Source organism: Terrimonas pollutisoli, from assembly GCF_029360765.1.
GTDB classification, from domain to species: domain Bacteria; phylum Bacteroidota; class Bacteroidia; order Chitinophagales; family Chitinophagaceae; genus Terrimonas_B; species Terrimonas_B pollutisoli.
In genome coordinates this window covers 345,160-460,502 of sequence record NZ_JARKNA010000002.1, presented here as the reverse complement: position 1 = coordinate 460,502, position 115,343 = coordinate 345,160, and the positions used below count along the sequence as shown (strand labels likewise).

69 protein-coding genes and 1 tRNA gene (1 of these 70 running past the window's edge) are annotated in these 115,343 nt (G+C 42.1%); 12 read left to right on the top strand and 58 right to left on the bottom strand.

The window, feature by feature from the left end:
• Positions 1-1,178, bottom strand: partial view of an adenylosuccinate synthase gene (locus P2W73_RS05840; RefSeq protein WP_276501063.1) — the 5' portion only. The gene continues 88 nt to the left of window position 1, outside the view; the window shows 1,178 of its 1,266 coding nt (coding positions 1-1,178); its start codon is at positions 1,176-1,178; its stop codon lies beyond the left edge, outside the window.
• A 162-nt stretch (positions 1,179-1,340) separates the two neighbouring features.
• Complete coding sequence (locus tag P2W73_RS05835) at positions 1,341-3,593, bottom strand: RelA/SpoT family protein (RefSeq protein WP_276501062.1); 2,253 nt, start codon at positions 3,591-3,593, stop codon at positions 1,341-1,343.
• A 142-nt stretch (positions 3,594-3,735) separates the two neighbouring features.
• Here P2W73_RS05835 and P2W73_RS05830 point away from each other — a divergent pair.
• Both P2W73_RS05830 and tig read left to right on the top strand, forming a co-directional pair.
• Positions 3,736-3,817, top strand: a tRNA-Leu gene (locus P2W73_RS05830).
• Between the two features lie 129 nt (positions 3,818-3,946).
• Positions 3,947-5,344 (top strand): trigger factor, encoded by a 1,398-nt coding sequence (gene tig / locus P2W73_RS05825; RefSeq protein ID WP_276501061.1) that lies wholly within the window; start codon positions 3,947-3,949, stop codon positions 5,342-5,344.
• Between the two features lie 79 nt (positions 5,345-5,423).
• On the opposite strand, the gene P2W73_RS05820 is transcribed toward tig, so the two are convergent.
• The 5 genes from P2W73_RS05820 to P2W73_RS05800 all read right to left on the bottom strand — a co-directional run bounded on the left by P2W73_RS05820 (position 5,424) and on the right by P2W73_RS05800 (position 11,291).
• Entirely contained in the window at positions 5,424-7,154 is a 1,731-nt protein-coding gene (locus P2W73_RS05820) for a vWA domain-containing protein (RefSeq protein WP_276501060.1), read from the bottom strand.
• Positions 7,155-7,320: 166 nt separating this feature from the next.
• Positions 7,321-7,854 carry a hypoxanthine phosphoribosyltransferase gene (hpt, locus tag P2W73_RS05815; RefSeq protein WP_276501059.1) on the bottom strand — a complete coding sequence of 178 codons (534 nt, stop codon included), beginning with the start codon at positions 7,852-7,854 and terminating at the stop codon, positions 7,321-7,323.
• Between the two features lie 119 nt (positions 7,855-7,973).
• Positions 7,974-8,990, bottom strand: a complete 1,017-nt coding sequence (locus P2W73_RS05810) for a glucosaminidase domain-containing protein (protein WP_276501058.1) — start codon at positions 8,988-8,990, stop codon at positions 7,974-7,976.
• A 58-nt stretch (positions 8,991-9,048) separates the two neighbouring features.
• Positions 9,049-9,687, bottom strand: a complete 639-nt coding sequence (locus tag P2W73_RS05805) for an O-methyltransferase (protein ID WP_276501057.1) — start codon at positions 9,685-9,687, stop codon at positions 9,049-9,051.
• Between the two features lie 137 nt (positions 9,688-9,824).
• Positions 9,825-11,291 carry a sodium:solute symporter gene (locus P2W73_RS05800; RefSeq protein WP_276501056.1) on the bottom strand — a complete coding sequence of 489 codons (1,467 nt, stop codon included), beginning with the start codon at positions 11,289-11,291 and terminating at the stop codon, positions 9,825-9,827.
• Between the two features lie 89 nt (positions 11,292-11,380).
• Here P2W73_RS05800 and P2W73_RS05795 point away from each other — a divergent pair, with 89 nt between their 5' ends.
• The gene (locus P2W73_RS05795; RefSeq protein WP_276501054.1) at positions 11,381-11,917 is read left to right on the top strand and encodes an LOG family protein; all 537 of its coding nucleotides are present in this window, start codon (positions 11,381-11,383) and stop codon (positions 11,915-11,917) included.
• Here the strand turns inward: P2W73_RS05795 and P2W73_RS05790 are convergent, their stop codons facing one another.
• The 5 genes from P2W73_RS05790 to recG all read right to left on the bottom strand — a co-directional run bounded on the left by P2W73_RS05790 (position 11,918) and on the right by recG (position 21,561).
• Positions 11,918-12,562 carry a hypothetical protein gene (locus P2W73_RS05790; RefSeq protein WP_276501053.1) on the bottom strand — a complete coding sequence of 215 codons (645 nt, stop codon included), beginning with the start codon at positions 12,560-12,562 and terminating at the stop codon, positions 11,918-11,920.
• A gap of 199 nt (positions 12,563-12,761) precedes the next feature.
• The gene (locus P2W73_RS05785; RefSeq protein WP_276501052.1) at positions 12,762-14,180 is read right to left on the bottom strand and encodes an FAD-binding oxidoreductase; all 1,419 of its coding nucleotides are present in this window, start codon (positions 14,178-14,180) and stop codon (positions 12,762-12,764) included.
• A gap of 155 nt (positions 14,181-14,335) precedes the next feature.
• Complete coding sequence (locus P2W73_RS05780) at positions 14,336-15,397, bottom strand: PorP/SprF family type IX secretion system membrane protein (protein WP_276501051.1); 1,062 nt, start codon at positions 15,395-15,397, stop codon at positions 14,336-14,338.
• Between the two features lie 94 nt (positions 15,398-15,491).
• Positions 15,492-19,160: a DUF7948 domain-containing protein gene (locus tag P2W73_RS05775; protein ID WP_276501050.1), complete on the bottom strand. Its 3,669-nt coding sequence runs from the start codon at positions 19,158-19,160 to the stop codon at positions 15,492-15,494.
• A 298-nt stretch (positions 19,161-19,458) separates the two neighbouring features.
• Positions 19,459-21,561, bottom strand: a complete 2,103-nt coding sequence (gene recG / locus P2W73_RS05770) for an ATP-dependent DNA helicase RecG (protein ID WP_276501049.1) — start codon at positions 21,559-21,561, stop codon at positions 19,459-19,461.
• Positions 21,562-21,840: 279 nt separating this feature from the next.
• Here recG and P2W73_RS05765 point away from each other — a divergent pair, with 279 nt between their 5' ends.
• Complete coding sequence (locus P2W73_RS05765) at positions 21,841-22,971, top strand: glycosyltransferase family 4 protein (protein ID WP_276501048.1); 1,131 nt, start codon at positions 21,841-21,843, stop codon at positions 22,969-22,971.
• Positions 22,972-23,132: 161 nt separating this feature from the next.
• Here P2W73_RS05765 and P2W73_RS05760 read toward each other — a convergent pair whose 3' ends face one another.
• The 7 genes from P2W73_RS05760 to P2W73_RS05730 form a co-directional block, all read right to left on the bottom strand.
• Positions 23,133-24,680 (bottom strand): DUF4832 domain-containing protein, encoded by a 1,548-nt coding sequence (locus P2W73_RS05760; RefSeq protein WP_276501047.1) that lies wholly within the window; start codon positions 24,678-24,680, stop codon positions 23,133-23,135.
• Positions 24,681-24,780: 100 nt separating this feature from the next.
• Positions 24,781-25,644 carry a PKD domain-containing protein gene (locus P2W73_RS05755; RefSeq protein ID WP_276501046.1) on the bottom strand — a complete coding sequence of 288 codons (864 nt, stop codon included), beginning with the start codon at positions 25,642-25,644 and terminating at the stop codon, positions 24,781-24,783.
• A gap of 44 nt (positions 25,645-25,688) precedes the next feature.
• On the bottom strand, positions 25,689-27,203 hold the full coding sequence (locus P2W73_RS05750; RefSeq protein ID WP_276501045.1) for a RagB/SusD family nutrient uptake outer membrane protein: 1,515 nt from the start codon (positions 27,201-27,203) through the stop codon (positions 25,689-25,691).
• A gap of 11 nt (positions 27,204-27,214) precedes the next feature.
• A complete protein-coding gene (locus P2W73_RS05745) occupies positions 27,215-30,553 on the bottom strand; it encodes a SusC/RagA family TonB-linked outer membrane protein (protein ID WP_276501044.1) in 3,339 nt (1,112 codons plus the stop codon).
• 112 nt (positions 30,554-30,665) lie between these two features.
• Positions 30,666-31,871, bottom strand: a complete 1,206-nt coding sequence (locus P2W73_RS05740; protein ID WP_276501043.1) for a FecR family protein — start codon at positions 31,869-31,871, stop codon at positions 30,666-30,668.
• A 114-nt stretch (positions 31,872-31,985) separates the two neighbouring features.
• Positions 31,986-32,567, bottom strand: a complete 582-nt coding sequence (locus tag P2W73_RS05735; protein ID WP_276501042.1) for an RNA polymerase sigma factor — start codon at positions 32,565-32,567, stop codon at positions 31,986-31,988.
• Between the two features lie 100 nt (positions 32,568-32,667).
• Entirely contained in the window at positions 32,668-33,579 is a 912-nt protein-coding gene (locus P2W73_RS05730; protein ID WP_276501041.1) for an AraC family transcriptional regulator, read from the bottom strand.
• A gap of 114 nt (positions 33,580-33,693) precedes the next feature.
• Between P2W73_RS05730 and P2W73_RS05725 the strand changes: the two genes are divergently transcribed.
• On the top strand, positions 33,694-35,136 hold the full coding sequence (locus tag P2W73_RS05725; protein ID WP_276501040.1) for a sialate O-acetylesterase: 1,443 nt from the start codon (positions 33,694-33,696) through the stop codon (positions 35,134-35,136).
• Positions 35,137-35,244: 108 nt separating this feature from the next.
• Here the strand turns inward: P2W73_RS05725 and P2W73_RS05720 are convergent, their stop codons facing one another.
• From P2W73_RS05720 to P2W73_RS05705, 4 genes are all read right to left on the bottom strand, one after another.
• Positions 35,245-37,599, bottom strand: coding sequence for a DUF5703 domain-containing protein (locus tag P2W73_RS05720; RefSeq protein WP_276501039.1), 2,355 nt, complete (start codon positions 37,597-37,599; stop codon positions 35,245-35,247).
• Entirely contained in the window at positions 37,596-40,940 is a 3,345-nt protein-coding gene (locus tag P2W73_RS05715; protein WP_276501038.1) for a glycosyl hydrolase, read from the bottom strand. The genes P2W73_RS05720 and P2W73_RS05715 overlap by 4 nt, the downstream gene beginning before the upstream one ends.
• The gene (locus P2W73_RS05710) at positions 40,930-41,955 is read right to left on the bottom strand and encodes a glycoside hydrolase family protein (RefSeq protein WP_276501037.1); all 1,026 of its coding nucleotides are present in this window, start codon (positions 41,953-41,955) and stop codon (positions 40,930-40,932) included. Before P2W73_RS05710 ends, P2W73_RS05715 begins: the two co-directional genes overlap by 11 nt.
• A gap of 257 nt (positions 41,956-42,212) precedes the next feature.
• Positions 42,213-44,123: a right-handed parallel beta-helix repeat-containing protein gene (locus tag P2W73_RS05705; RefSeq protein ID WP_276501036.1), complete on the bottom strand. Its 1,911-nt coding sequence runs from the start codon at positions 44,121-44,123 to the stop codon at positions 42,213-42,215.
• Positions 44,124-44,306: 183 nt separating this feature from the next.
• Here P2W73_RS05705 and P2W73_RS05700 point away from each other — a divergent pair, with 183 nt between their 5' ends.
• The gene (locus P2W73_RS05700; protein WP_276501035.1) at positions 44,307-44,540 is read left to right on the top strand and encodes a hypothetical protein; all 234 of its coding nucleotides are present in this window, start codon (positions 44,307-44,309) and stop codon (positions 44,538-44,540) included.
• Positions 44,525-44,818, top strand: coding sequence for a type II toxin-antitoxin system RelE/ParE family toxin (locus tag P2W73_RS05695; protein ID WP_276501034.1), 294 nt, complete (start codon positions 44,525-44,527; stop codon positions 44,816-44,818). Before P2W73_RS05700 ends, P2W73_RS05695 begins: the two co-directional genes overlap by 16 nt.
• On the opposite strand, the gene P2W73_RS05690 is transcribed toward P2W73_RS05695, so the two are convergent.
• The 28 genes from P2W73_RS05690 to P2W73_RS05555 form a co-directional block, all read right to left on the bottom strand.
• Positions 44,815-47,202: a sugar phosphate isomerase/epimerase family protein gene (locus P2W73_RS05690; protein WP_276501033.1), complete on the bottom strand. Its 2,388-nt coding sequence runs from the start codon at positions 47,200-47,202 to the stop codon at positions 44,815-44,817. The genes P2W73_RS05695 and P2W73_RS05690 overlap by 4 nt on opposite strands.
• A gap of 53 nt (positions 47,203-47,255) precedes the next feature.
• On the bottom strand, positions 47,256-48,233 hold the full coding sequence (locus P2W73_RS05685; protein ID WP_276501032.1) for a dihydrodipicolinate synthase family protein: 978 nt from the start codon (positions 48,231-48,233) through the stop codon (positions 47,256-47,258).
• Positions 48,234-48,322: 89 nt separating this feature from the next.
• Complete coding sequence (locus P2W73_RS05680; RefSeq protein WP_276501031.1) at positions 48,323-49,885, bottom strand: sodium:solute symporter family protein; 1,563 nt, start codon at positions 49,883-49,885, stop codon at positions 48,323-48,325.
• 259 nt (positions 49,886-50,144) lie between these two features.
• The gene (locus P2W73_RS05675; RefSeq protein ID WP_276501030.1) at positions 50,145-51,272 is read right to left on the bottom strand and encodes a sialidase family protein; all 1,128 of its coding nucleotides are present in this window, start codon (positions 51,270-51,272) and stop codon (positions 50,145-50,147) included.
• A gap of 4 nt (positions 51,273-51,276) precedes the next feature.
• Positions 51,277-54,087, bottom strand: a complete 2,811-nt coding sequence (locus P2W73_RS05670) for an alpha-L-rhamnosidase (RefSeq protein WP_276501029.1) — start codon at positions 54,085-54,087, stop codon at positions 51,277-51,279.
• A complete protein-coding gene (locus tag P2W73_RS05665; protein WP_276501028.1) occupies positions 54,084-56,969 on the bottom strand; it encodes a glycoside hydrolase family 2 protein in 2,886 nt (961 codons plus the stop codon). The genes P2W73_RS05670 and P2W73_RS05665 overlap by 4 nt, the downstream gene beginning before the upstream one ends.
• Positions 56,966-58,378 carry an MGH1-like glycoside hydrolase domain-containing protein gene (locus P2W73_RS05660; RefSeq protein ID WP_276501027.1) on the bottom strand — a complete coding sequence of 471 codons (1,413 nt, stop codon included), beginning with the start codon at positions 58,376-58,378 and terminating at the stop codon, positions 56,966-56,968. Before P2W73_RS05660 ends, P2W73_RS05665 begins: the two co-directional genes overlap by 4 nt.
• A gap of 228 nt (positions 58,379-58,606) precedes the next feature.
• Positions 58,607-60,418: an exo-alpha-sialidase gene (locus tag P2W73_RS05655; protein ID WP_276501026.1), complete on the bottom strand. Its 1,812-nt coding sequence runs from the start codon at positions 60,416-60,418 to the stop codon at positions 58,607-58,609.
• 43 nt (positions 60,419-60,461) lie between these two features.
• Entirely contained in the window at positions 60,462-61,388 is a 927-nt protein-coding gene (locus P2W73_RS05650; RefSeq protein WP_276501025.1) for a glycoside hydrolase family 43 protein, read from the bottom strand.
• 5 nt (positions 61,389-61,393) lie between these two features.
• Positions 61,394-62,767, bottom strand: a complete 1,374-nt coding sequence (locus P2W73_RS05645) for a glycoside hydrolase family 140 protein (protein WP_276501024.1) — start codon at positions 62,765-62,767, stop codon at positions 61,394-61,396.
• On the bottom strand, positions 62,764-65,781 hold the full coding sequence (locus P2W73_RS05640) for a DUF6298 domain-containing protein (RefSeq protein WP_276501023.1): 3,018 nt from the start codon (positions 65,779-65,781) through the stop codon (positions 62,764-62,766). Before P2W73_RS05640 ends, P2W73_RS05645 begins: the two co-directional genes overlap by 4 nt.
• A gap of 47 nt (positions 65,782-65,828) precedes the next feature.
• Positions 65,829-67,475, bottom strand: a complete 1,647-nt coding sequence (locus P2W73_RS05635) for a pectate lyase family protein (RefSeq protein ID WP_276501022.1) — start codon at positions 67,473-67,475, stop codon at positions 65,829-65,831.
• A 44-nt stretch (positions 67,476-67,519) separates the two neighbouring features.
• Positions 67,520-69,544, bottom strand: a complete 2,025-nt coding sequence (locus tag P2W73_RS05630) for a RagB/SusD family nutrient uptake outer membrane protein (RefSeq protein ID WP_276501021.1) — start codon at positions 69,542-69,544, stop codon at positions 67,520-67,522.
• Positions 69,545-69,577: 33 nt separating this feature from the next.
• Positions 69,578-72,784 (bottom strand): SusC/RagA family TonB-linked outer membrane protein, encoded by a 3,207-nt coding sequence (locus P2W73_RS05625; RefSeq protein ID WP_276501020.1) that lies wholly within the window; start codon positions 72,782-72,784, stop codon positions 69,578-69,580.
• 40 nt (positions 72,785-72,824) lie between these two features.
• Positions 72,825-73,628: a DUF3826 domain-containing protein gene (locus P2W73_RS05620; protein WP_276501019.1), complete on the bottom strand. Its 804-nt coding sequence runs from the start codon at positions 73,626-73,628 to the stop codon at positions 72,825-72,827.
• Positions 73,629-74,075: 447 nt separating this feature from the next.
• On the bottom strand, positions 74,076-75,062 hold the full coding sequence (locus P2W73_RS05615; protein ID WP_276501018.1) for an aldo/keto reductase: 987 nt from the start codon (positions 75,060-75,062) through the stop codon (positions 74,076-74,078).
• A gap of 33 nt (positions 75,063-75,095) precedes the next feature.
• Complete coding sequence (locus P2W73_RS05610; RefSeq protein WP_276501017.1) at positions 75,096-76,109, bottom strand: zinc-binding alcohol dehydrogenase family protein; 1,014 nt, start codon at positions 76,107-76,109, stop codon at positions 75,096-75,098.
• 3 nt (positions 76,110-76,112) lie between these two features.
• The gene (locus P2W73_RS05605; protein ID WP_276501016.1) at positions 76,113-78,848 is read right to left on the bottom strand and encodes a family 78 glycoside hydrolase catalytic domain; all 2,736 of its coding nucleotides are present in this window, start codon (positions 78,846-78,848) and stop codon (positions 76,113-76,115) included.
• A gap of 21 nt (positions 78,849-78,869) precedes the next feature.
• Positions 78,870-82,283 carry a malectin domain-containing carbohydrate-binding protein gene (locus P2W73_RS05600; protein ID WP_276501015.1) on the bottom strand — a complete coding sequence of 1,138 codons (3,414 nt, stop codon included), beginning with the start codon at positions 82,281-82,283 and terminating at the stop codon, positions 78,870-78,872.
• 190 nt (positions 82,284-82,473) lie between these two features.
• A complete protein-coding gene (locus P2W73_RS05595) occupies positions 82,474-85,308 on the bottom strand; it encodes a glycoside hydrolase family 95 protein (RefSeq protein ID WP_276501014.1) in 2,835 nt (944 codons plus the stop codon).
• Positions 85,309-85,315: 7 nt separating this feature from the next.
• Positions 85,316-88,042, bottom strand: a complete 2,727-nt coding sequence (locus P2W73_RS05590; RefSeq protein ID WP_276501013.1) for an alpha-d-galacturonidase — start codon at positions 88,040-88,042, stop codon at positions 85,316-85,318.
• 4 nt (positions 88,043-88,046) lie between these two features.
• Entirely contained in the window at positions 88,047-89,108 is a 1,062-nt protein-coding gene (locus P2W73_RS05585; RefSeq protein ID WP_276501012.1) for a Gfo/Idh/MocA family protein, read from the bottom strand.
• Positions 89,109-89,131: 23 nt separating this feature from the next.
• Complete coding sequence (locus P2W73_RS05580) at positions 89,132-90,169, bottom strand: L-rhamnose/proton symporter RhaT (protein WP_276501011.1); 1,038 nt, start codon at positions 90,167-90,169, stop codon at positions 89,132-89,134.
• A 9-nt stretch (positions 90,170-90,178) separates the two neighbouring features.
• Entirely contained in the window at positions 90,179-91,036 is an 858-nt protein-coding gene (locus P2W73_RS05575) for an amidohydrolase family protein (RefSeq protein ID WP_276501010.1), read from the bottom strand.
• Between the two features lie 13 nt (positions 91,037-91,049).
• On the bottom strand, positions 91,050-92,222 hold the full coding sequence (locus tag P2W73_RS05570) for a CaiB/BaiF CoA transferase family protein (protein ID WP_276501009.1): 1,173 nt from the start codon (positions 92,220-92,222) through the stop codon (positions 91,050-91,052).
• A 22-nt stretch (positions 92,223-92,244) separates the two neighbouring features.
• A complete protein-coding gene (locus P2W73_RS05565) occupies positions 92,245-93,390 on the bottom strand; it encodes a CaiB/BaiF CoA transferase family protein (protein ID WP_276501008.1) in 1,146 nt (381 codons plus the stop codon).
• Positions 93,387-94,550 carry an ABC transporter substrate-binding protein gene (locus P2W73_RS05560; RefSeq protein ID WP_276501007.1) on the bottom strand — a complete coding sequence of 388 codons (1,164 nt, stop codon included), beginning with the start codon at positions 94,548-94,550 and terminating at the stop codon, positions 93,387-93,389. Before P2W73_RS05560 ends, P2W73_RS05565 begins: the two co-directional genes overlap by 4 nt.
• Before the next feature lie 5 nt (positions 94,551-94,555).
• Entirely contained in the window at positions 94,556-94,999 is a 444-nt protein-coding gene (locus P2W73_RS05555) for a MaoC family dehydratase (RefSeq protein ID WP_276501006.1), read from the bottom strand.
• Positions 95,000-95,471: 472 nt separating this feature from the next.
• Here P2W73_RS05555 and P2W73_RS05550 point away from each other — a divergent pair, with 472 nt between their 5' ends.
• Positions 95,472-95,849, top strand: coding sequence for a MarR family winged helix-turn-helix transcriptional regulator (locus P2W73_RS05550; protein ID WP_276501005.1), 378 nt, complete (start codon positions 95,472-95,474; stop codon positions 95,847-95,849).
• A 214-nt stretch (positions 95,850-96,063) separates the two neighbouring features.
• Positions 96,064-97,272 carry an alpha-hydroxy acid oxidase gene (locus tag P2W73_RS05545; protein WP_276501004.1) on the top strand — a complete coding sequence of 403 codons (1,209 nt, stop codon included), beginning with the start codon at positions 96,064-96,066 and terminating at the stop codon, positions 97,270-97,272.
• Here the strand turns inward: P2W73_RS05545 and P2W73_RS05540 are convergent.
• From P2W73_RS05540 to P2W73_RS05510, 7 genes are all read right to left on the bottom strand, one after another.
• Positions 97,253-99,535: an FAD-dependent oxidoreductase gene (locus P2W73_RS05540; protein ID WP_276501003.1), complete on the bottom strand. Its 2,283-nt coding sequence runs from the start codon at positions 99,533-99,535 to the stop codon at positions 97,253-97,255. The two genes, P2W73_RS05545 and P2W73_RS05540, sit on opposite strands and share 20 nt — an antisense overlap.
• Before the next feature lie 29 nt (positions 99,536-99,564).
• On the bottom strand, positions 99,565-101,295 hold the full coding sequence (locus P2W73_RS05535; RefSeq protein ID WP_276501002.1) for a sodium:solute symporter family protein: 1,731 nt from the start codon (positions 101,293-101,295) through the stop codon (positions 99,565-99,567).
• An 18-nt stretch (positions 101,296-101,313) separates the two neighbouring features.
• A complete protein-coding gene (locus P2W73_RS05530; protein ID WP_276501001.1) occupies positions 101,314-103,917 on the bottom strand; it encodes a glycoside hydrolase family protein in 2,604 nt (867 codons plus the stop codon).
• 9 nt (positions 103,918-103,926) lie between these two features.
• On the bottom strand, positions 103,927-106,764 hold the full coding sequence (locus P2W73_RS05525; RefSeq protein WP_276501000.1) for a glycoside hydrolase family 2 TIM barrel-domain containing protein: 2,838 nt from the start codon (positions 106,762-106,764) through the stop codon (positions 103,927-103,929).
• On the bottom strand, positions 106,761-107,558 hold the full coding sequence (locus tag P2W73_RS05520; RefSeq protein WP_276500999.1) for a sialate O-acetylesterase: 798 nt from the start codon (positions 107,556-107,558) through the stop codon (positions 106,761-106,763). The genes P2W73_RS05525 and P2W73_RS05520 overlap by 4 nt, the downstream gene beginning before the upstream one ends.
• Before the next feature lie 84 nt (positions 107,559-107,642).
• A complete protein-coding gene (locus P2W73_RS05515) occupies positions 107,643-109,139 on the bottom strand; it encodes a RagB/SusD family nutrient uptake outer membrane protein (protein ID WP_276500998.1) in 1,497 nt (498 codons plus the stop codon).
• Positions 109,140-109,175: 36 nt separating this feature from the next.
• Positions 109,176-112,217, bottom strand: a complete 3,042-nt coding sequence (locus P2W73_RS05510; RefSeq protein WP_276500997.1) for a SusC/RagA family TonB-linked outer membrane protein — start codon at positions 112,215-112,217, stop codon at positions 109,176-109,178.
• A gap of 163 nt (positions 112,218-112,380) precedes the next feature.
• On the opposite strand from P2W73_RS05510, the gene P2W73_RS05505 reads away from it, so the two are divergent.
• The 3 genes from P2W73_RS05505 (at position 112,381) to P2W73_RS05495 (ending at position 114,911) form a co-directional block, all read left to right on the top strand.
• Positions 112,381-113,406, top strand: a complete 1,026-nt coding sequence (locus tag P2W73_RS05505) for a LacI family DNA-binding transcriptional regulator (protein ID WP_276500996.1) — start codon at positions 112,381-112,383, stop codon at positions 113,404-113,406.
• Between the two features lie 62 nt (positions 113,407-113,468).
• Complete coding sequence (locus tag P2W73_RS05500; RefSeq protein ID WP_276500995.1) at positions 113,469-114,440, top strand: hypothetical protein; 972 nt, start codon at positions 113,469-113,471, stop codon at positions 114,438-114,440.
• Between the two features lie 249 nt (positions 114,441-114,689).
• Positions 114,690-114,911, top strand: coding sequence for a hypothetical protein (locus P2W73_RS05495; RefSeq protein WP_276500994.1), 222 nt, complete (start codon positions 114,690-114,692; stop codon positions 114,909-114,911).
• Positions 114,912-115,343 lie beyond the last annotated feature (432 nt).

Here is a 115,343-nt window from a genome sequence, read left to right as displayed (position 1 = left end):
TATGACTTCATGGTTGCCGGCAGCTCTTCCAGTTTTTTTGCTGTGCTGCTGGGAATATCCCAACCTGGAAATTTCTTATACACCGGCTCTAAAGCTACTCTATCAAGGCGAAAAGGAATTTCCGTCGTTTCCTTCCCATTGATATTATAGCTCGTACAAACATTCAGCTCCTTAAACTCATCCAGCACATCTGCTTTTGTCATTACAATTTTTGTAACGCCATTGATCATGCAGGCAAAACGAAGAGCTACCAAATCGATCCAGCCGCAACGGCGGGGACGACCTGTTGTTGCTCCAAATTCATTTCCAGCTTTTCTCAGTTCTTCACCCAATTCATTCTCCAACTCTGTAGGGAAAGGACCACCGCCTACCCGGGTACAATAAGCTTTAGTTATACCAATCACTTCACCAATTTTTTGCGGCGCAATGCCTAGCCCATTACAGACACCGGCAGAAATGGTATTAGAAGAAGTAACAAAAGGGAATGTTCCAAAATCAATATCCAGCATGCTGCCCTGGGCTCCTTCAGCCAGTACTTTTTTACCAGCTTTCAGTTGCTCATTGATAAAGTATTCACCATTTACAATATTGAGCTCTTTCAGAAATTCTAATGCTTCAAAAAACTCTTCTTCCCACGCCGCAATATCTTCATCAAATGCATAGTTATCCAACAACCGTTGATGCTTTAACCTCAGCTTTATGTAAGCTGTTGTAAAATTTTTATCCAGTATGTCGCCGACACGCAGGCCATTTCTTCCGGTTTTATCCATATAGGTCGGCCCTATTCCTTTCAATGTCGAGCCAATTTTTTGATTACCCTTGGATGATTCAGAAGCTTTGTCCAATGCTCTATGTGTTGGCAAAATCAGGTGCGCTCTTTCAGAAATAAAAAGTGTCTTGCGTAGATCAACGCCAAAACCAGCCACAGTTTCGCATTCTCTTTTCAGCGTTATCGGATCCAGCACTACACCATTACCAATCAGGTTCAGTTTGTCACTATGAAACACACCAGAGGGTATTTGGTGCAAGACAACTTTTTTATCCGCGATATACAAAGTATGACCGGCATTGGGACCTCCCTGAAACCTTGCTATAACATCATAATCTTTAGCAAAATAATCAACGATCTTTCCTTTTCCTTCATCGCCCCATTGGAGGCCTAGTATTACATCTACCATAATTGGGTTTGGTTATATTTTTTTATCTGGGCCTTTTGGCCGGCGCAAAAATACGCTGTCAACAAAAAGCCACCGAAAAAAATCCCGTCGCTTTGATAATATTTATACCCAATTGGAAATTACTTACTAACGTTAAAAATGACAGACGCCTCTAAACAAAAATCACCCATGTGGTATATCCTCGGTATCATATCGCTCTACGGACTCAATACCGGGTAAATTTTTCAGGCTTTGCACTAAAGTCTCCAATTCCTCCCGGTCGTGAACATATAATTTGATGTTGCCTTTGAACAAGCCTTCCTTTGCTTCAATCGTCAAGGCAGCAATATTAATACGCAAATCACCGGAAATAAGGCTGGTAATCTTGTTTACAACCCCAACATCATCCAATCCGACAATTTTTAAGCCCGTAAGAAATGAGATCTCCTTGTTTTTAGCCCATTTTGTCTTGACTACCCGGTGACCGTAATTAGCAAGCAATTTGGCAGCATTGGGGCAGTTGGTCCGATGAATAGTTAAGCCTTTACCTGTTGTAATAAATCCAAACACATCATCCCCTGGTATTGGCTTACAACAGTTAGCCAGGTTATAAACGATCCTATCACTGCTTTCACCAAAAATGATGAGTTCAGCATCTTTCTTTGAGCCTGTTTGTTGAAACGGGCTTATCTCCTGTTTGAATTCCTGTATCGTCTTAACAGGTCGCGGAGCTTCTATTTTGTCGCCTACGACTTTAAAATCCTTGATCTCTTTTAAGTCGATATTCTTGACAGCTACCTGGTAAAACAGATCCAAATTCGATTGCAGCTTATAAAAATGAACCAGTTCATCAATATTGTGCTGATTTACCGCTGCGCCTACGCCTTCCAGTTTTCTCTGAACAGTATATTTTCCCTCGTCCGCAATTTTCTTTTTCTCTTCTTTTAATGCATCCTTAATCCGCCCTCTTGCCTTAGCGGTTACAACAAAACTCAACCAGTCTTCCGATGGTTTTTGTTTATTACTGGTAATAATTTCTATCTGGTCCCCGCTTCGTAGCTTATGGCTGATCGGCACCAATTTGTGGTTCACCTTGGCGCCAATCGTTTTTACACCGATGGCGCTATGTATGGAAAATGCAAAATCCAGGGCTGTTGAGTTGACCGGCAACATTTTTACATCGCCTTTTGGCGTATATACATAGATCTCCTCGGCAAGAAAGCTGGTCTTGAAGTCCTGGAGAAAGTCGATGCTATCTGTTTCCTGGTTTGTGATCACTTCCCGAATCTGCTGGAACCATTTATCGAAGCGGCTTTCATCAGCTGCTCCTTCTTTATATTTCCAATGGGCGGCAAGCCCCTTTTCGGCTATTTCATTCATTCTTTTAGTACGGATCTGTACTTCCACCCATTTACCTTGCGGGCCCATCACGGTTGTATGGAGAGCCTCATACCCGTTTGATTTAGGATTGCTCAACCAGTCTCTCAGGCGTTCAGGAGAAGGTGTATATTCATCCGTGATCATTGAATATACCTTCCAGCAATCCTCTTTTTCACGTTCGGTTGGCGAGTCTAAAATAACCCGGATGGCAAACAGGTCATACACCTCCTCAAAGTCCACTCCCTTTTTTTTCATTTTGTTGGAAATGGAATGTATGCTTTTAGGGCGGCCGTATATCTCAAATTTGAAATTGCCTTTTTCCAATTTTTCCCTTAGTGGCCGAATAAACTCGTTAATATATTTGGATCGTTCTCTTTTGGTCTCGGCCAGCTTTTGAGCTATATCCTTATATATCTCCGGCTCCATGTATTTCATAGCCAGATCTTCCATTTCGGTTTTAATAGTATAAAGACCCATCCGGTGAGCCAGGGGAGCATACACATAAACTGTTTCAGAGGAAATTTTTAACTGCTTTTCCCGCTTCATGCTTTCCAGCGTTCGCATGTTGTGAAGCCGATCGGCGAGTTTTATAAGGATCACCCGCGGATCATCCGTCAGGGTCATCAATATTTTTTTGAAATTCTCGGCTTGCTGCGAGCCGTTGATATCAATGACATTGGAGATTTTGGTCAAACCATCGACTATCCTGGCTATTTCCTGGCCAAACTCCCGTTCTACATCCTCCAGCGAAATATCTGTATCCTCCACCGTATCATGTAAAAGCGAGCAGATGGTAGAACGGACACCAAGACCAATCTCTTCTACGCAAATCTTGGCCACGGCCAACGGGTGGAGAATATAGGGCTCACCGCTTTTCCTGCGCATCGTTTTATGTGCGTCTACCGACATTTCAAAGGCGGTACGGAGTAACTCCTTGTCCCCTGGCTTGATTTTAGCCTTTAGAGATCGCATCAGGGAACGGTATTCACGAAGAATCAGTTTTCGCTCCTGCTCATCATTCAAATTATATTTGGGCGTTTTTTCAACAGTTTCCATTACACTATAACTTTCGAAACGAATTTACTGAATTACAGGCAGTAAGATAAAAGGCGGTTGCAGAAAATTATAAATCAACTCATAATAGTCTGACAATTCTTTATTTGGTGAAAATAAATGCCCTACATTTGCACCCCAAAATGCGGGTGTGGTGAAATTGGTAGACATACCAGACTTAGGATCTGGCGCCGCAAGGCATGGGGGTTCGAGTCCCTCCACCCGCACCGAAAAGTTTAAGAGTTTAAAGTTCAAAGTTTAAAAGTTCTGGCCACAGCACTTTTCCTTTCCTATCAGAATCGCTGAACGGGATGAACCTTAAACCCTTAAACTTTTAAACTTTTTAAACTCTTTATATGGCAACAGTTACAAAAGAAAATATCGGCTTACTGCATGAAAAGCTGACCGTGAAGCTCGAAAAAACAGATTACCTGCCTTCTTTTGAAAAAGCACTAAAAGAATACAGCAAAAAAGCAAATATTCCAGGCTTTCGTAAAGGAATGGTTCCTGCTGGCCTCATCAAAAAAATGTACGGACCTTCCCTTTTTACCGATGAAGTACTCCGCTCTGTTGACCGTGAACTAATCGGCTATTTGCAAAATGACAAACTGGACATTTTTGCTCAGCCGTTGCCTTTGGAAACTGATGTTCGTCAATTGGATGTAAACAATCCTGCTGATTATACTTTCCATTTTGAAATCGGGATGAAACCCGAATTTCACCTGGCCGATTTGGGCACTGCCAAAACAACAAGATATGTTGTTAAGGTAACCGATGAAATGATCAACAATGAAATTGCACGCCTTCAAAACCGCTATGGTAACATGAAGGACCAGGATACAGTAGAAGTTGAAGACAACGTTCTGAATATTATTTTTACTGAAGCAGATGAAAATGGTAATGCTATTGAAAACGGTATTACAAAAGACAATTCCCTGTTGGTAAAATATTTTAAACCGGACTTTAGGAACAACCTGATCGGGAAAGTAACCAATGACTACATCATTGTGCAATTAGACAAAGCATTTGACGAAAAAGAACTCGAGTTTATTCTGAGCGATTTGGGTCTTGATAAAAATGATCCGACTGCAGCGCAAAGACATTTCAAAATTCAGATCACCAAAATTGGTCTGTTAGAGAAAAAAGAATTGAATGAAGAGTTTTTCAACCAGCTTTACCCCAGCCAGGATGTAAAAACTGAAGCGGACTTTCATAACAAAATAAAGGAAGAAATACAGGCTTATTGGGATAACCAGGCTAAGAATCAAATTCACGACCAGGTATTTCATGAATTGACCGATCATACAACGATCCAGTTTCCCGAAGGATTTCTAAAAAAATGGGTAAAAACACAAGGTGATCCTTCAGCCGAAGAACAAGGTGGCAAATCAGATGAGCAAGTAGAAAAGGAGTTCCCAACTTTTCTGAACCAGTTGAAATGGACATTGATCACTGACAAAATTGTGCAGGAGAACGGCATCCAGGTAAATCCCGAAGATATCCGTGCATTTGCCAAACAACAATTATTTGGCTATATGGGCGGCATGGGAACAGACGCACAGGATCAACCCTGGGTAAATGACTATGTCGAAAAAATGATGAAGGACCGCAAATATGTTGAAGATGCTTACAACCGCATACAGACACAAAAGATATTTGAATGGGCTGAAACAAAAGTGAATCCAGCGGATAAAGAAATCAGTGCTGAAGATTTTACAAAGATGGTGGAAGAACATCAGCATCATCACCATTAATAGAACTTTGTCGAAATAAAATGGAAAGGTTGACATGATATCTGTCAACCTTTTTTATTTTTCTGCTATGACCCAATAACTAGTCCGAATCGTTTTTGTTTTTTTTCCTTTTGGTCTTTGAATACAGAGCCTTTGCCTGCGCCACCAGGGAAACAAATTCTTTTTGCAGCAATTCATTGGGATTGGCAGACGCTGTGGCTAATAGCAGAACATCATTCCACGTAACATTTTTAGTAAATGATGATGAGCGAAGTAAAGACCCAAACATTGCCACGGCTGCCGAAAAACGGTAGCTCTTATCTAATTCGGAAAAGTCCATGAAATCATATGGACAGTTATAGGTGAAAACTTTATTGGCTGTGTCGTTTGGCAATTTGTAGTGTAGTTTGACCTGGGCGAATTTTTCAATGGCCACTGTATCCGCATCATTGGGCTCAATTTCAAAGATCCCCATCATCGAGAAGCCAGAGCCAATTTCACCGCCTTCCACTACAGCAGATGTATCATTCAACGCCCCTACCTTATTGTCAAAACCCAATAGCCTGTATTGTTTAACATAGTTGGGATTGAACTCAATATTCATGTAAGCGTCATCTGCTACAGAATATAGTGTTTGGGTAAACTCTTTCATCAACACTTTCTCGGCTTCAGCGAAGTTATCCAGGTAAGAAAAATTGCCATTCCCCTTTCGGGACAGTGTTTGAATTTTGGAATCTTTATAATTGCCCATGCCAACACCGAGACAGGTAAGATAAATGCCCGATTCCCTGTTGCGGGATATTAGTTCATCCAACTCCTCTTCCGTCTTTAGGCCAACATTAAAATCTCCATCAGTAGCCAATATTACCCTATTGTTTCCTCCGACAATAAAATGTCTTTTGGCAAGATTGTAAGCAAGGCTGATACCTGATTCACCGGGCGTAGCGCCACCGGGGGTTAACTCATCGATCACTTGTAAAATTTTTTCCTTTTCGGCACCACTGGTAGTGTTTAACATGATGCCCGTGATGCCACCATACACTACAATTGCGACCGAATCTTTAGCCCTGAGATTATTCACTACTAACCTGAAAGCAGATTTTAATAATGGCAGCCTGTTGGTCATATCCATCGAACCGGAAACATCTACCAGGAAAACAAGTTGAGCAGGCGGCAGATTATCCAGGCTTAGTTTCCTGGCGGAAAGGTCGATATAAAATAAACGGTTGGCAGAATTCCATGGACAGGAAGTCAATTGAGTTTTGATATGAAATAAATCATTTCTCTTGGGTGCAGTATAATTCAGGTTAAAATAATTCAACATTTCTTCAATGCGCACCGCATCCGGGGGAACAAACGAATTACCAGAAATAAACCTGCGGATGTTACTATAAGAGGCCCTGTCAATATTCAGCGATATACCTGTGCTGGGAAACCGGTTGGTGTTCACAAATTTGTTTTCTACAATGCTGGCATAAGTCTCATCTCCTGCAAACCATTTTCTTTGATCTTCTTTGGCCATGCCTTTTGTAAAAGATAAAAGCTTGTTTGTTCTTGCCGTGGTGCGATTGGCAGGCGCCAGCTTCAGTTGTACGGTGAGATAATTATCCGCATTCGCCACTACCTTCTCGGGTCTGTATCCATCCAGTGAGAAATTAAACGTATCAATTTTTTGATTGATAGTTATTCCGAATGATCCAACAGATCCGCTTTTATAGATATAACCCGAACGTAAATGTAAAATGGTAACATTTTGAAGATTGTTGCCTGACTCATCCTTTACTTCACCACGCAAATAGTATTGCTGGCTTTTACAGGGCAAGCTAATCACAAGGCTTAGTAGTATATAGAAAGCGGCCTTCAATGTAGATAGCAGTTACAGCTGCCAACCCAAACCGTTTGGATATTGGCGACCGGTTACAAGATACATGATTCGATGGATTCAGGCAAGATTGGTAATGCTTGGTTGATGACTGTTATAAAACTTTAAAGACAGGTTAAATCACCTGGTAAATCTCTTTGAGGTTACGTCCCAGCCCATCATAATCGAGTCCATACCCTACCACAAACTTATTGGGAATATCAAACCCGATATAGTCCAATGTAAGCGGATATTCCGTTGCTTCTGACTTGTGCAACAAGGTAGCTATCTTTAAAGAACGGGGTTGCTGGTGTAACAAACGGGGAAGAAAATTATGCAGTGTCTTACCGGTATCAACTATATCCTCCACAATGATGACATCCTTATCATACAGATCCTCATCCAGGCCAATTGAGGTAACAATATTGCCGCTTGACTTCATGCCCCTGTACGAAGCCAGCTTGATGAAACAAATCTCTGCATCAATCGTTAGGTGCTTGAACAGATCAGAAGCAAACATGAATGATCCGTTTAATATCGCAACGCAAAAGGGTCGTTTACCTGCATAATCTTTATTTATCGCAGCAGCCATTTCTTTCACCCTTTGCTGGATTGTTTCTTCGGAGAGATAAGTAACAAACGACTTATCATGTACTTTGACGTCTGACATATTTATTGCGGGTTTCTGGTTCGATGATTTACAAAACTGGAACAATATTATTACAGTTCATGCAGAACCTGCAGATAAATTTTAAACAGCACTATAAACCAGATTGAAACCGGCGGGAGTTAGATCTCATTTTTGGCCAGCCTGGGCATTGCCGGCGCCTTTTTACGCAAATACAATTGCTCGCCTACAGCCGGCTGCATATGGCTTTTCAGATGGTTATATTCTAACAAGGACTCCATGCGGATGGCTTCTTCACGGGCAATATCCTGGATGGTTTCGCCTTCAGCTACAATATGAAATTCATTATTTCCTGTCTTTCTTTTTCGCTGAAGATAAAGGAGCTGATCATTCTGTATCGTCTCAGACTCTTCCAAATCATTAAACTCAAATATTTTGGATAATGAAATATTGTAGCGGTCAGCAATGGCTAAAACGGGCGTTCCGGCGAGGGCATAAATAACTTTTGTATCGTTGATTTTAAATTCTCCACTGGGATAATCGATAGCCTGCTTCATTTTTCTCACCGGCCGGGTAACAGTAGAAACAGTTGTAATTCCATCATCCTGCTTTTCTCCGCTGTCTGATTGTGCGATCATATCTTCTTTGGGTGACATTTTACCCATTGCGATCAGGGTGTAATCCTGCAATTGATATGTCTCGATCAACTTTATAATAATTTGCGGATACCTGGGATTGGTAGCATAGCCTGCTTTTTTCAGTCCATATGCCCAACCTTCATAATCCTGCGGGTCCAATGCAAACAGAGAGGCATAGCGGCTGCTTCCTCTCAAAAAATCCGAATGGTCCCGGTAAGATTGAGCGGGATCATCATATTTGCGAAAACATTCATGGGGTGCATCGTCTGTATGTTTTACGGATTCACCGGTCCAGTTTGACTTACATTTTATTCCGAAATGATTATTGGATCGGCGCACCAGGTCACTGGTGCCGGCTGTTGTCTCGTGTATTCCCTGTGCCAGTTTAATAGCCGCAGGCACACCCGTTCTTTGCATTTCTGCTATGGCCGTTTCTCGATAAGTATTTATGTAGTTGCGGATAACGTCAGGGCTCTGGGCATTGCTGACCAGGCAAGCCATAAGAAAAACAAAAGAGAAGAGAAATCGAATGTTTTGCATGGGATAAGAAAAAGTTTATTAGTTTATGGGTCTAATAGTTTGTGGTTTACAATCCTGTCTATAATTTCCGGATCAGGTACAATCCATCCCGCAGCGTTATGATCATCTTGTCTATATCCGTTCTTTCCGCGATAAATTCATTAAAATCTTTTATGGCTTTGGCACTTTTGCCTTTTACTTCCTTTTCAATCACTTCGCCATGAAAGAAAATATTATCTGCTAAGATAAAACCGTTTTGCCGCACCTGTGGCAAAACAATCTTAAAATATTCCTTATATGAAACTTTATCAGCGTCAATAAATACTAAATCCCAGATTTCATTCATAAAAGGAACAATATCTAACGCATTTCCGGTATGTAAAATTATCTTTTCAGCAAAAAGGGAGCGATTGAAAAAAGCCTTAGCTGTAGCAGCATCCGGCTCTCTTAGCTCAATGGTATGTAATTGCCCGTCTTCAACGAGCCCCTTGGCGAGACAGAGAGCACTATAACCTGTAAAAGTGCCTATCTCTAAAATTCGCCTGGGCCTGATCATGCGGCTGATCATTTCCAGCAGTTTTCCCTGCAAGTGGCCGCTAAGCATATGATGCTCCCGGTGATTGGCAGCAGTGTATTCATTTATCTCTCTTAGTAAATCATCTTCGGCGGTTGAATACTTTTCTGCATATGCCTGGATGTCCGGATGTATAATATCCAAGGTAATTTTTTTGGCAAAGGTAAAATTCCTCGTTTAAAACAAACTTGCCAGCTTTCATACTACATAAAAATAGGGCTGATACTATTTATCAGCCCTATCCAGTCAATTTATTGGCAAATAAATTGAACTGCCATAATCTAAAGCGCTTCTAACGACAGTTCTTTCGCCTCCCTGGAAACCATCAGCAAGCCTATAAATGTCAATAATCCATTAATGATTAACAATTCGAGCCCCAGCTCGAAAGATCCAAAAATTTGCTTTTGAAACTTATCCAATATAAAACAGATAAGAGGTGATGCAACACAAATCAGGGGCACCCATTTATCAGCCACCTGTCTTTTAGTAATGATTCCAAAAGTAAACAGACCCAGCAACGGACCATAGGTATAAGCAGCGACTTTTAATATAACTCCAATCATGCTTGGATTATTTACTTTGTAAAACACCAACACAAAAAGCAGGAAAATAAAAGCCACTGTCAGGTGCACCCGCTGCCTGATCGATTTCTTTTGCTTATCGGTCCAGTCCTGTCTTCGCTGCATTCCCAATATATCGATACAAAAAGAAGAGGTCAAAGCTGTGATAGCTCCATCGGCACTAGGAAATAGTGCAGAGATAAGAGCGATAATAAAAATAACTGAAACAACAGGCGGCATGTGACGCAATGCCAACTCAGGAAACAATGCATCACCAGTGGCTGTCATATTTTGCTGACTTCCGTATAGATAAAGTAAACCGCCGAGAAACAGGAATAATAAAATGACCCCCACCATTATTCCTGATAAGGTGAGAATATTTTTTTGTGAGTCTTTTAGTGTTTTAACAGAAATAGTTTTCTGCATCATTTCCTGGTCCATACCCGTCATGGTAATCGTAATAAAAGCCCCAGCGAGTATTTGCTTTAAGAAAAACAGCTTACTATGCGGATCAGTAAAAAATATTTTTGAATATCCTTGTTCACCCAGGGCAGAAACAGCGGAGCCAAAACTCATATCCATTGCCTGTAAAATATAAATCACACAAACAATCAGCCCGATAAGCATAAAGCTGGTCTGTAATGTATCGGTAAACACAATGGTTTTTACGCCGCCCTCATACGTATAGATCAGGATCATGATCAAAATGATGAGCGTAGTGAGCCAAAACGGCACGCCAAAGCTTGAAAGAATGGCGTCCTGCAAAATTTTTACCACTAAATACAAACGTGCTGTGGCACCCAATGTACGGGACAATATAAAAAACGAAGCTCCTGTTTTGTAGGAGTAAAAACCTAATCGCTTACTCAGATAGTTATAAATTGATGTGAGATTAAGTTTGTAATACAAGGGTAACAACACATAAGCAATAGCCACATAACCGATCACATAACCAATTACAATTTGGAAATAGGCAAATGATTCCCTGCCTACACCTCCGGGCACACTTACAAATGTGACGCCTGAAAGCGAAGTGCCAATCATGCCAAAGGCTACCAGCATCCAGTTACTATTCCTGTTGCCAATAAAAAAAGACTCATTATTTGAATTACGGGAAGTGTACCAGGCTACGACGAGCAATAAAATAAAATATCCGATAACAAATGAAAACAACAAGCCTGCCGACATAATAATGTTTTAGTTAAATATTGTTTTTGCGATTACAGGGTTTTGAAGATAGCCAAATTTATATTCCCTTTGTGCAAATTAACATGATTATGGGCATTCGTTCACTTGCGGTTTTCTGCGGTTCAAAAATTGGAAAGAATCCTCTTTTTTCACAACACACTATTGAGCTCGGAAAATTAATGGCGGCTAATAGCATCACGTTGGTGTACGGTGGTGGCAATGTAGGCATCATGGGATTGATAGCCGACGTAGTGATGAATAACGGGGGAAAGGTAATCGGCGTCATTCCACAGGTATTGGTGGAATGGGAAAGGCAACACACTTCCATCACCGAATTATTCGTAGTAGACAATATGCATGCAAGAAAAAAGAAAATGTATGATCTCTGCGATGCCGCTGTTATTCTGCCCGGGGGCTTTGGCACACTGGATGAGCTTTTTGAAATGGTAACCTGGAATCAATTATCCATCCACGACAAGCTTATTTTCATTGTAAATTCCGATGGATTCTACAATCATTTAATAGCCCACATCAAACAAATGCAGGAAGAAAGTTTTTTATACGAAGAAGCGCAAAAGAGAATAATTGTAATTGATGCTCCTTCCGATCTTCTCAAACATATATAATTACCGCCCGTATCTCCCCTGGAATAAACCAATATTTACTCCTGCCCTGATAATCGGCGGCATCGTCACCCGTTGTGTTGATGGATCATTGGGATCATACTTCACGTTGACATAAGGGGAGTTTGTGTTTTTCAACACATCAAATAGCAGGGAAATATAATAAAATGTATTGGAGCCTGGCTCCCGTCCCTGGGCGAAGCCTGCACCCAATAATAAGGAACTTACATCTGTCTTTAGTTTATCGCTGATATAATTTACGCTTCCCGGCCGCGGAATATATTTTAATGTAATAAAGTTGTGCTCAAACTGGCCCTGTACAAAAAGAAATTTCACCGGGTATAAACGGGTAAATACACCGGGGCCAACAACAGTCTGTCTTATTTTATCATCAAACTCATAATAATCCCGCTGCCCGTTATAAAGAAAGTTTAAAGCAAGACCTGCATCTGCCCAATCACTCAGCTTATAACCAAACACCGGGTTAGCGCCAAGTACAGTTTGCCCATTGAAAAAAGATAAGGTGATACTACCTCCCGTAAATAAATTTTCTTTCTTAAATCCTTTTTCATCTGCTTCATCATCCTGCGCCCAGGCCGACAGCACACTGAAGCAAAGACAGAAAAGAAAAAAGCCAATCTTTTTCATATACTTATTTGTTATTGTTTTTTCTGTCAAACATTCTCCCAACTTCCCAACTCTCAATAGAACTTACGAAGTTGTTTATTGATCAACGAAAGACCGATTCGTTTAGTTTGCCTGAGTTACTATTTGTAAAATCTTTAGCATATTCAAACGACATGTTAACAGCAGGCCAGGCGGGAATATGATGCTCAGAAAAAAAACTTTACGCATCAAATATTTTACCAGCGTTTAAGATATTATTCGGGTCAAATATTTTCTTTATTCCCTGCATCAACTTCAACTGGGTATCATTAAATACAATATCCATGTATTGTTTTTGAATAAGGCCAATACCGTGTTCTCCGCTGATGGTTCCACCTAAACTTTTTACCAGTTCAAATAATGCCCGCAGGCTTTTTGTCATCTCAGCATCGCCATAGCTATTCGGTGTTCCTTCTTTACGAATCCGGATATGCAGGTTACCGTCACCGGCGTGACCATAACAAACAGCATGAAATCCATGTTCAACACCTAAGGCTTTTACACCTTTAACCAATGCAGGCAATTCAGCTCTTGGAACCACAGCATCTTCTTCAATAGTATAGCCGGCGATCTTTACAGCTTCAGCCGTGCGTCTTCTGAGTTTCCACAGCTCTGCTTTTTGCTGTGCATCATCTGCAAAAAACACCTCGCCACCTTCATATTGCACCATTAGTTCGGCTATCTGCTCCATCTCACTCATCAGCACGTCCATATTATTGCCATCTACTTCAATGATCAGATGAGCGGCAATATCATCGGTAACGGGAACAGCATAACTATCTACCATTTTACTGGTAATTTTCAATGCATCGATTTCCACCAACTCCAAAGCACTGGGTGTAAACCCGGCACGGAAAATAGCACTGACTGCTTCACTTGCTTTTTCCAAAGAAGCAAAAGGCACCAGCATCAGCAGGTCATATTTCGGTAGCGGAATTAATTTCAAAACGATCTTCGTTACAATACCCAATGTTCCTTCACTGCCGACTATCAACTGCGTAAGATTATAACCGGTAGAATCTTTCAACACATTAGCACCGGTCCACATTATTTCACCCGAGGGCAATACGATTTCCAGGTTCAATACATAATCTTTCACCACACCATATTTCACCGCCTTAGGTCCACCACTGTTTTCAGCGATATTTCCGCCGATAAAACAGGAGCCGCGACTGCTCGGATCAGGAGGATAAAACAAACCCTTTTCCTTTACTGCATCCTGCAGCGTTTCAGTGATAACGCCCGGCTCTGTTGTCACCTGTAAATTCCTTTCATCAATATGCAGGATGGAATTCATTCTCTCCGTTGACAATAACACACCACCCAAATGAGGTAACGCTCCGCCGCTTAAGCCCGTGCCAGCGCCACGGGGTGTAACAGGAATTCTATCCCGGTTACAGATCTTCATAATTGCACTTATTTCCTCCGTAGTGAGTGGCTTGATCACCACTTCGGGCAGGTAACTAAGTTCTTCGGTTTCGTCGTGAGAATAATGCCGTAGAGATTCTTCGTCTACAAAAACAGCTGATTCACCAGAGATTTTCTTAAAAAGTTCGATATGTTCTGAAGTAAGAGTCGCCTTCACTGCAGGTTCGCTCATTGTTAGATCCATGATGCTGTAAAAATCGGAAAAAAAATAGAACCACGATTAACAAGATTAATAGGGATTATTCGGAAATATAATTATTTGAAATGCCTTTGGGGAAGGATAACTGTCCACCAAATCCGTCAAATCCTAAAAATCGTGGTTCTTTCTCAATACGTCTTAAACGACGGGCACATCGACTCTCTTCGATTACCCTTGTAACGATCAAATACACCCTGTTTGATCAGGGAAAATTCGAAAGCCCCTCTCGTATTATTGTAATTTTTAAGTGTTGATACCGTAGCGTCGTAAGTGAACGTAAAATTAAAGTCTTTATATCCAAGCCCAACCATCGGGATGACTGCATCCGTACTTCTATAATAGAGACCGGCAATCAAAACATTCTGGCCATCACCCGACAAATTATAATGAGCATTGGCGCCTAGCAACCATTCATACGATTTTGCTTGCAACGAGAAATAAGAATTCGGGTTTACGATCCATTGATCGTTCAACTTAAAACTTCCATTGATAAATGCTGTGTGCCGAACAGGTATCCTGTTATCTACTCCGGGCTCCTGGTTAAAAAAAGACTCCCTCGGCCGATTGATATGTGCAGTAGAAAACCCTACATTGAAATAGGTATTATCATCCGGAAAGTAGGCGTAGTTCATCCCCGCCTGTATATCCAGGTAGTTGATATTATTAGTGGCCAGTGCTACACTGGTAGGAAGATGACCATCAAAAAAATGTCCGTCGAACTGATCGGGGAACTTTAAATTGGTCACGTTGATCTGCTTATTTGCCAGGCCTACATTGAAACCCAGGCTTAACAAGCTTCCGAGGTTTAGCATTTGGTGATAAGCAACGGAGCCATATAATTTGGTTGATGTCAGATTACCACTTCCTGCAACATCCCGCAATATCAGGCCTCCTACGCCTAACCAACCATCATTGTTTTCATTCTGCAAAATTTGTACATCACCAAAAGCACTCATGGTTTTATAGGGTATAGACATGATCGACGACCACTGGTTACGATAATTTACACCCAGGCGATAATCTCCTTCAGGCATAAACCCTGTATTGGCAGGATTGGTCGCCAGTGGTGAATTCATAAACTGAGAAAAATGAAGATCCTGTGAAAAAGTACAAGGAGTAAGACACAAGGCACAAGATACAAGACACAAGGCTCTTGTTATAAGCGGCACTATTTTTTTAAAAGACTCCATAATTCTTTTCCTCCTTTTTCTCTTCTGAGTTTATCGAAGAATAACTCTTAACTATCTTATCGCTTTTACCCTTTCTCTTTTTTACCTCTTAGCTCTATCTTATTAACGTTATATCGCCTTTTCGGGTTGTTTTTGTGCCGTCGAAAAACTCAACATCAAGCGTATAGGCATAAACATCCATAGGCTGTATTGCACCTTTTACCCTGCCATCCCATCCTTCCAGGCGATTATTTGTTTCAAATACTTTCTGTCCCCAGCGGTTCCAGATGATGAACCGCATTTTTGCAATACCAAACCCTCTCACATGTACTTTACTATTGATGTCATTGCTATTCGGCGTAAACGCATTGGGTACATCTAATGCGGGAACTACAATTGTGGTAACCGGCATACATAAAGTATCGGGACAACCAACCGAATTATAAGCAATCAAACAGGCATTAAAGGTCCCCGTGGAATTATATTGATGTTCTATAGTCGCCCTGGAAGTAGTGAATAATGTATCGCCGTCGCCAAACAGCCATTTAAAGCTAACGGCATTGGGCGAAGACAGGTTGGTAAATACGTTGGGTGTATTTTCTACCGGTACCGTCGGCGTGTAACTGAAATTAGCGGTGGGCTTATCGGAGACTACAATGGTTTGTGAAAAATCGTCTGTTTTGTTACAGGTATTCGGATCATTAGCTATCAGGCGAACGGTATATGTTCCCGGTGTTGCGTAGAAGTGTGAAGGATTTGCAAGCGTCGAAGTATTGTCTGCGCCGGATGCCGGATCGCCAAAATCCCATTGAAAACTTTGTCCGCCAATAGATGTGTTGGTGAATACCGCTGTAAAAGGAGCACAAAGCGCAGGTGGCGTTTGAAAGCTTGCTTCCACATTGGCAGCAACACTTACTACTGTATCCAATACATCCGGGTTATTACAATAGGCCGAATCATTCAGCATAAGTTTAACGGTGTAGGAACCTACTGCAGGGAAAGTGTGGACAATGCTGTTTAAACCAGCCACTACCTGTGGACTGCCATCACCAAAATCCCAAATAAAAGATGAATCGGTAAAAGGTCTTATTGGTAAGGTGGTTGAAAGATTATTAAACTGGTAATCGAAAGCAGTACAGGCACCTGTTTTTCCAAAACTCAATTCGAGATTTGCCTTCAGGTCACCCACTTTAATATTCATGTAAGTGGTGTCACGAACATTGCAACTGGAAGGATCGATAGCGATTAGTCTTACACGATAAGTGCCTACGTTGGCAAACGTATGATTTTGGGTATAGCCGGTGACAGCCGGCAACGGTCCTACATCAGGTGTTCCGTCGCCAAAATTCCAGATATATTCTTTAGCATTTCGGACAAGATCGGTAAAAGTGACATCCAATGGAAAACATCCCGCGGTATCATTTGGCACACCACCAATAGCTGATTGCAGTTTTGCACCAACACCGGCAAGATTAAAGGCAATCTTTATCATTCCAAGATTACAATTGCTTTGAGCACCGGGCTTACCTGTAGACCATGCGCCGGGAGTAGTAGGAAATATGGCGCCGCCACTGCAATTCGCACAAACTCCCTGGTAGATCACACCATTCACGTCAAAACGACTGGTACCACCATCGACATGATCCGCAAAACCTCCGTTCTGCCCAAAAAAACTTCCGTAAAGTTGTTCGGTCGCATCCCGCTTTAATACAAAAAAATAAAAGTCTTTACCGTCAGTTGATTTCTGCAATGCATCTGCAGTGATCGGAAGGCCAACTGTTCCCGCACTCGGGTAAGATCTGGCCCAGTCGTTGTCGGCAAGGGTGCCCCAACCCGAAACATACACGTTTTCACAGCGGTCAACGAGAAAAGCTGTTGGGGAAATATTGGGCCTGGCCGATTGAGTGCCGAATGTGGTGGAATAAACAAAAGCTGAAAGATCGGGTTGCAGCTTACAGATAAATTGTTTGGAGCTACCATTATTATAAACAGCATTGATGATAGGCCAGGTTCCATTGGTTTGTCCCATCACATAGGGGAATCCATTCCTGTCGAATTGGATACCATACACCTGGTCTATTTTATCTGTGCCGATATAGGTCGATCTGATAAGGTTACCACCGCCGTTTGCCACCTGTGCTACAAAGCCATCAATATCTCCTTTCGGACCTGTGCCAACTGTGCCAGCATTCGGTCCTGGAAAATTAGCGCTATGTGTTCCCCCGGCAACATAAATATCTCCTGTCGGTCCAAGAGCAAGCACATAAGCCGCATCATTACCATCACCTCCCAGGTAGCTCGAAAATAAATTAGTCGTAAGGGTAGAGTTGAATTTTAAAACAACTCCATCCTGGTTACCACCACCAAAGGTTTGTTGGAAGGCACCAGCAGTAGTTGGAAATCTTGTAGCTGCGTTATCACTTTTAGATTGAGTACTGGAAGCAAGATAGATATTTCCGCCTGCGTCCAATATCACCTCGCTGCGTCCATCATCACCATAGTTCTGTTGCAGGTCGGATGAGCCCCGGCGACCGGGTGTAATATTTACTCCGTCGTCAGCTCCGCCACCAATCATCCGGGAACCAATTAAACCTGTTCCAGTAGCATTGAGTTTGGTGAGAATAATGTCATATCCCCCACCCGATCCGACTGTAGGGCCCGTCACCGGATAATTATCATCTGCAGAACCGCCTGACGAATTGGATCGACCGGCTATTATCAAATTACCTTGCGGATCTACTACAAGACTATGTGGCTGTTCATTTTTATAGCCACCGATATAAGTAGCATATAACCTGTTTCCTCCGTTGGATGATAATTTGATAATGCTAATATCACATGGCTCCAAATCATCTCTCATTCCACCCTGGAACACGGTTTGGAAAGCTCCGGTCGATACAGGCCAGGTATTGCCGCCAAAAACAATACCGCCGCCATAAAAACTTCCATCAGGACCATAAGTAGCAGTGAAGCCCCAATTGTTGGCAGTACTTCCGGCAAATGAACAAAATAATAATGTTGGGTCTATTACCAGGGTGGCCGAAGGGTCACGTCCTTTTACATCAAACTTTACCATTCCATCCTTTACAACATATTTGCAGTTTACATCAGACCGGTCTTTACCTTTTGATTGATAAGTGTAAGGATAGGACTCTTTCAAATCGCCGACTGACGTGCTTACAATTAACTCTTTATTTTTTACACTCAGTTTATCAGCGCCCTGATATCGCAATGCGATTTTACTGATATCAGCACCCGGCTTTGCGATGATGTCGTATTTCAGATTGCCATTGTAAGTATAATAGCGCACATCAACGTTTGGATAAACTTCCTGCAAGGTAATGGCCTGGAAGATGCGGCATCCTGTCGCCCATTTAGAAGCATCATTTCCGATAAAGTAATTATTATAAGTAGGCATAAACTTATCAGGTACCACCTTCATATTAGGAGAGGCTCCGACAAAGTCAACATTGTAAGCATGAGAACGTAGAACTATTTTATCAGCTTGTCTTGCCAAAGTCCCGGGAGGCCGGGTATCCGAATTATTATGTCGCTCAGTTAATGCCTGGAAATTAGCGTAGTCTTCTTTATTATGTTGCAGAATGGTAAAGCCTTTTTCTGTAACAAAAACAGCACCTGCGTAAACGTCCCCTTTAAATTTTATACGTTTATCCCACTGACCTTTGTTTTCAACAAATTCAATGTTACTATAATCCTGGGAAAAAACAGGAAGGGTGGAAGCAAATAGTGCCGTAAAAAATAGTAAAGACTTTAGGGACGTCATTCTGTTATTAAATTAGTTCAAATTTCTGGTAAAAGACCTGAAAACTTATGTTAAGAATAGGACAGACCTCAAGTCTTTTAATTAATTCAATTGCAGGTTTTGGTAAAGGAAGTTCGAACCGGAGTTTTAGGTATGGATCAGTGGTAATTCACTCGTAACATTACGATATTTTACTCCAGGCCATCTTTCCGGCCTCACCTAACCTCTCCAAATGAGAGGAACTACACACAGCCCTATCCTTTCGAAGATTCCTATTTATCAATAAAATTTTTTATAGCAGTAATTTTTTGGTAGTTATTCAGGAAATCTTACTCCAGGCGATCTTTCCTTTCTGGTGTTGCAGGAAATTTTTTAAGCGCAAATTCTCTGCCGAATTAAGGTCAGGATCATTGTCGATGATGGTTGAAACCATTGACTTTGCCAGTTCCAATAACGACCGATCCTGTACAATATTGGCCAGTTTGAAATTTAGCATTCCACTTTGCCGGGTTCCCTCGATATCACCCGGGCCTCTTAGCTCCATATCTTTTTCGGCAATCTCAAAACCATTGCTGGTAGCCGTTAGTATTTTGATTCGTTCACGGGCATCATTACCTAATTTGGACCCGGATAAAAGAATACAATAACTTTTTTCGGCGCCCCTTCCTACCCGGCCCCGCAATTGGTGGAGTTGTGATAAACCGAACTTCTCTGTGCTTTCAATTACCATTACACTGGCATTGGGTACATTCACGCCAACCTCTATCACCGTTGTCGAAACCATGATCTGTGTATCACCTTCGACAAATCGTTTCATATTTACTTCCTTTTGTTCAGCCGGTTGACGACCATGCACCATGCTGATCCAATATTTTGGTTCGGGGAAATAGCCTTTCACTATCTCATACCCTTTCATCAAATCTTCGTAATCCAGTTTCTCACTTTCCTCTATCAACGGGAAGATGATATAAATCTGCCGGCCTTTATCAATCTCGGCTCTCAAAAAATCCATTACCCGGCTACGCTGCGACTCGTAACGATGAACAGTCACGACGGGTTGCCTGCCCGGCGGCAATTCATCGATCACACTATAATCTAAGTCGCCGTAGGCCGTCATAGCCAGGGTCCGCGGGATAGGCGTCGCCGTCATCACCAATACATGAGGGGGCACTTCGGCTTTTTCCCAAAGCCTGGCCCTTTGAGCCACACCAAATTTGTGTTGCTCATCCACGATGACGATACCCAGTTTTTGAAACTGAACCACATCTTCAATTACGGCGTGGGTACCAATTAAGATTTGTAATGAACCATCGAGCAATTGATTTAGGATTTCCTTACGACTCTTTGTCCTGGTAGAACCGGTGAGCAAATCAACTGATACAGGTAATTCTTTTAATAACTCCTTTATCGAGGTAAAATGCTGCTTAGCTAATATTTCTGTCGGCGCCATCAGGCAGGCCTGGAAGCCATTGTCGATAGCCAGCAACATCGTTAATAATGCCACCATTGTTTTTCCGCTTCCGACATCTCCTTGCAATAATCGGTTCATCTGCTTGCCGGTGGCCGTATCCGCCCTTATTTCTTTTATCACTCGCTTTTGCGCCCCGGTCAACTCGAACGGTAAATATTTTTTGTAGAACTCATTAAAATGCTCACCCACCTTATCAAAAACAACGCCCCGGGAAAACCGATGGCGGGCGGATCGTAACAAATTCAGCCGCATCTGTGCCACGAACAACTCTTCAAACTTCAATCGCTTAACGGCTTCATTGTACAAAGCCGGTGTAGCAGGAAAATGTATTTGCCGGTAAGCCTCAATTCGCTTCAGAAGTTTGAGACTAGTTAATATGGAGTCGGGCAAATTTTCCGGCAAATCTCTTTCGTGAAGCTGGGCCAGCAGCATTTGTGTCAGCTTTCCTATTTGCCTTCCACCCAGCCCCCTGGCTCTCAATTTTTCAGTGGTTGGATAAACAGGTTCAGCAAAACTTTTACCTTCTTTTTTTTCAGGCGACCATAATTCAATTTCCGGATGAACGATCTGTACTGAGTTTTGAAAAAAGCTAACCCGCCCATACACCAGGTAGGATTGACCGGGAACCAGGGTCTTCTGCACCCAATTGATTCCCTGGAACCAGACAAGCTCCAGGGTGCCTGTTTTATCCCTGAGATAAGCTACCAATCTTTTGGCCCTTTTATCGCCAACTACCTCTACATCCTGCAGGTTACCGGCTACCTGTATATATTCCGTTTGAGGTGTGATGTCACTGATGAGATTGACCTTTGTTTTATCAACATGCCGAAAAGGGAAATGCTCCAGTAAATCCTGGAAGGTAAAAATCAAAAGCTCCTTTTTTAATAATTCAGCCCGCTGAGGGCCAACACCTTTCAGGTATTCAATGGGGCTCGATAATATTGAAGACACCGACGAAATACGAAATATTTTCAGGCAAAAATAGCCGAAAGAACGAATGCTTGAGCAAGCAATGCAGTCATAGTTCCATTCAAAAACATGATGCACTCTCCTGACTTTCAACTATTTTCTGATTAGGTGCCTCATTTCTTTTTGAAAGATAGAACAACCGATTTAGCTTGTTATATAAAAAATCAGCATTGATACACAATAAAAAACAAGTTGCGTTTTTTTAAAATGCAATTTATTTTTGCCGCCAGAGAACCAATAAACCAGGAAACCAAGTCATTAATGAGAAGCCATACCTATCTGTTGCAGACCTCCCTGCAACTGAACGATTTCAAATTCGCTTTTTTATGCCTCATCTCGGCCTTCGTCATAACACTTTTGACCATTCCGCCTATTATTCACCTGATCAATCGTTACAAACTTTACGATCATCCCAACGATAGGAAAGAACATTTGGAGCCTGTTCCTACTATGGGCGGCATTGCTATTGTTGCGGGTATGGTGACAGCGCTTTTGTTATGGTTCCCGTTTAAGCATGATATCCGGCAAATCTGTTTTTTCTTCTCTATTGTTACCCTTTTTGGATTGGGTATTATGGATGACCTGAAAGATCTTTCCGCAAAATACAAGTTCATCATCCAAATAGCACTGGCAACGCTGATTGCGGTATCCGGAATCCGTATTAATTCCTTCGGTGGCCTTTTTGGAATATATGAATTGCCTCTTTCGGCTCAATATACATTTACTATCCTTGCCATCGTGGGCATTACCAATGCATTTAATTTAATTGATGGTATTGATGGCCTTGCCGGTGGACTTTCGTTTATGAGCCTGGTTACGTTGGGCCTGTTTCTAACAATAAGCGGGGACACCAGCACGGCCTTGATTGCTTTTGCATTGGCAGGTGGAATCCTCGGCTTTCTATATTTCAATTTTAATCCCGCCCGGATTTTTATGGGCGATACCGGCTCGTTGGTAATTGGATTTGTGATAGCGGTTCTTTGTATTCAATTGATGCGAATAAATATTTTGTTACCACAACCTGTGCTATCACATGCCCCCATGTTTGTGTTGGGACTCGTGTTGATACCGGTGTTTGACACCATACGGGTATTTGCCTCCCGCATCTGGAAAGGAAAATCTCCATTTGTAGCCGATAAAACGCATATCCATCACCTGCTTACCAACCAGGGTTTTAGCCATGTGTTTGCGATCAGAGTTATCTATTTTGTTCATGCAGTGGTATTGATCGAAGCGTATTTATTACAGTCACTGCGCCCGGAATGGACGCTACTACTGGCTTTCACATTTATGATAGCGGTGACCCTTGGTTTAAAGAAAATAAGGGCAATCCTTCCAATTACGATTGGAGCAGACAACTCACTTTTTGAAAAGAAAGCTGACCAATTATAATTTGAAAAAAATTTTCTTTTTAGACAACCAATAGTATAAAGGTTGGTATAATTTAATTTATCTTAAATACTTAGAACAAAAAAGGGCCGATAAGAATAAAGGCCCGTTGCTAATAACTAGCTGCTATTAAAGAAACTCTTACTGTATTACCATTTTATTTTTCATTGTATATCTATTACCATATTGAGTTTATTATATCCCGTGGTTTCTTCCCATACGTTTTCGTTTGCGAGCCGTATAGCATACCCGGCTCTGTTAGCGATGGAAGCATACTTGTCCGGCATATAAAGAAACAATTCATACCTGCCTTTTGGCATTGCTGCATCGGTATCAATAACGACATCCAATTTCACCCGGCCCGGGTACCACTTCCTCGGATCATCAGGAAGAGAATAGACAAACTCCTTTCTATCAGTACTACGGAAAATAATTTTGACAGGTCGCTCATTGTAAAGTGATGCGTAACCTTTGTTCTCCAACTGCAGTGAAAACTTAAATTGCTTTCCCGCCCCGACGGAACTGGCCGGAAACAACCCTTTTTGCAAAACAAACCTGTAGCCAAGATTTTTTTTAATGTTATCCATGCACCCACCGGTCTCCCAATCGTTGTTGACATTATTATTATATGCACTGTTGAGATAGCTGTAATTCATTTTCCGCATTTCTGTTTGCGCCTGCCCCGCATTTTCACAATCATTATAAGGACTGTAAGTATCATCGCAGGTTTCGCCACCGACAACCACATATTTGTTATCCTCCTCTGCATACTTCCTTAACACAGTATTAGCTGATTGACGGGGTGAAGAATTGTTGCCGTAATCATCGTAAGTGCCATAATCATCCGTACTGGATAAAAAGCAATCATTGTGTAAACCAATACGAGCTTTATAAGTACCGCTGAAAGCTTCTGCACCAGTAAGCGGAGCAACGTTTGTCGATGCGTTTATACCGTAGATCATACGCTGTTTCAATTGCGGAAAGCGAACCTGTACCATCCGATCAGCCGGAAGAGCATCCAGCAAAGCTTTTAATATTTCCAGCCTGTCATTCCAATTGTTGTCCAGCAATTTTCCCTGAGCATTTTGTGAGGCATCTCCAAAATGATCGGTATAATAATTTTCACCCCAGGTTCCAATGAAGCCCATTTGCAGGCAAGCTATCACATCAGCATTTTCCTGCAAGATTGGTTTAAGCTGTGCAATATGCTGGAGCATGATTGATTTAGATGCATCGCCATACGGTGGGCAATTAAATCCTTCGGGACAGTTGCCGGCGTGTGCAGTAACACTATAAGTAAATCTTGGGATCAACTTTACACCTGCCTGTCTGGCTATTGAAAAATCTGCTTTGATCTTATCCAGTAATTCAGCAGGCAATGGTCTATCAGTTAATCCATCCAAGACGATATAGCGGAACACCAATGTGCTATAAATTTTATAATTACCGCCGTCCGCTTGCTGCAATGTTCGCCAGTTTTTCAACAGGTTGAGATCAAGCGATGAATAAGCAGATGCTTTGGTTTCAGAATAACGGTAAAAACCGCGTTCGGGATTGGCAAAATCGGCACTGCTTTCTATATAGGTTATTGTATCAACTTTTGCCGGCGTATAGATCGCTGGCGGCTCTACCTTGTTACAGCAAATAGTAATAAAAGATGCGCTGATAAGCAAAGAGCAACCTGCGATACAGGTTAGTAGATCATTTTTCATTAATAACACTTATGAATTGAAGCTTAAGGATACGCCTGGTGGTTTCACTAAACGAATCACTCAAAAATGACAGAAGATTTTATCGCAAATAAATGTCCATCTACTCGTTCATATCCAGGTAAAACGCTGGTGCGCCGACTCCGGGGAATACCCCGAGTAAGGCGCTCCAGTCATTTTTTGTAATAGTTACACCGAGCCTAATTCCTTTGCCAATCAGTCCTTTGATCTTTGCTCTTTTTATCCGTCCTTCTACTTTCATAATGTTACCCTCCTGCTTTATTGTCCCGATCTCGTAAAACTCACTGATAGTTTGATAATCGAAGGTGAAACTGTTTTGTGCTCCTTTATGATAAAAAACATCAAACCAGTCATTGAGCATGGCTCCTTCCAGCAATACATCGTTTCCAGCCCCGGAAAAAAGCCAGGTAACCAGTCCCGTGGAAGCAGCATTGTCCGTATCGAGATAAAAATCGAAGATGTCACCGTTTGTTTTTGAAGACTCAATTTCAAAATAGAAATAAATGTTCTCGCTGTTGTAATCAAACTTTCCCTTTTTGAAAATGCCATTGGATGCAGGAGGCGTTGCAACGTTGTAAGCAACGGTATCCCAGTCAGCAAGGGAATTATCATCCAGCTCTACGGCTGACGCTTTGGAAATATTTATGACTGTAGATCCTTCACTTACTACGCCATCGCCGGTGGTCGCATAGAGCGTTGGCACATATTTCCCTTTACCTGGATAAGCATGCACAGGACTTGCTTCAGTTGACGAGCTGCCATCGCCAAAATCCCATTTATAAGAAACAGCTCCTTTAGTTTGGTTTTGAAATGTTACCGTATATCCATCAAGACTCACAGTATAAAAAATATCAGCTTCCGGCTTTGCCACATCTTTCTTACAGGAAGCGAAAAATAAGACCACCAGCAGAAAAGATATGGAGGCAATATATTTTGAGGTGTTCATTTTTGTGTGTTTAATGTTTAGAAATGTTCAGTACCCGGTTTCAGCTATTGATTTTGCGTACATAGTTTGTTGGTCTGTATCTCGTCGACGGGTATATAATAAATGATCCTTGGATCAGTTGGTGGAATCAACATGTTTTGATAGCCCGAAGGAGATTTTGACAAATCAATATCTGTTTCCTTCAACCCGTTTAAATGATAACCCCAATAGGTTTTATTCATACTCCGTTTGTTCCGGTAAACATCGTATGCCCGGTGGCCCTCGAAAGCCAGTTCAAGACGCCTTTCTTTCAGCACCACATCTAACAAACTAAAACCAGCCGGCACCTGCTGATTATATAATGAAGAAGATAAACCGCGGTTTTTCCGGATCATGTCCACATCATCCAAAGCCGCCGTTATATTATTTAGCCTCGCATTAGCCTCGGCCCGGTTCAAATACATTTCTGCCAGTCGAAACAAAATAGGTGAGCTCAATGTGGGACTTCCACCCTGGAAAGAAAACTTGGTGATATAATACGTTTCAATGCCATTCTTTTTTACAATATTGCCATTGGCATCTTTCAGTGGAACAATTTGCGACCAGCGCACATCTTCCGGATGACTTTGCATTGTGTCACGTAATGAAGAAGAAGCAAACTCTTCGCCCCAGCCGGAATTACCGTCGGAATAAATCATTGAGGCGATAGATCCGAACTTACCATAATCTTCAGCAGCAGTAAAGGCAATGCAAAAAATGGTTTCAGTACTGCCCGTTGCATTGGCGTACATCGAAGGGAATGTTGCCTCAGTGGCCAATGTGAACCTGCCTGAATTGATCACTTTAGTTGCATACTCTACTGTTTTCTGATTATCCTCTTTATACAAATACACTCTTGACAGTAATGCCCAGGCGGCTTCCCTGGAAGCATACTGTACACCACGAGGCTGGTTCATAAGTGTTGCCGCCTTTTCTGCATCAGCAATGACTGCATCGTACACCTGCTGTACAGTAGATCTTGGCTTGAGTGATGGATCGCTGGTCGAGGTTCTTAGGATCACACCTTCGGCATTGGGATCCTGTGTAATCGGTTTTGCATAAATGCGAACAAGATTGAAGTGACATAATGCCCGCAGAAAATAACACTCCCCCAGCAACTGCTGCATGGCCGGATCAGGATTGGCATTTTTTTCTACCGCTTCAATAACGGTATTGACATCATTAATGATTTTGTAAGAGATATACCAGAAATAGCGGGTATTGGTTTGTGTCGGTGTATGATCCGTAGTAAAACTATAAAACAACGGATCGGTTGTTACCTGTGCGCAAACAATATCATCACTGGCAAAATCCGATAACTGGAAATATTGGCGCAGGTACATCAGGTTATCATCGCTGGTACCATTGAAAGGAACATGATCTTTGAACAGGGCGTAGGCGCCATGCACAGCATTAGCTAATCCTTGCGGTGTACTGGTCAATATTTCCGTGCTGATAGCATCGCTGGGCGTTACATCCTTGATGCAACCGGTTCCAAACAGGCTGATAAAACAGATTATACTAAATATCTTGCGTGTCATTGTAGTAATTTTTAAAACCTGAAATTGATGTTGAACAAAAACTGGCGATTGTTGGGATATTTGAAATCCGAAACACCAGGCGTAACATATATTCCGGGAGTAATGGTTGTTTGTGGATCCTGGCCAAGGAATTTAGTGAAGGTGTACACATTGTCAGCAGAGAGTGAAATTATCACCCCATCTACCTTCAATTTTCGAAGAACAGCCTGGCCAAATTGATAGGCCAGTGTTACGTTCCGGATCGAAAGATAACTTCCATCTTTCAGGTAACGGGTTGAGGTTTCTGTCGAGTTCGCCGAGTTTTGCGGACTTGGGTTTGAGGCTATATCGCCCGGTTGTGACCAAATGCTATATTCCTTTGGCAACACTATTTGATTCAGGTAAGGTTCGCTGCCATCATTCATCACAAAACGAAGATTGTTGCTAAACACTTTATTGCCCGACAAGAAATAAGCATTGACACTTAACGATAAATTTTTGTATTGGAAACGATTGGTGATACCACCCTGGAACTTGGGAAGCGCAGAACCTGATTCCTGGAAAGTTGCCTCGGCATAATTGGATGTAGCTTCAGTCGCCGTTGTATTTCCCTGGGCATCCTTCGTTACTTTTTCCCAAAGCGGTGCACCCGTTTGTGGGTCCACACCTACCCATTGTGGCATATAAAATTCATACAGGTTACCGCCATTCCGGTATATCTGTGAAATGGCCCATGAACCGGTACGGATTATTTCGCCGGGAAGTTTCTGCAGTTTATTCTTGTTAAAATTGATATTAAAATCAGTTGTCCATTCAAAATTTCCTGTGCGAATATTTGTAGTGTTCAATCCAATTTCAATTCCTTTATTTACTATCTCTCCGATATTCTCCCAACGTTGTTCAAAACCTACTGACAATGGTTGTGACACCTGCAGCAACAGGTCTTTCGTGACGTTATTGTACACGTCCACCGTAAGATTGATGCGTTTAAACAAACCGATATCAACGCCTGCATTCACCTGGTACTTGCTTTCCCAGGTAAGATTTGGATTAGGCAACTGCAAAGGAGTGGCTGCTGCCTGTGAATTATATTGGCTCGACAAAGAATATAATCCCAGGTATCTTGAAGCACCAATATCTTGCGTACCAGTCACTCCGTAGCTGGCTCTTAGTTTCAAATTATCCACCACACGTTTGCTGGCAAAAAAAGACTCATTGCTTACCTGCCATGCGGCAGAAATTGACGGGAAAGATGCATACCGTTTATCCGAAGGGAAATTAGAAGACCCATCCACCCTGTAAGATCCCGTTAGAAAATATTTATTGCGAAACCCGTAGTTAACCTGTGAAATAAAAGAATGGATGGATGACTGATCATTATAACCATTGACCAGGATATTATTGGATACTACATTCAATGCACCAAGACCAAGGGGCAATCCTCTTCCCGATCCACCGATCACTTCTGTCTTGCTGCCTTCAAACGCAACACCGGCCAAACCACTGATACTGTGTTCAGATTTTGTGACATTAAACTTGAGTAAATTATTGGAAATACCACCATAACTCAATGTACCCAACTCATCCAAATACCCCGTACCATGAAATTGACCAGCAACCAGCGGCGAAAAGAAATTGGTGCCTTTGTTATAACCTGCAGCTACCCTGTTGGTACTGGAAAAAGTCAGCCATTTGGTGATAACGATATTAAGATTGGCATCGTAATTAACATCAAAGCCCTTGTATTTATGATCAGAATTCCTGATGGTGTGTATGGGATTTACCTTATCTCTCGACCACCACTTGAAAGCTGAATTACCATCAACATACCTTGCATTGACGGCGCTATCATATGGATTATCCCAGGGCAAATTCAAATACGCATAATAAATATCCATGTAATCATAGCTGTTGCCGGTAGAACCACTCAGGTTGATATTGTTGGAAAGACTGATCCGGTTATTAAAACGATAAGTGGAATTAGCTCTTAAATTAACCCGCTGAAATCTTGTTTTTAAAAATGTCCCTTTTTCATTGTAATAAGAAAGACCAAGATAATAATCCGCTTTCTCCGTCTTGCCAGCCACAGAAAAATAAGAGTTCTGCATGTAAGCAGGTTTGAAAATAGTGGTGAGCCAGTTATTGTTTTGACCGGCTAATTCCCTTGGTCTTTCCCCATAAAATTTTAACAGGTCGATCTTATATGAATTATCAGAAGCACCTGGAATATAATCCCTATAAAATTGTTTGTGGTAATTGTAAAGCTCCGATCCATTCATCATATCCATTTCACCAAAGTCAGGAACACGTACGCCATTAACCACTTTCACATCGAACCTTATCTTATTTGTTTGTGCTTTTTTGGTAGTGATAATGATCACTCCGGCATTAGCCTGTGATCCATACATGGCTGTAGCACCTGCATCTTTCAGCACCGTTACACTTTCGACATCATTCGGATCGTAATTGCCACCAATGATACCATCCACAACAAACAATGGGGATTGAGTCGCATTCACTGAAGAAATTCCCCGCAGCCGTATTTCCGGGGCAGCACCTGGCACTCCCGAACTATTGACTACCTGCAAACCAGCTACTTTTCCCTGCAGCATGGTACCAATATTATTTGCGGTTACATCTTTTAATTTTTCTGCAGATATAACGGTAATAGCGCTGGTGAGCTCACTTCTTTTTTTATTGCTATAGCCAACCAATACCACTTCATCGATATTGCCTTCTGTTCTCTTTAAAACAATTTTCAAAACCCGGGTTTGTGAAACGCGGCTTTCCAGCGCTTCAAAACCTATATATGAGATAACAAGGACGCTATTGGCATCAGGCACTTGCAAGGAGAAACTTCCATTGACATCTGTAGCAGTTCCTTTATCAGACCCTTTTATTTTCACTGATGCATCGGGCAATGGCTTGCCGTTTTCATCCATGACTACGCCTCTTATCTCTATCGGCGGCGTTGGAGGCCCCGGATCACCGGGTATTAATTCAACCGGCCTGGGTTTTACAATAATGGCGCCGCCATCAATGATGTAATTCAACTTTTCATTACGCAAACAAATAGCCAGCACTTCACCGACAGGCATATCCTGAACTTTGATGGTGACTTTGCCGGCTTTTTCCAGCAGTTGCTCTTCCACCAGGATGTTGAGACCTGTTTGCTTTTGAATTTCTTTGAAGACTTGTTTTAACGGAGCATTTTTTACAGATAAACTAACCGTTTGCCCGTTGGTTCGGGCGGCCATTTGTAAGCAGGCTGCCAGCAAGAGAATGGCTGTTAGTTTCATAATACGCAGCAGTTTTTGAAATGGATACCGGGCATCCCTACGGCTATACCCGGCAATTGTGGTCAATTGCATACTTTTGCAGTGTTTGGGTTTACGAAAAAGGTTTAGCGACCTATTTTATTTATTGGCCCGGACTCACCAGGGGTGGGCTCAATCACTCCTGGTTTTTTTGGCCCTTACTTCTTTAACCTGATTGTACGATCAATTTTTTTCCCTCGATCCTGAAATGAACATCATTTGCTTTCAACAGGGTCAACACATTGGCCAGCGAACTACTCCTGCTAACGATACCAAAAAATTTACGGGGTTTCAGTTCTCCTTCGATTACTATTTCTACATCATACCATCGGGCAAACTGGCGCAGAATAGAAGAAATATCTGCCTTTTCAAAGTGAAAATTGCCTTCTTTCCAGGCGATCACTTCATCCAGGTTTACATTCTTCACAAGGTTCAAATTACCATCCGCTTCTAGCTGCGACTGCTGACCCGGCGCAAGCAATAAACTCCTGTTGTCTTTTATAACTTTTACAGCACCTTCGATAAGGGTGGTATTGATGGTGGCTTCGTCGCCATAGGAATTAATATCGAAATGGGTTCCCAACACCTCTACGGTCATGTCGTTTACTTTCACCCGGAATGGCTTTGATTTGTCTTTGGCTACTTCGAAATAAGCTTCTCCGGATATTTCCACCGATCTTTCATTAGCAGCAAACGAAGCTGGGAAACGAATAGAAGAAGATGCATTCAACCAAACCTTTGACCCATCCGCTAATATCAACTGGTATGATTCACCACGGGCGGTTGAAAGCGTATTATAGATGACCTCGTCGGGCCTTCCCTTATCAGGATTATAAACTAAATGACCGTTTTTGTTAATGATTGTTGTATTACCCTGGCTGGCAAGTTGACCGGCACTGGCACTATCCAGTACAATTTTTTCACCATTGGCTAATGTCAAAAGTGCTTTATAACGACCGGCGGCTACATCGCTTTGTTGTTCAACTGCGGGCTTCTCCCCTGATAATGGCTGCTTTTGTGGATCATTATCAAATAGTGTAAATCTCAACACCAGCCCTAACCCAACCAATACAAGGAATGCCGCTGCAACAGACAACGGGTTAAACTTATCTCGTCTTTCACGAATGTTAATCACGGGTGGCTGCTGAATATTTTTTAATAACTCTTTTCTTATTCGTTCACTCATTGCAGGATCAACCGCTGCGTCCTGGTCAGCAAACCCCTTAAATTCTTCCTTCATCTTCTGTAGCAAAGGCCGGTTAGAGCCATCTTCCTGCAGATAATTCATTAGTTCCGTGGCTTCATCCGGGCTTATCTCACTTTTAACCCATTTATCCAATAATTGCTGGTAATATTGTTCGTTCCTGGTCATTGTTAAACCTGTTGGCACTTTTTATATATGTATTATCCTAAAAAAGAAATACAGGGTGGGTTGTTTCAAAAAAAAGTCTAAAAAAAAATTCCGGGTTAGCAGAAAGCAGTGGCACTAAAGTATTTCCAGGGAAAGCAGCATCACCAATGTGATGTCTCCGTGGCGGGAAAAATATTCTTTAATCGACTTAACGGCCATCACCATATGCTCCTTGACGGTGTTGCGGGATATGCCGAGTTCGGTCGCGACTTCATCATAGGTTTTGCCTTGCTGGCGGCACAATTCGAACACTTTTCTCCGCTGCGTTGGTAATTGACCGACTGCCATTTTCAACAAGGCCTCATATTGTTGCCACCTGACCCGGGTATCCGTGTCTTCTACCGTATTAGCAAGTGCCAACATGGCTCTCATCCGCAAATCTTCATCCGCTGCAATTTTCTTTAGTTGTTTGAAAACATGATTGCGGCTGATGCGATAGAGGTAGGCGCTAAAGGAAAGCTCAGGATTAATGCGCTCCCTGATCTCCCATATTTTTATAAAAACATCCTGCAGGGCGTCTTCGGCCAGTTGCGGGATTTTGACAAACCGGCTAACATATATATACAACGCGGGATGGTAATGCTGATACAATTGCATATATGCATCGGTATCTCCCGATTTTAATCGCCATAACAAGTCAGCCTCATCCTGCAACACGATGGTGTTATTGTTTGGCTAAAAATAATAATTTATTAATAAGAAACAGGCGGGGAAATAATCAGCATTCAATAATGACTATAGATGACACAAGTAACGATCATTGCCGGTTTATCGCCCGGTACTTTTTTGGCGACATGCCGATAACGGTTCTGAATCTCTTGGAGAAATAATACGGATCGTCAAATCCCATACTGAAAGCAATGTCTTTTATGGAACGGTTAGTGAAGTCGAGATGCTGGCAAGCCTTCTGCATTTTCATCTGGACAAAATAATCGATCGGCGCATAGCCTGTTTTTTGCTTGAATAAATTTGAGAAACGGGAGACAGAGTAATTGTATTGCCGGCTCAGATCATTCAGCAATATATTATCATTGATATGCTCCTGCATAAAGAGAATGGCACTGTCCACGCAATCTACCTGGCCCGTAGCAGCCGTTTCATAGTGCCGGGAGTTATAAATAAACAAGGTAAGAAACTGGGACAGGCACATATTGGTGAAAAGCAGGTTGTCGATACTATATCCCAGCTCCAGTGTTTTATAGATCTTGGAAAACAACGCGACGATGTCACCATTGTTCTTAATGTAAAAAGGCTTGAAATGCTGTTGTACTACCTGCATTTTATTGAGCTCCGGCAATGAGTCACCGCCAAAATGAATCCAGTAAATGCTCCAGGGGTGGTCCGTGCTGCTCCCATAAGCATGCTCTGTGTTCTGTGGTAAAATAAAAAATTCATTAGGGCTTACCTCGTATTTTTGGTTGCCTACCTGGAACCAGCCATGTCCGTCCACGCAATAAAAAAGAAAATTTTCGGGCAGCCCTTTTTTCCGGTAGGTATAATGATCTTTGGCTTTCGGATAATAGCCAATCGAACAAATATGAAGATGCTTTAATAGCAGGTTCGATTGTACCCTTGTTTTTAGAATGGTTTTAGGTATCTCAATTCGCTGCCGGCCCACACCATACCAAATATTTTTATGCGAGCCTTCTTTATTCTCTTTCTCTTTCATTGCAAACAAACCGGGTTAAGCTGGTAAATTACTTAAGTTTTATGAACAACGCATCCTGTCAACAGTATAGGACAGTTGAATTGTAAAAACATTTATTTTAGTTAAAAAATCACAATGATTGCTTTCAAACGCCATTCCGCTGCAGCTGTATTAGTTGCTATGTTTTTATTCCTGGCTAATAGTTTGTTCGCCACCATTACCCTGCCCTCCTTCTTTGGTGATAATATGGTGTTGCAACAAAAAACTGATGCAGCTATCTGGGGCTGGGCCCGGCCAGGCAGCCTAGTAACTATCAAGCCTTCCTGGAGCAAAAAAAGCTATTCAATAAAAGCCGGCGCCGATGGCAAGTGGAAAATAAAAATACAAACCCCTGTAGCCGGCGGGCCTTATCAATTGACCATTTCCGATGGCAGCCCAGTTACATTAAAAAATATCCTTGTCGGTGAAGTTTGGTTTTGCAGCGGGCAATCGAATATGGAAATGCCAATGAAAGGATTCAGGGATCAACCTATCCTTGGTTCAAATGATGCTGTATTTCATTCTGCCAACAATCAACTTCGCATCTACACAGTACCCCGTGCTATCGAAAGATTGGCAAAAGACACCACCAAAACCTCTTTTTGGAAAGAAGCGTCTCCGGAAGACATCAGCAACTTTTCAGCTACGGCTTATTATTTTGGAAGACTGTTGCAACAGCAATTGAAAGTACCCGTGGCATTGATCCACGACAGCTATGGCGGATCTCCTGCGGAAGCATTTATGAGTGCAGAATCCTTGAAAGAATTTCCTGAAATAGCCATTCCTTCCTCAACCGGCACAGAAAAACTGACCAATAAAAATGCGACTACTTTATACAACGGGATGATTCATCCCATCATGGGCTATACCATTAAAGGCTGTATCTGGTACCAGGGCGAAAGCAACCAAGGCCAGCCCGATCAATACGAAAAATTATTCCCGGCGATGATCGCGTTGTGGCGAAAAGAATGGGGACAGAATGAATTTCCTTTTTACTATGCGCAAATAGCTCCTTACAACTATTCGCAATTTCCTGCGGCTACACGTACTGAAAAATTAAACTCGGCTTACCTGAGAGATGCACAGCGTAAAGCATTGAGTAAAATACCAGCCAGTGGTATGGTGGTGTTGATGGATAATGGCGAGGAAACAAATATTCACCCGGCGAACAAAGAAATCGTTGGAAAACGTTTTGCTTATTTAGCTCTTGGCGATACCTATCAATTCAAAGGTTTTGCCTATCAAAGCCCATCTTTTGATTCACTGCTTATCAATGGAAATACCGCTACCATTAAATTCAAAAATGCGCCTAATGGCCTCACCAGTTTTGGCAAGCCGCTCACCCAATTTGAAATTGCCGGCTCCGATAAGCGGTTTTATCCTGCCACTGCTATCATTCGCAATGGAACCATACAGGTATCGCATCCATTGGTGACAAGCCCCGTGGCAGTACGTTATGCTTTCAAAGATTTTATTATTGGCGAATTATTCAGCACCGAAGGGTTACCCGCTTCTTCATTCAGAACGGATGATTGGTAGCAGGGTTAGCGGACACGCTAAATACTACTAATATCATATCAACCTAAAGTTGCCGGTTTAATATTCGACAAAATAAAGCTGACTTATTACCAGACTCAAGAATTGATCTTATTTGGGCAGCATGATTTCGACATCCTTTGCTCTTTCCGCCGGTAAAATTTTCATCGAGGTGATTTTACCATCTTTTAATTCCGCTTCAACTGTGGTTTTGTAGGGAGCATGTAATTTAAAGTGTACGTCTTTATCTTTTGGCCATGCAGGAAACAACAGAATCTTTCTATCATCTACCTGCAGCAGCATTTCCTGTAAACCGATCATGCCACTACCACCCCAGTTATGATCAGGTACCCAATCAAAACCCGGCCCCCAGAATGCGGGAAATCTTCTTCCGGAGTTTTGTAGTTTCAATGAAGTCAATCTCCAGGCTTCCTCTGTCAAGCCTAACCTTGCCGCCCAGATATTATCCTGCTTCCATCCAATATGGCTTCTGAATTTCACCACATTGGTATCATAGCTCCAGGTATTAAGAGCGGTATCTAATCCCGGCTTACCTATTCCATAAATACCCCACGGATATACCGGGTATAGTTGAGGGGATTCTGTGTTGTTTATTCGTTCCCATGTTTTAGCTGGTGCAATAGAAGTGAGGCCATTAAATGATTGAAAACTGATATGTGGAATTCGCATCAACAACCCCCTCAGAAAATTTGATTTATCCAAATTAACAGAGTCAATCTTTTTGCTGCTTAAAGAGCCATGAGGACCCTTATGTAAATCGATCTCAATTAAATTGATCAGCCTTATAATGATTATGTTCAATGCAGATATTGTTGACGTTGAATTATACGCCATTTTAAACGTTTCGGCGCCGCTACCGGGGTATAAAACAAGTTTCCCATTTCCGTCCAAAGCCTTATTGCCTCTTTGTTTGGCGAGCCATTGGTAATGCTCATCAAAAAAACGTAAGCAAATTTCAATAAAAGGAATTTTATCACTGATGTCTTTGCCCGTGTAAAGATTTTCTTCCAGCATCATCAAACAAAATTCCAACACCGTGTCCCATTCGTATTCGAGCCAGGCATTATACTCAACTCCCTTATCAAAGTCAGCCGGGCGTTTGGTACCATACTCAGCATAATTCGGTAAACCGTAGTTTTCCATTTGCTCGGTAAAGCAGGCACCTCCATGATTCCAATACACTTTACTTCTTAGCTCAGCATTTTTTAAAAGGCGTAAATAAAAATCGAGTTGTGGCTGCAGCATGTCCCAGTCCCCGTTTTTAATCATTGGGAAATAAACCAGTCGCTGGTTTTGCGCCGTATGTAATCCTCCACCCCAATTTCGATAGTCAGGGGTAAGCTGGTGAGCGGTGTCGGTAAAGACAGGGTCGACTGTTAAAAGACCGCCATTAAATTTCGTCGGCCATTGGCCATGCGCATTGCAGGCAAGCATGTAACGAAAAAGTTGGAAATTTCTTCCTACCTCCCATTCTCTCGATGATGGACTAAACTTGTTGATCCAAATAAAACTCCTGTTCCAAAATTGCCGCCACCATTGCTGCGTTTTGGAAAACGCCTTCCTATCACTGATCGCTTTTTTTTGCAGCGAATCCAATCCACCCTTCCATGAGCTAATGTCATTAACCTGCGCTGTGTGCAAGATGAGTTGCAGGCTATGTTGTTTTGCCGCACGACTACTTTTTAATTTCCAGCCTTTGAAATCGGTATTTACATAAATTCCTTCACTTGTTCCTGCCGGAGAAAAATTGCTGCCGCCTAACGAACCACCAAAAGCAAGATTTTTTAAGGGGTTATATAATTGACTTTTTACACTGTCCAAACCTTGTTGCTTTACCGTCACATCAAAAATGGTCGCGGCATCATTGTGATGATAAAAAACAACTTCGTTGCCAGTAAAGGCAATGCTATCTTTCTTGTACACATGATTTTTTAGCCCTGCCCATTTCCAGGAATTACCAAAATTTTCCCTCGACTTAATCACCCTATCCTGATAGCGCCAACTTTCATAAGCGGCTTCAACAGTAATTTTTTTACTGGCACTTATGTCAATATGAGCAACCGGCCTGAATACATCGGCCCAAATCTTTATGTTTGCCTTTACACCATTGTTCTCTCCCTTTACAGTCACATAACCTTCTTTCAAATTCAGTTCCTGCCTGAAGATTTTTCCATCAAATGGATTGGGAAATAATTTTATCCTAAGCCTGCCTGCCTTCATCAGCGCATTATCTTCATTAAAACTTCCACTTCTTGCCACATAGATAAACAACTCTCCTTTTTCTACCCACACATTCATGCCGATGTCTCCACCGCCACAAGGCATGGACTCGGAAGCATTGTTGCTTTGTGTAGTCCATATAACATTATAATCAGGCTCCTGAGCCCGGACTTCACAAACTACAATACTTAGAAAAAATAATATTAAAATCACTCTATACATCATCTGACAACAAGTTTTACGTCGCCGACTAATCCAGCCGGCAGCAATGGCTTATCCTTTAGCCGGAACGGAGCCGTTGTCCAGCTTATTCTCTTAGCTGGTGGCAATAAATTATCACCGATTAAACGATTATGCCAGGTATTGGCTACCGCAATTTCAATTTTGTTTTTACCTTCTTTAACAGCCTTTGATATGTCTAATGAATAAGGCGGTGTCCATAACGTGCCGCAATCAATACCGTTTACTTTTATTGTCGCAATATTGTAAATAGAATCAAACCCGAGAGTAACCCGTTTATTTGTATTACCGGCATTCCATTCAAACTCATTTGAATAAACAACGCTACCGGAATAATATTTAACGGACGAGTCAGCAAATTGCGTCCAGCTTTTCAATTGAGTCAATTCGATTGGCTTTTCAGGTCCGCCAAAGTTTTTATCAAATTGAATTTTCCAGGGTTTTGAACTTAAATCATTAACGATGGATTCTCCTCTTGCAAAATTGGAATAGTCCTTCCTCTGTGCTGTTGGCTTACAGAATATATAAAAATAAGAAGCACCGGGAGCCATACTGAGGAAACAGGACCCGTTATTAGAATTAGATTCCACATTCATGATTTGTCCCGTGACGGCATCAGCAATTTGGAGGCTCTTACCCTTGATCCTGAATTTGAGGGCACCTTGCCATGCTTCATTGGACTGGTTTGAAATAAAATAAATATCTGCATCGCCATATTTTTTATGCGTCCATGCTATTGGATGATTGTTGCCTTCAACGGCTAAATCTTTTTCTAAGCCAAGTCTTAAAAAAGAACTGTCCATGTAGGGAGCTGAAACAACATTCCTATTCGAAGCAAACAAATGCATATACTCTTTGTCTATAATAATTTTTGCGCCTCCATTTGCTAATTGCTTCAATTTATTTTGTACCGCTTCACTCAAGATACCATTTGGATTCATGGAAGTTTTACCTGGTATTACCAGCAGTTTATAACTGGCTCCACCCGGCGTCACCACTCTCCCATTCAACACTTTCATTTGCAGCAACACATCCGGATTGAACGAATCATAAGCATAACCATTCAAAGGATCGATCCAGTCTTCCGGATCAGCCATGTTAGCTGAATGAGTAACTCCATCCGGTATTTGTCGCAGCGGCTGTCCTTCATTGGCCAATCTCTTTTTTTCCGCTTCCACTTTTTCCTTTCCAAAAATGCCTGGTAAAGTATTAACCAATCTATCAGGTAAAACAGAACGTCTTGGAATCTCTTCACCCGTAAAAACGGCAACATCCACCACCGGTTTTCCTAATTGCAGCAGCGCCTGGCACCTGGTGAGATATTCAATCCAGGCCTTGCTTTGTTTGAACCATGTTTGGTCCCGTTGAAAATACAATCCAACACCATCCAGCGTCATTCCCGGTTTTTTATCCATCCATGGATTGTGTGTAAACACATGCAGCACCATTTTATTAATGCCCAATGCAAAATTTCTATCCCCTAATGCTTTTAAATTACCGGGATGCTCGCCCCAGTTCATCCTTACCGACGTGAAAGCTTCAGCCTGTATGATATTCTTACCATATATATGGGCTCCGCTGATTGCATCCAACATGTCATTGGGTTTATCATGCGTAGGACTATTGAGCCAAAATTCTCCCATCGGCAGATCCACATTCTTATAATGGAGTAATCCATCACTGACAAAAGTTGGCGCAATACTTTCCGCACTGAAACTGCAACCTTTTTCCCTTGCCAGTTTCTTTAATGTTACGTAAAAAACATCATTTACCAATTCGGCAATCGTGGTTCTTATATCATGTAAAACTTTTTCGGATTCTTTCGCACTATTGATTGGCACACCAGTCATCACCAATAAATAAGGCACCAGATCATAACCTCTTCTTTTTCTAAATTCCGTAGCAAAATTTTTACTCCAATTCTGGCTGCCGCATTCCCAGCTATCGACATGAAAGATTTTCAATACCTTTTTGGCCAGAACAGGATCTGTTTTTTCAAAAGCTTTTTCAAACCAATTATCAAACTGCAGCTTCACGGCCGCAGCATTAAACTTATCACATTCCAATCCTTTTCCCGCTCCTCCCGTTGCATTGGTTTGCCCGGTGGAGGTATGACCTATTCTTACAATTACCCAACCTGCCTTGCCGGCAGGCAGGTTGCCTGGCGGTGTCCAGTTCAATTTTCCATCACCACCTAATTTACCGGTGAGATTGATGGTATTTTTTAGTGGTACTACATCTTCATCACCTACCTGCTCCGCTGTTGTATTCGGCGCTACTCTCCATACGCTGCCGTTCTTTGCTTCATAGTGATGAATGACCGGTTCATCGCTTAGGTAAATACCCATCACTTTCAAAGATGGTTTCCACTTGGCAGCATCCAGGTCTTCTGCACCCGGCTCACTTTCCTCTTTATTATAAACGAAGCGAAAATATTTTGCTTCAGTAACGGGGATCGCATGTGTATAATCCTCTTCGGTATCCTGCCATCCATGTCTCGGAGCTTGCAATCGTGTAATGGTTTTGAAGCTCATTCCATCGTCGCTCGTTTGAATGATCAATCGCTGCGCCTGGTAACTATTGGAACCGGTATGAATACGAACAGACCTGCAGGTAAATGGTTTTGGATATTTATATTGTATCCAACATGTTGAATCCGATCTAAAACTTTGTTTGTTATCCGGATCAGCAAATGACAAAAATTGCGCTTTTACTCCATTGCTGGTGCTGACGGTCGGAATCATTACTTCACTTGCGAACACATAGGATGAATTGGCGGGATAAGCGAACACCGCGATATCCTGGTAATAGCCTTCGTTTGTTTCGGGCTGTTGAAGAAAAATGGCTTTAGAATTAGCAGTCACATACTGTTTGCTCCAAACAAGTTTTTGCATGGAAAGTTCGGGTCTGATCCATGGACCTCCTGCTAATGCAAAGCCATCACTGACATGCATAGCTAATTGTAATTTCAATCGCTTTGCCTCCTGCATGGCAAACTTTACCATGGCCCACCATTCGGGTGTTAGTTGTCTTACGGTCGGTTGAAAAGGAACCGCAGCTGAAGTGTCTTTAATCGGCATAAGATAAGCACCACCGATACCTACTTCTTTCATCGCCTCTAAGTCTGCGGTAATGGCTTCCCTGGAAACAGCGCTATGCATCCAGTACCAAAACACCCATGGTTTTGATGATTCCGGAGGATTTAAGAAACGCTGTTCAATACTTTGCTGTGCAGGAAGCATCTTGGCATTGAACACGCATATGATCAGGAAGATTTTGAACAACATCCATTTATACATCGGCAAACAACATTCTTTATTTATCAAACTGCAATGTGCTTTTTCCTTTATCAACCGAAGTGGCCACAGCAATGCCTCTCTGGTCTTTATTATTCACGGCGCAATAAAAATGATACACAACTCCTTTCCACTTTACCACATAACTTTTATGTGCGAACTTTTCATCATAAGGCTCAGATGATTTAATGAGATCATCTCCCGTCCAGTCCGTCCAGTTTACTAAATCATAACTGCAGGCAAAACGGTTGAACGCATCCTTTCGCCCTTCCCAAAAGGCCCCAAAATAAAACATCACCCACAGATCGCCCATCTTTTGAATAACGCCATCACCGGTGATACCAATTTTATGATGCACAACCGGGTCGGTTCGATAACGCTGCCAGTTGATCATGTCGTCACTTACAGCCATTCCGATTCTTTCAAACCATCGCCATTTAGGCGTATTATTACTGGTATCACCGTTAGCATTGTAGTACATTACAAATGGATGACCCAACGTTTTATTCTTATCCCAAATAACCGAGCTCTTAAAAAGTTTTTTATTTTCCCACCACCGAACTGTACTATCCGTTGAAGTTAAAACAGGTTTGCTTAATCTGCTCCACTCATGTGGCTTTGTGGGATCATTGGTAGTACCAGCAATCCCGATCGCCAACGAACCGGCCTCATACCCCCTGTCCTTCCCACCGATATAAGACAACCAATATTTGTTTTGAAACTTCTGCAGCTGGTAATTGCCACTCCATTTGGTATTCTGCAATGCCACATAACCAGCTTTCTGGTTGTTGTCCCACCCGATAGCTATCGGGTCAGTGGTATCAGAAAAGCTCATGATCCTGCCAAGAGTTTCCCATCCCAGGAGATTCTTGCTTTTAGCCAGCCATGTTTCATAGCCTCGCCCATCGAACTGGATATACGTCATGTACCAATATTTCCCCTTACGGAAAACCGAAGGGCAATCGACTTTCTTATTGCTGTTTTCGGGAACCAGAACAAGACCGTATTTATATGGAGTTTTTACCTCTTCATATACCTTTTGCATTACATCCTGCGGTACTGTTTTTTGTGCTTGTGTTTGCCCCACCAGGACACAGAGCACACAAAGGAACACAAAGGATTTACTTAGTGATACTCCGTGGCCTTGTGGCTTTGTGGTTCTATTAGCTGAATAGCGAAAAGAACCCTGATCCACCACAGGCGGATGCAACGAAGCTGATAGTCCCGACGAAGCTAAACTTGATCGGGATGCCGACCCTAAGCGTCGGCATAGTAATGCAGCCGGATACATAATCATTATTGTTATTCTGAATTAACGGGATGTCTATTATCAATAATCATTTTTCCTTTCAGCAGGTATAAATAGGCCGGCTGCAAACCTGCAGCTTCTTTTATGGCCTTGCCGACCTGCGGGCCATTGTTGCTCCAGCTATTTCCGGGGCCATTGGCATTTTGCAAAAATTTTTCGGATGGTGTCCAGTTATCTTTCACGGTGATATACGATGATCCTTCATCGGTATAAAGATAAAACCAGTGATCGGGCAAATGAGCATAAGGAGCTTTGTAAATACTGTCAATATAATTTTCGCTGATCAATGATCCTGATTGTGCACTCAATGTATATATACCGCCGCAATCATAATTGTGTTTACCAAAGTGATGAATCTTGTTGGCAATGATCTTATTTTCTTTCATTGCATTCAGGGTTTTACTCCATCCCCATCCTATGCTGATGCCGGTGTAAGAAACATTTTCGATTTCGTTGTGCTCAATGAGTGTGTTGCGGGTATAACCAACCCCTATACCTACACAACCCCAGTCTTCGTTAGCAACACTGGTAATAAGATTATTGCTGCTCTGCATATAGCTGCAAACTTCCCGTTCATCTTTTGGGTTGTAAGGAATATGCACTTCGGTAGCTTCATCAGAAAATACACCGGCAAGTATGGCAGAGCCGCCAATGTCTTTAAACAAATTTCCTTTGATGTAATTATCATGTACCGCTTTACGGTAATCAAGTCCTGTTGAAGCCAAATGTTCGAAGCGGCAATTTTCAAATCCTGTTTTATCAGCATAAGATACTTCGACAGCGGCGGCCGGCCGACCCACCCATGCCTGATTATCTAAACCTTTTTTATCAGCAGTACCTTTGGGATTCAGTTTATAAGCATCCAACATATACATACCGGCCTGGTGAGGAACATGACCTTGATGAGATGGACGCAACCAACCTGTATGTTGGAATGAAATGCCTTTGAAAAAAATATTGGCTATAGGTCTGTCTATCGTCCCTTCTATCCTGATCAATGTTTCTAAGAAAGGAGCAATTACTTCTGCTGTTGAAAGATTTTCATTTGGGCGTGGCCAGTAATACAGTTTTTGTTTTTGTACATCGAGATACCATTCACCCGGTTCATCTAAAAACTGTAATGCATTGGTTAAGCAAAATGCAGAGTTGCCTGTTTCTTTACTGATCCACGGTGCAGGCCAGGGATGTTCGCTTTGTATGCGGCTTTCAGGTTGATGAAAAAAGAGTTTGGTACTATCGCCATGCATTTCCATTTCTTTTATTCGCAAAATAGCAATGGCCCACCATTGATGAATAAAAAATTCAATACCCTTTACATTCCGAATCTGTGAAAATTTGGGTGTGGGTATCCAGCAGGTCTGTTCCGTTTTATTCCAGCTGAGGATGCGGTTCATCAAATTCCCATTCGTACTCTTTGCACGAACAGCTTTTACATTGTTGATCCAGAGTTGGCGGAAGTTGAAAAGCTGATCACCAATCATCGGAACATCTGCCACCCAAATTTTTCCGCTTGCTTTTGTTGATAAACCAGGGACAGCTGCAGTTAGCTTCTTCCAGTTTTTGATCTCTACACCACCACTCAACACAGGCTGTTCATTGGGTGCTGCTTCGATAGTTGTTGGACTTGCTGCAGTGCCTCCATCTTCGGGTCGGATAAAAACGGGCTCAGTTAATTGGTATCGACCACCGTTGAAAATAATATGAATACCGTTTGCAATGGAAGGATCATTCAACCGACGCAATTCCCTCGCCTTGCGCAGAGCCATATTGAGCGTTGCAAATGGTTTTTCTTTTGAACCATCGTTGAAATCGAAACCGTTGGGAGAAACATAAATATCCGCAGCCCTACCCTCGTGAGCAAACAGGCTAAAAACAAGCAGGAAGCATGATAGCAATCGTTTCATTTTGTTTTGACCGTTGAAGCCATAAAACCTTCCTTAAAGAAGGCTTTAACGCCGATAAATGTACCGTAGCCCGCCACCCCTAAAAATGTGTGTATTTGCTATAATGATGGACGATTTTCCTGTTTTGACGACATAACTGTCCGAATTCGTACAGAACAAATTGTAACTTTATAAAAATAGGTTATGCCAGCACCTTCGTTAAAAGATAAACTCATTGATAAACTCAGGGAAATTGATGACCCGGCTTTGCTGGCCGAGGTATCGAACCTGTTTGAATTGCAGGAGCCGGAAACTGTTTATAAAGTAAGTCCTGCACAAAAAAAATCTATTGAAGAAGCAAAGCAACAGGCAAGGGAAGGCCGTGTTGTTGACAACGAACAAGCCGACAAAGAAACAGACGAATGGTTAAGCGAGTAGTATGGACAAACAACGCCCATAACGAACGAAAAGAAATCCTTCTTTACTGGAAAACTCACAACCAATCAGGTGCCTATAGTCGTAAGCTGAATGAGCTTTTCAAAAAAGCTGTCAAACTTATCTGTGCCCATCCCCAAATCGGGCGCAAAACAGATGTTGAAAATGTACGGGTAAAACTGGTTAGAGATTATTTATTGTTTTACGAAGAAACCGATGATGCAATTGTTGTCCTTTCAGTTTGGGATAACCGGCGCAATCCTGATGATGCGCCATATTAATCTCCCTGAAATACTTTCTTCAAATAAGCCGTATTAGCTCCGTAATTGTATTTGGTATCTGAAGGATTTCTCGCATCACGGCTGCGTTCAATCACCAGCCAGCCGCTCCAGCCCATTTCATCTAGCGTCTTTTTCACTTTATATAGATCGATCTGCGGATCGTTCTCTAACCACACACTGTCTTTGTTGGTAGCATGTATCATGCTAATGCGATCTTTGCCGAGTATTTTTAATTCGCTGATGAGATCTCTTCCTTCTTTTAACGGATTGGAAAAGTTAAAATAGATTTTAATAGCAGGTGATCCTATCTCGTTCAGTAACTGCACTTCTTCTTTAGCACCGAGCGATGTTTCGACGCCGATGACCACGCCTGCTTTTTCTGCAAGCTTACCGGCAACTTTCAACCGGGCAACCACCGAATCACGAACGGAAGGATTTTTTTTGATATCGCATTGAATGCCCAATGGCAGGAATGCATATTTCACATTCATGAGCTGCATTGTTTTGATGCAATCTTCAATACTGCGTACATATTCTGTCCTTCCGCAAAACGATTGGGCATAATAACCTGTCATTGCCAAACAAAAAATCTCAACTTTATTTTCTTTTGCTGTTTTGATGAATTGATTACGTACAGAATCGATCAGCAACTGGTTATCGAAAGTTGGCCTTGGACCCAAGCCGCCCATGTCCACTTCCACACCATCCGCTTTTAATTGAGCCGTTAAGGTGATGGCGCCGGGCTTCTGACGTTTGAGCAACATCAAATCGATCAAACCAATTTTATAACGCTGATTGGTTCTTGCCCGCCCGGATGATCCGGTCGGGCGGGCTTTTTCAATTTCGTTTGCAAATACTCTTTCTAAATTTTCAAATCCTTTCACTGCATGTGCAGGCAATTCCCCCCCATTATCCCCAAACACGTACAAACTCTTTTCTGGTTCGATGGTGATTTTTGATTCGTCATACTTGCCGGTTGCATCCTGGATGGCTTTGAGATTTAAACCCAAATGCTTTGCCATGAACTCATAAACAGCAATCCGTTTGTTGATGCCGAAATCATGTTTCTCATCGGGCAGGTGCACATTGTTTACATTTTGTTGCTTACCATACCAGCTGTACATTTTCTGCAGGTAAGGAAAATCATGTTCGGGCATTTTATCTGTCCAGTCGCCACCATCGCTTACAATCAATTGCGGACGTGGCGCTGCCATGGCTGCTATCTCTACATTATCAGTACGGTCACCACATGCATGAATATCCATACCGCTTTCGCAGGGGCAGCCGCCATAGAAATATGAAGACAGTGAAACAACAGGTGCTGATACCTTGATACGATCATCCAATGCTGTCATTAATACGGTATGACTTCCTCCACCCGAACCGCCCGTCATACCAACACGGTTTGTATCTGCATCGTTTTGCGCTAATAAGTAATCGAGAATGCGGATAGCTCCCAATGCCTGTATCGTCATCGCTAAACTTCTGCGATGGTCTTCGGGTTTGAATTGCAACAGCGATTCGCCCCATGCAAACAGATCGTAACTGAAAGCCATTGCTCCCATCTTTGCCAATGCAGCACAACGGTATTGGCAATCGGCACGGTAACGTTGTTTTTCCCAATGTCCATCAGGATTTAAGATGACAGGAATTTTTCCTTTATACCTTAATGGCTTGTACAATGAACCATTGATCCATACACCAGGTAAAATTTCTATGGCTATATTTTCAACGGTATAACCATCAAAGATGCGTTTAGCTGTGATGATGGGCTTGCTGTTGGGCGATGCAGGTAGATGTGTTAATTGCAATGCTTCTTTTAAACAAGGTCTGAGATCGGCTTTGCGCTGTTCCCATTCTTCCAATGTTTTATATTGTGCAGCGATGCGGTCTAACTCAGCCCAGCCTTCTTCCACGGGCCAGCGGTAATATTCGTAAGCACTCAACTTGTATTCCTTCTCTTTTTCTTTCTTCACTTTTAATTCAAGCGGCTTGAGAATATTATCCAATGTTATTTCTACATCGGGACGATATTTCCAGTCAGCGTAGGTGACCTTTTTATTTATCACCATGCTATCTGCATATTTGATAGTAATGCCATATTTCTTTTGCACATCATTCAGTACTTCTTTTAAAGGTTTGCTGTATTGATTGTCGGTGTTGAATTGTGCGGTTGAATTGAACCACAGAGACACAGAGACACAAAGAAGAAGAAAAGGTTTCACGCAAAAGCGCAAAGGAGCAAAGGAAAGAAGTTGCTTGACTTCAAAACTTTGCGTTCTTTTATTCTTTGCGTCTTTGCGTGAAAAAAAAGATGAATCATGTGATGCAGTACAAGAGTGCGACGCAACGAAGATGCCATGAAAGGCGAAAGCTGGTATCATAATTCCTTTTATATTTCCCACCGGGTGCTTTTTTATTATTAGTTTGATTTCAATTAATCGGTAGTCTGCAAATTGTTCGACCCTACAATGGAAGCAATATCCACCTGCTGAATCTGCAGCCTCCCGCTCCAATGCTGGAAACGATTATAAATGTCATCAAGTGTACTGCGCTGATCTGGTGTCAACTTGGTTGCCACCGCACGACTGATGGTGCGCACCGGTAATCCCCGTTTTTGCAAAAAATATTTTGCACTCATCGGGTAAGCAATATGAATGAGCGGATCAACTTTTGTCAACTCTTCCTGCAGCCATTTTACTTCTTCCTGCTTTTCCGGATTAGTAGCATTGTTCACCATCCACACCATCACTTCCGGGTAAAAATTACCGGAGATGGACGACAGCCCCTTTGCACCTCTTTGTAAACTGAAGGCTGCATTGGGTGTATGCGCATCATAAAACTCCAGGTGCGTATTTCCTGTTTCATGCAACACATCAAGTTTTGCCTGCACATTTTCATGTGTAATGGAAGTGTCTTTGTGATATACCAGCCGGTCTGCCTCCAGCAAACGACGAAACACATCGGCAGTGATGATACGTTTATACGGCGCCGGGCATTCGTACATCCCCAGGGGTATATCGCCTGTCGCCTCAAACATCTGTTCAAAATTGCGGAGCAATACTTCATCTCTATCTTCTTCTTTGGCAAAATGCCCCGTGATCATGATAGCCGCATCAATACCGGTATCATAAATTTTACGGGTAAAGAGTGCTTTATCGGCGATGGCTAATCCAAACGAACCAGTTGCCACAACCGGTACACGTCCCTTCACCCTTTTCACAATATGTGCTGTTAGATTCAATCTTTCATCTTCGGTGATGCTGAACATTTCGCTGCTGAGACAGTTCGCAAAAAATCCTTTTACGCCTGCTGCCAAATAAAATTCAAGAAGTATACTAACTACCTCCAGGTCTACCTCTGCTTTGAGGTTATAAGGAGTGATCATAACGGGAACAAACTTTTTATCAGGCATTGCAACCATTTTTTTGTTTATAAATTTGCCTTCATCAGAATTACTGCACAATGTTGCATTTAACTATTCTCCTGTACAATTCTACTGTTTCACCGCCTGCTGCTGGCTTTGGAAAATTTCGTCAGTAGTAATCCTGATAAAAATATACTCAGCGTTCCTACTACAATTATCATATTTACATGCAATGGATTTTTCAGGAAGGAATAATTACCATCCAGTCTTCCGGAAAACGTCATCCATAAAATCACAATGATGCCAATGATGACTGCTGTAACCGCCGCAGCATTTTTTGTTTGCCGGCTGATGAGCCCCAGCAAAAACAAACCCAGCATACCACCTGCAAAAATACCACTCAATTCCCACCAGATGTCGAGCAGGCTTTTGGCACCAATCATGGCTAAACCTGTGCACAAACCAATTACACCAAATACAACGGTAGAAACATGCAGCAGGTAAAGCTTGCGTTTGTCAGTGATATCGGGCTTAAAATATTTTTGATAAATATCAACGGTGAAAACAGTCGCCGATGCATTCATGTTACTGCTGATGGTACTCATAGCTGCCGACAATAATGCCGATACGATCAAACCAACTAAACCGGTTGGAATATTGTTCACCATAAAAAACGGTAATACTTTGTCGCCATAGTCGGAAGGTTGCAATGCTGTTGCCAGTTCCCTGATCTGCTGCTGCGACGCGGATGAACCCAAACGTTCTGCTGCCACCTGCAGTTTCACCGGGTCAATAAGTCCCGGTTGTGTTTGATAAAATGCATATAAGGCTGTCCCGATAATGAAGAACAATAATGATGCAGGTACATACATTGCCACACATAACCACACAGACTTTGATGCCTGTTTTGATGACTGTGCGGTGTGATAACGCTGGATATAGTTCTGATCCATCCCGAAATTATTCAGGTTGATAAAGAAACCATAAAACAGCACCACCCAGAAAGTTGATTCGGTGAAGTTGGGCGAAAGACTACCGAGGCTGAGTTTATGATCGGTTGTTGCAATGAAAAATATCTGTGAAAAGCCGTCCGGTAATTTTTTCACTACTAAAAAAAGGATGAGCAAGGCGCCCAATGTTTTAATCACACCCTGCACCACCTCTGTCCAGATTACCGCTTCCATTCCTCCCAGTACGGTGTAGATAATAATACAGATGCCCATCACGATCATGATCGATTGCATACTGAAACCCGTGAGTGCCTGCAGGCTTAATGCAATGCCGAAGAAGATAGAACCCATACGTGCAAACTGTGTCAGCAGGAAACATACCACGGCATAGGTTCTTGCCCAGGGGCCGAAACGTTTTTCTAAATGTGTATAGGCCGATATTTCGCCGGTACTACGGTAAAACGGAACAAAATATGTTGATGCCACCCAGGCGGCTAATGGCATGGAAATGCTGAACACAAATGCATTCCAGTTGTTGCCGAATGCTTTGCCCGGCACGCCTAAAAATGTATTGCTGCTTAAAAAGGTGGCGTAGATAGAAAGCCCGATCGCCCAGCCCGGAATCTTCCCCGATGCTTTGGTAAACTGATCACTGTTTTTATTCTTGCGTGAAAAATAAAAACCAATGCCCACCATGGCGAGCATATACACAATGATTACAGCAAGATCAGTAAATGGCAAATTGTGCATCGTTAGGCCTCCCTAAACCCCTCCTGAAGGTGGAGTTTATATCAACATTAGTAATAAATTCAACTCATCAGCCCCTCCCTCCTTCTCCCTCTCCCAAAGAGAGGGAGCGGTGCTGTGTTGCAAATTCAAACTTTATAACTACCACATCATCTTCACTTTTCTACTCGTCACATTTCGGGAACTTTGATTAATAGCAGAGTTTTTGAAAAGCAAGGGTTGCGTAAAGCAATCCTCCCCCTTCGGGGGAGTTAGAGGGGGCCTAATCGTCCGAAGGTTTATCTACTTTCACCAAACCGCCCGGCCATTGTTCATTGATGATTTCTTTACCTGCCAGCTTGCGTGGATCGATCTTTACATATTTAATTCTTTCTCTTCGCCAGGTGTAAACAATATGCACCATCCCATCCTTCGATTGTATCACGGATGGATACGAATATTGGCTGATCGGTGAATCTTCGAGTATCAATGCTGCGAACCATTTCTTGCCGTCTTTCGAAATCGCCACGTTCAACGGCGTTCTGGCACCTTTTCCTCTTGGCAAACTGTCGACAGGTTTTACATGATTATACACCAGCAACTGTCTTCCGTCTTTCAACGTAACCGCATCGGTTCCTGAATTATTATTCGGCATTGAAGACGCTTTCATTTCGTTCCAGGTGTTGCCGCCATCGGTACTCCAACTTTCATTAATCGTCCGGTTCTGACTGCGGCATAAGATCTGCAGGCTACCGTTTTTGTATTGCAGGATACTTGGCTGAATGGCAGAAACGGCTTTACCATCATTGATGGGTGGAGTCTTTGTCCAGGTTTTGCCGAAATCAGGGGTAAATTCAATATGTGCTTTCCATCCGTTCTTTTCAGTACTGCTCGGGCACAGTAAAACATTGTTGAGTAAAACCGGTTTGTTTTTAATAGGACCCAAAAATCCATCGGGCAATGCTTCCCGTTCGCTCCAGGTATGACCATTGTCTTTACTGCGTTTCATCCAGCCCGTCCATCCTGCTACATTCGGCCCGATCTTGTAAAACAACAACAACTCACCGTTTGGTGCATAAAACAAAACAGGATTGTAACACGCATAACGCACCGAATCATTCAGTACACCATCGGCTGCCATCACCGGCGCTGTCCATTTGTTTTTCACCAGGTGACTTGTCCAGATGCACACATCTTTATTTCCTTCCTTCGTGCCGCCAAACCACGCAGAGATCAACCCCTCCGGTGTTTCAGCAATGGTAGCGGCATGAGCCTGCGGAAAGGGAGCTGCTGTATAAATAAATTCATCCACCAGGATGCCTTTGCTCCATTTGCCTTTCTGCGCCTGTACTTGTGTAAACAAGACTGCTGTTATAATCATCAGCCCTGCTGCCAAAAACGTTTTGTTCATTCTCTTATTGATTTGAAGTTTTTTTCTTTTCTTCTTCTTTATAGATCCCAAAGATAGCCGGGGATTGACTTTGAAAGTGATAACTGCCGCTCCCGATTTCGAACACGGCTGATCCTTTTTCCATTTTTATAAATTTGATATCGCTTATTTGTTGAATGGGCTGTCCTGATTCTTTTACAAAAGCCACATCGTCAGCAGGCAGGTATACCATCGCTTTTGTATTCGCCGGTATGCTGACCGACCATTCAAACTGGTTGGCAATCTTTTTCCAGTTGCTCACAATTAATCCATGCAAACTTTTGTAGGATGCATTTACATAATTCAATCCGGCTGGGATGGACGGCTTCATGATGATTTTTTTAAACCCCACACCTATCTTATTGCTGCGAATCCCAGCCAGATTTTCATAGAACCACGTGAGCAAATCACCGAGTAACATCACATGGTTCTGGCTGTTCATACCGGGGTTAGCCGTGTTGCCATTCCACAACTCCCAGATGGTGGTGGCGCCATTCGCTGCCATATAGCCCCAGCTTGGATAAGTAGTATTCGATGCCAGTGTAAAAGCAAGATCCGTATGGTTATATTCTGTTAATCCACGCATCAGCCACTGCGAACCAATGAGGCCCGTGCTGATATGATTTTTATTATCAACTTCAATTTTATGCTTGATCTTCTCAAACACAACTTCCCGCAACGAATCGGGACAAATACCAAAATACAGAGGCAACAGGTTCGCTGTTACCGTATTGTTGGAATAGGATTGCTGCTGCGGATTATAAAATGCTTTTTGAAAGCTGGTGCGGATACTATCACCCAGTGCAGCAAAAACTATTTCGTCTTCTTTGTTGTTAGTCAGTTGGGCAAAGCGCTGCATGTACGAAAGCAGCTTGTAGTAATAAGCCGTTGCAATGAGTTTGCCATCGGTTAAACGGCTGGGATCTTTCGCATGGATGAGTTCAAGGCTTTCAGGCGGCACACACCAGTCACCATATTTATCACGGGTGACAATGTAATTTTTCATGTACTTTTCTTTCATATACATCATCCACTTCTTCATCGAAGGATAATGTTTCTGAATGGGTGTGATATCGCCAAACTGATTGTACAGGTTGTTGCTGATAAAAATATAAGCAGCCGGCCACGTTACATCATCGCTGTAATAATTCCAGAAAGCAGGTGCCACATCGGGAATACTTCCCTCTTCTGTCTGACTATCTTCAATATCCTGCATCCATTTGGCATACAATGCTGCATTGTTGAATACATAACTTTCTCCCTGCGATCCAACGGTTCGGTCGCCCAACCATGGCTGGCGTTCGTTGCGTTGCGGGCAATCAATCGGCATGCCTTTGTAATTTGATGCAATGCCCCACCATGCATTTTTGTAAATGGCATTGACGGTTGAGCTGGATGTTTCGAACGAACCGGTTGTTTCCAGGGCATCATATACTAATTGTCCTTCAAAATTGTCAAGCGTTGGCACACCGGGGAAACCACTCACTTCCACATAGCGGAAACCATGATATACGAATGAAGGATGCCAACCCCCAGCCCCTAAAGGGGAGTTACCGAAGGTATAAATGTCTGTTACTTTTGCATCTCTCAGATTTGCCACAAACAACTCGCCGTTCTTTTGCAAACTTTCTGCAAAACGCAATTCAATTTTCTCTCCTTTTTTACCATTGATATTTTGCAGTTTGAGCCAGCCGGAAAAGTTCTGTCCCATGTCCAGGATATATTTTCCGCTGGGAAGTTTTTTGAGGGAGACCGGTTTGATGGTTTGCATCACTTTCATCGGTTCACTCATCTGTGCAATCATCTTTCCCTTTGGTGCCTCCACTATTTGAGGCTGTATCCATTTAATATCGGCAAAGCCTGCAATTGTCCAGCCAGAAAATTCTTTCCTTGCATCATACTCTTCACCGTCGTATTCATTATTGGTGCGGATGGGGCCATCCACATTCAGCTTCCAGCTTTCGTCGCTGATGATGATTTTCTTCGATCCATCGGTGTATTCAATTTCCAGTTGCAGCAACAGTTTCGGATAACCGAATGTATTATGCTTATGCGTTTTGTAATTCTGCCGCATGGTAAAAAATCGTCCATTACCCAATACGGCTCCAATTGCATTTCTTCCTGTTTTGATCTGCGTTGTTACATCATGCGTGTTGTAGAAATAAGTTTTACGATAATCTGTCGGATTAGGAGCCAGCACCTGGTCGCCGATTTTTTTACCGTTGATGTAGAGTTCATACATACCCAGACCGGAGATATATGCCGTTGCACGTTTTACCGATGCAGCGTTTTGAAATTCCTTACATAAATATCTCGCAGATAATCTCGACCATTGTGTAACACTATCCCATTTAGATGCTTTATCATAGCCGATCCATTTTGCTTTCCAGTCACTCTCATTTAGTAACCCTGTGGACCAGTAAGCCATTTCACTCCATGGTGTTTCACCTTTTGTTGTAAATGATTTTACTTTCCAGAAATAGGGTTGGCCACTTTGTAAAGGCTGACCAATATAACTGATATGGATGGATTGCGACGAACTGATCTTACCGGAGTTCCATAAATCGCCTTCATTACTATTGAGTTTTTCCTTGCTCGAAGCGACAAGAATGTGATAAGCCGTTTGCTCTACATTACGTTCGGTGGATTGCAGCTGCCAGCTAAGTCTTGGAGAAGTGACGTCGATACCCAGCGGGTTGTTCAACATTTCACAGCGGGGTCGCTGAACTGTTACCTGTGCAGCTATTGGCTGCAACGATGAAAACAGGCAGGTTAGTATAATGATGTATTGTCTCATTCTTGTTGATCGGCTGAAAAGTTGAAATATAAATTCAGTTGCAAAGCCCTTGATGGATCTTTTTCGTAGTCGTAAAAAATATTCTTACTGCCCATAGGACCCGTTGTTTCGTTTCGTTGCGTTTTACTGCCGATGCTGCTGATGCCCTGCATAAAAGAAATATCTCCCGAAGGAAACAGCGGTTCGTAATTATGCCATTGATCGGTTTTCCATGCAGGTGTAAATAATCGGAGGAATAAATCTTCTGTTTCAGTTGCTACGGTAAACTGATTATTCGCTGTATAAAAAGTACCATTGTAAAAATTGGAATGATAACCTTTGAACTCCGGATATACCCACGGCGCTTCACCTGTTTCCGTATTGTTGTAGGTTTTACTCCATACACCAAACTGGTTTCCTTTCAAACGGTTTTTCCAAACACGGTAAGGACCATCGCCCATATACGTTACCGATTGAATTTCTTTTTCAGGGAAGGAGAAGTTAACACCGGCGAAGGTGGTGAAGTAAGCCGAAGGAAAATACTTTACTTCCAGCTTGATCCAACCCGATGGATAAACGATCCACTTCAACGTGTTGTAACCTTCTTTCTGGTCGAAAGAAGATTCAAGTACAAGGTTGCTTCCTTCTTTGTATTGTTTGAATGATTTGAAATTGTTCACTCCCTCCTGCAATACCGGACCATTGTTGAACGGCAACCCGCCTTTTCCATTCTTCACCGAAACCAGTAAGCCATTGTTCTTATCCAGCACGACCGTTACATCTTTTACGGTTACAGTCAGAAACGAATCTGCCTCTGTAGAATTGATGACATTATTTCCTTCTTTCGCAATCATTCTTGCACCAACCAGTTCTGGACTGCTGATGGGAAAACTCCAGGTAAACAACTCCCGTTGATAGCGATCCTTTACCGTTACATACAACACATCATAATCCTTCCAATCAGAAGGCAACTGTAATTGCAAGATTCCTTTTGCACCGGGCTGAATATCTGGAGCAGTTGATGTTCCAGTTACTTCCTTCGATGTGCTGATTTCGAAATATTTCAGTTTCCAACTAAAACTGCATTCGTTGATATTGGTGAAATGATAACGGTTCTCAATATTAAGATTACCATCAAATGCATCGGTGATTTCCCGGTGTTCAAAATACACCGGGCTCCACACTTCTTTAATGGTATAAAAACTTGCTTCTTTTTCGTGATGAGGGCCTACGATACCATCGGCTGCACGATGCTTATCGGTATCGAGTGAATCGTTTTTATCTTTCCGTACCACTGCATTATCTGCAAAGTCCCACAGGAAACCACCCGCACTTAATGGATTGTACCACATTTTTTCCCAATAGTCTTCCAGTCCTGCTCCATGACCACCGTCAAATTGCCCGTGCAAAAACTCCGTTGGCATGACAATCTCTTTGCCGTTTTCGTAATTGCCGATACCGTAATTGTATTCACGGTAATGCTGTGTATCGAAACCGCCAAACAACTGCCAGGGATGCACGACAGGTCGCTGTTGAATATCAAATTCAGAAAAATATTTATCGAGATCAAAATTGTGACCACCTTCATTACCATTTGCCCAGAAGATGATGGAAGGATGATTCACATCATGTTCGATCATTTCTTTGAGTAGCTTCTTTCCTGTTGTTTCATCGTAGTTGCCATGCCAGCCCGCCAGTTCATCCATCACAAACAAACCCAGTGAATCACATACATCGAGAAAATGATCATCGGGTGGATAATGACTCATCCGCACTGCATTCATGTTCATTTCCTTTATCAACAACACATCTTCTATACTGATCTTTTTGCTTGTAGTTCTTCCTGTCTCAGGGCGAAATGCATGACGATTCACACCTTTCATTTTTACTTTCACACTGTTGACATAAATACCATCTCGCTTTTTTAGTTCCACTGTGCGGAAGCCAAATTTTCTTGAGACTTCATGCAACAGCTTATCCTTACTATAAATTCTGAACACAGCAGTATATAAATTCGGAAATTCAGGCGACCATTGATGAGCGTCCTTGCAATCAGTTTTAATTCCGTATTGATTGCTAAACTCACTAACCTTTACCTCACTTTTCTTTATTAACTTATTGTTCTGATCAAGCAATTCAACAGTTACAGCAGTTATATAACCATCACCCTTTGTCTGCAATTTTGCAGATAAGCTACCATCTGCCTTCGCATCAATTGCAACGTACTGAATGTGTTTTTGTGGCAGCACTTCCAGCCACACCGGCCGAAAGATACCGCCGAAGATCCAGAAGTCCGCTTTACGTTCTGCTTCGCTCACCGATTGGTTCGAAGAATGTTTGGCTACCGTTACTTCCAGCAGGTTTTCTTTTCCGTAGTTCAGCAGTTTTGAAATATCATATTTGAAGGCATAGAAGGCGCCTTGGTGCTTCGCTCCTGCTGCCTTGCCATTTATTTTTACTTCTGCGTCGGTCATCACACCTTCAAACATAATATTGATGACTTTCCCTTTCCAGTTGGCAGGCACATTGAAATGATGTTTGTAGAATCCCTTTTCTTTTCCGCGTACGCTGTCCTTTGCAAAACCATAATCGTACTTACCAAAGCCCTGCAACTCCCAGCAGGACGGCACGGCGATCTTTGTCCACTTGCTGGCGTTCATGCCGCCGGTGCAAAAGAAATCCCATTGCACGGTTTGATCGCTACCAGTTCCGGAGAGATAGACTTTTTCTGTCTGTTGCGAATAGCAAAGAATTGGAGCAAGCAGTATAAAAAGGATTTGAACTTTTGCTGCGCTTATCTTTGAATATCGAACCACAAAGGCACAAAGGGCACAGAGATGCACAAAGATTTTTCTTTGTGATACTTTCTGTTTTTGTGTCTTTGCAGTGAAAAAAACAATCATAATTTTCCTGTTACTTTTTTTAATGATGGCGAAGACGCCACTTTCATTCCATTCACCCACACACTTAATCCTTTTCCTTTTTTATACTTCGTTCCTTCTTTATCCCAGATGATGGTAACGATTTTGCCATGATACAACACGTTATCCAAACAGAACCAGCTCCACTTGTTATCCGGCAACAAAGGATGTACTTCCACGATGCCATCTGCTCTAGGGCGCAAGCCAATCAACCCACTAATGATAAGATCGTTGAACGTCGAATGGTTGTAGTAGCGGCTGCGTTCTTCATCACCCTTTAACCAGTAACCGGTCTTCTCATCAAGGTATTCCCCGATATAAGGCCGGCCACGATAGTATTGCGACTCCACATACGTATTCAGCAAGCTGAAGTAATTGCTATCCGTCACATAATTCTGCTGATAATTATTCAACAGGTTGGCCATGCCGGTTAATGTTTGTGCAGTGGCAAAAGGCCATACAGCTCCATCCCATTCGCATTTGCAGCATCCATGTGTACGAAATGAAGGGTGACTTCTGTCGGCAGTAGTAATACCAAATGGAGCACAGAATGTTTTTGTATCCATCAAACTTTTCCAGGCCACACTGTAAACACTATCAGGCATATTGAAATACCAGGGAATAAATCCGATCTCTTCTTTTACATTCGACAGCGTATCACCTTTTTCTTTCTTCACTTCAAAAAACAAATGCTGCGGATGCCAAAGCATTTGCTGTGTGAGTTGTTTGATAGATTCGGCTTTACGATTGTATAGCTGAGCCGAAATTTCATCTTTACTCAACTGTGTTATTGCAGCCAATGCTTTTGCATTACCGAACATATAACCATTGATCGATGGGCGTGGATTCTTTTCATTGCGCCCGCCGCTGATAGTTTCTTCCATCGCATCACGCACGTCAAACTGCCAGAACAAACCGTTTGATGCTTGCTTTTCCTGTTCCCACGCTGCATAATCAGCTTTGAGATCGGGAAGCATACTGAGCAAAAACTGTTGATCGCCGTTTACGAGATAACGATTGTAAATCGCATCAATATTCCAACTACTGTAAAAGCGTAATTTCTTTAATGCCTTTCCGTCATTACCCCGATACCATACATGCAGGTTGTTATCCATGTATGTTTTATCGTGCAGCCATCTTGATTCGTAAATATGATGACCAAGGCCGCTGGAGATAAGATTGTACTTATCTGCATAACTGCGTTGGATCAAAAACTCAGTAAATACAAACCCCTTCTCCGTTTTCTTAATATGCTTGCGCAAAGTCCACCAGCGATAATAAAAGATTTCTTCAAAATTCTGTTGCGGACATTCAAACAATGGAATATTTTTCTTCATCCACTCCCACGACTTTGCATTGGGGATCGCTTGTTCAATATTCGGTGCTTCCATTTTGTTGAAATAATCAACATAATGTTTGAATTGGTCCTGTTTGAGGACAAGCGGCTTTAATTGCGCCAGGGAATTGAACCACAGAGACACAAAGGCACAGAGAAACACAAAGAGCCTCCCCAAACCCCTCCGAAGGAGGGGCTTCAGAGCCTGACAATCTGGAATTACTTCCTGTCGGCAAGATTCTTGCATTCTGACATTAATTATATTCACTCTACTCATCAGAGACTATTGTGTTTTTACACTATGAATAAAATAAACCGCTTCTTTCGCCCTTGCATTGGCATTCGGTAAATCATACTCCTGGTCGGTTGGCGTATCCGCATTTGGAAAACGACGCACTTCACCCGTTCTGAACGATAATCGTTCTACCGACTCTACCGGTTGAAAAAAGACATTCAATGACGGCTTGCCATTATTCACTGTTACCGTATAGAAACGAGTTGCTGTATTCAGTTCAATTTTAATATTGAGTTGTTCACCCGTATTGTATTTACCCAGACTCTTATTTCGATAACCTTGTTTGGTTAAAATGCTTCGGGTTGAATCAAGTATCAAACGAAGTGTAGCTGTTCCCCTTTTATCGAGCAATTCAATCTCTAAATTACCGGTGTTAGTTTGTTGTACTGTTAATACAAACTCAACAGTTACCTTTTTTGATTCAGGAAAAATGCGTTCAGCTTTTGCATAGTCAAACGGATCACTATCACGCAGTGTCAATACTTTTTGATTGTCTTGTTTCTCTATCTGCACCCTGCACCAAAGCGGGCTATAAATATTCCATTCGTTCAATTCTTTTCCATCAGTCATTGTATTGAACAGATCATTCACATGCGCACTTACCTTATCCTTTACCGGCACTGGAATACGGCTCACCCACATGTCTTCCTTGTTCATACTGTAGGTTACCCACATGTTTCCATCGGCAGGCTTGCCATCCATTTCCTGGATGCCACGTACATATTGCGGACCATAACTCTTATAGGCGCCACCATAACGCAGGGAAGTGATCTCACCATTTACCAGCAAGAGGTTTTTATAATTCAATCCGTCATCACTTACGCTAACGGCCAAGGGCCAACGAAATTCAGAAGGATTATATACCGTAGCATATTTACCGTCCCCGGTTCTCTGTCCCCAGATCTTGGCATTGGCATTTACAAAGCCCGGCGCCCGGAGCGGGTTGTATTGCCAGGTTCTTCCTTCATCCTTACTGATGCTGGTTAATGCATATTTCCAAAGCGCAACCACATTACCATTTGGCAAATGATAATAGTTGAAGGCTTTAAAATCTTTTTGCAAGGGAATCAACGGATCATGACGATCGGCTTCCTCCACTGTTTGCATCATCAGTAATGGTGCGCTCAGAATTTCTTCGCAAGCAGCAACAAATCCCTTGTCTTTTGATGATTTATAAAACGGGTGAGAAGTATTCTTTTCGTTGAATGCGTGATTGTAACGAAGGAAATAAATCGGACCAAAACTTCCATCTGCTTTTATTTCCCGGATAACACGACCAATACCATTACCATCATTCGGGTCATCCTTCTGACCTAACACGATGCCATAAAACGCTACTGCAAAAAGACGTTTTGATTTTGCAGTATAGAAACCCATCCGCTGGTGCATCACTGCATAGGCATTCTTTGCAGTATCGGTCTTTCCTTCTTTTACAAAACCGTCCGGTATTTTATAGGGCGGAAAGATTACAACAGGATACGACCAGCTGTAACCATCCTTTGAACTTTGCAATAATGTTTGACCAGGGGGAATATGCTCGCCAACAGGATCGCTTAAATATTCCAGGTAGAATGTATTGTTCCAGTAAGCCAGCATCGGCGCATGGTTATACGTCCATGAAGTGGCGCCGGTATCTGCACGGTTGGCCCGCATGGTTTGGATATTGTGCACGCCCACTGCAGGTGATAACTGCCCGTGATGATAATCTACATTCGATAAAGTAGTGCCTGTATAACGAACGGTATCCTGAGCAGTAGCACTTAACGTTCCTAAAAGCAATATGCTAAATAACTTCTTCATTTCCCTTTTTTAAACCACGAAGGCACAAAGTATGCCCTAAGACCTAGTGAGCCTTCGTGACTTTGGGTCTTAGTGGTTTTAAATATTTTCTTTTTATCGGTACAATTGTACCATGCTTATGTCCTTCCGGAACTTTTATATTCGTGGTCACATTTTCAAAATTGACAAAGTCTTTTGTTGCAACCGCTTCATAAATTTTCTTCTGGTACGAATCAAAATAAATCAACCATTCATTTTTTAGTTTTACCACCGAAGGTCCTTCAGTGAATTTATCGGAGAATGGTTTAGAAATATTCTTCCATGGGCCGAGAGGTGATGTACCAAAGGCTACTTTTATATTCCGCTCAGGTCTCGTATTATCTTTCAGCACCAGCACATAATCACCTTTCTTCCGTTTTACGATCACCGCATCAATGATGCTGAACTCCGGATCGAAAAACAATTTTGTCTCGCTGAAGCTTTTAAAATCAGCCGTAGTGGTTACGTACATGCGGTGATTGTTGCTGTCTTCTTCCATACCCCGTTCAAACCTGCCGGGAATACAACTTGCCCAAATGATGATGTATTGCTTTGCTTCATCATCGTAAAATAATTCCGGCGCCCAGGTATTGACGGCAGTTGGTTCGTTCTTCATCACAGGAATAAACTGTTGCTCGCTCCAGGTCAACAGATTTTTTGATGAAGCATAACCAAAACCCAAATCACCTCGCCAGCTGCTTGTCCATACCAAATGAAAAGTGCCATCCGGCCCTTGTACCATCGACGGGTCACGCATCACCTCCTGGTTACCAACTGCCGGCTTCAAGAATACCGTATCCAAATCTTTCCAGTGATAGCCATCATAACTATACAGCATCCGTAAACCCTGGTCGGCCGGTTCACGAAACGAAGTAAACAGGTATGCTTTGTTTGAACAGGAAGCAAACAAAATGAGTAATGAACAATGAATAAAGAGTGCCTTCAACCGCATACTTATTATTTTTCAAGGATCAATACCCAATCATTTCCGTCTTGCTGTTCACCTGGTGGATCAAAACTCGCAATTGCTTTGTTTTTGTATCCAGCAACAACCTGTTCTTTTCCTGTCTTGGGACTATACCAGTTTGCTTTCGTCGGCGCAAACTTCAGCTTCGCTATATCCACTTTAAAGTTTCTTCCGTTGTACACATAAAATAGAGCATAACCGTTTCCTCTTGTTGCGGCTACCCGATCGTACCGTTCTCCGCTATCGACTACGGCATCCTGCGCCGGCACCCGGTCAAAATACGGCTTGCTCACCATAAGTTTTTTCAAATAGATCATTTGTGTGGCACCGGGTGAAAGAACTGCTTGCCTCCAGTTCATTGTTACACCATAGTTCGCTGTCCAATCACCCATGCTGTTGAACTGCATGGTTGCATTTTCGCCATAGGTAAACCCTGCACCACCTGCAAACACACTCCAATAGGCATACCGGCGAACATCAGCATCGTGCCAGCGTGGTTGTAAACTATCGTGCAAACCATGCGGAATATTCTCATATGAAGGTTCCCCGTCCAATGTTGGTTTAGTTGGCTTCAGGTCATAATCTACATTGATGAATTTCCAGTTGTCTTCACCATAATGGTTGGTTTCGGCACTAATGGTATCCTGTGCATAATCTTTATGGCCGCTTTGAAACATATTAAAGTCGAGCCATGCTTCGTTGTGAAACCAGTCGCTGGAAGAAGTACGTCCACGTGGATGATAGGTTACCAAATGCTTAGTATCATGTTTCTTCAATGTAGTACCGATCATCTCCCATACTTCCATGCCATCTGTGCCTTTTACATCGCCGCCATTGAGCCAGATGATATTGCTTTTGTTTTTGTACCGGTTGGCTAAAAATGTTGCATAGGCTACACCCTGTTGCACACTTACTTTTCCGCCTTTTACATTACTGCCCCAAACAGGCACCATTGCTATATAGATACCACGTTTCGCTGCCTCATCCACGATAAAATCAACATGATCCCAATAGTCGTATGCATCGTCATTTTTATAATCATTTCCCGGCGTTACCTTGGGCGTTGATGCATCTTCATTGATCAAAGCAGAATCGCCATATACATTTTTTGTATTGTTCATATCGTGCAGCACCATTACCTGCACCACATTAAAACCCTGCTGTTTTCTTGTTTCGAGATAATGCACAGCATCTTCACGGTTACATTTCACAAACAATAACCACCCCGTATCACCTATCCAGAAGAAAGGTTTTCCATCTTCTGTTTGAAAGAATCGTTTATTGGCAGAAATCTTCAGCTGCTTTACCTGTGCATTTGCCATACATGCAAGCAGCAAACCTGCTATCATTAATACCTTTTTCATCTATATCTTCTTTCCAGCTTTTTCGTTGCTGTGTTATAAATAATGCTGCTCTTACCATCGCTCAATACATACTCGTTGGCGCTAGCTGATGCAACGGGCTTCATACTTGCAGCAGCATTTACAATGTCTTTATCAATATTCTCAGGCAACACCGGCATACTGCCACCTGCCATCAATACCGCCATGCCAAACTCAGAATAATTATCGCCGCTATATACAACAGCTTTGGCTGGATACTTTATGCGGTATTCTTTTACTGCACGATACACCTGTTCGAAACTTGTTTTCTTTGGTTTCAATAAACGTGCATGCTGACGGGGAGCAAGATTTTGCCCGCCCATTGGCGCATACGCTGAACCATCGTCCTGGTAATGCCAGTAACGGATATCAATCAAATCAACAACCACAGCATATGCAGGCATGCTTAAAATAGAATCCTGTACATCCTTTGTTACACTCAACCCGATGATCGGATGTTTGCCTGTTTCCTTTTTCCATTCACGGATCACATCGAGCCAGAATTTTACAAAATGAACAGGACCTGTGTATTCCTCTCCGATGAGTTGAATAACACCGTTGTTGTCTTTAAAATTATTTAGACACTGACGGATGTATTTTCTATGCAGCTCTCTGCGACCAGAATTGGAGATATCATAAAATTGTTCTGCATAAAAAATGCGTTTATCACCTGCATAATTCACGGGCTCCACAAATCCGGTATTGTTGATATTGTTCGCAGTGCGCCAGGGAAAATCGGCATAGTGTGCACCGGCCTCAATAATGTTGTGCTGGAAATAATTCTGATGTATGAGAACTAAACTATTTTGATCAGCGAGATCAGCAAACTGCTTCAGACGGCTCCAGTAAAACAAGTTGTACTTCGTCAAATCGTATTTGCTCAAACCATCCCATGCTGTTTCCCTTCCGCTTCTTGCAAAAGGCAATTCATAAAACGGTGGCCATACTTCACCATCCATACGGCGGATGCGCTCATGATCGTCTCGTCTTCGATCGTACCATAAACCATAGTTGTGTTCAATGGCAATGTTATTGGTTGCTTTCATTTCGCTCACCACTTCGCTCAATTCATCGGTTAATCCTCTGCCGCTGCGGCCGGGAACATAACGTGTAATGTGCGGCCTTGCCTGTTGCACGTCTTTTCCCTGTACACCGCCACTCCACCATTGTACGCTTATACGTTTGCCGGTTACTAATTCATTGCCCCTAATTAATACTCCATTCTTGATTTGCATTGCCGGTGCAAGTGTTGGGCTTGTTATTTTCCTGAGGCCGACCTGATCAATTGTTTTGCCGCCGGCAGCATCAACGGGAATTTTATTTCTTGCAGCAGCTTTTTCAATCCATTCTTTCAATTGTATTCCTGGTTTCAGTGCTTCTTTTGTAAGCATCATCGCTGTTTCAACCGATGGACTACTGCTTGCTTCTGTTGGCACATTCATGATCTGCGCCTGCTCATCTACATTTTTACTCAATCGCTCATGCAACTGTCCGTAGAATAAACTTTTTGGCGTGATGGTATTGTTCGATTCGTTCCAGTAACCATCACCTCCAAACTGGCTCCAGCTACCGAAGGCCCAGTTTTGTGCCGTAGGCGGTTTGTAACAATCGATGCGAGCCGCACTGCAATTCCAGAATAAACTGTTAGCTGCCGCCCAACCTGCACCGTTGCCATCCTGTCCACGATTACCGAAACGCAGAGCATTGCCATCTACACTCACTACATCAAACAACACGCCGCTTGCCCAGCTATCAATAGCACCGCTGAAATTAAATGGCAAGATCGATTCGCATTGCACAAATGCATTAGGGCCGGGACTGCAAAAACCCACGGCAAAATCATGATAACCATTTTCCGCATAACAACGCTGAAACAATGTTTGCTGGCCTGTAGTGAAAAAAGTATAACGGCGTTGCCCCCCAATTTCGGAAACAGGTGCAAGCGAAATACAATCTTCAATCGTAACACGCTTGGAAGTTTCGAGTACACTTACCGCACTTCCTGCAAAATGTTGAAACGTAATTTGTCTTACCCAGCAATCTTCGGCGTTTTCAATGTTGATGGCATTCCAGCGATGATCTTCATCTTTCGGATTTGCCTTGTCGTAAGTAGAAACGAGTTTAATGTTTTCAACACCGCAATTGTTGATGCGACCATCATTGTTGTAAAAATAAATGGAGGCGCCACCGTAAGTCGTATCTAATGCTGTTGTGATAGGCGCATCGATGTAAACAGTATTGCCTTCGATTTTTGTTATGGTACGATCGAAGAATAAATCCCTGTCACCGGGTTTCCAGCCAAGGGCTGTAATGCCGCCGCCAAAATGGTCGGTGCCTAATAATTTGATCCAGTTGACTGTTGAAGGACGGCGAATGATAATTTTATTTGACTGTTGTTTGAAATTGATAGTACGATCCACGTGAAAGTTCATGGCATTCACCGGCACATAGGCATCAGTAATTCTTAAGCCTGCCAGATCTCCTGGTATAGCGCTCCTGCCAATAATTTTGATCAGGGCCAAACGACCTGTTCCTGCACCAACAATAGTTGTTGCGTTCACACCACTGCCACGCAGCACTACTCCAGATGCTGTAATGCGTAACTGTCCGGACACCTCATAGGTTCCTTTCTGCAGCAACACAGCCCCACGAAAGCCATTGGCGTCCACCGGTAACGAAGCCACATAATCCAGAGCCGATTGAATGCGTAACGTAGCATCGCCTGCTTTTACAGGCACTACTACTTTCACATCTACATTTGGAATCGGCTGCTCCGACGCTTTGTAACCACAGTAAGAAAAATCAGGAATGCGGTTGTCCAGTGAATCGGTCGTATAGGAAAGGTGACCATTTAAAAAGGCAAGAGGAGGCGTAGGTTTTGCCTCCTTCTGTGCCGAACTGCTAAATGAAAAAATAAAACCGAATATGCATGTCAATGCTGCATGAAAAAAAAACTGCCTGCTATAGAAATTCCTGATAGATATGATAATCGTCAAAACGCTTTATTTTATCTGCAAAAAATTGCATTAAATCTACTGTTAATTTAAAAAGCTTTTAATGATTCAGCCGGTTTTACATTTTGCAGGCTTACCACACTATTCAAATAATTTTCAATATTGCTATAACCATTCGATGCAATCTTTCCGGCATCTGCAGCCTCTTTTGGATTCAATTTGTTTTTAGCCTCCCAATCATCAGGAAGACCATCATTGTCACCGTCCTTGTAAGCTGTTCCTTTATACTCAGGATAACCACCCACCTGGGCAGGATCTGTGATAATACCGATCTTATAAGAATCAATCGGTAAACGACGATGCTTAAATTGCGAGGTTGGCAGTACAACATCAGGACTGTAACTTATCTTGCCCGTTCTGACCTGCTCAACGATTCTTGCATCCACGGCATCCCTGCGGGGCAATGTCGCTCCTGCATTTGCCAGCACATAGGTTTTAGCATTTGAAGCATCTATGATTGTCAGCGCCGGCATCGGTAAAGGCTTGCTCCATTTTATATCATCAGTATACTCCCCTGCATTTGCCATTTCTTCGATCTGAACGCCGCCATTCCAGTTGTTTTTTGTAATCTCCGGGTAACCTTCCATAATGTTTCCATTCACGTAAGCCCTGCCATAATATTTTTCTTTCAACTTACTTCTGCCGCTTTCCGGTTTAAGGATACGATGCCCCACATTGTTTTTTGGAGTAGCAGGTCCGGGTTTGAAGTAGTTGTTGATGATATTGTATTGGGCTCTATAATCTCCGCCATCAATAGAACGATGAACCCAGTTAAACACCACATTGTTTACAAAATTGAAAATGCCATTCCAGCCAATCGAAGGATTACGTCCCGCATTATTGGCCCAGAGGTTTCGCATGAACGTACAATTCTCACCACCCAGTGTGCTGCCAAAAGCATGATTCCAGGTATCCAATGCCTCACCAAAGATGGAGTTTTGAATAGTAATGTTAACTGTTCCGAGCTTTTGTTCAATTGCGCCCGTACTATCATTATACATGTGGCGGTACATACTCATGTTTTCATCAAGTCCCCAGGTGGCACTCACATGATCGATCATGATATTGCCAATCGGATTGCCGCCGATTGCATCATCTCGTCTTCCCACCCATGTTTCGCCACGGCGAAAACGCATATACCGGATGATCACATCATGTGTATTGATCCACACACTTTCACCGGCGATACATACGCCATCACCGGGAGCTGTTTGTCCTGCAATAGTGATATAGGGAGCCCGGATAATCACGGGTGTTTTGATGCGAATGATGCCCGCTACGTTAAACACCACAATTCTTGCACCGCCCTGTTCACAGGCCCAGCGAAAACTTCCGGGCCCATCATCATTTAAATTGGTAACGACAATTACTTTTCCACCACGACCGCCAAAACTATACTTACCACCTCCTTCCGCACCGGGAAAAGCAGGAACGGATGCTTGCGGCAGATCGTCAAAACGGGTAGCCCAGGGTATAAACGGTCTTCCTTTTCGTGCTTCTTCTTTTATAATCGGGTAAGCAATATTCCAGGCAGAGTCAGAATGCTTTCTTGCTGCCTTTAACAGTGAATCCGCAGCCCTTTGCACATCAGAAGGTATTTCGGGATACTGAGCATTCACGTGTGAAACGGTGAATAAAACTGTCGCTGCTAATAAAATTTTCTTTGCTTGCTTCATTGATCTTGCTTTTCGGACTTTTCTTTTTGTTATTAACTATTTCATTATTGCAGGGGATCGAATGCACCCTGTCCTCCATTCAGATCAGGCCATCCTTTTGTTTGCAACAAATAGGGTGAGCCACTCAATATATTTTGATGAAGGCCGAAGAAATAATATTCGTTATACCATTTAAAGGACCAGTTTGTGGGATTTGTTGGATCTAAATTATCCCTTTCGATAATTTCAAAATAATTGTCATAAAGGTAATCCAGGTGCTGATCCATGTTGGCCGATCCCTGGGGCGTAGGGAAAGAAACTGGTTCCCGTTCGATTACAGGAGCAATGCCGTTTTTCAACAGCATCGGATCATCATTGCCGATGTATTTAGTTCCATCTGTCTTTTTAACGGATATCCAATAGCCGGTACGGCGTGTTCCATTCAGAGGCTTAACTCCCAAACGTGAACAGGTACCATAGTCATCATTGAACAGGAGCCAACGTTTCAAATCCCAGAAGCGTTTATTCTCATAAGCAAACTCCACTTTTCTTTCGTTGATAACTGCGGCAAATAATTGATCCCTGTTACCAGCTACAGCACTGAGACCAAAAGCTCCATCCAAATTTTCTACCCCCGCTCTCTCTCTTATCAACTTAATATAATCTAGTCCTTCTCCCGGCTTATCAGAACCTATGGCAGCTTCCGCCAAATTCAAAATGACTTCAGCGAAACGTAATTCCATATAATCAGTACCACTATAGCTAAAATCACCACTGGAATTATTGGCTGTTGGATTAGTAGCCTTTCTTAAATAAATGCCACTTCCGTTAGCACCTGCTGTTTCTGTGCTTTTGTTCGGTGTGGTTGTACTGGTATTGGTATGCCAGTAGTAAGTCCACTGCCTGAAATTGTTATTACCGGCATAGGGCCATACAGCACCATTGTAAGCAAAGGTTTTATAAAAGCGGGGATCCCTGTCTTTATAAAACTTTTTAGCATCATAAGTATAAGTAGAAGTAGGATCACCTGGCATTTTACCATCTTTCATGGGAAATGCATCTACTATTTGTTTGGTTGGTGATACTGAACCACCACCTAAAATTTGTTTTGAGCGAGCCGCTTGTTCCCAACCATTGTTACGTTGTGTTTGATCCGCAGTAATATTATTGAAACAATAAACGATCACAGCTTCGGGATTGTCAACTTGTTGAAACCACATATTTTCCCATGCTTTGCCACCTGAAAATCCTCCATTGGAGTACAGGGCGAAACCATTAGCCTCCAACAATGTTTTAGCAGTAAGATTAGCATCATAGGCTTTCTGCCAACGAGCCCTATCATCACTCCGGTTGAAAAGAGGACTGGCCCAGGTAAGCAATACCCGTCCTTTCAATGCAGCAGCACCGCCACTGGTAATACGACCCCAATCAGAAGCAGGCCATCTACCGGGTAACATTGAAGCCGCCAAATCCAAATCTTTTTCTATCTGCTCTACTGTTTGTGCAGAAGAACTTCTTTGTACTGCGTTGCTATTGTCACCATCTTTGATCATCGGATTTTGCGCCTCTAATACCAATGGTACACCGCCGTATAATTTCAACAACTCAAAATACTGGTAAGCTCTCCAGAAATACATTTGGCCTTTTAGTGGCTTAGTTACATCTTCAGTCAGTCCATGTTTATCAATTTCTGAAAGAAAAAGATTTATTTGGCGCAACCTTGTCCAGGTATTGTTGGTAATACTTGAGGACATTCTTTGACCAAAATACTGGTTCGCATGATTCTGGTTGATAGCGATAGCTGGCCATTCACGATTGAAATCAGTCTGTCCTGCCAATTCATCGGTCGTTTTAGTATAGGCGTCGCTATACGTTCCATTAGCGTTGGTTTGATATTGTATCATCGCCGCAGCATTATCTGCAGGCTGAAATAGTCCGTAGATATAGCCTACAAATGCTTTTGCCATCAACGGATCTTTATAAACCTCTTCATTTACACCGGTGAGGTCACGTTTTTCCTCCAGAAAATCTTTCTTGCAACTTACCAGCATTGATAAAATCAGCAAGCAACCTATTATATTCTTTTGCATAATTTCTTTTTTTAAAGTTTGTCTCTGTTTTAATTATAGGGTGACATTTACACCAACAGAATAGGTCCTTAAAACAGGATATGTGTCCCATGCGCCATCCGAATCTTTATAATCAAAGGGATTATAAAAGTTTAACGGATTCAATGCGGATAAAACAATACGAGCACTATTGATCTTTAACCGGTCAGTTATAGATTTAGGTATGGAGTAATTTAAATTGGCGTTCCTCATTCGCAACCTGAGACCATTTACTTTCCAAAAGTCGGAGACAGGGGTCAGGCTAATATCACCGTGATAGGGATTAGGATATTTGCCGTACGGGTTCAATGTTGGATCATAGATATTTCCCCAATAGGAAACCCCATTCTGATAGAGGTTATCAATATTTCTTTCCAGCAGGTTACGTCCATCTATTTCACTCCATCCGCCAAAAGAACCGGCGATCACACACTCAAAATTCAGTCCTTTAAATCCAGCCTTGAGCGTCATTCCAAAACCATAATGATTAGATGCCTTTTTAGAAAGTTTCACCTGGTCGTTATCATCAATCACGCCATCAGGACCGGCAAAAGTGCCATCGGCTTTTATTGAACCCCTTACATCCCGGTAATACAGCATACCAGGTCTCAGGTTGTCAACAGATGTACCAAATACAGATGTAATATTATATTTAGACACATAGCCGTCAATATCAGCCTGAGAGTAAAACATACCTAAGTAATCATAACCCCATTTGCCATTATCACTCGATTGATCAGGACGATCATTCCACGGATATAAAGCATCAATGTCATTGAAATTACCTTTCTTCACTTTATTGTCTGCCCAGGAAAATCTTGTACTCACACCATAGGTGAAATCTTTGCCAATATTGTCTTCCCAACCAAGGCCTAACTCATAACCAAAAAAGTCGATAGCACCCCAGTTTTGAGAAGCAATAGAACCACCAACAGTTATCGGAACAACGCCAGTACGTTCTATTAACATATTTGTTCCTTTATTATAGAACAACTCAACTGTGGAGGAAAGCCTGTTTTTAAAGAACCGGGCATCAATACCGATGTTTTGTTTTAACTCATCACTCCAGGTAACATCAGCATTGGGAGAAACTTCCATTTTCATTCCGATGTCGGCAGGGTTGTTATCCGCACCGAATTGACCGCCTTTTCCATTCTGAAATGTAAAACGCTGTCTCCACTGCCATGCCCTGGTATCATCTTTACCCAACAAACCAATAGAGTAACGCAGCTTTAGGTAGTCAACAGCCGATGATTTAAAAAAGTCTTCCGAAGAAATAACCCAGCCCGCACTTGCCGAATAAAACTTTCCCCAATAATTTTCAGGGGCAAATTTGTTGGAGGCATCGGTACGGAATAAGAATTCAGCCAGGTATTTACTCGCATAACTATAATTCAGGCGACCAACATAGCCGAGATTCCCGCTTTCATAAGCAAAGGTTCTTCCATCAATAGCACCAAAAGCCGTGTTGAACTGACCATTGGTAAATATGGAAGGACTTTCTTTGGAAACATCTTCCTGGGTTGATTCTGCTTCTGATCTTTCAGCACTAAAAAGCGCTGAAACATTGTGCTGTCCGAAGCTCTTGCTATAGCTCAGCGTAAAGTTTGCCTGTTGTAATTTTGAAGTTTTATTAAAGAAGCGAACGCTGTTATCATTGTTATAAAAAGCAGAATCTCTCACAGTAGCTCCTTCATAAATGTGTTGGTTATCGCCGAGTTGATTAAAGCGGTAAAGCATATACCTGGAACCAACTCTTGCATCATGACCGGAACCGGTATTTCTCGCATACGAAACTCTTGCTTTTAACCCTTTTAAAAATGGCGCTTCATATTCCAGGTAAAGATTGACAGTAGAAAGATTATCATCTTTATCCATGTAGTTATCCAGGTTGTTTAATTCGAAGAAGTGATAGGCCGATAAATTGCTGCTACCACTGGCGCCAGGAAGTCTTACCGGTTTACCATTAATGTAAGGGGGCACATAACGGGGTGCCCTTAACAGGTTCCTGTAATCATTCTCTATATTCTCTCCACCGATCTTACTATTCATCTCCATAGAACTTTGATAGTTTCCGCCCACCTGTAAACCAGCTTTCAATCCATTTGCTACCGTTACATCAGCACCAGCCCGATAAGTCCATTTCCCATATTCCAATTTACCCAGGTTACCATCCTGTGTATAGTATGATACGTTGGCGAAATAAGTTGCTTTTTCCGCACCTCCGCCGATATTAATTGTATGACGGGTATTGTAAGCAGACTTCCAAGCCATATCGAGCCAATCGTGATTGATCGCGGCGAAATGATCTAACTCATCCTGGCTGAAAAATCGGGTTCGGTCAGATGCATTAGTTACATTGGCGCCGTTGGGTCCATTAACAATGTTGATATATTTCGCCAAGTCAGCGGCACTCATCATCTTTGTCCGGTAAGCTTCATCATTAATTGCATATGAACCGCTATAGCTGATACGTGGTTTACCCGCTTTGCCTCTTTTTGTTTGAACCACGATAGCTCCGTTAGCTCCCCTTGATCCGTAAATAGCAGCGGCACCATCTTTCAACACACTTATGCTTTCTACTTCGGAAGGATCAAGACTATTAAATAATGTAGCATCATTCAGTCCCTGGGACGTAATCTGTATTACACCATCAATAATAAATAGCGGATTATTGTTTCCTCCGTCTTTTGCCAATGATACAGGGTTGCGGATCGTCAACTGGGCCTGTGAGCCCGGGCGGCTTGTACCACCACTTACACCTAATCCAAGTATCCTCCCGGATAAGGCAGCGCCAAGATTACTGATAGGCAAGTCTTCTATCTCTTTCGCTTTGATTGATTCTACCGCACCCGTAAGATGTGATTTCTTTTGTGTACCATAACCCACCACAATCACCTCGTCAAGGTCGGCAGCTATATTATCCAATTGAATATTTAGGTCACCCTCACCCGCCTTTGATTCATAAAAACTATAACCGACGTGTGAGATCGCAATGACAGACTCTGATGAAGGAGCTTTAATGGTAAAGGTTCCATTTGCATCTGAAAGTGTACTCTCCTTAGTATTTTTCACTTTGACAGAAGCACCTTCCAATGGCAGCCCTGTTTTTTTGTCGGTTATCTTTCCAGAAATTTTTTTCTCCTGTGCAGAGGAGAGTAGTTGTGTGCATAAGAGGAGGAGCAGCACACCCAACTTCGCAGCAAGTCGTTTTACGTTCATATGGCTGTGTTAATTTTAAAGTGAAACAGTTAGTTGATTTTTATTTTTGATTGCCGGCTTCTTTTTGTGCAGCTTCCCGTTCTTTGATCCTTTTCTGCCATTCTATACCTTCTTTCTTCATATCGTAACCAGCCGCAGAAAGGTAATTGTTAATGCGGCCTTTATATTTTCCAAAAACACCATGTTTTTTTTCCGATGAACCTTCATCCATGGCCAGCTCTCTTGCCTCTACCAGCCAGCCATACATTTTTTCCTTTTGTTCTGCTGTGAGATTGGGCAACATATCCTGGTAGGCTTTCCAGGTAATGGGTAATATGCTGTAAGTCATCCCATCTTTTATTTTCTCAACCTGTTCGTCAGAAAGATTGTCTTTAAGCCTGGCAATGAAAGCCGAATGAAGTTTGACGAGTTTCTCCGATTTTTCAGCTTTTTGCTTTTTTATCAAAATCTCTGCGCTCTCTTTAGAAGCTGTATTTTTTTTAATAACATCTATTGCTGCCTTATTGTTATCATGGATAGCGTTTAATTCCAGGTATTGATTAGCAACCAATGACAATACTTTATCATGCTTGCGGGAGTCTGTCAATGACAGCGTGTTCACAATTTTAGCAGCCCTTTCAGTTACTACCTTTTTATAGGTAGCCTGTTGATCGTTGCTATCTTGCGCAACAACTGAAAATTGAAGGCAAGCAATCGCCAGAACAAACAGCATTGCTTTAATTGAAAATATTTTTTTATATAAATGAGAATTCGTCCGTTGATCAAAGCCGGGCACTATTGCAAATAAGCCGAACTGCAAATTTCTTTTTACGGGGTTACTACTGGCAAGCATAAACCTTTTCATCAAATGCGTTTTTATCGTTAGATGCGATGAATGAACGGCAGGGGAAATTTATCATTCATCTGGTTAAAGGTACATGTGCGTATTACCGGTAACAATGTAAGGTTTCGCTATAAAGATGGAAGATTTTACTATTCGTCAATTCAGCCATTTCCGGGAACGATTGCATAGTTTTCCTTTCAATTATCAGCTTTCAAAGATAAAAAATCGCCTTTTAATCCGGGGCTCGAAGCCTTTAATGTAATATTTCCCTTTTTTGCCGTTGATTGAACAATGGCGAGCGCCATAGCTTTCCAGGCTTTTCTTTTTATTTTTAGTCCTATAGTATCAGCCAGTCCCTGTTAAAATAAATTCTGACCTGGCTTGTGAAAAAACTGTTTGACAAAAAAGAAAAACTACAACGACTACAACTATTTTCTTACACATAGATTTTTATAAGAGCAGGATTGATTACCACCAATGATGGACCGATGGCTTTATATATTTTTCATAAACAGCCTGCACCTGCTGCATTTGTTCATTTGTTAAAGCTTTTTCCTGCAGCGCATTGAGGTTGCTTAACACTTGTGCGGGTTTTGATGCACCCGGAATTATCGTACTTACTTCTTCGAACTGCATGATCCATTTCAAAGCAATAGCGGCCAGGTTGGCATTGGCAGAAAATATTTTCTTTAACTCCTCCACCGCTTCCAGGCCTTTGTTATAGTCAATACCGGAAAAAGTTTCACCCTTATCAAATGCTTCGCCCTGGCGATTGAAGTGCCGGTGATCACCAGTTTGAAATTCTGTTTGCGCAGTAAACTTGCCACTCAGCAACCCACTTGCCAACGGAACCCTCACAATGATGCCTACATTTTTCTTTTTAGCTTCCTGGAAAAATAATGCTGCCGGCCGCTGGCGAAACATATTAAAGATAATCTGCACGGTAGTGACGTTATCAAACTCAATAGCCTTGAGAGCTTCTTCTACCTTTTCTACGCTTACGCCGAGATGTTGAATTTTACCTTCCTTTTTCAATGTGTTAAACAGGTCAAATATCTCGGGGCGATAATACACCCGAGTTGGCGGACAGTGCAGTTGTATCAAATCGATTGTTTCTACCTGAAGCCTCCGCAAACTATCTTCCACATATTTTTTCAAAATGTTTGGCTGATAACCTTCATTGATATGTGGATGTATCTGTCGGCCACATTTGGTTGCCACATATATTTTTTCTTTTCTTGTTCTGAGAAATTTGCCAACTGCTTTTTCACTTTCTCCATCACTATATACATCTGCTGTGTCAATGAAATTGACGCCATTGTCAACGGCTGCATTCAGAATTTCATCCGCATTCTTACTATCAAACTCACTACCCCATTTACCGCCTACCTGCCAGGTGCCGAGGCTAATGGCAGAAACGGAAAAGCCTGTTTTGCCCAATGTTCTGTATTCCATATTTATTGCATTTCAATTTTTGAGGGAAAAAAATTATAATTCTACCATCGCCTTTATCACTCCGTTGGACGGAACAAGCCAGCTTTCAAAATGGGCTTTTACTTCATCGAAATGCACACGGTGAGTAATATAAGTGGCGGGGTCAACCCATTTTTGCCTCATGCAATTAAGTACATGGTCAAAATCTTCTCTTGTTGCATTCCGGCTGCTCATCAGCGTAGCTTCCCGTTTGTGAAATTCCGGGTGGCTAAAACTGATTTCTTCTTTCTGTAACCCTACGAGCACATATCTTGCTCCATGGGCTATGTATTGAAAAGCTGAATTGATCGCTTTTAAATTGCCCGTGGCGTCGATCACCACCGTTGGCATATCATTATTTGTAATGAGTTGTAATTCTTTTAAGCTATCGGCCGTAAGCGGATTTATTGTATGCGCTACTTTTAATTTTTCGTTGCAGAAAGCAAGACGTTTTTCATTTACATCCATCGCAATCACTTTTGCACCAGCTATTCTTGCAAATTCCATCACACCCAATCCAATGGGCCCTGCACCAATCACCAGCACATATTCACCCGGCCTCACTCCTGCCCTGCGGATGCTATGTGCGCCAATCGCCAACGGCTCCACCAATGCCAATTCATCAAAACTCAAATCATTTCCGTCGATCAGAGATTGAACTGGTACCGAAATATATTCGGACATGCCACCATCGATGTGTACACCAAAAACTTTCATGTTGACACAGCAGTTGGTCAACCCATTTCGACAGGCAATACATTCGCCACAATTGAAGTAAGGGATGAAGGTCACACTGTCTCCCACCTTGTATTGGCTATTATCTTCTATCTCCACAACCTCTGCAGCCAATTCGTGCCCGAGGATACGGGGATATGCAAAATAGGGTTGTGTTCCTTCGAATGCATGAAGGTCTGTGCCGCAAATACCAATCCTTTTTATCCGGAGAATAGCGTTTCCTTTTTTTAATGCAGGCTGTTCATTTATTGCGTACTTAAACGAGCCAGGTTGTTCACATATTAATACTTTCATTTCTTAATCATTAACTGTAAAATTATATTTTCCTGAACCACATTTCACAATTGCTCTTCCATTCTCATAGCTATTCCTTATTTTTTTCCCATCCCTGCTTACAATGGATGTTTTACTGGCAGGAAGGTGAATGATAGCAGTAGTGTTGACAGGTATCTCGGCGTGCAGATCAAATTCGTTTTCTTTTCTTTCCCACCTAACCCTTATGGAACCGTAGGGAGAATGATAACTTGCTTTGGCATTCGTCACGTTTCCTACCGGTTCCGGCCTGATGAGTATTTCTTTATAGGCCACTGAATTTTTTGTTTGCTTTATCCCGGCTAGCCCTGCATAAAACCATTCCATCAAATGCCCCAGCATAAAATGATTATTGGAAACTGATTCATAAGCCTGCCAGCTCTCCGTTAGCGCCGTGGCGCCATGTTTTAATTGGAAACCATACCCGGGCACATCATCACGGCTGTTCATATCAAATATTACATCACTTCGACCCGCTTCTTCCAAAGCCCTTAATACATACCGATAACCAATATCTCCTGCTGTCAACGCATTGTTGCGGTTGCGAATATCGTTTATTAATGCATTGACTACAGCCTGCCTGTGCTTCGGCTCCACCAGGTTCATATATAACGCCATAGCATTGGCAGTTTGACTGGCCGAGTCATATTGCATTTTTTGCTGATCAAAAAAATTTGCATTGAAGGAACGCTTTACCTGCGATGCCAGTTGCTGATACACTTTTGCATCGGCTGGCTTATTGAGCAGTTTGGCCACTTTAGTCATGATGGTGAGATCATAATAAAATGTGGCGGTGGAAGTGATGCCCATTTTTGTCATCTGCGCAAAACCCGATTTATTAGGCCCAATATCAAACCAGTCGCCAAGGCCGTGCGATAGAATATTATTCTTTGTCTTACTCTTTAAATACATTAAATATCCTTTCATCATCCCGTAGGCTTCTGCCAGGGTTTGCTTGTCGCCATACCATTGATAATTATACCATGGCAAAATGATAGCGGCACTTCCCCATTCTGGGGATTCATCAAACGGCGGCGTAAACTTCGTAAACTCAGGTGCTATCTCAGGTATTTTGCCATCAGGATACTGTGCATTCATCATGTCCCTGATCACTTTTCTGCACATACCGGCAATATCATAGTTGTATTGAACTGAAGCCCCCATCAAATGTGTTTGCTCCAGCCAACCCAATTTTTCACGATGAGGGCAATCTGTAAACACACTCATCATATTACTTTTTATCGCCCAGTTGATCAGTGTGTTTGTTTTGTTGAACAACTCGTTGGAACAATTGAACGCCCCAACTGTGCCGGCTGCATTGCGAATATGCAAGCCTTCTATATTTTTTACAACCGGCAATGATTTGGTAGTATCGGTTGCAATTACCTGCACCTGTAAATAGCGAAATCCATAATAGCTGAACCGCGGTTGCCAGCTTTCGTCACCCTCACCTTTCAATATATATGTATAATAACTGGGAGAACCAGTTGCTTTCTGATTCGCTGTGCCATCCTTATTGATCAGTTCTGAGGGTGTGATCTTTACTGTATCACTTTTATTTCCTTTCACGGTAATGGAGGGAATGCCCGAAAAATTTTGTGCCAGGTCATACATCCATGTATTAGCGTCCAATTGTGTTTTACTGACAGGAGTAAATCGCTGCATTATTTTTAGCGGCTCTGCCGATGCACCATCCAATGTTAATGGCCCGGTAGTAACAACGACTTTTTTCCAATGACTATCATCAAAGCCCGTCCCGTTCCAGCCAGCCTGCTCCAGCGAAGCATCGTAATCTTCCCCACCAAATATGCTTGAAAAAATAATGGGTGATGATGAGGCTTTCCAATTTTCATCACTAACGATATCGCTGCTGCTACCGTCCGTATATTCAATGATTGTGCGTATAATCATTTTGGGCAATCCATAGGCGCCTGTCATTTTCCGATAACGCTGACCAGGTATATAATAAAATCCATTACCAAGCATTATAACAATGGCATTGCTTCCCTGCTGCATTTCGCCGGTTATATCAAAACTTACATACTGCGCATGTTTCGAATAGTTGGTCCAGCCAGGATCAAGAAAATGATCGCCGATCTTCTTGCCGTTTATATACATTTCAAAATGCCCAAGACCGCAAACAAATGCTGTGGCTGACTTTATTTTTTTATAAATTGAAAATTCCTTTCTAAATATAGGCAACGCATTTCTTCTTGCACCCCATACTTTCTTACCATTGCCATGTACAAGTGGAACAATAATGGCCGAGTCATTGATTTCTTCGTAAGCTATCCATTTGGCATTATTCCAATCAGACTTTTTGAGTAGCCCCATTTGCCAGGTCGCCATATTGCTCCAGCCCGACACTTGCTTTTTATTATCCCAAACCATCACTTTCCAAAAATATTTTTTTGCCGGCTGCAATGCTTTGCCTTTGTATTCAACCTGTATAGAACTCCTACTAATTATTTTTTTCGAATCCCATACATTGCCAATATTTTTTATCAATAGTAATGAATCATCAGCCACCAGCACCTGGTACCCGGTTTGTAAAACATTCCGTTCATTACTTTGCAATTCCCAGCTAAAGTGCGGATTCAAATTATCGACACCGGATGGATCCTTTCTGTATTCGCAACGAAGATTGGTCACAGTAAGTTGTTGGGAAAATCCCTTCAACGTAACCAATAAAACTATTACACTGTAAAGAAATCGTTGCATTGCTGTGTATTAAGGTTGTCGTTATTGAATATCTATGCCCGAGATGGCCAGTCCATTGGCCCTGTCTATTACTAATCTCACTATATAATTCCCCGCATTGATCATATTCCCTGTATTGATGGTAAACTGGTTCCATTTACCAGGATTTGTAAAACTAAAATGAACTGCTTCATCCAGCATCATGGTGTTACCTGCTCCAATCAACTGTAACCTACCAGCAACTGGCGTTTTAGATCCATAAAAATATTTTAGGGTGATTGAATAAATATCGGCCACACCAGTTTGAATCGGCCATTCTACCAGCACCTGGTTATTTATTTTAACAACGGCACACTCTCTTCCTGCAAATTGTTCTTTTTTAACACCGTCAGTCAACCTGGCAACATTAGTTTTATACTGCGTTACCGGTTTCAGATCATAAGCGGGCTGCATAGTAGTGACAGGCAATAGCATGACCAGTAAAGAATCCTCAAGTTCAACTCTTGTATTTTTCTGAAATCTTTTCCGGAAAACAGTATAATGCTTTCCGGCATTTTCATCGGTAATGATTTGAGCCGATGTGTTTTCAAAACCGATTGGTTTTAGCTTTTCATTACCGGAAGCGATAAACACATCCGCATCCTCCTTTATAGTAAATGAAATCTTTTTTCCTGATGGCTGCTTTGTAGACCGGAGCCAATCTGCCCCGTAAAGATTGGATGGAAGCGAGTTAAACTGTATGTCCGCATCGGCAAATGGCTTATCGCCTATATCCATCCAGCTTTGCAAGCTACAGCCGTTGCAGGATAAATCAGTAACCAGTGAAGAAGGTTGCGGAGCTTTGATTTGCCGGTTGAGTGAAGCGATGGCAATAGCAGAAATCAGCGCCTGCCCGGCTTTAACTTCCGGGAACGATACAATCATTTTGCCACCCGTTATTTTTGCCATCACAACTTTCTTTAAAGCCCGGTTTGTTCCTGCTTCGTTCCAGATGTCCAAATCATCTAAAACCGTTTTTCCGTTAATAGCCACATCAAAAATGCGCAAGCCTTTTGCCTTTGCACCACCGCCAATTCCCCACCATGGTTCTATAAAATAAAGTTCTACCAGGTATTCGCCATCCGAAAGCGGAAATTCATACCGGAGTTTGTCGCGGCCATACCGGAATGTTTGAAACAACTTCCAATCCTTTGAACCTTTGACAGGAGAAAAAGTTCTTCGCTGGCTGGCAAACTCAGCGGGCATGCCGGGAAAATCTTTTGTCCATGATTCAGCAAAACCTTTATCTGCTCTCCAGTGATTTCCATTCATGTCTTGATAATCCGGCCCACCACAGTTGATACGGTAGATATAATTATAACCTGCCTGGGGTTTTGTCAGCGGTTTTGATTCGATAAAAAGTTGATTAAAGTTGGGTGATTGTGGCAAATGATTTAATACGATAGTATCTTTTGCTACAATTTTTCCATTGACATAACCAACCGCATATAACAGGTTATATTTTATTCCAACCTGATCCCATTGAAAATGCGTGCCGACGCCATTTCTTTTCCGTTTGCCTAATGACAAGTTATCGATATCATTGAACAACTCCACCTCATCGCAGTTGGAATAAACATAAAAACTGTCTTTGATCCCACCCTGCATCCAGCGATTGGGCCAGGTGTGGGAAACAATGTACAGCATGGGCTCTTTTTCCTTCGATGCGTAATTGCTGCGATACATGTAAAAGGCGTCGGTCGGTTCTTCCCAGGGCGTCAATAAGCCTTTGTAGTTAACAGGGCCAATTCTATCCAACTCCCGCAAGCCTTCGCCACCCTGCACACGACCGGGATTGTCATGTGAAGTGAGCAACCAGAAAAAATGACCCGCTACACTATCTTTCACTGATTCTGCCAGCCGGATCTTCTGTTCCATCAGTTGCGTCATCCGGTCCTCACTGTAAATCCCGTTTTGTATAAACCCTCCTTCGCTGTGTAAATCCAGCGTTCGCCAGGCGCCATATTCGCCTACTAAAACTTGCTTCTTCAAATCACTCGCATAAGTTGTTGGATCGCCTCCGTAAGTACCGGTCCAGTTTTGGGGCACATCCCAATCGATTCCGCTGCCACCATTGCAGGTAGTAACCAGTCGCTGTGATGAGGCAGTAGGATCCAGCGAACGGATCAGCTCCGTACACTCTTTGGCAAAATCTTCAGGCAGCTTACTCTCGTTCTGTAAGCCCCACAAAACAACTGCCGGATCATTTCTTCTTTCAATCACCCATTCTTTTAGCAGCTCCTTGAACTGCTTTCTGAATGCCGGTGAATCATACCAGACATGGGCGGAAAGTTGCGTCCACCAAAGAATGCCCAGTTGATTGCAGAGCTTTCCATACAATAAATTATGTGGCTGATGCCCGTCACGAAAAGCATTGAAGCCAGCAGCCTGTAACCATTTCATTCGTGCTATCACCTGTTCATTGCTAAAAGCATGTGATTGACCAAGCAAATGCTCATACTCCGCGACACCATTAATAAAAACAGGCTTATCATTCAGGTAAAATTGATTGGTTGATGTGCGCCAGTTAATGGTGCGAAAACCGAAATCCGTTTCCTGCTTATCAATAACGATATTGTTTTCCTTAATTACCGAAACAATTTTGTAGAGATATGGATCTTCAACTGACCAGGAATAAAACCCGGAAATAATAAGCTGAGGATTTTGAGAAATAGTGATGCTATCGCCGGGTAAAAATTCTTTTCCTGAACTTGTTTCTGCGACTATTTTTCCATCCCTGTTAACAAGCTGATGAACTAAACGAATATTTCTTTTTTTTGATGAGTAATTTTTAACGGTTGTATTGATGAACAATGTTGCCTTGTCACTATTGATATCGGCCCATGCATGCACCCCAAAAGGTTCGATGCGAATATCACCGGTAACGACCAGATGAACAGGACGAAAGATGCCCATTGGTTGAGAGCCTTCGGAAAACCCCCTCTCTTCACTACAACCACCACAAACCCATGGCAGGTCTTTGATGTTCGACGGATGATAGGCTCTTACCGCAACTTCATTGTCGGTGCCATCAGTTTTAACCACATCGGTAACATCAATGGTAAACGTGGTTCTGCCACCGGCATGTTCACCGACCTTGCACTTGTTGAGGTAAACTGTCGCATAAGAACCTACTCCTTCAAAAAACAAAAAGAAACGTTTGCTTGTTTTCTTTTGTGTAATAGAAAATGTTTTGCGGTACCACGAATCACCATGACGGTTGCCGTGCAATAAACGCCTGTATCCATCATACTGGTCCCAGTTGTGCGGAATATTTACTTTTTCCCAACTGCTATTGATTGATGATTGATATGAATTGGCCGGAAGCAATTTGTCACCCGATGTAGCAATGCTATACCAACTACTGTTTAATAAAATATCCTGGCGCTGTGACAGGGAGTTGAACCACAAAGACACGAAGGCACAGAGCAGAAGCCCCCTACCCCCTAAAGGGGATTTACCAGGCACAGCCCTATCTTTCTGACGGGTATCATTAAAGCGCAGAACTTCATTATTAATAAGGCGTAAAAAAAATATCAGTTTTATTGCATAGCAAAGGCTGTGCCTTTGATGGTCCCGGCATTTCGCCGGGATCGGGAGGTGGCTGCTATAATTCTTTAAGTTCACCATCAAATTGATAACTGCCCCCCTTACTTGTTTTGATATTTATGATTTTCCCATTATAACGCACCTGCAGTTCACTGCTGGCAGTCGATTTTATCAGCAGCCTGGTTAATTTTCCATTGCGCCATTGCATATCCAGTACAAAGCCACCTCTTGCACAAAGACCTTTTACTTCACCAGCTGGTAAGGCAGCTGGCAAAGCAGGCAGTATGTCGATGAATTGAGTGTGGCTTTGTATTAATAGCTCACCGATACCGGCAGCGCCACCAAAGTTGCCATCAATTTGAAATGGCGGATGCGCATCGAATAAATTAGGATAGCTGCCTGCGCCATTTTTAGCAGGACTCATAAGCATTTGAATCAAACAGAAAGCATGATCGCCATCTTTGAAACGTGCCCAGCAATTTATTTTCCAGCCAAGACTCCATCCCGTAGCGGCATCGCCACGATACAACAAGGATTGCTGCGCTGCTTTCATCAGTTGCGGTGTTTCATCCCAGTTTATTTCACTTCCCGGATGCATGGCCCATAAATGCGAGATATGCCGGTGCTTATTGGTAGTATCATCAACATCCTGCATCCATTCCTGCAATTGTCCATATTTTCCAATGTGGTCTGGTGCGATTTGTTTTAGCTTTTCGCTCAATGTTTGTTGTAAAGTCACATCCGTATTCAAAATCGTCGCTGCATTAATCACATTTTTAAAAAGTGCCCGGATGATCTGGTGATCCATGGCGGGGCCAGCCACCAATCCGCCCTGCTCCGGTGAATTGGATGGAGTACTGATCAAATAACCCGTAGCCGGATCTTTTGTCTGAAATGAGTTGAAAAATAGAGCCGCTTCCTTCATAACAGGATAAGCCCTGCCTTGTAAAAAACTTTTATCCCGGGTAAATAAATAATGCTCCCACAAATGCTGGCATAACCAGGCGCCACCGGTAACCCATATACCATGGTTGGCAGCATTGATGGGCGCCGTGCCACGCCACAAATCGGTGTTATGATGCAATACCCAACCCGGCGCATTGTAATGATCTTTGGCAGTTTGCTTTCCGGTAACCGCTAATTCCTCTATCATTTTGAACAACGGTTCATGTAATGAAGAAAGGTTAAGCGCTTCTGCCGGCCAGTAATTCATCTCAGCATTGATATTGGTAGTGTACTTACTTCCCCATGGGGGTGTCAACAAATCATTCCAAATACCTTGCAGATTAGCGGGCCTCGTGCCGGGACGGGACGAAGATATCAACAAATATCTTCCGTATTGCAAATACAGGGCAACAAAAGAAGGATCATTGGAAGAAGCAAATTTCGCAAGGCGTTCATCGGTGGGTAAAGCAGTCCCCTGCAAACCTCCTCCGCCAGTCGGCGGAGAGGCTTCCGAAGACTCCGATTGATTATTAAGATTTATTGAAAATGTGTTGAAATATTTTTGGTATTCCTTTATGTGTGCAGCCTTGATTTGATAATAGTTTTTTGAAACAATACTTTTCAAGGCATTGATACAGGGAGAGGCGGGATTTGCTGAAATGTCATTATAATTTTTATAATTGGTTCCCGCGGTTAAATACACCGTAGCTTCATTTGCATTATCGACTTTGATGTTATCACCGATAATTTTTATACTGCCTCCTACTGTTTTTACCTGTAAATAACTCTCACCGCGCAGCGATCCATTTCTTACTTTTACTGATAGCGCAAGGGTGTTCTTATCAACTTTTCTAACCGTAAAGTTTTTATGTGGGCTGGTCAATGATACCCCGAAACTAATACTGGCTTTTTTGGACGCCGAAATATTTATTGCCAATACCTGGTTGGGCTGGCTTACAAAATATTCCCGGTTGTATTGAATATTATTAACCTTATAAGAAGTAGTAGCGATAGCATTAACCAGATCCAACTCCCTTTTGTAATCAGTCGCTGGCGCAGCATTTTTAAATTGCAATTCCAGGTCCCCGAAAGGCTGATAACTTGCCTGGTAAGCTCCGGCAACAGGTGGTTCATCATTTTGAATAAAATATTTCCATTGACCATTCAGGGAAATCTTTGCTACTTCATCGTTGACCGGATAGACTCCAATATGGCGAGCGGTGTCCTTATACCCCATGATACCACCTTTATCAAAAAAGTTCAACACCTGCACGGCAATCACATTTTTGCCGGGATGTAAAACAGTATGGGGTATACTGTATCTTCTTGATTCACTATTATCCTGTGATCCAACCAGTTTCCCGTTAACATAGGTAAAGTCCTGGTCACGGATACGGTTTAAATCCAAAACAATGTCCTTGCCAGTCCACGAAGCGGGCAGTTCAAAACTTGTTCTTACCCATACTGCTCCATCCAGTCCTTCAAAACCCACAGCTTCCCATCCTTCGTAGGAAGGGACGGTCATCGCTTTCCATTTACTGTCATTAAAATTTTCCGCTGCAACTTCTTTGTTCTGTAAAACCTCTTTAATCCAATCTTCTTTTTTTCCTGCATCACTTTTTAACCCCATGAATTCTTTTTCCGCCAATGCTTCCGCTTCTTTTTGTTTTCCTTCAAACAATAATTGACGAATGGTATCTAAATAGCGGTAAGCACCGGGGCGACTGTATTGTCTTGGACCACCTGTCCATAAGGTTTCTTCATTAAACTGGATTCTGTCCCGTTCTACGCCACCAAAGATCATGGCGCCGATTCTTCCATTGCCAACCGGTAACGCCTCTGTCCATTTTGCAGCAGGCTGTTTATACCAGAGTTTCAGATCCTGCGCACAAAGGCCTTGTACAAGCAATGCCAATGTCACCAGTAAAAAATACTTTATTTGTTGCATAGCCATCTTATTCAAATAACCAATCTATTTCTTTTTTAATTCCCCCCTCTATTAGACCTGCATCGGAGGGTTGGATGTCCTTATTGCCATCTATAAAGCCAACAACCAGGCAAAGGCCTTTTCCTAATTTCAATTCATTGCTGCCAGCAGGAAAACTATAGCTGTGAATATTAACAGGCGGCATTCCTCTAATCACCACAGCATTTGCAATTTTTACTTCAGCCTGTCCATAATCATTGGCGCTGGCGTTCGTTTCCAGTTCCGGAGCTTTTAGAAAAAAACTGTCTTTTGAAAAAGCCGCCCGTTGCGGGTTGAAGTATCCTATTAAAATATTTATGGGCGTTGTTGATGTAAACGAGATTGAAGTATTTTCTTTCAATTGATCTTTTAGAGAGAGTTTTACCCCCTGCAGATCTTTCAACTCATCGGCATAAGATGTAATTACCAGGTTGGTGTCTGCAAAAATTTTGGCGCCCGTTTCAATGGAATAGATAGCGTCCGCTGAACCGATCCTTTTTACAGCAGCATTTTTTAAAGACTCTTTTTTTACAACGGCTCCTGTTTTTAAATTTCTCAGCGAATCAATTTTTCTTTTGAAAATATCGACCTCCCCCTGGAAAACCGGCAACATTTCCTGCCAGTGTTTGAACGTACCGTCCACTCCCCTCATGGGTATTTTTCGCTGTTGCGTTTGCATGCTGTTTGCATACAGGTAGCTGCCTTTTGTCAGGTCAACCAATTCTTTATAATGTTCAACACTCTCTTGCAGAACAGGCAAAGCTTTTTCCAGATCGGCGACTACGCCAGAATATTTATACTTCAGCACCTGTAATGCTGCTGTAGTCTTATCAGCAAAATGATATGCCATGGCTTTATAGCAACGCATGTCATTTTTTAACCGATTAAACTCGTCTTTATTCTTTGTTATTTTTGGGGCTATTGCTTCTATCGCCGTAACAGCTTTATCACTTTGCTGCTTTACCTCATTGATGATTTGGACCGGTGTTTCACCAATATGCGCTTGCTTTTTCCATTCTTTATCGGCATAGTCGATCAGCATCTCACCTTCCGGGCTTTCTCCTTCATATAGTAATGTAAATAAGCCGTAGCGATAGGGATTGATCAATTGTGTCATCAGCATTCCGAGTGTTAGTGTCTGCCTGTTGCCATCAGTGATACCAAACCGGCGCAATAACTTCGGCGCAATCTCACCCGACTGTTCATAGGCCATCAAAATTGCTTTACCATCATTGACACTGCAACCAAATTTATGCGCCAATAGTTGGCTCCAATAATTGATCTCGTCATTCCTGTTTCTTTTTGCTTTCCATGCATAACGGCTCCAGGCTTTGTACCAGATCCAATCTCTTTCAATTTGCAGTAACCGCTTTCCCCGTCCGACCGGGTCATCCGGGCGGGCTTTTACACTATCGGCCGTGTAGGGCCAGTCCCAATAGGAAGCCTGCGGATATAAATGCAATCCATTTCCGCCCATCACCTCATGCATGCCAATAACAGATTGCTGGATAAAATCAGGGGAGCCATACCGAAATGGTTCAAGGTTGGCGAGAATATGGATGTTCTCAATCTGCACACTCCCCAGCTTACTTAATGTTTGATGTAAAGCTGCCCACTGACCGCGGGGACGTGGAGTGGTCAATGCTTCACCATTGAACTTCGCTTCGGTATATAAATTTTTATACAAAGGCAAAGCGGCCTTCATCACGGACGGTGCATCTGTATCATGTGCCCGTAAAACTATTGGCGGCTCCTCGGTTTTTCCCAGCATTTTCAATCCATCTTTCACACCGGGGATAATGGTTTTGGTAAACCATTCGATATCGTCGTTGCCCACTCCCTCCATTGCCTCACCAAGACAAACCATTAAACCCACGTTCGGATATTTTTCTACAAAAGCCGTAATTGATTTTCGTGTGTAGTCAGCAATCAATGGTATAATCGGCCTTTCTCTTTCCTGCGTTTTTATCTGGTGATGTTCTGCAAATGGTTTTGACACGATAATATTATAAAACATCTGTATCACCCATATACCTCTTTTGTCCGCTTCCGAAGTAATAAAGCGGTACATTTCTTCATTCTTTTTAAACGTAACGTCATCTACTTCCACCGCATACGGATAATCTTTGAGTTTTACCAGCGAAGCGAAAGGGTGACCGTTCCATAGATACAAAGAATTCATGCGGTTGTCCAGCATAGAATCGAGTACCTGGAACCATAATTTTTTATCGTAAAACCAGGGAAAGGTTTGCGGTGTATAAGGATATTCATAAACGTTCCTTCCGGGTAAATAAGTTGATTTTTGTAAGCCTATACATTGACCCCGCAACACCATTTCCGGCGCATCAGAAAATAAACCCTGGGGTAGCAGGCTTTTATTTTTGTTTACTTGCTCCGCAAAAGCAAGACAACCGTACAAGACACCCGACTCGTCAGCACCGCTGATGCTATAAGCTTTGTCGTTTTTGTTTAGCGCAAATCCTTCTTTTTTTAATTGGCTATTGATCGTAATGGAAATAATATCCAGTGCCTTATTATTCTGTTTGGTAAAAATTGCTCCGTAGCCGTTTTTCTTCAGCGCCGACTCTAACTTTTCTATTGCAAAAAGAATACGTGGTGAGTTTTTACCTGTATTATTTTGAACAATAATTTTCTTGGTGGCAAAAACTGTATTCAGCGTCAGCAACAATACTATGGTCAGTTTTAAATTTCTCACGTTATTAATTGATTGCGGGTAATAAAACTCCGCCCTGCTCACTGCTGAGATAAGCGGCTTCCGTGCAAGCCATGGTATAAATACAATCTTCCACACTATTGTCGGGCCGTTTGATCGAACCTTCAGCAGCCAGCATCAACTGCGCCATGCTACCTATAAAAGCATGCGGAAACCAACTGCCTTCAATTTCCATTTTCTTCCATTGCGGCTCTTCACCGTCCTTTAAAAAAACATATTCAAAGCTATCTGCCGCACCACGGGGATAATTGATCAGGGCGCCAAAATTTATCAAAACAGCTCCTTTGCTTCCTTCAATTTTAATATATGATTGCTGCCTGGACATACCATAATTATGACAATGATTGGTGAGGATATTGGCCCTGGTAAAATCGCCATAATCCATAATAATATTACTTCGAACAGAAGCCAATTGCGGTGTTGAGGGATGCCGGGTCGTTTTTGCATATACCGATACAGGGTTACCTAACAGGTTTCTTATTAGATCTATATAGTGAATACTGTGGTATAATATTTCCACTCTTGAAGCCGCTACCAAAAAATCCCAAAGGTGCCAGGGAGTATAAACATTTACGTTTATTTCAATGTCATTCAACTCTCCCAATTTATTTTCACTGATCAATTTCTTTGCTGCCAGGATATAAGGCGCATAGCGTAACTGGAAATTGATTGCCGCTAATTGCTTCTTCTCCCTCACCAGGTGCAATATTTGTTTTGCCTGCTCAAAATTCTCTCCCATCGGCTTTTGCAATAACACCGCTGCGTTTGATGGCAGCTGCTTCAATATGGGAATCGTTTGTGAACCCGGCACCGCCACATCAAACAAAGCATTGGAAGGAGCATTGGCAATCATCTCGTCAAGGCTTTGAAATACTCCCGGTATTGAAAATTCATTGGCAGTCGCTGTTGCCTTTGCCAGATCAATATCAAAAATACCCTGCACATTAAAGCCTGCAATCTGGTAGGCGGGTAAATGAGCTTCATTCACAATGCCACCCGCGCCAATTATATAGATTGGTCTTTTTTCAGATGGCATTTGAAGATTCATACAAGCAACAATTAATTAGTTTATCATTTCTCTTCTCCCAGGTAATTTCCGTAAGTCAATAGCAGGATGGCCGCCAGCAAAACAAACAAGGCCAGGAACAACCAACGCATTGTTTTTGCACTGCATTGCTTCCATTCTTTCATTACTAATCCCGCTACTGAGCTAAAAAGTACCAGCATGATCATATGAATAGCCCAGCTGGTAAACTTATACGCACCCATTCTTACATGGCCCAATCCATAAAAGAAAAATTGACCATACCATAACAAACCTGTTAACACAGAAAGAAAATAGTTAATAGAAAGACTATTGCTTCCCGCGGAACCATACTGAGTAAATGTTTTTTCTTTATTGTGCAAATACAGGCAGTATAAAATCGTTGAGACAAAGGCGCCGGTATTGGAAAAAAGATAGATCACATTGCCCTGGAAATTACCGGCTCCATATTTGGCAGCCACATCGGCAATAGGTTGCCCCTGGTCTAAAGCGAACCCGTACATCGCAGATAAAATACCGGCCAATAAACAAAGAGGTAATCCTTTTGATAAGGAGAAACCAGATTTATTACCCTCACCTGCTTCAATATCTTTTTCTTTATTTCTTCCGGCAACTCCACACAAGGCAATACCTATGGCCCCCATGATGACACCCATTACCAGGTATGCCGCTCCATTACTTTTCATCACTTCGCCGAGAGTGCCATGGACAGTTGGTGGTAACAAAGTGCCCAATACGCAGCTAATGCCTACTGCAATGGCATAGGTCAATGAAAATCCAACATAACGGATAGCAATTCCAAAGGCGGTACCTCCTATGCCGTAGGCCATGCCGAATAAAAAAGATTTTTGCATAGCACCAGTGGGAGCCTCTTTTAAAACCAATGCCAATTGTGGAATGGTAAGACAAGCAACGATAACCGGCAAAACAAGCCAGCAAATAAATGCCTGGGCCATCCAGTAGGTTTGCCAACTCCACCCTTTCACAGCCTTTTGAGGGGTATAACAAAGTGAGGCGCTCGAGGCGCCGATTGCATGATACAATACGCCGTTAACTACTTCCATGCTTTTGTATTAGCTGAGCCCTAATTGGTAAAATTTATTTGCGTTATCAAATAATACTTTGTTCTGTTCCTTCTCTGTCAGCAGTTCGTCCAGGATGTCTTTTGTTACTTGCCAGGTTTCGGTATAGCTATTTGCCAGATTTGATACTGGCCAATCACCGCCACAAAAACATCTTTCTATACCAAAATGCTGCAGTACAAAATCGACATAAGGTTTGATATCCTCTTTTGTTCTATTTGCAAATTGTCCTGATGCCGTACCCAGGCCAGAGATCTTTGCATATAAATTCTTATGCCGTGCAGCGACGCTCATTAACTCTCCCCATTTGCCAAACTTCTCTTTCGATGGTATCGGTGGCCAATTGAGATGATCAAACACCATCCTCAACCCCGGCAACTTTTCTGTCAGCTCCAGCACAGTTTCAATATGCGCCGGCAAAATTCCCACAATATCGTAGGGAATATCATATTCCGCTAACAACTTCAGGCTTTCTATCACCGATGGTTGTAATAACCACCGGGAATCTTTTTCATCATGCACCTGGTGACGAATTCCTTTGCAATATTTTTCTTTCAAATATCTTTCTTCAAGCAGCCGTTGTGTCGCAGTTGTATCAGTAAGCGGCAGCCAGCACACTACTCCTTTTATCCACTCTGTTTCATAAGCCGTCTGCAACATGAAATCAGTATCTTCTACATTGCCACTTGCCTGCACCAACACCCCGGCAGTAATTCCAGCTTGCTTTCTCTCCTCTTCTAACTCATCAATCGCCCATGTTCTGTTTAATATCGACCTATCTCCCTTCAACCATGGATAGTCAGCTTTATTTAAATTCCAAACGTGTACATGTGTGTCAATAATTTTCATATTCCGGGGACGATCAGCGTTTTACTACAGGTTGCATTTCTTTTATTAATCCAAATTGCGCATCTATTTCCTCATTGTGTTCACCCAACAGTGGGGCCCCTTTCTCACTCACCAACAGTTTACCATCTATCCTGATTGGGCATCTCGTCGTTTTCACTGACAGACCGTTACTGGTTTTCACGGTAATCTCCATATTCAAAACTTTATAACCCTCTTCTTTTACCAATTGATCATAATTTAAAACAGGTGCACACCACACATCTGCTTTTTCTAATATGCTTAACCAATATGAAGCGGCATCGTTTGCCAAATGATTGGCCAATATTTTTTTAATATCGTCCCGCTGATCAAACCAATCACTGGTATTGGTAAATTTTTTTAATGGTTCGCATTCCAGTAACAAACCCAATTTCACTATGTCTGTCATCGCCAACGCAATGTACTCATCTTTTGTTTTGTAAATACCATAAGGAGCCGCAACATAAGCATGCCCGCTATTGATAGCACTGCGAACGGGTAATTGTCTTCCATCATTATAATAGCAGGTCAATACTTCAAACTGGAAATCGAGCACTGACTCAAACATATTCACCTGCACCAATGCGCCTTCACCACTGACAGTTCTTTTGTACAACAAGGCAAGAATACCCTGGGCTACATGAGTTCCCGCCAAAATATCAACTGCAGCAACACCCATCGGCGTTGGATTTTCATTACTATTATTGCTTAACCACGTCAATCCGGAGGCAGCCTGTAATAATAAATCCTGCCCGGGCAGGTCTTTCCAGGGCCCCTCTGAACCATAGCCGCTTATTTCTGCATAAATGATGGAAGGATTAATCGCTTTCACTGTTGCATAATCCAGGCCCAGCCTTTCCATCACACCCGGTCTGAAGTTATGCATCATTACATCGGCCTTTGATAACAATAACTTTATTTTTTCAAGATCATCTGCATCTTTCAGATCGGCAACATAACTCTGCTTATTCCTGTTTATCGCATGAAAAATGGTTGACTCACCTTCTATCATCACATCCGATACGTATAGTTGCCGGCAAATATCACCTGTGCCCGGTTTTTCAATTTTGATCACCTGTGCGCCCATATCAGCCAATCGCAGGGCTGCGGATGGGCCTGATAAAAACTGGCTAAAATCAATTACTAATATGTCTTGCAGTAAATTCATTTTGGTTTTAACGACACCGATTTTATTTTTTTTCTAATAGCTCTTCAAGAATCACTTTAGTGTGTTGTCCTAAATAGGGTGCTGCTTTGCCGGTAAATAATCTTTCACCATTGATCTTTATCGGACAGCGTGTTGTCATGATTTGCTTATCCTTCAAATTTATCACTTGCTCCATTTGCAAAATTTTATAAGCATCCATCTCCATCATTTTTTCCCAATCTAATACTTCCATAGCCCAAAGACCTGAATCGTGCAACCGCTGTATCCAATATGCTGATGATTGCTTTTCCAGTTGATCTGCCAACGCTGCTTTTATTTTATCTCTTTCAGCGAAAACATCTTCTTTTGAAAAACTGTATAATGAATCACAACCGCTGGCCTCAGCGAGCCCATGAATATCCATCATGGCTAAAGCAATATAACCGTCCGTTGTTTTATAAATGCCATAGGGAGCACTTAACAAGGGGTGTCCATTATTAATGCTACTTCTTTTTGGTTGCTGATTACGGGCGAAATACGTAGTAAAAAGTTCAAACTGGAAATCGAGCAAAGTCTCTACCAGGCTCACTTCAATCAATGCCCCTTTATTAGTTTTTTGCCGGCGGATCAAGGCGGCCAATATGCCCTGCACCAACTGAGCGCCGGCTAAAATATCACCTATTGCTATTCCAAAGGGAACGGGGCCATTATCACCATTGCCGGTGGTGTAAGTCAAACCTGTAATTGATTGCAACAATAAATCCTGTCCGGGTTTATTTTTCCAGGGACCTTCTTTGCCATAGCCCGATATTTCTGCAAAAATAAGGCGGGGGTTAACAGTCATTGTGTCCGCATAACTTAATCCAATTTTTTCCATTACACCCGGTCTGAAATTATGGATCAGTACATCTGCCTTAGTCAATATCTTTTTTACAATATCGATGTCATGTGCGTTCTTTAAATTGGCCGTAAAACTTTCTTTATTGCGATTGATCGTATGAAATAACAGGGAGCTCTCATCAGCCCAAAGATTTTTTATGGCCAGTTTCCTGCCCGCATCACCTCCATTGGGTCGCTCAATTTTTATTACCCTGGCTCCTAAATCAGCCAGCCGCAATGCAGCAGATGGCCCCGACAAATATTGGCACAACTCCACTACGATTAACCCTTTCAGCGGCAACTCTATCATACTACGACTGTTGATTTTTTATAACTTAAACTGTCACGGTAGATCTTATTCATCTCCCTCAGTGTTGTTTTTGGATTTTCATCTCTCATCAAACATTTTTGTAAAGGGGTCCCGGCAAAATCCTGGAAGTGCAGGTAACCGTGATACCTGGGCCGTAGATAACCATTATCCATTACCGGCAAAATCGTCGTAAAAAAATCATTTGCCAGGAGGTTTGCAGTAGAATCAATCCATGCAGCCCTATGACCGGGTTGACCGCCGTGCTGAACATACAATGTACGCTGTATATCGCCTGAAGTGACCCACTGTGCAAAGTCTATTGCAATTTCTTTGTGTTTGCTAAATGCAGAAATTGATAGCCCTGTACCTCCAATAGTTGTCCTGATCTTATTTTTATTAAAAGAAACAGGCTCCGCGTACTGCAATAGCGTTTTTGCAAAACCAGGCCTTGAATAATTAGAGTAGCAATAGGCGAACGGGCAATACCAAAAATCATCTGCAGTACTCATCATTTCGGCTATTGCGATTGGATTGCAACCAAACATTCTCTTATCAATAAGAGAATATAATTCTTTCATTGTATCGATAGCCAATAAGCCGGTTTCCTCGTCTATGACCTCATAATCATTTTGAAAGGGTTCTTTACCATAGGCAATACAAAAGCTGTAAAAATTCATCAGCAGGTCTATCGGTATTGCCGGCACTGCTATCTTTCCTCTTTTCGCCAGCGCTATTACTTCTTCCCATGTTTGCGGAAGAGATATATTATTACGTTCAAGTAAATCTCTCCGATAACTTGCAGCAGGCGTGGCCGCATCAATGGCCAAAGCCCATTGCGAATTCTTATAGTAATAGCTGATATGAGAGTCCCCTACTGAATTTTTCAATTGATCCTGCAAATATTCATCGGGCAAATATTTATCAAGCGCCAATACACACTCTGTATCAGCCGCACATCCTACCCATGGATGATCAATGATCAACAGGTCATATTCAGTTGTCAACTTTTCTATTGGGAAATCTGCAAACTCCTGTAGCGTTCTCTTCTTCCATTGGATTTGAACGCCGGGATTTAATTCTTCATACCGCTGGGAAGCAGCCAGCAAGGGTGTAATACCCCTGCTGTGTCCCCATGTTATACCTCTTAAAACTGCTGCCATTGTTGTTAATTGATCTTTTTGTTGACCAGTAAAAGATGTTCACAAACCATCACCAGCTCATTGCGCTGGTTAAAGCACTCGACCAATTCTGTTATCAAACCATAACCCGGCTTCTTGTGTTCCTTTTTATCAGTGATCGTCACCTTTACATGTAAGGTGTCGCCGATAAAAACCGGTTTTATAAATCTTAATCTTTCATATCCATATGTCATCGATACTTCGTTCACCAGGTCCGCAGTGAGCCCAATGGCAATAGTAAATATCAATGTGCCATGAGCTATTCTTTTTCCGAACGACTGGGTCTTGCACCATTCCTCGTCCATATGATGCGGAAAAAAATCTCCTGACTGACCTGCATGTATTATAATATCCGCCTCCGTAACAGTACGTCCCTTCGTATTGCGAACACTGTTCAATTCAAATTCCTCGAAATGCTTCCTTATAAACATATCGGTTTAGGTATCTTTTGTACTTTTTTAATAACGCTTGAAGATTGTTGCGGAAATGCAGAATAAAGAGATAAGTGCCCGCTGGATGTTTAAAGCATATGGCAACTGTCTTTTTTCTAACCGTTACAATCGTCAGTCCGCAGATTTTTGATCTTAAAAACTAAACTGCTAATCAGGATGTTAAGGTAGAACGGCGAAAGCCCTTGTTCAATGTCAGGTTTTACTGTAATGATGGAAGATTTTACTACCCGTCGTTTTGAGAAAAGGTAATTTATCAGGTGTAAAAGAGAACTATTAGCTCTCAAACCTGTTGATCTTACTATCTAACCGGTATATGTTTAAAGGAATCCGGCATAAACTAACAATTTTATTTCTTTGCAATCAGTTGTATTCTTGTGTTCCGATAATCACTGTTATGGAATTTGAAAGCTCAAAAAGTTTGATAGAGAATTTGACGAATTTTCGTCTAAATATGAAACAATATATACAACGCAAGTTAAAGGAAGGCAATTTTGATGTCACCTTTGAAATGCTGCAGGTGCTTGGCCTGCTTTGGCGCAAGCAGGATCTCAACCAGCAGGAAATAGCCAATGCCGTTCAAAAAAATAAAGCCAGTATTACCCCGATCATTGACAACCTGACCCGGCGCAAATTGGTGGTACGGTCAGGGGATCCTTCAGACAAGCGCAGCCGGATCATTTCGCTTACCCCTGCGGGCAGGGAGTATAAAGAGCAGTTCATGCCGGTGATCAATGAGTTTTATAAACTAATGGAAACCGGCCTTACGAATACGGAAATAGAACAAGCTGCCCGGGTGATTCAAAAAATGAATAGCAATCTTAATTCTTAAAGAAACAGAAGCTAAAATAAGTTTAGAATATGCGAAAAATGAAGCAAACCAGAAAAGGTATTGTTTGTACTTTTCCCTTTGTTTTTTTACCCTCTTTGCATCTTAAATTTTAATACATGAAACGCCCATATAAAATATTTGACACACAGGAGAATGTTTATTGGGCGTTCTCCCGATCAAAATCGGGAGCCAAAAAAAAATAAAAAATAAACAGATGAAATGGAATTTTGATAACAATTATCCTTCTATTGACGACCTGCGGAAACGGGCACAACAAAAAATACCCGGCTTTGCCTTTGAGTATTTGGACGGTGGTTGTAACGAGGATGTGAATCTTTATAAAAACACCGATGAGTTAAGAAAGATTGAATTGGTACCGCATTACCTGAAAACCCATACAAGTTCTGACCTGAAAACAGAATTGTTTGGTCATATTTATGATGCACCTTTTGGTATCGCTCCCGTAGGCCTACAAGGACTGATGTGGCCCAATGCTCCTGAGATACTTGCCAGCGCTGCCTTTCAGCACAATATTCCTTTCATACTAAGCACCGTTACCACGTCTTCTATTGAACGAATCAGTGAATTGACCCAGGGCAAGGCATGGTATCAATTATATCATCCTGCTGAAAACAGTTTGCGTGATGATATTATCAAAAGATTACAGGCGGCAAAATATGATGTGCTGGTACTATTGTGCGATGTTCCTTCGTTTGGCTTCCGGCCCCGTGATATCCGCAATGGACTGGCTATGCCACCAAAGATGACCCTGCGAAATATTTTGCAGATCATGGGCAAACCGCATTGGGCATTGCGAACCTTACTGCATGGCCAGCCAGAGTTTGCCACGATGAAGCCCTATATGCCCCCCGGCATGAGCATGAAGCAGCTTGGCCTGTATATGAATAAAACTTTTTCGGGAAGGTTGAATAAAGAAAAGATCGCCCCGATCCGGGATATGTGGAAAGGAAAACTTGTTTTAAAAGGCGTAGCCAGCGAAGCGGATACGGAAATCGCCATGCAACTGGGCCTCGACGGCATCATTGTTTCCAATCATGGCGGCAGGCAGATTGATGCGGGACAGTCGGCAGTGCGATCATTAGAATCCATTGTAAAGAACTATAAAGGCAAAATCAAAATTATGATGGATAGCGGCGTTCGTTCGGGTCCTGATGTTGCAAGAGCCTTGGCAGCCGGAGCTGAATTCACCTTCATGGGCCGCAGTTTTATGTACGGCGTATCTGCATTGGGAAACAAGGGTGGCGATCATACCATTGCTATATTAAAAACCCAATTGCAACAAGTAATGGAACAACTGTGCTGTGAAAAGACTGATCAATTTCCCCGCCATTTGGTTTCAATGGAACAGGAAAGTCGCTATACGGATGACATGGCTGGTGAAATCATTCTGCATAGCACCTGATTTCAAAAAGGGAAACCGGTATATCGGGAGATGATTGTTCAAATTCAATTTTCAATTCTTTTGTTGTAACAGCTTTGTCCAGGCGGATTGTATTCCGCGTTTGATAATTGTCTTTTTTTTCGTACAACAGCTTTCCCGCCTCATCCATTATTTTATAGCTCCTCACGCAAAACGGCATTACATGTTCAGGATGCGACATCAATACCGATTCCATCGGGTGATCAAAATCCGTATCAAAACTTAATTCAATGGTTGATATAGTTTGCAGATCGTTCCAATTGATAGTAAGTATTGGCTTTTTATCATTCCAATCGGCAACCCATGCATTGGGTTGATTGGTTGGTCGCGCAATGCCATTTTTTACATTGGAAGGCGAAAATGCTGCAACCGGTGTTTTAAATGACATAGCGAAATTATGCCCCCTTGGCCGGCGTTGCGGTATCCAAAACTCAAAAGAATCTACGCCAATATCCTCTGTAGGTTCCTGTCTGCCAAAATTAGACACCGCTTTATTAACCATGTTAAAAACAGATAATATCCCCGTAACTCTTTTTGAACTAATGGGGATGCTTACCATGTCATTTTTTCTGAATACAATAAAGCCATAAGCTGCATGTGTCATTTCATTGACAAAATGAAGCGGTATACAATTTTTTCCTTCGTTAAGTTGTATGCGCTTAGCTTCTATCAACACATCCGGTGTATGATGATCGGGCTTGCTGCTGATACGCAACTCTATATCGAGGATAGTTTTTTCTTTAGCAAAGGCATGAATATTCACTTCAGTTATTTTACCCTTATTCAAAGGGATCATCTGGGCGCCGGAAAAACTTAATTGAAACATACCGGCATCTTCCGGGAATGCCTGCAATTTCAGTTCACTGGATGCATGAATCATTGCCTTTTGCACCAAATCATTTTCGTCTTTAAGAATTACTCCCGGAATATGTTGACCTATCCTGATAAGGTTCTTCTGCAACACATTCACCAGAACGGTTGAACCAATTTGTTTTGGTAATACATTTTCCCTCGCAGCTATTACAGCGGCCATACCCACTGCCTGTCCAACATAAGCGCTGGTAGCCATCACCCGCGTAGAACCAAATGCCACATGTGATGCACTGATAATACGGCCTGCAATAAACAGGTTATTGATGTTGCGGCTATACAGGCAACGATATGGAATTTGATAAATGCCTTTGGGATGCCATTGATTGCAACCGGGTTTTTCGCTGAACACGCCATCGGCCGGATGTAAGTCAATGCTCCAACCTCCAAAAGCCACCGCATCGGGATGCTGACGCTGCTCCACAATATCTTTTTGCGACAACATATAATCACCTTCAAAACGACGGCTTTCTCTTTTACCGGGTATATGACCCACCCACTCCAGCGTGAGGTTTTCAGCTTCAGGAAAATTGCCGGAATTTTTTATATAATTCCATACACCGTATATCACCTTCCAGAGTTCCCATTTTATTTTTTCCGTATCGTGTACAGTATCCAGCCGCCCCCCGTATTCAATCCACCACAAACGGCAACCATCTTCCTGTGAATTAAAACTTTTATACCGTGGTATCTTCGTAATATCGGTCAATGCAAAAGACGGCGGAATAAATTTTACAGGCTGGCCGGTATCCCTGGAATAGAAATACATCGAATGACCCAGCAACTCTCCATACGATTTCGACGGTGCAAACTTTTCATCGAATTCATCTTTTGATTCAGCACCCATTCTAAACGCAGCGCCTGATAAAAAACCAATGATACCGTCACCACTGGCATCGCAAAAAAGATTGGATTGAATAGTATATAACGTACTGTTCTGGCTGCAAAAAGCGGTAACAGCACTGATCGTATCGGCATCTTTTTTCTCTACTTCAAACACAGCAGTATTCAGGAGCAATTGAATGTTTGGTTCTTCTGTTACTTTTTCCAATAGGATGGTATCAAATATCAGCGCATTGCCTTCAGGGTTGCGGTACATATTTTCAACCAGTAGTTCATCGATAACACCTCCTTCCCTTGCCCAACGGTTGTTATTGCCCATGTGAGAAGTGGCGCCCAACACCCAAAGCCTTACTTCACTCGAGGAGTTTCCCCCAAGGACGGGTCTGTCCTGAACCAGGATAACTTTCAATCCCGACCTTGCTGCTGTAATGGCACAACAAACTCCCGATAAACCACCTCCGGCAATGACAAGCCCGGCACTTAATTTTACAGTATGCAATGATCGTTGCGATATTCCTTCCTCTTTAATCATAATTTTTTGTTTCCTTGTAATCAATATTTCTACAAAACAGCTTCTGCTACGGCGGTCTTCTCCGTGGAAATGGTCAACAATTGAAGTTTTATTTTTCGCGTTGCCCTTAAAGGAATAATAGCCGACAGCAAAATGACGCCTGCAATACCAAGCACGAGCATTTTACCTGAAGTGCTCACAAAGCTTATCCCTACCAGCAATAGCGCAGTAAAGGCCAATGCAAATGCTATTACCCTTAACCCAAAAAGATTTTGCTTTAAAATAGCCCTCTTTTCATCGGGTGTTTCCAAAGCCAGGTTCATTTTCTTTTCTTGCTTAGATGAACTATACCGGATGTAATCAGCACTTACTTTTTTCCTTACTGAAACAAATTCAGTAACCATCAACAGCAATAATGGCAAACCAGTTCCAAGCAACATTTCCTGCGAACGGTCCAATCTTATTTCCAACAAATAAGGTGTTATGAATTTGAAAATGCAATTGATCAGCAGGCAAACGGCTGAAATAATGAAAGCTTCTTTGCCACTCAACTTTTTTGAAAACAATGCCCATAAGGCTGGCAGCAATAAAGGTCCGCCTGTGATGGCAGCAATTGTTAATACCACTTCAATCATACCTCCCGCAGCAGGTACCAATAATGCTATTCCTATCATACCTAAACCCAGCAACAGCGATGAAAGCCGGGCGACTATCATCAACGATTTGTCAGACGCATGCGGCCTGAACATACCTTTATAAATATCGTTGGTGATGATAGCGGAAGTGACGTTAAGCGTTGTGTTTGCCGTAGCCGAAGTAGAGAAATACATGCCCGTCAGCATAAGGCCCATCAGGCCGGGAGGCAGTACCAGTTTGCATACCTGCAAATAAGCGTTTTCAGCATCAAGCCCTTGCAATGACGGATCGATGCTTTTGTACACCATCGGGGGCAACATCCAGATAATGGGACAAATAACATAAAGGCCCGCAAATAACAGCGCTACTTTTTTTGATGCTTTCGGCGACTCTACACTCGTGTAACGTTGCACAAAGGTCCAGTTGCCACCAATATAGGTGATGCTGTACAAGGCAAAGGCCAATATAAAACCAATGGTATATTCTCCATTGAGCAGGTTAAAAAAATCATCGGGTACGTTGTTGGTAAAGGCAGTCCATCCACCTGCGGAATTAAGTGCTAGAGGCAATACCAGCAACACGCTGGCTGTTAACACCACAAATTGCAGAATGTCCGTCACCATCACTGCCCATAAGCCGCCAACTGCCGTATAGGCTATCATCATTATTCCCAAAACGATTGTACTTGGCACCAGGGGAAAGCCAAGAGAACTGCTAACCAGTAAAGCAACAGGGTACAATACTGAGCCTTTACTAAACAACGATACCAGTAAAAAAATGTACATGTAAAATTTCTGAACAGCAGCACCAAGTCTTTCTTTAATAAATTCTGCCGCAGTAAATGCACCTGTTTTTTTCCAACGCGGCGCTAATAATAATGCGGTTATAAGGCCACCCAAAGCCATCGTCCATTGAATAGTGACCGACACCCAGCCATATTTGTAGGCAATAGAACCCCAGGCTACAAACGTACCTGCTGAAAAAAAACTCATAAACAGTGACAGGCCGCCAATAAACCACGGCACAGACTCACCACCTGCAAAAAACGATTTCATGTTTCGTCCCGTACGGACAAACAGCATACCTATTACCAGTACAAAAGCGCTGAAAATGAAAATGACGAGTGTATCAATTGTTTTGTCCATGAATTTCTTTCTGTCTGGTTAGTTGCCAATTATTTTGATAACACGCAGGCCAAAAGCGGGCAGAGCGACCTGGAGTTTGTTCGTATCTATTATGCTATTTATTTGCATTCCTTTTTCATCCAGTATGCCTATATTTTTTACCTGGGCTTTACTGCCAGGAAAAAAACTGCCTGTATTAAGTTCCACTTCAATACTCCTGTTTTCATCATCATCATTCAATAACAGCAGGTAAATTTCGTTGCCGTGTTCTGTCCGTGCTGCGAAATAGTCAATGTACGGATCATTAATACGGGCCATGTCTTTATTCAATATCAACCTGGCTTTATTGCCAAACACTTTACCTGCCGCAAAGCCATACGATTTATGAGGACCTACTTTGGGTGTAATGAAACCCTGCGGAAATGAAATAGCTCCTTTGGAACGTAACTCCATTTCGGAAAGCAAGTAATCTGTGATCCATCCTACCTGCCACCAGGCATGATGAGGATAAGGCCCTGCACCTCTATTCATAGCATCCCAGTAATAAGAAGCTACACTGCTGACACTATCAACAAAAGCATCACGACCGAGGGCTGCAGCACGTGCCATGTTTAAGAACAGCGAATCTCCGGTTAGCCTGAACATGCGTACAAACAATCCCGCATGACTAGCCAATAATATAGGTCCATGTATGTTCGCTGATCCAAAACTGCCACCGTGCTCAAAACTTAAACCCGCCTGGGTTATTTCCCAGTCCTGCCGTTTTATACCATTCACTGTTTTTATTTCATGAGTGGGAATCGGATGCGTATAAATGGATGTGGTGTACAACCGTGCAATATCAATAGCCGATTGTTGATATTTTTTATTGCCGGTAATTTCAAACAGGTCAAGCATTGCCTGTGCACTTTGGCCGGTGGCAAAATCAGGTGCAAAGCGAAGATCACCGCATACGCCCAGGAAAAAACCTTTATTAGCTGCTTCTTTGATAAACCAATCCGCTCCGCGGATAGCAGCATCGAGGTATTTTTTATCACCCAAAATACGGTATGCCACCAGCAAGCCATAAAAAGTAGGACGATAATCTTTCAGATCTGTAAATACAATTTTTTCAGAAGCTCGATCATAACCTACCTCCCAGTGCCCATCGGGATATTGCCAGTTCAGTAACTGGTCGGCACCTAATCGTAATCTTGTTTTTAATTCGGTATCCGCAGGATTGAAGAGTAAAATATTTCCGATATCGAGCAGGGTATAATAAGTAAGCCCCATCGGTTCAACATAAGTACCCCACTCTTCCGTAAATTTTTTGCTCTTACTAAGATAGTATTGACCTATAGCTGCACCCTGGAAAAAACCCTTGCCCGATTGTTGTTGTTCGAGTTTAAAATTACGGGCATAAGGAAGACGATGCTGCAATAAAATACTGTCACCTGTTATGTTTGCAAGCATCCACATGGCGCCGTAGTCGGAGTTTTTCATGGCATCGCGGTCACTGCCAACAACTCCGCCGAGATAAGCCTGTGCGCCAATTTGGCGATTATTAAATTCTTCTACCCGCCACATGGATATGCTATCGTTATGCAAATATTGTTGCATCGCTAATATGCGATCAGTCAGCGATTGACGGGTTTGTTTTAAACTGATAAAATCAGCAAAGCGGTACACTTTATTTACTGCATGTTTATATATGGTATACCAGGTTGCGGGTTGCAACGTATAGCGGAATGAAAAACTAACTTTTTCTCCCTGCTCCAGGTAAGAGCCTTTTTCACCCAACACGGGGTGATATGCAGTAGGAGTTAACTGCGCTTTACGGTTCATTAATGAAAGTCCGAGTGTCCAAACATTGAGTGTGTTGACATTACTTTCCCATGGATCGCGGGCGGTGCCGGGTGCTGGTATCACAGCCAACGACAATCCATTTTTGTTGGTAAGAATGGGCGATAAAGTTGATGCCGTTCGTTCACGTACTATTATTGGTTTGTTCGGAATGCCATGTCCATACCCATAACTCTCTACAAGATTTGCTTCAAGGCTACTGCCCTGGAAAAGACCTGGTATAATACCCCATTTCAATTCGGATTCTTTTACCATGGCCAGGGTTGGGGTTGCAATAGAAAAATAGCCTGGCTTAAGCGAAGTGATGCTTATCGTTACCAGGATATCATTGGGATTGCTATCATCCAATTGCCAGGTGGAATTGATGATGGCGGCATCTGTTGACTTTGAAAATTGGATGGTATTGTTTCCTATTCTCTTTCCCTTATCCGGAAAAAAATGAAGAGCATTTCCTGCAGTGTTCATTGGCACAGGCCGCAGGTTATCCCGCCATGTTCTTACAATATATTTATACGACGAACCGGGAAATGCCTGCACTTCTTTTCCTAATGTATTAATCAATGAGGCGGTATCAGGTTTTTGTTCGCTATACAATAAAGTGAATTCGCCTGAAGGATGTTGAAACGATTGAAACTTCCCGTTGCTCCACACAGCAACCTGCGAGAGCTGAAAGCCTTTTGCTGTTTGCTTCCATTTTAAAGAAACGTTTTTATTCTGAAGCTGTAATGCTTGCTGCGCTGTTACCGATTGCACGCAAAACAGCAACATAACACTAAATCCTTTTATGAAATTGAATCGCATCTTATTTTTTTATTCTCTCACTGTTTGTGAATAACCGGATTGTCCATTTTGATTCAGTGTTGCCAACCTAAACTCATAACTGAGTTTGGGCATTAACCCGGTTAATTTAAAATGATTGATTTGTGCAGCATTGATCGTTTGGGTTTTCCATTCACCGCCGTTGATGTCTCTATATTCCAACTTATAGCCGGTCGCTTTTTTCACCGGCTCAAAGCAAATGATGGCTTCCTTCCCTTGTCTTATCACTCCTGCCAGTATTGGACTCGCAGGTGATAAGCCTCCGTCGGGAGTAACCGCTATTTCTTCACTCCAGGGTGTGATATAAGTATTGTGTTTCCATCGGCGCATGCGGCAATAATAAGTTTGTCCGTTTTGTAATCCCGGTACAAACAAAACACCTTGGTTGGTGGTTTGCAGTGTTGCCGCATCTGAATAATCACCCGGTTTTGTCGTGTATTGAACCTGGAACAAATAATCATCTTCCGCTGTGGGGTAGCCTACATAAAAGCCATTATTTGCCGCTTCGGTATAAGCAATTAATGGTGGAGAATATTCTGTCTCTACTTTAACAGTAACAATATTTACCGGCTCGCTCTCTCCAAATGAATTGACAGCTATAACAGCGAGTTTATAATTATCTCCGTAATTAAGCTTTGGTACATCGAAATAGTTATTAAGGGTAAGTGGCGTTTCAGTAGTTAATTCGTTTTTACCATATTTCAATTTATAAAAACTGGCAGAAGAATTTTTTTCAAAAACGACTCTCAGCCCTCCCCCGTTTTCCCTTAAATCGTTCATCAGGGTACGTACGCCTGACGCATATATAATTTTAGGAGCAATGGGTTTTTGTAAAAAAACAACCGTATCGATTACCGAGTAATTTAATGGCGACAATAGTACAACCTTTAATTTAAAAGTATTTTCGGGCATATCCCAACTAATAGGAAACTTCATTTCAGCATCACCCGGTTTTATAAAAGGCAGCTCATTAAATCCTCCTGTAAGAATCTTGCCGTCTGCCGAAGAAATATTCCAAACCAGGTTATACCCGCTTAATGGATAGGCCGGCAAATCAAGTGGCTGCCGTGGTTTGATAATAATGGTAGCTGAAGATTTTTTTGCAGTTACAATGTTCTCCAATTTCAATTCACGAACAGGTGCATATTCTTTTTGAAAGGAATACCATGCCTTCTTTTTTTGCCTGAACACATCTACAATTCCCCATGGCCTGTTTTCAGAATATTCTTTTGTACCATAAAAAGCGCTACGATAATCGTTAAATGTCCATAACGAAGCACCCATAAGGTAAGGCTTAAAGCGTATAGAATCCATCAAGCCTTTTGCATCTAGATCGCCATCTAAATTTTCAGTAAACTGGTTATAGCCATATTCTGTATAGAACAATAATTTTTCCGGATAAATGTCATGAATTTTATCAGCCAGCATTCCAATCCCTTTGCCGTATTTATTGATCAATCCAATATCCGAAAATTTAATGGGATCATTATTGGTACGATCTGCTGAATGGCTAACCATAACAGCCGTACGGGTTGTATCCAATGTACGAACATGAGCTGTTGCTTCTTCAACATAATCATTAACACCTGGCACATGACCAATTTCGTTTCCTACACTCCATCCAATGATGCAGGGATGATTAAACTGAGTGATGACTAACCTTGATAACCATTCTTTGGGAACAGGACTGTTCTTAAACACCAGTTGATCATACCCCCATAATGGTATTTCAGAAAAAATAAGGATACCTTTTTCATCAAGATAATCGAGCATTTCATTTGGCATGGGCATATGGGTGAGGCGGGCCATGTTGGCTCCCATACTTTTCATCAGGTCTATATCTTCCTTTATACGCCAAAGCGGCAAAGTATTGCCCGTAGTACGGTCATCAGGAACAAGATTGAAACCCATTACCCGCATCGATTGCCCGTTCAATTTAAAAGTATACTTTTTATTATCTACTTCTATTTTGCGCAGGCCAAAGGCAGTTTTATTTTCATGTAATACCCTGGTATTATTTTTAATCCGCACTTTGCTCTGGTATAAGAACGGATCATCGCAATTCCATAAATGCAATTGCTTTGAGTTGATGGTAGTACGAACAATGGTTTCGGCGGTATTGCCTGACCCCACAGTTATAGCAAAAGGCACTATTTTCTCAAAACCATTTTTATTGGATAATACTACTTCGCCTTGCAACCGGGCCGGATTGCTATCCGTATTTTTCACAAAAAGTTTAATACTTATTGCTGCTGTTTTTTTATCAAGATCAATTTGTGAAGAGATCATTTGCTGAACAATTCGTGCAGGGCCAGTAACTACAAGCGTTACCGGTCTGCGTATACCACCCCAGTTCCAGATGGCTCCCCGGCGAAAAGTATTATCCGCACATACTACCAAAGAGTTGGGTTTATCATCGTTTAAAAATTTATTTATTTCAAATTCAAAAGGCAGAAAACCGCTATTGCTTGTTCCCAGCAGTTTTCCGTTCAACCACACTTTACTATCATGATACACTGCTTCAAATAATAATCTAACCACCTGCTCTTTTTTGATATCTGGTATTGAAAAGGAAATCCTGTACCATGCTTTTCCTACATAATGCGAATATTCGTTACGAAGATCCCAGTTGCCCGGTACAGTCATACTGTCCCATGATGATGTATTAACCGTTTCACCAAACCATGATTGTTTTTCACCAATATCGTTAGGATCTGTTTTAAATGCCCAGCTACCATTAAGGCTTTTTAAATACTCACCGGTATTTTGTTGACTGTTACTTGTTATTAAAACAGAAGTGAGTATAAAAAGAAATACTATTTTCTTCATCGTTTGGTTGTACTTGTTTTTTCGATCAGCGCAATAACGTTTGCCATTTTTTCTCCTATATCATTCAAGCCTTGCTGACTGTAATGAATTTCATCTTTCATCCAACCCCACTTTTCAAATTCGCCGGTATTGGTATATACAAGGAAGGTATTGGGCGAATGTCCCGCCACCCGTTCCTGCGCTTTCCTTACTTCATCAAATCCTTCCCTGGCGTGATTTTTATAAAAGCCTGTTTGAATAATATAAAAAGGCAGTGTTTCACCCAACACTTTACGGAAGCGGCCGATCAGGTCAATTAATGCAGCTTCGTATTCTGTTGCTGTAAGTTGACCGGTGTTAATAGCATTTGCATCGCGTTCGCCCTGGCTCCAGATCACCCCGCTTAATGGTGGCGCTGAATACTGCATAGCCTGCTTTGTTTTTACCAATGCGTTCTCAAACAATGGCATATTGCCTTTGATGGCCCAGGTACCATAATTTTCTAATTCTGCTTTGGTATGGCAACTGCTGCCTCCACGTGCCGCACTTATGATCAGCACCGCTTTGCCCGTTTGACTATGATATTGTTTGGCAAAAGCCGGAATAAAACTCCCCGTATTCGCCCGCTGAAAATTTTGCCAGTTCTCACCGGCAGGATCCCGGAGTGGCAAAAGACTGGTATCATTCATCCGGTATTCAAAAGCTGTATGAATGCTGCATGATATAGATGAATCTTTATTTCCCTGCCCAACTGCATTGCTTTGTCCCGCAATAAGAAATAACGCTTTGTCTTGTGCATGTGCAGATGTTATCATGTTAAGCGTTATGACAACCAGGAAGCAAAATTTTTTAATGACATTCTCTCGCATCAATGAACAAATGAAGAATTAAATATCTGTTTATTTCCACGCCGGGTTTTGAGCGATTTTTGGATTGGCATTGATTTCATCCTGTGGTATTGGAAAATATTTATGCTTTAACTCAGGTTGACGAACAGGATAAATATCATTAACTGCCAGTGGGATTACTGTCATAAATTTTCCTGTACGGGTAAGATCATACCAACGGTCACCTTCAGCAAACAATTCCCAATTACGTTCCTGTATCACAGAATCAATAAAAGCTTCCTGGCTGAGTCCCGCTGTAAGATCCGGAAGTCCCGCTCTTGTACGAACCTGGTTGATATAGCCATAAGCTTTGGTGGTGGCGCCTGTTTGTCTTGCTTCCGCTTCCGCAGCAATCAATAACACATCAGCATAACGGAGAATAGGAATATTGCTTCCTGTGCCATTTGTGCTTACAGGGTCCTGGTATTTTTTAACCAGTACACCATACGGCGTAATGGGTGTTATATTTTTTTGAGGAACAACTGATCCATTTGCATGAATATAATTGGTATCTAATAAAGTCCTTCTTTTATCAATGGGGTTGAATGATGCGAAGAAAGCAGGATAGGCAAAAGCAGAACCAAAAGAAGATTTCGAATACTCAGGGCCTGTACTGTTTGGCGGGCCAAATAATGAAGTGATTTGCGATGTACGGTTAGGCGCCGCTGTACCTTCGCTTTCAAAAGCAAATAAGTTTTCAAATCGTGCGGCGTCTTCTTTTGCAAATTCAAATACTGTTTTTACATCAGGCATCAAACCCACCTTACCGGAATTAATAACCTCTTCAGCTTTTGCCAATGCAACGGACCAGTTTTCTGCATACAATGCAGCTTTGGCTTGTAATGCCAATGCAGCCTGTTTGCTTGGGCGACCTTTTACTAATGTGGCGCTGTAATCAGGAAGAAGAGGAACCGCTTTTTCCAGGTCTTCATTGATTTGTTTATATACATCTGCCACCGGGCTTTTGCCAAAAAACGCTTCTTCTTCTGTTCTGCTGGGTGCTATTTTAATGATCACATCACCGAAGTTTTTCGCCAGCATCCAGTGATATAATCCACGAAGAAACCAGGCTTCTCCGAGTATCTGGTCTTTACGTGCTGCATCCATACTGGTACCGGGAACTTTATCAAGAACCCAGTTTACTTTTTCTATACCGGCATAACAACTGCGCCATACCTGCACAGGAGATTCAAATTCACGACTGAAACTTTTCTGTGAAGTGAAATTGGGATCGTAATTAAACAACGTAAAAGTATTGCGTGCAACTACCGGCCTCGGATAAACCTGGTCGGCACTGAAATCGGCAATAAGGTTTGGAGCAGGGCCATTATGCATATCCCCAAATGGGCCATAGGCAGCAGTAATGGCCGCTTCCGCATCATTGGTCGACTTATAAAATTTCTCTGTATAAATCTGTGAATAAACATCTTCTTCCAAACTTTTTTTACAACCTGTCATTGCAGGAACAATCAGCAGTATGGTTATATAAATAAGTGAATTATTTTTCATGACTAACTATTTAGTAAAATTTGAATGAAATAAAAATTAAAGGCCGATTTGCAAACCTGCCATGATGGTTCTTGAATTGGGGTAAACAAGATTATCGATACCAATCCGCTGGTTATCGTTACCGTACGTATTTACTTCCGGATCGTAACCGCTATAATCAGTAATGGTAAATAAGTTCATTGCGCTTACATACACCCTGATATTTCTTACATTTTTTATGGAAGTGAAATTATATCCCAGGCTGATATTTTTACACCTGATAAATGAACCATCTTCCACAAAACGATCGGTAAGCGGTATACGCTGACCCTGGAACCCGCTCACATATTCATTCGTAGGATTAGTGGGTGACCAACGATTAACCAGTGGTTGGAAAACATTACGCTGACCAAGCGGGTTTTCGAAACTATAACGGCTCAGGTTGTAAATATCATTTCCCTGCACGCCTGTCAGAAATATTCCGAGATCAAAACCTTTGTAGGATAAATTGGTAGTAAGACCAAAAATATAATCTGCATTGGGATCGCCGACTATCATTTGATCAGCACCAGTAATCTGACCATCTTTATTCAGGTCCTTTACTTTCGTACCACCGGTACGGCTGCCAGATCCCGGCATTACTGCTTCACCTGTCTGGTAAATACCATCGAAAATATAGGCTTTAAATAAACCCACGGGTGACCCTTCTTTTAATACAGCAACGGTGCTTCCATTGGCAAATTTTTCTTTGGTAAGTCCGCCATCAATACTCAATATTTTATTTCTATTTAAAGTAAGATTACCGCCAATATTCCATTTAAAATCTCCCTGCAGTATCCTGGCATTCACAGCAAATTCCCATCCTTTATTTTCAATACTGCCGAAGTTTTTAGTGATGGTACTATAACCACTTGAAAATGGCAGAGCCTGGTCAAATAATAATTTATCCGTTTTCTTATTATAGTAATCAATAACGACTCCAACCTTGTTATTGAATAATTCGAGATCAAGACCAATATCGGCCTGCGTTGAGCTTTCCCAGCTAAGGTTGGGATTAGAAATTCCAACAGGGCTGATACCAATGGTATACACATGATTGAAGGTGTAGTTACTACCCGGACCTGACAATGACAGGGATTTATAGGGAGAAATAGCGCCGGCATTTCCTGTCACACCATAACTCGCCCTAAGCTTAAGATCGTTGAGCCATGACACATTTTCCATAAATTTTTCCTGCGTAATACGCCAAGCCGCTGAAACAGCAGGGAAGACGCTGTATTTATTGTTCTCGCCAAATACACTTGCACCATCAGACCTTACCGTTAGTGTTAACAGGTATTTGTCATCATAACCATAGTTAACCCGTCCCATAAACGATTGCAATTTTTGTTTTTCCCGGTAACTGCTGACATTGCGGTTTACTGCAAGATTTAATGCTTCATTTTTGGTATCATCATTCGGAAGACCGGTGGCAGAAATACTATTGGTATTATATTGAGAGCTCTGTGCTGCATAAACACCGGTGAATTTTAAAGAATGCTTTTGGCCGAAATTGGCGGAATAGGTCAGAATACTTTCGTGTAATAGCAAAGTACTGTTGCCATTCGATTTTGACGCAGACCCTGAATTCGCATTTAAATCACGTGCAGCAATAATATATCTTGGAGAATAATAATCAGTAAGACTGCTTTGAAGATCAGTATTAAAAGATGCACGGTAAACAAGGCCCTTTGTAATGTCTACTTCTCCATATACATTCGCCAATGTACGCTTAATTGCCGTTTGGTTCAGTACTTCCGTAAGGCCTAATGGATTTATTACTTCACGGTAACGGTTATTGAATTGTTCGCCAAAAGGCCAAATGGTTCCATCCGGACGATAGGGCTCCAATGTTGGAGGCGCACCCAGTGCAGAACCCACGACACTGGCAGTGGTTACTGCTGCATCAAGACTTTGGCTACCTGTAGGTATTCCCTTATTGATGCTATAACTGCTAAGAATGCTTGTACCTACTTTTACCCGTTTATTAATCTTATGATCAATGGTAGCACGTAAAGAATAGCGTTTGAAATCAGACTTGATAACGATCCCTTCCTGGTCAAAATAATTGCCCGAAAGAGAAAATTGTGTTTTATCAGAACCCCCGGAAATGGCAAGCTGGTGACTTTGGATAGGAGCTTTCTGATAGAGGAGATCCTGCCAGTCGGTGCCTTTTCCTAATGAAGCAGGATCGGAATATACAACGGTAGGACTATAAATCTGGTTTTCAAGACTGGCAAATTCCGATGCATTCATTACACTTAGTTTCTTTGTTATTTCCTGCACGCCGTAATATGTTTCAAAATTCAACTGGGTGGCGCCGTTGCGTCCGCGTTTGGTGGTAATTAATACTACCCCATTGGCGCCACGTGCACCATAGATAGCGGTAGCCGATGCATCTTTTAATATATCGATCGACTCAATATCATTGGGATTGATGGTAGACAATGGACTGATATCTGTAACGCCGCCGCTGTTTGCAATCTGTACTCCATCTACAATGTATAACGGCTCGGATGTTCCATTTAATGAATTAGTACCCCGCACACGAACACTGATATTCCCTCCCGGCGCCGACGAATTTTGCGTAACCTGAACGCCTGCCACCCTGGCCTGTAACCCCTGTGCCAGGTTGCTTACTGCAGTTTGTTTCAGTTCATCTCCTTTTACGGTGGCCACCGAACCAGTTATAGCTGCTTTTCTCTGGGTACCATAACCAACCACCACTACATTGGTAAGTTCGCTTGCAGCTAACTGCATGCTGACCTTCAAATTGGTTTGCCCATTCAAAGAAACTTCTACTGCTTGAAACCCTGTATGAGAAAATACAAGCGTAGACGAGGAAGACAATGCTTTAATAGAAAATTGCCCGTTGGTATTACTGACTACGGCATTATTGGATTGCTTGTCAGTAACGGTTACACCTGACAATGGCTCATTGTTACTACCTGTCACTGTTCCGGCGACGGTGACTGTTTGTGCAACTGCATTAACACTAAAAGCAGTAAGAAGTATAAGTGGAAAGATGAGGGGAAATAAACGAGGAAATTTTTTAAGCATGGCAGTCGTTTTTTTGTTTGTAGCATAAAAATGAAGTAAAAAAATGAAACAAAAACTCTTTTTTTGAATTATTATTTTTGGGAATGTTCCCATTTTTTTGGGAATGTTCCCAAAATGTCTACTTTTATATTCTACCATCAATCAATTTTGAACAACCATTTAAATGAAGTCACACCAAATTTCAATTATAGACATTGCGAAAGAGTTGGGAATCTCAAAGTCAACCGTGTCAAGAGCTTTGTTGGGACATTCCAGCGTAAAAGAAAAAACAAGGATTGCTGTGCTCGAACTGGCTGCAAAGCTGGACTACCAACGCAACACATTAGCCTTAAGCCTGGCTAACAAAAAAACATTGTTGATAGGTATATTAGTTCCTGAAATAATGAGTTCATTTTTTCCCTCCATCATAAAAGGAGCTGAAGAAATCTTTGAAGCCGAGAAATATAAAAGCCTTATTTGCCATAGCAATGAAAATTATGAAAGGGAAGTAGAAAATGTAAAATTGTTGCTTTCCCAGCAAGTAGATGGCATCATCGCATCACATACAAAGGAAACCAGGAATTTTGATCACTTCAAACTGATACAAAGAAGGGGCATTCCTTTGGTCATGTTTAACCGTGTTACAGATTTGCTGGATACACCTAAAGTAGTGGTGGATGACTATGAAGCGGCGTTTACTGCCGTAGAACATCTTATTAAAAAAGGGAGAAAAAGAATAGCACATCTTGCCGGGCCTGATTCACTGATAAACAGTAAACTTCGTTTGCAAGGGTATCTTGATGCTTTGAAGAAACATAAAATCCCAATAGATAATAACCTGATTATTTCTTATGATCTCTCGCTGGAAAAAGTAAAAATTTATGTTCAGCATTTTTTAACCCTTTCGCCACCACCCGATGCGCTTTTTTGCATGAACGACCCTACCGCCATTGCAGCCATGAGAGTCATAAAGCAAAATAAATTGCGAATTCCGCAGGATATAGCTGTTGTAGGTTTTAGTAATGATCTGTCTTCTGAATTAGTCGATCCTGCTCTTACTACTATGGCTCAACCTACATTTGACCTCGGAAGGGAAGCCGCCAGGCTGCTGTTAAAAGAAATCAGCAATGAAGGAAATGACGAAGGTGTAAAAACAAACCACAAGACGGTGGTATTAAAAACTCAGCTTTTGGTGAGAGAATCAACATGAATAAGGCTAACCTATGAAAAACTAAAATAATTAACTATCATTACGGCCATTTAATATTGAGCATGACGAAAAAATCAACCCTTGAATGCTTTGCGATTGTAAGCTGCATATGCCTGCTTCTTGCAGGTTGCAGCAAAGATGACGCTGCCCCCCCCACTGTATCTAAAGCAATATTTACAATCGCTCCGTTATCCGGTTGTTCTGATATCATTGTCAGCGGAGATTATTTTACCGGCGAGCCAATAACCGACGCCGACAGCATACAGGTAAAAGTTGATGTGTTACAACCGGGGGAATGGAGCTATCAAAGCGATACGACCAATGGTATTTCGTTTTCAGGTGGCGGTACGGTCAATACCACAGGTCCACAATATATTTCAGTTGCTCCAAAGGGTACTCCCGTTTTACCCGGCAACTTTGTTCATACCTTTAAATCAGATACGCGACAGGTGAATGTTTATGTTTCGGTGGTAGACCGGAATGTTACACCGGAAATGGTGCCTGATGAAACTCCCTATTTTAAATTAACATTGGATAATATCGATTATCAATTAACCAATAACAACAACGATCCTTCGCGGCAGGTGGGTATGTGGAGTCCTTCGGTAGACTCAGGTTCCGTGGGATGCGGGATCGCCCCGAATATGTTTCCGCCTCCTCCGGGCACAGGCGCCATTTCTATTCAAAAAAATTATATCGGCACCCTCGATCCTGCTTTGACTGGTGCTGATTTCAAGGCTTTTTTTCAGCCCGACGCTTACCGCTTTGCAGTGAAGACTTGTGGAAAGTTAACAGACGGGATGCTGATCGCCTGGAGTGATTCTGATAGTAAAACCTGGGCCACCCATTTTGGAAATAACCAGGAAGGAAGTTATGTTAAAATAGTCGGTTTGACAGACGGTTATAATTCTAATGGCAAATATTACGTAAAAGTAAAAATGAGATTCAGGTGTAAATTGTATTCCTACCCTGAAGGGAATATGAAGGAACTGACAAATGGTGAAATGGTGGCCTATTTCGTCAGGCACTTTTAATTGCTATAAACAAGAAAAGATCGACAATAGTTGCCATTAATTCTCACTGTACCTTCTGCTGCTAGTTAACCTGTCCTCTGAATTAGTCGATCCTGCGCTTACTACAGTGACCTAACCTACATTTGACCTCGGACGAGAAGCCGCCAGGATGGTTTTAAAAGAAATCAGCAACGAGGGAAATAACGAGGCAATAAAAACAAACCATAAAACGGTGGTGTTAAAAACGAAGCTTTTGATCAGGGAATCAACATGAATAAAAGTGATAACCAGATTGAGAAAGTAGCTCTTTTGAAGCCACTGCATTGTTTTTTGATGACTAAACCTAGTGGTAGTGTACTGAAAAATGGAGAAAAGAAACGTCAGTTTCCTGAAATGATTATCTGTACTACGTTGCAAAAGAATGGAATAAGTAAAATAAAGTTAAGTGGGGTAAGTGGCTTACTTGCCGATACAGAAAATGGAAATATTTGATTCTTAAATTTTAAGGTGCTATGTGGTACAAATTCGGTACAAAACATTTTTACCAAAGCTATTTATTGTACTTTATGCAACTTTACTTCATCTCACCGGTGATTTCTTCGAGTCCCGACAAGAATCAAATATATTAGCGTATCAAGTTACAAATCAATTTATAATTTAGCTGATTTTCGAGGTGGCTCCTGACCACGCCCTTGAACGATTTGATCTGCTTTGAAACATTTAAAAGAGCTGGAATCGAACAAGATTACCAAATGAATACAAACAAATGGAATTTATTGAGTTCCAAAAGAACATCAAAAAAAACTGAAGTTCGAATATTTGTTACCAGGTTGGCTACTTCGGGATGAATAGAAGTACCTTTTTTTTGATTAGGCTTATTAGCTCCATCGTTAATTAGAAGTAAATGTATTATTTAATCCATAA

Coding starts and splice junctions, on each gene's coding strand:
- P2W73_RS05835 (WP_276501062.1), bottom strand. CDS start 3,593: ATGGAAACTGTTGAAAAAACGCCCAAATATAATTTGAATGATGAGCAG.
- tig (WP_276501061.1), top strand. CDS start 3,947: ATGGCAACAGTTACAAAAGAAAATATCGGCTTACTGCATGAAAAGCTG.
- hpt (WP_276501059.1), bottom strand. CDS start 7,854: ATGTCAGACGTCAAAGTACATGATAAGTCGTTTGTTACTTATCTCTCC.
- P2W73_RS05810 (WP_276501058.1), bottom strand. CDS start 8,990: ATGCAAAACATTCGATTTCTCTTCTCTTTTGTTTTTCTTATGGCTTGC.
- P2W73_RS05800 (WP_276501056.1), bottom strand. CDS start 11,291: ATGTCGGCAGGCTTGTTGTTTTCATTTGTTATCGGATATTTTATTTTA.
- P2W73_RS05795 (WP_276501054.1), top strand. CDS start 11,381: ATGGGCATTCGTTCACTTGCGGTTTTCTGCGGTTCAAAAATTGGAAAG.
- P2W73_RS05790 (WP_276501053.1), bottom strand. CDS start 12,562: ATGAAAAAGATTGGCTTTTTTCTTTTCTGTCTTTGCTTCAGTGTGCTG.
- P2W73_RS05785 (WP_276501052.1), bottom strand. CDS start 14,180: ATGAGCGAACCTGCAGTGAAGGCGACTCTTACTTCAGAACATATCGAA.
- P2W73_RS05780 (WP_276501051.1), bottom strand. CDS start 15,397: ATGGAGTCTTTTAAAAAAATAGTGCCGCTTATAACAAGAGCCTTGTGT.
- P2W73_RS05775 (WP_276501050.1), bottom strand. CDS start 19,160: ATGACGTCCCTAAAGTCTTTACTATTTTTTACGGCACTATTTGCTTCC.
- P2W73_RS05765 (WP_276501048.1), top strand. CDS start 21,841: ATGAGAAGCCATACCTATCTGTTGCAGACCTCCCTGCAACTGAACGAT.
- P2W73_RS05760 (WP_276501047.1), bottom strand. CDS start 24,680: ATGAAAAATGATCTACTAACCTGTATCGCAGGTTGCTCTTTGCTTATC.
- P2W73_RS05755 (WP_276501046.1), bottom strand. CDS start 25,644: ATGAACACCTCAAAATATATTGCCTCCATATCTTTTCTGCTGGTGGTC.
- P2W73_RS05750 (WP_276501045.1), bottom strand. CDS start 27,203: ATGACACGCAAGATATTTAGTATAATCTGTTTTATCAGCCTGTTTGGA.
- P2W73_RS05745 (WP_276501044.1), bottom strand. CDS start 30,553: ATGCAATTGACCACAATTGCCGGGTATAGCCGTAGGGATGCCCGGTAT.
- P2W73_RS05740 (WP_276501043.1), bottom strand. CDS start 31,871: ATGACCAGGAACGAACAATATTACCAGCAATTATTGGATAAATGGGTT.
- P2W73_RS05730 (WP_276501041.1), bottom strand. CDS start 33,579: ATGAAAGAGAAAGAGAATAAAGAAGGCTCGCATAAAAATATTTGGTAT.
- P2W73_RS05725 (WP_276501040.1), top strand. CDS start 33,694: ATGATTGCTTTCAAACGCCATTCCGCTGCAGCTGTATTAGTTGCTATG.
- P2W73_RS05720 (WP_276501039.1), bottom strand. CDS start 37,599: ATGATGTATAGAGTGATTTTAATATTATTTTTTCTAAGTATTGTAGTT.
- P2W73_RS05710 (WP_276501037.1), bottom strand. CDS start 41,955: ATGCAAAAGGTATATGAAGAGGTAAAAACTCCATATAAATACGGTCTT.
- P2W73_RS05705 (WP_276501036.1), bottom strand. CDS start 44,123: ATGAAACGATTGCTATCATGCTTCCTGCTTGTTTTTAGCCTGTTTGCT.
- P2W73_RS05700 (WP_276501035.1), top strand. CDS start 44,307: ATGCCAGCACCTTCGTTAAAAGATAAACTCATTGATAAACTCAGGGAA.
- P2W73_RS05695 (WP_276501034.1), top strand. CDS start 44,525: ATGGTTAAGCGAGTAGTATGGACAAACAACGCCCATAACGAACGAAAA.
- P2W73_RS05690 (WP_276501033.1), bottom strand. CDS start 47,202: ATGATACCAGCTTTCGCCTTTCATGGCATCTTCGTTGCGTCGCACTCT.
- P2W73_RS05685 (WP_276501032.1), bottom strand. CDS start 48,233: ATGCCTGATAAAAAGTTTGTTCCCGTTATGATCACTCCTTATAACCTC.
- P2W73_RS05680 (WP_276501031.1), bottom strand. CDS start 49,885: ATGCACAATTTGCCATTTACTGATCTTGCTGTAATCATTGTGTATATG.
- P2W73_RS05675 (WP_276501030.1), bottom strand. CDS start 51,272: ATGAACAAAACGTTTTTGGCAGCAGGGCTGATGATTATAACAGCAGTC.
- P2W73_RS05670 (WP_276501029.1), bottom strand. CDS start 54,087: ATGAGACAATACATCATTATACTAACCTGCCTGTTTTCATCGTTGCAG.
- P2W73_RS05665 (WP_276501028.1), bottom strand. CDS start 56,969: ATGATTGTTTTTTTCACTGCAAAGACACAAAAACAGAAAGTATCACAA.
- P2W73_RS05660 (WP_276501027.1), bottom strand. CDS start 58,378: ATGGAAGCACCGAATATTGAACAAGCGATCCCCAATGCAAAGTCGTGG.
- P2W73_RS05655 (WP_276501026.1), bottom strand. CDS start 60,418: ATGAAGAAGTTATTTAGCATATTGCTTTTAGGAACGTTAAGTGCTACT.
- P2W73_RS05650 (WP_276501025.1), bottom strand. CDS start 61,388: ATGCGGTTGAAGGCACTCTTTATTCATTGTTCATTACTCATTTTGTTT.
- P2W73_RS05645 (WP_276501024.1), bottom strand. CDS start 62,767: ATGAAAAAGGTATTAATGATAGCAGGTTTGCTGCTTGCATGTATGGCA.
- P2W73_RS05635 (WP_276501022.1), bottom strand. CDS start 67,475: ATGAAGCAAGCAAAGAAAATTTTATTAGCAGCGACAGTTTTATTCACC.
- P2W73_RS05630 (WP_276501021.1), bottom strand. CDS start 69,544: ATGCAAAAGAATATAATAGGTTGCTTGCTGATTTTATCAATGCTGGTA.
- P2W73_RS05625 (WP_276501020.1), bottom strand. CDS start 72,784: ATGAACGTAAAACGACTTGCTGCGAAGTTGGGTGTGCTGCTCCTCCTC.
- P2W73_RS05620 (WP_276501019.1), bottom strand. CDS start 73,628: ATGAAAAGGTTTATGCTTGCCAGTAGTAACCCCGTAAAAAGAAATTTG.
- P2W73_RS05615 (WP_276501018.1), bottom strand. CDS start 75,062: ATGGAATACAGAACATTGGGCAAAACAGGCTTTTCCGTTTCTGCCATT.
- P2W73_RS05610 (WP_276501017.1), bottom strand. CDS start 76,109: ATGAAAGTATTAATATGTGAACAACCTGGCTCGTTTAAGTACGCAATA.
- P2W73_RS05605 (WP_276501016.1), bottom strand. CDS start 78,848: ATGCAACGATTTCTTTACAGTGTAATAGTTTTATTGGTTACGTTGAAG.
- P2W73_RS05595 (WP_276501014.1), bottom strand. CDS start 85,308: ATGCAACAAATAAAGTATTTTTTACTGGTGACATTGGCATTGCTTGTA.
- P2W73_RS05585 (WP_276501012.1), bottom strand. CDS start 89,108: ATGAATCTTCAAATGCCATCTGAAAAAAGACCAATCTATATAATTGGC.
- P2W73_RS05580 (WP_276501011.1), bottom strand. CDS start 90,169: ATGGAAGTAGTTAACGGCGTATTGTATCATGCAATCGGCGCCTCGAGC.
- P2W73_RS05575 (WP_276501010.1), bottom strand. CDS start 91,036: ATGAAAATTATTGACACACATGTACACGTTTGGAATTTAAATAAAGCT.
- P2W73_RS05570 (WP_276501009.1), bottom strand. CDS start 92,222: ATGAATTTACTGCAAGACATATTAGTAATTGATTTTAGCCAGTTTTTA.
- P2W73_RS05565 (WP_276501008.1), bottom strand. CDS start 93,390: ATGATAGAGTTGCCGCTGAAAGGGTTAATCGTAGTGGAGTTGTGCCAA.
- P2W73_RS05560 (WP_276501007.1), bottom strand. CDS start 94,550: ATGGCAGCAGTTTTAAGAGGTATAACATGGGGACACAGCAGGGGTATT.
- P2W73_RS05555 (WP_276501006.1), bottom strand. CDS start 94,999: ATGTTTATAAGGAAGCATTTCGAGGAATTTGAATTGAACAGTGTTCGC.
- P2W73_RS05550 (WP_276501005.1), top strand. CDS start 95,472: ATGAAACAATATATACAACGCAAGTTAAAGGAAGGCAATTTTGATGTC.
- P2W73_RS05545 (WP_276501004.1), top strand. CDS start 96,064: ATGAAATGGAATTTTGATAACAATTATCCTTCTATTGACGACCTGCGG.
- P2W73_RS05540 (WP_276501003.1), bottom strand. CDS start 99,535: ATGATTAAAGAGGAAGGAATATCGCAACGATCATTGCATACTGTAAAA.
- P2W73_RS05535 (WP_276501002.1), bottom strand. CDS start 101,295: ATGGACAAAACAATTGATACACTCGTCATTTTCATTTTCAGCGCTTTT.
- P2W73_RS05530 (WP_276501001.1), bottom strand. CDS start 103,917: ATGCGATTCAATTTCATAAAAGGATTTAGTGTTATGTTGCTGTTTTGC.
- P2W73_RS05525 (WP_276501000.1), bottom strand. CDS start 106,764: ATGAAGAAAATAGTATTTCTTTTTATACTCACTTCTGTTTTAATAACA.
- P2W73_RS05520 (WP_276500999.1), bottom strand. CDS start 107,558: ATGATAACATCTGCACATGCACAAGACAAAGCGTTATTTCTTATTGCG.
- P2W73_RS05515 (WP_276500998.1), bottom strand. CDS start 109,139: ATGAAAAATAATTCACTTATTTATATAACCATACTGCTGATTGTTCCT.
- P2W73_RS05510 (WP_276500997.1), bottom strand. CDS start 112,217: ATGCTTAAAAAATTTCCTCGTTTATTTCCCCTCATCTTTCCACTTATA.
- P2W73_RS05505 (WP_276500996.1), top strand. CDS start 112,381: ATGAAGTCACACCAAATTTCAATTATAGACATTGCGAAAGAGTTGGGA.
- P2W73_RS05500 (WP_276500995.1), top strand. CDS start 113,469: ATGACGAAAAAATCAACCCTTGAATGCTTTGCGATTGTAAGCTGCATA.
- P2W73_RS05495 (WP_276500994.1), top strand. CDS start 114,690: ATGAATAAAAGTGATAACCAGATTGAGAAAGTAGCTCTTTTGAAGCCA.